Origin of the sequence: Traorella massiliensis (assembly GCF_900104665.1) — a bacterium.
GTDB lineage: Bacteria > Bacillota_I > Bacilli_A > Erysipelotrichales > Erysipelotrichaceae > Traorella > Traorella massiliensis.
This window is the reverse complement of record NZ_LT629969.1, coordinates 993574-1108916: the sequence shown is the minus strand read 5'-3', so window position 1 is coordinate 1108916 and position 115343 is coordinate 993574. Positions and strand designations below refer to the sequence as shown.

126 protein-coding genes, 1 tRNA gene, 1 pseudogene and 2 other annotated features (2 of these 130 only partly in view) are annotated in these 115343 nt (G+C 35.2%); of the genes and pseudogenes, 107 read left to right on the top strand and 21 right to left on the bottom strand.

Annotation, left to right across the window (positions count from 1 at the left end):
* The 46 genes from miaB to ruvB form a co-directional block, all read left to right on the top strand.
* Positions 1-1217 carry the 3' portion of a tRNA (N6-isopentenyl adenosine(37)-C2)-methylthiotransferase MiaB gene (miaB, locus tag BQ5367_RS12770; RefSeq protein ID WP_071442837.1) on the top strand. The gene continues 229 nt to the left of window position 1, outside the view, so 1217 of the gene's 1446 nt are visible here — the last part of the coding sequence; the start codon falls outside the window, past its left edge; it ends in the stop codon at positions 1215-1217.
* A gap of 81 nt (positions 1218-1298) precedes the next feature.
* Positions 1299-2957, top strand: coding sequence for a ribonuclease J (locus BQ5367_RS12765; protein WP_071442836.1), 1659 nt, complete (start codon positions 1299-1301; stop codon positions 2955-2957).
* Between the two features lie 15 nt (positions 2958-2972).
* Positions 2973-5216 carry a DNA translocase FtsK gene (locus tag BQ5367_RS12760; RefSeq protein ID WP_071442835.1) on the top strand — a complete coding sequence of 748 codons (2244 nt, stop codon included), beginning with the start codon at positions 2973-2975 and terminating at the stop codon, positions 5214-5216.
* A 182-nt stretch (positions 5217-5398) separates the two neighbouring features.
* Entirely contained in the window at positions 5399-6775 is a 1377-nt protein-coding gene (gene pepV, locus BQ5367_RS12755) for a dipeptidase PepV (RefSeq protein ID WP_071442834.1), read from the top strand.
* A 1-nt stretch (position 6776) separates the two neighbouring features.
* Complete coding sequence (trmB, locus tag BQ5367_RS12750; RefSeq protein ID WP_071442833.1) at positions 6777-7406, top strand: tRNA (guanosine(46)-N7)-methyltransferase TrmB; 630 nt, start codon at positions 6777-6779, stop codon at positions 7404-7406.
* Positions 7407-7424: 18 nt separating this feature from the next.
* Positions 7425-8090: a hypothetical protein gene (locus tag BQ5367_RS12745; protein WP_071442832.1), complete on the top strand. Its 666-nt coding sequence runs from the start codon at positions 7425-7427 to the stop codon at positions 8088-8090.
* A 10-nt stretch (positions 8091-8100) separates the two neighbouring features.
* Complete coding sequence (locus tag BQ5367_RS12740) at positions 8101-8436, top strand: thioredoxin family protein (protein ID WP_071442831.1); 336 nt, start codon at positions 8101-8103, stop codon at positions 8434-8436.
* A 36-nt stretch (positions 8437-8472) separates the two neighbouring features.
* Complete coding sequence (locus BQ5367_RS12735; protein WP_071442830.1) at positions 8473-9108, top strand: hypothetical protein; 636 nt, start codon at positions 8473-8475, stop codon at positions 9106-9108.
* 14 nt (positions 9109-9122) lie between these two features.
* Positions 9123-10430 carry a UDP-N-acetylmuramate--L-alanine ligase gene (gene murC, locus BQ5367_RS12730; protein WP_071442829.1) on the top strand — a complete coding sequence of 436 codons (1308 nt, stop codon included), beginning with the start codon at positions 9123-9125 and terminating at the stop codon, positions 10428-10430.
* Between the two features lie 45 nt (positions 10431-10475).
* Positions 10476-10889 (top strand): hypothetical protein, encoded by a 414-nt coding sequence (locus BQ5367_RS12725; RefSeq protein ID WP_071442828.1) that lies wholly within the window; start codon positions 10476-10478, stop codon positions 10887-10889.
* 10 nt (positions 10890-10899) lie between these two features.
* Positions 10900-11439: a hypothetical protein gene (locus tag BQ5367_RS12720; protein WP_071442827.1), complete on the top strand. Its 540-nt coding sequence runs from the start codon at positions 10900-10902 to the stop codon at positions 11437-11439.
* A 19-nt stretch (positions 11440-11458) separates the two neighbouring features.
* Positions 11459-12451, top strand: coding sequence for a LacI family DNA-binding transcriptional regulator (locus BQ5367_RS12715; RefSeq protein WP_071442826.1), 993 nt, complete (start codon positions 11459-11461; stop codon positions 12449-12451).
* Positions 12445-12631: a binding site (T-box leader), on the top strand. (Overlaps the previous gene by 7 nt.)
* Before the next feature lie 33 nt (positions 12632-12664).
* Entirely contained in the window at positions 12665-13888 is a 1224-nt protein-coding gene (tyrS, locus tag BQ5367_RS12710; RefSeq protein ID WP_071442825.1) for a tyrosine--tRNA ligase, read from the top strand.
* An 826-nt stretch (positions 13889-14714) separates the two neighbouring features.
* Complete coding sequence (locus BQ5367_RS12705) at positions 14715-15482, top strand: hypothetical protein (RefSeq protein WP_071442824.1); 768 nt, start codon at positions 14715-14717, stop codon at positions 15480-15482.
* Positions 15472-16050, top strand: a complete 579-nt coding sequence (locus BQ5367_RS12700) for a dipicolinate synthase subunit B (protein WP_071442823.1) — start codon at positions 15472-15474, stop codon at positions 16048-16050. The genes BQ5367_RS12705 and BQ5367_RS12700 overlap by 11 nt, the downstream gene beginning before the upstream one ends.
* Positions 16047-16907, top strand: a complete 861-nt coding sequence (gene dapA / locus BQ5367_RS12695) for a 4-hydroxy-tetrahydrodipicolinate synthase (protein WP_071442822.1) — start codon at positions 16047-16049, stop codon at positions 16905-16907. The genes BQ5367_RS12700 and dapA overlap by 4 nt, the downstream gene beginning before the upstream one ends.
* 22 nt (positions 16908-16929) lie before the next feature.
* Entirely contained in the window at positions 16930-17097 is a 168-nt protein-coding gene (locus BQ5367_RS13205) for a sporulation protein Cse60 (RefSeq protein ID WP_074022028.1), read from the top strand.
* A gap of 40 nt (positions 17098-17137) precedes the next feature.
* A complete protein-coding gene (locus BQ5367_RS13200) occupies positions 17138-17296 on the top strand; it encodes a DUF1540 domain-containing protein (RefSeq protein ID WP_074022027.1) in 159 nt (52 codons plus the stop codon).
* Positions 17297-17393: 97 nt separating this feature from the next.
* Positions 17394-17921, top strand: coding sequence for a hypothetical protein (locus tag BQ5367_RS12690; RefSeq protein ID WP_071442821.1), 528 nt, complete (start codon positions 17394-17396; stop codon positions 17919-17921).
* Positions 17908-19596 (top strand): oligosaccharide flippase family protein, encoded by a 1689-nt coding sequence (locus BQ5367_RS12685; protein WP_071442820.1) that lies wholly within the window; start codon positions 17908-17910, stop codon positions 19594-19596. Before BQ5367_RS12690 ends, BQ5367_RS12685 begins: the two co-directional genes overlap by 14 nt.
* Complete coding sequence (locus BQ5367_RS12680; protein ID WP_071442819.1) at positions 19593-20291, top strand: pseudouridine synthase; 699 nt, start codon at positions 19593-19595, stop codon at positions 20289-20291. The genes BQ5367_RS12685 and BQ5367_RS12680 overlap by 4 nt, the downstream gene beginning before the upstream one ends.
* On the top strand, positions 20288-21160 hold the full coding sequence (locus tag BQ5367_RS12675) for a thymidylate synthase (protein WP_071442818.1): 873 nt from the start codon (positions 20288-20290) through the stop codon (positions 21158-21160). Before BQ5367_RS12680 ends, BQ5367_RS12675 begins: the two co-directional genes overlap by 4 nt.
* Positions 21157-21630, top strand: coding sequence for a dihydrofolate reductase (locus tag BQ5367_RS12670; RefSeq protein ID WP_071442817.1), 474 nt, complete (start codon positions 21157-21159; stop codon positions 21628-21630). The genes BQ5367_RS12675 and BQ5367_RS12670 overlap by 4 nt, the downstream gene beginning before the upstream one ends.
* Positions 21631-21632: 2 nt before the next feature.
* On the top strand, positions 21633-22934 hold the full coding sequence (locus BQ5367_RS12665) for a pyrimidine-nucleoside phosphorylase (protein ID WP_071442816.1): 1302 nt from the start codon (positions 21633-21635) through the stop codon (positions 22932-22934).
* Positions 22935-22942: 8 nt separating this feature from the next.
* Entirely contained in the window at positions 22943-23944 is a 1002-nt protein-coding gene (gene add / locus BQ5367_RS12660; RefSeq protein WP_071442815.1) for an adenosine deaminase, read from the top strand.
* Positions 23945-23996: 52 nt separating this feature from the next.
* Positions 23997-24494, top strand: a complete 498-nt coding sequence (locus BQ5367_RS12655; RefSeq protein WP_071442814.1) for a hypothetical protein — start codon at positions 23997-23999, stop codon at positions 24492-24494.
* A 163-nt stretch (positions 24495-24657) separates the two neighbouring features.
* Positions 24658-25794 (top strand): D-alanyl-D-alanine carboxypeptidase family protein, encoded by a 1137-nt coding sequence (locus BQ5367_RS12650; RefSeq protein ID WP_071442813.1) that lies wholly within the window; start codon positions 24658-24660, stop codon positions 25792-25794.
* A gap of 62 nt (positions 25795-25856) precedes the next feature.
* On the top strand, positions 25857-26165 hold the full coding sequence (locus BQ5367_RS12645; RefSeq protein ID WP_071442812.1) for an STAS domain-containing protein: 309 nt from the start codon (positions 25857-25859) through the stop codon (positions 26163-26165).
* On the top strand, positions 26162-26590 hold the full coding sequence (gene spoIIAB / locus BQ5367_RS12640) for an anti-sigma F factor (protein WP_071442811.1): 429 nt from the start codon (positions 26162-26164) through the stop codon (positions 26588-26590). The genes BQ5367_RS12645 and spoIIAB overlap by 4 nt, the downstream gene beginning before the upstream one ends.
* Positions 26556-27284, top strand: coding sequence for a sigma-70 family RNA polymerase sigma factor (locus tag BQ5367_RS12635; protein ID WP_071442810.1), 729 nt, complete (start codon positions 26556-26558; stop codon positions 27282-27284). The genes spoIIAB and BQ5367_RS12635 overlap by 35 nt, the downstream gene beginning before the upstream one ends.
* 42 nt (positions 27285-27326) lie before the next feature.
* Positions 27327-27761, top strand: a complete 435-nt coding sequence (locus tag BQ5367_RS12630) for a SpoVA/SpoVAEb family sporulation membrane protein (RefSeq protein ID WP_071442809.1) — start codon at positions 27327-27329, stop codon at positions 27759-27761.
* The gene (locus BQ5367_RS12625; protein ID WP_071442808.1) at positions 27758-28738 is read left to right on the top strand and encodes a stage V sporulation protein AD; all 981 of its coding nucleotides are present in this window, start codon (positions 27758-27760) and stop codon (positions 28736-28738) included. Before BQ5367_RS12630 ends, BQ5367_RS12625 begins: the two co-directional genes overlap by 4 nt.
* A 1-nt stretch (position 28739) precedes the next feature.
* The gene (locus BQ5367_RS12620; RefSeq protein ID WP_071442807.1) at positions 28740-29090 is read left to right on the top strand and encodes a SpoVA/SpoVAEb family sporulation membrane protein; all 351 of its coding nucleotides are present in this window, start codon (positions 28740-28742) and stop codon (positions 29088-29090) included.
* Positions 29083-30393, top strand: coding sequence for a spore germination protein (locus BQ5367_RS12615; protein WP_071442806.1), 1311 nt, complete (start codon positions 29083-29085; stop codon positions 30391-30393). The genes BQ5367_RS12620 and BQ5367_RS12615 overlap by 8 nt, the downstream gene beginning before the upstream one ends.
* Positions 30394-30525: 132 nt before the next feature.
* Positions 30526-30717 carry a hypothetical protein gene (locus tag BQ5367_RS12610; RefSeq protein WP_071442805.1) on the top strand — a complete coding sequence of 64 codons (192 nt, stop codon included), beginning with the start codon at positions 30526-30528 and terminating at the stop codon, positions 30715-30717.
* Between the two features lie 291 nt (positions 30718-31008).
* Positions 31009-31746, top strand: coding sequence for a segregation and condensation protein A (locus BQ5367_RS12605; RefSeq protein ID WP_071442804.1), 738 nt, complete (start codon positions 31009-31011; stop codon positions 31744-31746).
* A complete protein-coding gene (gene scpB, locus BQ5367_RS12600) occupies positions 31739-32293 on the top strand; it encodes an SMC-Scp complex subunit ScpB (RefSeq protein ID WP_071442803.1) in 555 nt (184 codons plus the stop codon). The genes BQ5367_RS12605 and scpB overlap by 8 nt, the downstream gene beginning before the upstream one ends.
* Before the next feature lie 105 nt (positions 32294-32398).
* Positions 32399-32466 (top strand) — a sequence feature (ribosomal protein L21 leader region).
* A gap of 12 nt (positions 32467-32478) precedes the next feature.
* Positions 32479-32790 carry a 50S ribosomal protein L21 gene (gene rplU / locus BQ5367_RS12595; RefSeq protein ID WP_071442802.1) on the top strand — a complete coding sequence of 104 codons (312 nt, stop codon included), beginning with the start codon at positions 32479-32481 and terminating at the stop codon, positions 32788-32790.
* Between the two features lies 1 nt (position 32791).
* A complete protein-coding gene (locus BQ5367_RS12590; RefSeq protein ID WP_071442801.1) occupies positions 32792-33109 on the top strand; it encodes a ribosomal-processing cysteine protease Prp in 318 nt (105 codons plus the stop codon).
* On the top strand, positions 33106-33390 hold the full coding sequence (gene rpmA, locus BQ5367_RS12585) for a 50S ribosomal protein L27 (protein WP_071442800.1): 285 nt from the start codon (positions 33106-33108) through the stop codon (positions 33388-33390). The genes BQ5367_RS12590 and rpmA overlap by 4 nt, the downstream gene beginning before the upstream one ends.
* 44 nt (positions 33391-33434) lie before the next feature.
* A complete protein-coding gene (gene obgE, locus BQ5367_RS12580; protein WP_071442799.1) occupies positions 33435-34721 on the top strand; it encodes a GTPase ObgE in 1287 nt (428 codons plus the stop codon).
* Positions 34722-34796: 75 nt separating this feature from the next.
* Positions 34797-35273: an NUDIX domain-containing protein gene (locus BQ5367_RS12575; RefSeq protein ID WP_161940496.1), complete on the top strand. Its 477-nt coding sequence runs from the start codon at positions 34797-34799 to the stop codon at positions 35271-35273.
* 1 nt (position 35274) lies between these two features.
* A complete protein-coding gene (locus BQ5367_RS12570; RefSeq protein WP_071442797.1) occupies positions 35275-36027 on the top strand; it encodes an exodeoxyribonuclease III in 753 nt (250 codons plus the stop codon).
* Complete coding sequence (locus tag BQ5367_RS12565) at positions 36024-36668, top strand: HAD family hydrolase (RefSeq protein WP_071442796.1); 645 nt, start codon at positions 36024-36026, stop codon at positions 36666-36668. Before BQ5367_RS12570 ends, BQ5367_RS12565 begins: the two co-directional genes overlap by 4 nt.
* A gap of 14 nt (positions 36669-36682) precedes the next feature.
* On the top strand, positions 36683-37258 hold the full coding sequence (gene ruvA, locus BQ5367_RS12560) for a Holliday junction branch migration protein RuvA (RefSeq protein ID WP_071442795.1): 576 nt from the start codon (positions 36683-36685) through the stop codon (positions 37256-37258).
* 2 nt (positions 37259-37260) lie between these two features.
* A complete protein-coding gene (ruvB, locus tag BQ5367_RS12555) occupies positions 37261-38262 on the top strand; it encodes a Holliday junction branch migration DNA helicase RuvB (RefSeq protein ID WP_071442794.1) in 1002 nt (333 codons plus the stop codon).
* A gap of 9 nt (positions 38263-38271) precedes the next feature.
* Here ruvB and BQ5367_RS12550 read toward each other — a convergent pair whose 3' ends face one another.
* Positions 38272-38610: a hypothetical protein gene (locus tag BQ5367_RS12550; protein WP_071442793.1), complete on the bottom strand. Its 339-nt coding sequence runs from the start codon at positions 38608-38610 to the stop codon at positions 38272-38274.
* A gap of 40 nt (positions 38611-38650) precedes the next feature.
* Here BQ5367_RS12550 and BQ5367_RS12545 point away from each other — a divergent pair, with 40 nt between their 5' ends.
* The gene (locus BQ5367_RS12545) at positions 38651-39319 is read left to right on the top strand and encodes a YetF domain-containing protein (RefSeq protein ID WP_071442907.1); all 669 of its coding nucleotides are present in this window, start codon (positions 38651-38653) and stop codon (positions 39317-39319) included.
* On the opposite strand, the gene BQ5367_RS12540 is transcribed toward BQ5367_RS12545, so the two are convergent.
* Positions 39276-40562, bottom strand: coding sequence for an oligosaccharide flippase family protein (locus BQ5367_RS12540; protein WP_071442792.1), 1287 nt, complete (start codon positions 40560-40562; stop codon positions 39276-39278). The genes BQ5367_RS12545 and BQ5367_RS12540 overlap by 44 nt on opposite strands.
* Positions 40563-40626: 64 nt before the next feature.
* Between BQ5367_RS12540 and BQ5367_RS12535 the strand changes: the two genes are divergently transcribed.
* The 6 genes from BQ5367_RS12535 to BQ5367_RS12510 are packed head-to-tail and all read left to right on the top strand — an operon-like array spanning position 40627 to position 46043.
* A complete protein-coding gene (locus BQ5367_RS12535; protein WP_071442791.1) occupies positions 40627-40911 on the top strand; it encodes a post-transcriptional regulator in 285 nt (94 codons plus the stop codon).
* A 10-nt stretch (positions 40912-40921) separates the two neighbouring features.
* Positions 40922-42502, top strand: a complete 1581-nt coding sequence (locus BQ5367_RS12530; protein WP_071442790.1) for a DHH family phosphoesterase — start codon at positions 40922-40924, stop codon at positions 42500-42502.
* Entirely contained in the window at positions 42492-43274 is a 783-nt protein-coding gene (lgt, locus tag BQ5367_RS12525) for a prolipoprotein diacylglyceryl transferase (RefSeq protein WP_071442789.1), read from the top strand. Before BQ5367_RS12530 ends, lgt begins: the two co-directional genes overlap by 11 nt.
* Positions 43264-44415 (top strand): AI-2E family transporter, encoded by a 1152-nt coding sequence (locus BQ5367_RS12520; RefSeq protein WP_071442788.1) that lies wholly within the window; start codon positions 43264-43266, stop codon positions 44413-44415. The genes lgt and BQ5367_RS12520 overlap by 11 nt, the downstream gene beginning before the upstream one ends.
* Positions 44402-45118 (top strand): GNAT family N-acetyltransferase, encoded by a 717-nt coding sequence (locus BQ5367_RS12515; protein WP_071442787.1) that lies wholly within the window; start codon positions 44402-44404, stop codon positions 45116-45118. The genes BQ5367_RS12520 and BQ5367_RS12515 overlap by 14 nt, the downstream gene beginning before the upstream one ends.
* A gap of 31 nt (positions 45119-45149) precedes the next feature.
* Positions 45150-46043, top strand: coding sequence for a hypothetical protein (locus BQ5367_RS12510; RefSeq protein WP_071442786.1), 894 nt, complete (start codon positions 45150-45152; stop codon positions 46041-46043).
* A gap of 88 nt (positions 46044-46131) precedes the next feature.
* Here BQ5367_RS12510 and gltX read toward each other — a convergent pair whose 3' ends face one another.
* Both gltX and BQ5367_RS12500 read right to left on the bottom strand, forming a co-directional pair.
* Positions 46132-47586 carry a glutamate--tRNA ligase gene (gltX, locus tag BQ5367_RS12505; protein WP_071442785.1) on the bottom strand — a complete coding sequence of 485 codons (1455 nt, stop codon included), beginning with the start codon at positions 47584-47586 and terminating at the stop codon, positions 46132-46134.
* Between the two features lie 72 nt (positions 47587-47658).
* Positions 47659-47735: transfer RNA gene (locus tag BQ5367_RS12500), tRNA-Glu, on the bottom strand.
* Positions 47736-47825: 90 nt separating this feature from the next.
* On the opposite strand from BQ5367_RS12500, the gene BQ5367_RS12495 reads away from it, so the two are divergent.
* From BQ5367_RS12495 to BQ5367_RS12350, 30 genes are all read left to right on the top strand, one after another.
* Entirely contained in the window at positions 47826-48743 is a 918-nt protein-coding gene (locus BQ5367_RS12495) for an isoaspartyl peptidase/L-asparaginase (RefSeq protein WP_071442784.1), read from the top strand.
* A 107-nt stretch (positions 48744-48850) separates the two neighbouring features.
* The gene (locus BQ5367_RS12490; RefSeq protein WP_071442783.1) at positions 48851-51064 is read left to right on the top strand and encodes a dockerin type I domain-containing protein; all 2214 of its coding nucleotides are present in this window, start codon (positions 48851-48853) and stop codon (positions 51062-51064) included.
* 57 nt (positions 51065-51121) lie between these two features.
* The gene (locus BQ5367_RS12485; protein WP_071442782.1) at positions 51122-52558 is read left to right on the top strand and encodes a cadherin-like beta sandwich domain-containing protein; all 1437 of its coding nucleotides are present in this window, start codon (positions 51122-51124) and stop codon (positions 52556-52558) included.
* A gap of 34 nt (positions 52559-52592) precedes the next feature.
* Positions 52593-53315, top strand: a complete 723-nt coding sequence (locus BQ5367_RS12480) for a tRNA threonylcarbamoyladenosine dehydratase (RefSeq protein ID WP_143052404.1) — start codon at positions 52593-52595, stop codon at positions 53313-53315.
* 21 nt (positions 53316-53336) lie between these two features.
* Positions 53337-56414 carry a DNA polymerase III subunit alpha gene (dnaE, locus tag BQ5367_RS12475; protein WP_071442780.1) on the top strand — a complete coding sequence of 1026 codons (3078 nt, stop codon included), beginning with the start codon at positions 53337-53339 and terminating at the stop codon, positions 56412-56414.
* 153 nt (positions 56415-56567) lie between these two features.
* Positions 56568-57509 (top strand): D-alanyl-D-alanine carboxypeptidase family protein, encoded by a 942-nt coding sequence (locus tag BQ5367_RS12470; RefSeq protein ID WP_071442779.1) that lies wholly within the window; start codon positions 56568-56570, stop codon positions 57507-57509.
* Positions 57506-58078 carry a spore maturation protein A gene (locus tag BQ5367_RS12465; protein ID WP_071442778.1) on the top strand — a complete coding sequence of 191 codons (573 nt, stop codon included), beginning with the start codon at positions 57506-57508 and terminating at the stop codon, positions 58076-58078. The genes BQ5367_RS12470 and BQ5367_RS12465 overlap by 4 nt, the downstream gene beginning before the upstream one ends.
* On the top strand, positions 58068-58493 hold the full coding sequence (locus BQ5367_RS12460) for a spore maturation protein (RefSeq protein WP_235858773.1): 426 nt from the start codon (positions 58068-58070) through the stop codon (positions 58491-58493). Before BQ5367_RS12465 ends, BQ5367_RS12460 begins: the two co-directional genes overlap by 11 nt.
* 108 nt (positions 58494-58601) lie before the next feature.
* A complete protein-coding gene (locus BQ5367_RS12455) occupies positions 58602-59324 on the top strand; it encodes a pseudouridine synthase (protein ID WP_071442777.1) in 723 nt (240 codons plus the stop codon).
* Positions 59325-59405: 81 nt separating this feature from the next.
* Positions 59406-60140, top strand: a complete 735-nt coding sequence (locus tag BQ5367_RS12450; RefSeq protein WP_071442776.1) for an RsmE family RNA methyltransferase — start codon at positions 59406-59408, stop codon at positions 60138-60140.
* A gap of 1 nt (position 60141) precedes the next feature.
* Entirely contained in the window at positions 60142-60894 is a 753-nt protein-coding gene (locus BQ5367_RS12445) for a hypothetical protein (protein WP_071442775.1), read from the top strand.
* On the top strand, positions 60891-62180 hold the full coding sequence (mtaB, locus tag BQ5367_RS12440; RefSeq protein WP_071442774.1) for a tRNA (N(6)-L-threonylcarbamoyladenosine(37)-C(2))-methylthiotransferase MtaB: 1290 nt from the start codon (positions 60891-60893) through the stop codon (positions 62178-62180). The genes BQ5367_RS12445 and mtaB overlap by 4 nt, the downstream gene beginning before the upstream one ends.
* Before the next feature lies 1 nt (position 62181).
* Positions 62182-63651 (top strand): UDP-N-acetylmuramoyl-L-alanyl-D-glutamate--2,6-diaminopimelate ligase, encoded by a 1470-nt coding sequence (locus BQ5367_RS12435; protein WP_071442773.1) that lies wholly within the window; start codon positions 62182-62184, stop codon positions 63649-63651.
* The gene (gene deoC / locus BQ5367_RS12430; protein ID WP_071442772.1) at positions 63638-64300 is read left to right on the top strand and encodes a deoxyribose-phosphate aldolase; all 663 of its coding nucleotides are present in this window, start codon (positions 63638-63640) and stop codon (positions 64298-64300) included. The genes BQ5367_RS12435 and deoC overlap by 14 nt, the downstream gene beginning before the upstream one ends.
* Before the next feature lie 114 nt (positions 64301-64414).
* Positions 64415-65401: a nucleoside hydrolase gene (locus BQ5367_RS12425; protein WP_071442771.1), complete on the top strand. Its 987-nt coding sequence runs from the start codon at positions 64415-64417 to the stop codon at positions 65399-65401.
* Positions 65398-65946 (top strand): ECF transporter S component, encoded by a 549-nt coding sequence (locus BQ5367_RS12420; protein WP_071442770.1) that lies wholly within the window; start codon positions 65398-65400, stop codon positions 65944-65946. The genes BQ5367_RS12425 and BQ5367_RS12420 overlap by 4 nt, the downstream gene beginning before the upstream one ends.
* 166 nt (positions 65947-66112) lie before the next feature.
* Positions 66113-66292: a 30S ribosomal protein S21 gene (rpsU, locus tag BQ5367_RS12415; protein WP_071442769.1), complete on the top strand. Its 180-nt coding sequence runs from the start codon at positions 66113-66115 to the stop codon at positions 66290-66292.
* A gap of 79 nt (positions 66293-66371) precedes the next feature.
* Positions 66372-66578 (top strand): YabP/YqfC family sporulation protein, encoded by a 207-nt coding sequence (locus BQ5367_RS12410; RefSeq protein WP_071442768.1) that lies wholly within the window; start codon positions 66372-66374, stop codon positions 66576-66578.
* On the top strand, positions 66565-67470 hold the full coding sequence (locus BQ5367_RS12405; RefSeq protein WP_071442767.1) for a sporulation protein YqfD: 906 nt from the start codon (positions 66565-66567) through the stop codon (positions 67468-67470). The genes BQ5367_RS12410 and BQ5367_RS12405 overlap by 14 nt, the downstream gene beginning before the upstream one ends.
* Entirely contained in the window at positions 67463-68413 is a 951-nt protein-coding gene (locus BQ5367_RS12400) for a PhoH family protein (protein WP_071442766.1), read from the top strand. Before BQ5367_RS12405 ends, BQ5367_RS12400 begins: the two co-directional genes overlap by 8 nt.
* Positions 68414-68475: 62 nt before the next feature.
* Positions 68476-68826 carry a cysteine peptidase family C39 domain-containing protein gene (locus tag BQ5367_RS12395; protein WP_071442765.1) on the top strand — a complete coding sequence of 117 codons (351 nt, stop codon included), beginning with the start codon at positions 68476-68478 and terminating at the stop codon, positions 68824-68826.
* A 23-nt stretch (positions 68827-68849) separates the two neighbouring features.
* Positions 68850-69299: an rRNA maturation RNase YbeY gene (gene ybeY, locus BQ5367_RS12390; protein ID WP_071442764.1), complete on the top strand. Its 450-nt coding sequence runs from the start codon at positions 68850-68852 to the stop codon at positions 69297-69299.
* Complete coding sequence (locus BQ5367_RS12385; protein ID WP_071442763.1) at positions 69283-69627, top strand: diacylglycerol kinase family protein; 345 nt, start codon at positions 69283-69285, stop codon at positions 69625-69627. Before ybeY ends, BQ5367_RS12385 begins: the two co-directional genes overlap by 17 nt.
* Positions 69624-70019, top strand: coding sequence for a cytidine deaminase (gene cdd, locus BQ5367_RS12380; protein ID WP_071442762.1), 396 nt, complete (start codon positions 69624-69626; stop codon positions 70017-70019). Before BQ5367_RS12385 ends, cdd begins: the two co-directional genes overlap by 4 nt.
* 1 nt (position 70020) lies before the next feature.
* On the top strand, positions 70021-70908 hold the full coding sequence (era, locus tag BQ5367_RS12375) for a GTPase Era (protein WP_071442761.1): 888 nt from the start codon (positions 70021-70023) through the stop codon (positions 70906-70908).
* On the top strand, positions 70901-71620 hold the full coding sequence (gene recO, locus BQ5367_RS12370) for a DNA repair protein RecO (RefSeq protein WP_071442760.1): 720 nt from the start codon (positions 70901-70903) through the stop codon (positions 71618-71620). The genes era and recO overlap by 8 nt, the downstream gene beginning before the upstream one ends.
* 77 nt (positions 71621-71697) lie before the next feature.
* Positions 71698-73074 carry a glycine--tRNA ligase gene (locus BQ5367_RS12365; RefSeq protein ID WP_071442759.1) on the top strand — a complete coding sequence of 459 codons (1377 nt, stop codon included), beginning with the start codon at positions 71698-71700 and terminating at the stop codon, positions 73072-73074.
* 12 nt (positions 73075-73086) lie between these two features.
* Complete coding sequence (gene dnaG, locus BQ5367_RS12360) at positions 73087-74805, top strand: DNA primase (RefSeq protein ID WP_071442758.1); 1719 nt, start codon at positions 73087-73089, stop codon at positions 74803-74805.
* 23 nt (positions 74806-74828) lie between these two features.
* Positions 74829-76031 carry an RNA polymerase sigma factor RpoD gene (gene rpoD, locus BQ5367_RS12355; RefSeq protein ID WP_071442757.1) on the top strand — a complete coding sequence of 401 codons (1203 nt, stop codon included), beginning with the start codon at positions 74829-74831 and terminating at the stop codon, positions 76029-76031.
* Positions 76028-76669 carry a tRNA (adenine(22)-N(1))-methyltransferase gene (locus BQ5367_RS12350; protein ID WP_071442756.1) on the top strand — a complete coding sequence of 214 codons (642 nt, stop codon included), beginning with the start codon at positions 76028-76030 and terminating at the stop codon, positions 76667-76669. Before rpoD ends, BQ5367_RS12350 begins: the two co-directional genes overlap by 4 nt.
* Before the next feature lie 165 nt (positions 76670-76834).
* Here BQ5367_RS12350 and BQ5367_RS12345 read toward each other — a convergent pair whose 3' ends face one another.
* Complete coding sequence (locus BQ5367_RS12345) at positions 76835-78364, bottom strand: transposase (protein WP_083383155.1); 1530 nt, start codon at positions 78362-78364, stop codon at positions 76835-76837.
* Between the two features lie 174 nt (positions 78365-78538).
* The gene (gene ispH / locus BQ5367_RS12340) at positions 78539-79420 is read right to left on the bottom strand and encodes a 4-hydroxy-3-methylbut-2-enyl diphosphate reductase (protein WP_071442755.1); all 882 of its coding nucleotides are present in this window, start codon (positions 79418-79420) and stop codon (positions 78539-78541) included.
* 76 nt (positions 79421-79496) lie between these two features.
* On the opposite strand from ispH, the gene BQ5367_RS12335 reads away from it, so the two are divergent.
* Together BQ5367_RS12335 and BQ5367_RS12330 are read left to right on the top strand one after the other, a co-directional pair.
* On the top strand, positions 79497-80864 hold the full coding sequence (locus BQ5367_RS12335) for a DEAD/DEAH box helicase (RefSeq protein ID WP_071442754.1): 1368 nt from the start codon (positions 79497-79499) through the stop codon (positions 80862-80864).
* Entirely contained in the window at positions 80861-81715 is an 855-nt protein-coding gene (locus BQ5367_RS12330; protein ID WP_071442753.1) for a deoxyribonuclease IV, read from the top strand. Before BQ5367_RS12335 ends, BQ5367_RS12330 begins: the two co-directional genes overlap by 4 nt.
* 993 nt (positions 81716-82708) lie before the next feature.
* Here BQ5367_RS12330 and ispG read toward each other — a convergent pair.
* The gene (gene ispG / locus BQ5367_RS12325; protein ID WP_071442752.1) at positions 82709-83779 is read right to left on the bottom strand and encodes a flavodoxin-dependent (E)-4-hydroxy-3-methylbut-2-enyl-diphosphate synthase; all 1071 of its coding nucleotides are present in this window, start codon (positions 83777-83779) and stop codon (positions 82709-82711) included.
* Between the two features lie 48 nt (positions 83780-83827).
* Here ispG and BQ5367_RS12320 point away from each other — a divergent pair, with 48 nt between their 5' ends.
* From BQ5367_RS12320 to BQ5367_RS12235, 20 genes and pseudogenes are all read left to right on the top strand, one after another.
* Positions 83828-85948: a peptidoglycan D,D-transpeptidase FtsI family protein gene (locus BQ5367_RS12320; protein WP_083383270.1), complete on the top strand. Its 2121-nt coding sequence runs from the start codon at positions 83828-83830 to the stop codon at positions 85946-85948.
* A 63-nt stretch (positions 85949-86011) separates the two neighbouring features.
* A complete protein-coding gene (gene rpmG, locus BQ5367_RS12315; RefSeq protein ID WP_071442751.1) occupies positions 86012-86161 on the top strand; it encodes a 50S ribosomal protein L33 in 150 nt (49 codons plus the stop codon).
* Positions 86162-86197: 36 nt separating this feature from the next.
* The gene (locus BQ5367_RS12310; protein ID WP_071442750.1) at positions 86198-86803 is read left to right on the top strand and encodes an MBL fold metallo-hydrolase; all 606 of its coding nucleotides are present in this window, start codon (positions 86198-86200) and stop codon (positions 86801-86803) included.
* 74 nt (positions 86804-86877) lie between these two features.
* Positions 86878-87864 (top strand): ATPase, T2SS/T4P/T4SS family, encoded by a 987-nt coding sequence (locus BQ5367_RS12305; RefSeq protein ID WP_071442749.1) that lies wholly within the window; start codon positions 86878-86880, stop codon positions 87862-87864.
* Positions 87767-88807 carry a type II secretion system F family protein gene (locus tag BQ5367_RS12300; protein WP_235858772.1) on the top strand — a complete coding sequence of 347 codons (1041 nt, stop codon included), beginning with the start codon at positions 87767-87769 and terminating at the stop codon, positions 88805-88807. Before BQ5367_RS12305 ends, BQ5367_RS12300 begins: the two co-directional genes overlap by 98 nt.
* Before the next feature lie 15 nt (positions 88808-88822).
* Positions 88823-89119 carry a competence type IV pilus major pilin ComGC gene (gene comGC, locus BQ5367_RS12295; protein WP_071442747.1) on the top strand — a complete coding sequence of 99 codons (297 nt, stop codon included), beginning with the start codon at positions 88823-88825 and terminating at the stop codon, positions 89117-89119.
* Positions 89094-89150: pseudogene (locus tag BQ5367_RS14040) on the top strand (prepilin-type N-terminal cleavage/methylation domain-containing protein); the annotation flags it as partial. The gene comGC and the pseudogene BQ5367_RS14040, both read left to right, overlap by 26 nt.
* Before the next feature lie 9 nt (positions 89151-89159).
* Positions 89160-89468: a hypothetical protein gene (locus tag BQ5367_RS12290; RefSeq protein WP_235858771.1), complete on the top strand. Its 309-nt coding sequence runs from the start codon at positions 89160-89162 to the stop codon at positions 89466-89468.
* Positions 89461-89616 (top strand): hypothetical protein, encoded by a 156-nt coding sequence (locus BQ5367_RS13560; protein WP_154667095.1) that lies wholly within the window; start codon positions 89461-89463, stop codon positions 89614-89616. The genes BQ5367_RS12290 and BQ5367_RS13560 overlap by 8 nt, the downstream gene beginning before the upstream one ends.
* Positions 89573-89995, top strand: coding sequence for a prepilin-type N-terminal cleavage/methylation domain-containing protein (locus tag BQ5367_RS12285; RefSeq protein ID WP_083383268.1), 423 nt, complete (start codon positions 89573-89575; stop codon positions 89993-89995). Before BQ5367_RS13560 ends, BQ5367_RS12285 begins: the two co-directional genes overlap by 44 nt.
* Positions 89949-90335 (top strand): hypothetical protein, encoded by a 387-nt coding sequence (locus tag BQ5367_RS12280; protein WP_143052400.1) that lies wholly within the window; start codon positions 89949-89951, stop codon positions 90333-90335. The genes BQ5367_RS12285 and BQ5367_RS12280 overlap by 47 nt, the downstream gene beginning before the upstream one ends.
* Entirely contained in the window at positions 90325-90687 is a 363-nt protein-coding gene (locus BQ5367_RS12275; RefSeq protein WP_143052399.1) for a hypothetical protein, read from the top strand. The genes BQ5367_RS12280 and BQ5367_RS12275 overlap by 11 nt, the downstream gene beginning before the upstream one ends.
* A gap of 53 nt (positions 90688-90740) precedes the next feature.
* Positions 90741-91304: an elongation factor P gene (gene efp / locus BQ5367_RS12270; protein WP_071442742.1), complete on the top strand. Its 564-nt coding sequence runs from the start codon at positions 90741-90743 to the stop codon at positions 91302-91304.
* 47 nt (positions 91305-91351) lie between these two features.
* Complete coding sequence (locus tag BQ5367_RS12265; protein ID WP_071442905.1) at positions 91352-92581, top strand: MFS transporter; 1230 nt, start codon at positions 91352-91354, stop codon at positions 92579-92581.
* Between the two features lie 69 nt (positions 92582-92650).
* The gene (locus tag BQ5367_RS12260) at positions 92651-93400 is read left to right on the top strand and encodes a hypothetical protein (protein ID WP_071442741.1); all 750 of its coding nucleotides are present in this window, start codon (positions 92651-92653) and stop codon (positions 93398-93400) included.
* A gap of 11 nt (positions 93401-93411) precedes the next feature.
* On the top strand, positions 93412-94080 hold the full coding sequence (gene cmk, locus BQ5367_RS12255) for a (d)CMP kinase (RefSeq protein ID WP_071442740.1): 669 nt from the start codon (positions 93412-93414) through the stop codon (positions 94078-94080).
* Entirely contained in the window at positions 94073-95383 is a 1311-nt protein-coding gene (gene der, locus BQ5367_RS12250; RefSeq protein ID WP_071442739.1) for a ribosome biogenesis GTPase Der, read from the top strand. The genes cmk and der overlap by 8 nt, the downstream gene beginning before the upstream one ends.
* A gap of 1 nt (position 95384) precedes the next feature.
* A complete protein-coding gene (locus tag BQ5367_RS12245; protein WP_071442738.1) occupies positions 95385-96377 on the top strand; it encodes an NAD(P)H-dependent glycerol-3-phosphate dehydrogenase in 993 nt (330 codons plus the stop codon).
* Between the two features lie 64 nt (positions 96378-96441).
* Positions 96442-97917: a stage IV sporulation protein A gene (gene spoIVA, locus BQ5367_RS12240; RefSeq protein WP_071442737.1), complete on the top strand. Its 1476-nt coding sequence runs from the start codon at positions 96442-96444 to the stop codon at positions 97915-97917.
* Positions 97918-98002: 85 nt separating this feature from the next.
* Positions 98003-98287, top strand: coding sequence for an HU family DNA-binding protein (locus BQ5367_RS12235; protein ID WP_071442736.1), 285 nt, complete (start codon positions 98003-98005; stop codon positions 98285-98287).
* A gap of 465 nt (positions 98288-98752) precedes the next feature.
* Here the strand turns inward: BQ5367_RS12235 and BQ5367_RS12230 are convergent, their stop codons facing one another.
* Positions 98753-99919, bottom strand: coding sequence for an IS110 family RNA-guided transposase (locus BQ5367_RS12230; protein WP_071441427.1), 1167 nt, complete (start codon positions 99917-99919; stop codon positions 98753-98755).
* Positions 99920-100218: 299 nt separating this feature from the next.
* Here BQ5367_RS12230 and BQ5367_RS12225 point away from each other — a divergent pair, with 299 nt between their 5' ends.
* Positions 100219-100893 (top strand): zinc metallopeptidase, encoded by a 675-nt coding sequence (locus BQ5367_RS12225; RefSeq protein ID WP_071442735.1) that lies wholly within the window; start codon positions 100219-100221, stop codon positions 100891-100893.
* Positions 100894-100943: 50 nt separating this feature from the next.
* The gene (locus tag BQ5367_RS12220; protein ID WP_071442734.1) at positions 100944-102428 is read left to right on the top strand and encodes an immunoglobulin-like domain-containing protein; all 1485 of its coding nucleotides are present in this window, start codon (positions 100944-100946) and stop codon (positions 102426-102428) included.
* A 107-nt stretch (positions 102429-102535) separates the two neighbouring features.
* Here BQ5367_RS12220 and BQ5367_RS12215 read toward each other — a convergent pair whose 3' ends face one another.
* From BQ5367_RS12215 to xseA, 13 genes are all read right to left on the bottom strand, one after another.
* Positions 102536-103366, bottom strand: coding sequence for an Mrp/NBP35 family ATP-binding protein (locus BQ5367_RS12215; RefSeq protein WP_071442733.1), 831 nt, complete (start codon positions 103364-103366; stop codon positions 102536-102538).
* 21 nt (positions 103367-103387) lie between these two features.
* A complete protein-coding gene (gene deoB / locus BQ5367_RS12210) occupies positions 103388-104569 on the bottom strand; it encodes a phosphopentomutase (protein WP_071442732.1) in 1182 nt (393 codons plus the stop codon).
* Position 104570: 1 nt separating this feature from the next.
* Positions 104571-105461, bottom strand: a complete 891-nt coding sequence (locus tag BQ5367_RS12205) for a tyrosine recombinase (protein WP_071442731.1) — start codon at positions 105459-105461, stop codon at positions 104571-104573.
* Positions 105462-105486: 25 nt separating this feature from the next.
* Entirely contained in the window at positions 105487-106065 is a 579-nt protein-coding gene (locus BQ5367_RS12200; RefSeq protein WP_071442730.1) for a stage II sporulation protein M, read from the bottom strand.
* A gap of 60 nt (positions 106066-106125) precedes the next feature.
* On the bottom strand, positions 106126-107310 hold the full coding sequence (dinB, locus tag BQ5367_RS12195) for a DNA polymerase IV (protein ID WP_071442729.1): 1185 nt from the start codon (positions 107308-107310) through the stop codon (positions 106126-106128).
* A gap of 217 nt (positions 107311-107527) precedes the next feature.
* Positions 107528-108334 (bottom strand): sporulation transcription factor Spo0A, encoded by an 807-nt coding sequence (spo0A, locus tag BQ5367_RS12190; protein WP_071442728.1) that lies wholly within the window; start codon positions 108332-108334, stop codon positions 107528-107530.
* Between the two features lie 146 nt (positions 108335-108480).
* The gene (locus BQ5367_RS12185) at positions 108481-109455 is read right to left on the bottom strand and encodes a SpoIVB peptidase S55 domain-containing protein (protein WP_071442727.1); all 975 of its coding nucleotides are present in this window, start codon (positions 109453-109455) and stop codon (positions 108481-108483) included.
* 52 nt (positions 109456-109507) lie between these two features.
* On the bottom strand, positions 109508-111154 hold the full coding sequence (recN, locus tag BQ5367_RS12180; protein ID WP_071442726.1) for a DNA repair protein RecN: 1647 nt from the start codon (positions 111152-111154) through the stop codon (positions 109508-109510).
* A gap of 78 nt (positions 111155-111232) precedes the next feature.
* Positions 111233-111997, bottom strand: coding sequence for a TlyA family RNA methyltransferase (locus BQ5367_RS12175; protein WP_071442725.1), 765 nt, complete (start codon positions 111995-111997; stop codon positions 111233-111235).
* Positions 111987-113852, bottom strand: coding sequence for a 1-deoxy-D-xylulose-5-phosphate synthase (dxs, locus tag BQ5367_RS12170; protein WP_071442724.1), 1866 nt, complete (start codon positions 113850-113852; stop codon positions 111987-111989). Before dxs ends, BQ5367_RS12175 begins: the two co-directional genes overlap by 11 nt.
* 8 nt (positions 113853-113860) lie before the next feature.
* A complete protein-coding gene (locus BQ5367_RS12165; RefSeq protein ID WP_071442723.1) occupies positions 113861-114697 on the bottom strand; it encodes a polyprenyl synthetase family protein in 837 nt (278 codons plus the stop codon).
* Positions 114690-114899 carry an exodeoxyribonuclease VII small subunit gene (gene xseB / locus BQ5367_RS12160; protein WP_071442722.1) on the bottom strand — a complete coding sequence of 70 codons (210 nt, stop codon included), beginning with the start codon at positions 114897-114899 and terminating at the stop codon, positions 114690-114692. Before xseB ends, BQ5367_RS12165 begins: the two co-directional genes overlap by 8 nt.
* Positions 114892-115343 carry the end of an exodeoxyribonuclease VII large subunit gene (gene xseA / locus BQ5367_RS12155; RefSeq protein WP_071442721.1) on the bottom strand. Its footprint extends 883 nt past the window's final position, so only the last 452 of its 1335 coding nucleotides appear in the window; its start codon lies off the right edge, out of view; its stop codon occupies positions 114892-114894. Before xseA ends, xseB begins: the two co-directional genes overlap by 8 nt.

Genomic DNA, 115343 nt, shown 5'->3' with positions numbered 1-115343 from the left:
TTGAAGAGGCGGATTTGATCCTTTTAAATACATGTGCAATTCGTCAGAATGCAGAAGATAAGGTTTTAGGTGAATTGGCTTCTTTAAAACGTCTTCGTAAAACAAACCCTGATCTTATTTTTGGACTTTGTGGCTGTATGGCTCAAGAAGAAGAGGTTGTGAAAACGATCATTGAAAAGTATCCACATGTAGATCTTGTATTTGGAACGCATAATATTCATCGTTTGCCAACTTTGCTGTATCAGGCAATGATGTCAAAAGAACGTACCATTGAGGTCTTTTCTAAAGAAGGCGAAGTGATTGAAAATTTACCGGTAAAACGTTTTGGTACACATAAAGCATGGGTCAATATTATGTATGGCTGTGATAAGTTTTGTACATATTGTATCGTCCCATATACTCGTGGTAAGGAAAGAAGCCGTCAGGTTGAAGATATTCTTGAAGAGATCCATGTATTGATTGAAGAGGGATATAAAGAAGTGACACTTTTAGGCCAAAATGTGAATTCTTATGGTAAAGATCTTCAAATTGAAGGTGGATTTGCATATCTGCTCGAAGAGGCAGCAAAAACAGGAATCGAGCGCATTCGTTTTACGACATCTCATCCTTGGGATTTCAGTGATGAAATGATCGATGTGATTGCGAAATATGATAATATCATGCCATTTATTCATTTGCCTGTGCAATCAGGTAATGATGATATCTTAAAGATCATGGGCAGACGTTATACAAGCGAGCAATATATGACTCTTTTCCATAAAATAAAGAATAAGGTCAAAGATGCTGCTATTTCAACGGATATCATCGTTGGTTTTCCTAATGAAACAGAAGAACAGTTTCAGGATACGTTAAAGTTAGTAGATGAATGCCAATTTGACAATGCCTTTACCTTTATCTATTCTCCACGTGCCGGAACGCCGGCTGCTGCTATGGAAGATAATGTTAGTGAAGAAGTAAAGCAGCGTCGTTTACAGGAACTGATGGATCATACCAATCACTGGGCAAGAGAGAAGAATCAAGCTTACGTTGGAAAAGTTGTGCAGGTATTGGTAGATGGACCAAGCAAAAAGAATCCATCTGTATTTAGCGGTTATTCTCAGACAAATAAGCTAGTTAATTTTACAGGTGATGGTATTTGCGCCGGTGATTTAATAGATGTAAAGATTACAGCAGCTAAATCATGGTCATTGGATGGAGAAGCAATTAAAGTGAAATAATTCACTTTTTTTGTTTTTTCTTCTATGGCATGTTATAATAACTAAAACGAAGAAGATAAATATAATCTAAAAGGAGGATCTATGGATCAAATACGAATATGTGCATTGGGTGGGCTCGATGAAAATGGAAAAAATATGCTGATGGTTGAAGTTAATTCAGAAATTATCTTGATTGAAGCCGGAATTAAATTTCCTGAATCAGATCAGCTGGGTATTGAATTTATCATTCCTGATTTCACCTACCTGATTGAAAATAAAGAGAAAATTAAAGGTGTTTTTGTGACTCATGGACATGACGATGTATCACGTGCCTTACCTTATCTTTTGAAACATGTGAATGTACCTGTATATACGGGAGCTTTAAGTGCTAATGTTTTAAGAGATTTACTAAAAAAAGAAGGTGTTACTGATTTTAAAATCAATAAAGTGAAAAGGACAGATCATATTAAGGTAGGAAATATTAAAGTTCGTACTTTTGCAATGACACATGCTTATCCTGATAATTTTGGAATAGCTATCGCAACAAACCAGGGCTATATTGTTTATACAGGTGAATTTATCGTTGATTATGATATGCGTGCTCCTGAATATAGTTTTGATATCAATGAATTAAGTGAAATTGGTAAAGCTGGCGTATTATGTCTTCTTAATGAATCAGTAGGCGCAGAAAAAGAAGGACATACTGCTCCTTTTCATCGTATATCATCGACGCTGGAGCCTCTTTTTGAATCAAGTGAGCACCGTATTTTAATTAGCTGTTACTCCCAAAGCCTTTTTAGAATGAGAGAAATTTTGGATCTGGTAATACGTTTTAAAAAGAAAGTTTATTTCCATGGAGAAGAAGCTAAATATTTTTTAAAGCACATGGCTGAATTAAACTACTATAAATTTCCAAACGAATTGATCGTAAATGATCGCAATTTTGATGATTCTAATGATGATATTATTATCCTGATTACCGGAAGAGGGAAAAATCTATTTAGAAAATTGCAGAAAATTGCTATGCATGAAGATGAACGTGTTCATTTCAGAGCGACTGATACAATTGTAATTGCTTCTCCAGTTGTTAGCGGAACTGAAGAAGAAGCGAACAGCATGGAAAATGAGATTTATAAAGAAGGCGGACAAATTTATTCATTAAATTCTAAAAAGATTTATTCGATGCATCCTAGCAGTGAAGACTTGAAAATGATGCTTTATCTTTTTAAGCCACGCTATTATTTGCCGGTAAAAGGTGAATACAGACATTTGATCAAAAATGCGAATTTAGCGTTTAATATGGGATATCGTCCAGATCAGATCGTAATATTAGACAATGGTCAGTTTGCAACTTTTGAAAATAAAATATTGAAGAGTGTTGCTGATCGTATTGAACTTGAGGATACGATGATCGATGGCAAGGAAAACTGGGATGTTACCGGGGTTGTCTTAAAAGATCGTGAGATCTTATCAAATGAAGGGGTCATGGTCATTGGAGTTAGCGTAGATTTTAAAACAAAGAAAATCATTGGCGGTGTCGATGTACAGACAAGAGGGTTGATTTACTTAAAAGATGCGGAATACATCTTAAAAGAAGTGATGAAGATCACTGAAGATACGATTAATGAAAATGTTGCGAATAAAACATATGAAAACATTGAAACACGTGTAGATGTCAAAGAAAAAGTGACACGTTATTTATTGAAGGAAACGGGTAAAAGACCAATGGTTTTACCTGTTATCATTGAAATCAATCAGTAGTTGAGGGGGATCAGGATGACTAAGCAGAAAAATGCCAGGAAAACGACCAATAAAAAATTGGATAATGAAATTTTAACGATCATTTACGCATTTTTGGCGATTGCTTTGTCAATTATTGGCATTCTTGAAATCGGTCCTGCCGGAGTTGCGTTAGGCCGAGTGATGTTTTTTCTGGTTGGAGTGCTAGGTAATATAGTTTTCGCATTCATTATAATTCTCTCGGTACTGATTCTTTTCAAAAAGAATTTGACTCAGATAAAGATGCGTACTATCATTGGCCTGATTAGTTTTTTTAGTGCCTGGCTTTTATTAGTTGCCGCTCCTGATGATCACAGTATTGTTGGAATGGATGTTATTCATCATTTTCTTGCAAATGTAAAAGAGATTTTTAATGATACTTTGATTGCTTCTATTGGAAATGGCGGTATTTTGGGAGCATTCCTCTATGCTTTGTTTAGTGCTTTATTTGACTTTACTGGCACACGAATCATGACCATCATGTTTATTCTGATCGGTATCATCATGTTCTGGGATCAGTTAAGAGCAATTTTTGGTTTTATTACTGATAAGGTACAGAAGACAAAAGAAAAAAACAATATCAGAAATGAAAAGAAAAAGAAAGAAAAACTGCTTTTTGAAGATGATTATGATGAGGTTATTGATTATGAAAAGCCTCAAGGAAGATTTGATTTTGGAAGCCTTGTTGCAGATAAGGTTTCTGATGAGCAACATTCAGAAAAAACAGTGATTGACATACAGGCCGATTCCGTTCAAGAAGAAAAACATGAACCGGAGATTGAAACTTCTTTTCTTACAGATTATTCAAAGTATCGTTTACCAGGTTTAAATTTATTGAATTTAGCTGGTAAGGGAAGTGTTTCCGCAAATAATAAAAAAGCGGCTGCTGAAGCTGGCGAAAAGCTGTTACAAATATTAGATGAATTTGGTGTTAAAGCTACTTTGGTCGATACTCATATCGGTCCGAGCGTTACAAAATTTGAATTAAAACCGGATCTAGGTGTAAAAGTATCCAAAATCAGCAATTTGCAGAATGATATCAAACTAGCTTTAGCGGCTAAAGATATTCGTATTGAAGCACCGATCCCATCTAAAAGTGCAGTAGGAATAGAGATACCGAATGTAGATAAAACGATTGTTGGTTTAAGAGAACTTTTACGCAGCATACCGGAAAAATATGAGAATAGTAAGCTTTTGTTTGCTCTAGGAAAAGACTTGTTAGGACAGCCAGTTTACGGTGAATTAAATAAGATGCCTCATTTATTGATTGCGGGTGCTACAGGATCAGGGAAATCAGTTTGTGTAAATTCGATCATCATATCTTTGATCATGAGGGCTCGGCCTGATGAAGTGAAATTACTGCTGATCGATCCTAAGAAGGTTGAATTTACTGCATATCAGAATATACCTCATCTTATTGGACCTATCATTCATGATGGGGAGGAAGCGAATACTTCTTTGAAAGTAATCGTAGAAGAAATGGATCGTCGTTATGATCTCTTTTCAAAGGCGGGTGTAAGAAATATTGCAGGATATAATGAAAGATGTGATCAGTATCCTGAAGAAGGACATACCAAATTGCCATGGATCGTTGTGATCATTGATGAGCTGGCTGATTTGATGCTGGTGGCAGCTAAGGAAGTAGAAGCGAGCATTCAGCGCATCACGCAACTGGCACGTGCTGCCGGAATTCATTTAGTTGTAGCAACACAGCGTCCTAGTGTTGATGTAATTACGGGTCTTATCAAATCAAATATTCCCTCAAGGATTGCTTTTGCGGTATCCAGTGCAGTGGATTCTAGAACGATCTTAGACCAGCAAGGTGCAGAAAAACTTTTAGGCAGTGGTGATATGCTTTATATTCCGATTGGTGAGCAATCGCCTATACGTGTTCAGGGAGTTTATGTCAGTGATGAAGAAGTAAATCGGGTAACAGAATTTGTTTCTAAGCAAGGACGTCCTAAATTTGATGATGCTTTTATACGTCTTCAAATGATTGAAGATTCTACAGCAGCTGTAGGAATGGATTCTAATGATCCGTTGTATGATGAAGCTAAGCAATTTGTCATTTCATCTCAAAAGGCTAGCACATCACTGCTTCAGCGTAAGTTCAGCATCGGTTATCAGCGTGCGGCTAGATTGATTGATATGATGGAAGAAAAGGGTATTGTCGGACCGTCTCGTGGCAGCAAGCCAAGGGAGGTTTATATGAAAGATCCGATGAATGAGGATCAAATATGAGAATTAAACGTATTTTTTGATATAAAAATAGGATCATGATCAATATGGAGCATTGATGTATTTACCGATAAAAATCAATGCTCCTTTTATAACCTAAAAAAACACATAAAATAACAAATTTGAAAGCTGAAAAAGTTATGAAAACATATGAAAATGTGATAGAATAGTAACGAGGTGTTAATATGGACTTTAAATTAGAAGCTAAAAAATATGAGAAGCAGTTTAAAGAAGACTTAAAAGAAATCGTCAGCATTGCTTCATTGCGTGATGATTCTACCAAATCTGAAAAGGCTCCTTTTGGAAAGGCCTGTCGAGCTGCTTTAGATAAAATGATGGAAATCGGTCAAAAGGCTGGTTTCCATGTAAAAGATATCGATGGCTATGCCTGTGTGATCGAATATGGAGATCAGGATGAATCTATTGGTATTTTGGCACATCTGGATATCGTACCAATCGGTGATGGCTGGACACGTGATCCTTTGGGCTGCGAAGAAGTAGAGGGTTTTATGTTCGGCAGAGGGGTCTTGGATGATAAGGGACCGCTGATTGCCGGGTTGACGGCGATGCGTATTTTAAAAGATAATGGGATAAAGCTGAATAAGAAAATACAATTAATTTGTGGATGTGATGAAGAAAGCGGCATGCAATGCATGGAATATTACTGTAAGCATGAAAAACTTCCATCATTATCTTTTACTCCAGATGCGTCTTTTCCAGTTATCTATGGTGAAAAAGGTATCATGAGCCTTGAATTGAAATTTAAAAACGATACACCAATCCAAAAGATGAGTGGTGGTGAACGGATGAATGTTGTCATTGGAAAAGCTGATGCTCATGTAAATAATTTTAATTATGAAAAGGAATTTGATTTTTATTTAAAATCAAATGGACTAAGCGGATCTATTGAAGAAAATCAAATGACTAAAATACATGTGGAGGGTGTTTCTGCACATGCCTCTACTCCTTGGTTAGGAGTGAATGCTGGTCTACATCTATTGAATTTTGTCGGATGTGTTTATAAGGATGAAAAACTGATACGTTTATCACAGATGCTGATGGATGTTCGTGGTTATAAGACTCAAATTGGTATTGAAGGTGCTTATATGGGGCCTTTAACTTGCAATGCAGGTATTATTCGTATTGATGAAAATGAGATCTCAGTTACATTGGATATTCGATATCCAAATGATATAACTTGTGAAGCGATCATCTCAGGAATGAAAAAAGCTTTAAAAGAAGCTGGACTTGAAGGAAGTGTTGAATGTTTATCAGACAGTAAGCCTTTGTTCTTAAATCCAAATAGTGATTTTATTCAAAAGCTGATGAGTGTTTATAAAGAATACTCTAATGATGATTTCACACCGGCAATGACGATGGGTGGTGGAACTTATGCCCGCAAATTGCCAAACTGTGTTGCCTTTGGCCCGGAATTCCCACGTCCTGTGGAAACCTCTTTAACAATTGGCGGTCCGCATCAGGCTGATGAAGCTATCAACATAGAAGAAATGATGACAAGTATTGCTATCTATGCTGCGGCATTAGAGGTTTTGGGTAAATAATATGCGTGTTAGAAATCTGCCATGGGCAAAAGATTATCTGCCTTTGCAGCCTTCTTACATTTCTGATCCACAAGAATATAAAGGAAAATGGAAGGAAAAGCTGCATGTTCAAACATTACATCTTGAAATTGGCTCTGGAAAAGGTGATTACTGGCTTTCAATGAGCGAGCAATATCCAGATGAAGGCTGGATCGGGTTGGAAAGAAATACCAGTATTGCAGCCTTAGCTTTGAAAAAGGCCGAAGGAAAATTTCAAAATAATCGTGTTTTTATCTGCCAGGATGCAAAAGATTTGAATGAATGGTTTGAAGAGGGAGAATTGGATGTGATCCATCTGAATTTTTCTGATCCCTGGCCTAAGAAAAGAAATACAAAGCGTCGATTAACTTATCGAACATTTTTAGAGGTGTATCGTAAATTGCTGAGTGATCAAGGAAAAGTGATCATGAAAACAGATAACACAAAACTTTTTGAATTTTCACTTATTGAATTTCAAAACTGCAATTTTCATTTAGAAGAAGTTTATTTAGATTTTCGTAAGGAGGATCATCCTGAAGATGCGATTACTGAATATGAATTAAAATTCATGAATCAGAATCATCCGATTTACAGAGGAATCTGGCATAAATAAACAGAAAGGATGTGAAATATGAAAAAGGTGGCATGTCTTATGCTGACACTGCTGTTATGTGGCTGTCAGGTCAATGAAACAGATTTAAAAAACGAGCTGACAAGTGAGCTTAACGAGCTTTCCGATCAAGATCCTGTAGCATACACTACCATGAATAAGCCTCTTTATTCATATTATCTTCCTAAAGATGTTGGCCGTATACAATCAAATCCGCTGAGTTCACTTTTTATGAAGGATGGCGTAAAATTCATAATGAATTTTAATCCTAATGAGGTTGTTATACATGATTATTATCAGATGGATACTGTCAAGGTATTAGAAGAAACGGTTGAAAATGGAGAAACAGCTTTATTTTATGAAGCAGGGGGAACTTTTAGGGGGAGTGATGATCGATATCATGAATATAAATGTCAGATCACACAACTTGATGATGGAAGTTACTTGTTGCTTTTAGATATGGAATATGTAAATTTTACGGCTATTTTGAAAGCTGTACAGATTCAGCCATTAATTCGTTCAATGTTTATCATTGCGAAATCATTACAATATGATTCAAATGAAGTAATTGCACAGTATTCTTTAAGGAGTTCCTCAGAATCAGTTATGAGCGATCTTGAAGAATTCAATCAGGAATTACCGGATAGCGGTTCATTGTCAGAACTGATAGATCAACAAGAAGAGTAAAGGAGTCATTATGAAAGAATGGATGAATGTTTTAGAAAACGAAGAGCAGTTTTATGAACTGACTCAGGAAAATAAGACCACGGTATTTGTTTTTAGCGCTGAATGGTGTCCGGATTGTGTTTATATCAAACCGTTTCTTCCTGAATTGATCGAGAAGTATTCTCAGTTTATTTTTGTATATGTTGATAGAGATGCATATATTGATTTATGTATAGATCATGAAATCATGGGAATTCCTTCTTTTGTTGTTTATAAGCAAGGAAAAGAAATCGGCCGATTTGTCAGTAAGCTAAGAAAAACAAAGGAACAAATCGATGATTTTTTAAGTTCAATGCTTGAAAAATAGTTCATGTTAGATATGGCAATAAGGAGGTTTTAAAAAATGTTTGAATGGTTGAAAAATTTATTGTTTGATGAAGAAGATGTCGTAGTTGAGGAAGATAAGCTCGAACAAATCGATTTCACAAAAGTAGATGATTTTGAAGATATTCTTTCTGAACCGTCGAAAAAAACGAATGTACATAAAACTGTAGAAAAGCAAGAAGAACCTGTAGCAAAGGAAAAAAAAGAAGAGGTTTTATTACGAACGGAATTCAATATTCAATTAAAAGATGAACCTAAAAAAGAAAAACCAGCTGAGGTGAAAACAAAACGTTCTGAAAGAACATCAAATGAACGAAAAGAAAAGGATATTGAGATCAATTCAGTAATCTCTCCAATGTTTGGTGAAGGGGAAGAAAAAAAAGTTGAATCATTAGCTCCATCATCACCAATGATGAAGAAAAAGGATGGTCTTGGAACGGTGATCTCGCCTATTTATGGACAAGCGGAACTCAGTATTCATGAGCAGGAAGCTATTGCGAAAATTAAAGAAAACAAACAGACAGAAATGCCTGTGATCGAGGAAGATGACTGGAAAGATGATATTCCTTTGGAGGAATTAATTTCGGGTGAGGAAGAAAGCGATGACTGTGTACAGTTTTCGCTGTTTGGAGACGATCAGTCAATCAAGGAATAGAAAGAAGGAGCACTGTGGTACATTTTATAGGAATTAAAGGAAGCGGCATGGCTTCACTGGCATGTATTCTTAATGATATGGGAGAAGAGGTCAAAGGAAGCGATATTGAAAAATACATTTTTACGCAGAAACCTTTAGAAGAAAGAAATATAAAAATTACTTCATTTGATGAGAGCAATATTAATGAAAACGAAACGATTATCATTGGAAATGCTTTTGATGACACAAATGTTGAAGTAAAAAAAGCCAAGTCTTTAAAAAATGCAGAAGTTTATTATTATCATGAATATTTAGGAAAACTAGTTGAGAAATATACTTCTGTTTCTATTGCAGGCACGCATGGTAAGACAACTACAACGAGTATGATGGCTCACCTCTTAATGGCTGTTCAGCCTACAGGTTTTTTAATTGGTGATGGCAGCGGCGATATGGAAAAAAATGCTCATTATTTTGTGCTTGAATCATGTGAATATCAGCGCCATTTTATGGCTTATCATCCTGATTATGCTATCATAACAAGTGTGGATCTGGATCATATTGACTATTATCGTAATCTGGATGACTATAAAAGTGCTTTTATCGATTTTGGAAAACAAGTAAAAAAACAGCTGATTGTCTTTGGTGATGATCAAAATATACAAAGTATGGATTTTCAACGTCCTGTACTCACTTATGGGATGGGGGAAAATTGTGATGTCAGAGCTATCAATTTTAGTGAGGATGAAAATGGTATGACATTTGATGTTATGATTCATCATAAACTTTATGGTCATTTTGATTTGCCTTATGTTGGTATCCATCTTTGCTGGAATACGCTGGCAGTAATTGCATTAGCTTATTGTGAACATATTGCTGCTGATGTTGTTCAACGGCAAATGTCAACATTTGAAGGTGCTAAGAGACGCTTTGTCATCGAAAATAAAGGAACACAGACTTATATTGATGATTATGCTCATCATCCAACAGCCATTGCCCTTACAATTGAAGCGGCAAGAATTAAATTTCCTGATAAAAAATTAGTTGCTATTTTCAAACCGGATCGTTATTCACGCATCTATGCTTTTATGGATGAATTTGCCCGAAGTCTTCAGAAAGCGGATGAAGTCATTCTTTGTCCTTTTCCTGAAAATGCTAAAAAAGAAGAAGGAATCGATATTGATATCTATGACTTAGCAAAGCTGATACCCGGTTGCAGGGTCATGAATGAAACTGAAGAAAATGCCCGTATTTTAAGTCAGGAAGAGAATGTTACCTATCTATTTATGAGTTCGAAAGACATCTATAAGTGGAAAGATCTTGTAAAAAGTTTTCATTGCTCTTGAAATTGCTTACAAAATAGGGTATATTTATAATAATGAGGTGAAAATATGCAACTGGAACAGTTTTTTGAAACATTGAGCTATATCTGCATGAAGATCTTGCCAATGCTTGGAGTTGTTTTGCTGGTTTATTTAATTATGATGGTGAGAAGTCTCATCATTTGTCTAAAGAGTGCCACTAAAACATTTGATGAAGCAAATCACCAGCTGAGAAAGCTGGATGTACCGCTTCATACAGTGAGTGAAATATCAAAAAGTGTCGATCATGTTCATGATTTAACAAAAGAATCTTTAAAAAGTATTTCTTTAAGTTTATTTCAGACTATCAGCGCTTTGAAGGAGTGGCTGGCAAACTTCCTTCATAAAGAAGAAGCAGCTATGGAATCGAATGATGTCGTAGATATGGATACTGATGAATTTAAAGATTCATCAGAAAAAAGAGAGCCTTCAGAAGGTGAATAAAGGAGAAAACATGGAAAATAATAATAAAGATATTGAAAAAATTCAGGAAGAATTAAAATATAAGATCATTACTTTGGATGATGATAATGAAGATTCTAAAATCAAAAAAATAATTGATGATGTGATTGAAGAGATGAATAAAGCTTTTGAAAAGTTCAAAGCCTGGTACGATGAAAACAAAAACTCTGAAAAAGCACAGGAAATCAAAGATAAGTTCATTTCAGAAATGAATCAGCTTGCTAATAAAACATCTCAGGTAATTAATGATATAAAAAATAATCCGGAATTACAGGAAAAATTAGCGAGTGGTAAAGAGACAGTCGTAGGATTGTCTAAAAGAATCTACGCTGGTGTAGAAAGTGGTGTGGGTACGATTCTTGAGAATGAGAAAGTAGCTAAAACAATTGATACAGTGAGTGATAAAGTGGTTGAAGTCATTCAGGATGAGAAAGTACAAAAAGGAATCAAAGCGACCAAAAAAGGTATTTTAAATGTAGCAACGAGTGCTTATGAAGGACTGAAAAATATTTTAGATGATAAAGAAGAGTAATAACGGGCAGGTGATGAAGATGAAAAGAATTACAATTTATGATGTTGCGAAAGAAGCCAATGTTTCGTTAGCTACCGTATCACGTGTTATTAATGGAAGTGATGTAGTACGTGAAGATACACGTTTGAAAGTTGAAGAAGCTATTAATAAATTAGGATATAAGCCAAATGCAATTGCTCAGGGTTTGGCTTTATCAAAGACGACAACGATTGCTTTAGTTGTACCGGGAACTAGTATTTTTATGACCGGACAGGTCATCAATGGTCTTTTAGATGTTGCTAAAATTTATAAATATAATATTGTTTTACATTCTGTTAGTGAAGGTATTACACAAATGGAGGATGTAATTGACAATATTATTAAGTCAAGAGCGGATGGTGTTATTATTTTTAATGACAAATTAAACCGGAATGAATTAGCAACGCTGAATAGCTATCAGATACCAATCGTTGTCATTGGAAATAGAATTTCTGATGAGATGATTGGCTCAGTATTTATCGATTACGAAAATCTGGCATATGAAACTACAGTTAAATATTTGGATAAGGGAATTGAGGATATTGCTTTGATTGAAGACCGCAGAAATCCGTCTTATATTCGTCAGCTTTTACGTGGCGTTAAGAAGGCTTTTGAAGAAAGAGGCTTGGTTTTTGATCAGTATGTGGAAATTCCAAAGGAGTATCGTTCTTCTTATTTATATTTAAAAGAATATTTCAAGACTCATTCTCATCAGATGGTCTTGGCATATCGTGATTCACAGGCAATGGCTGTATTGAATACAGCTAATGAGAATGGTATTTCTGTACCAGATGATATGGAAATTATATGTGTTTATGATAGTAAATATAACTCTATGGCTCGTCCGCAGATTTCATCTTATAAGATTCCTGATTATGATTTAGGTGCTGTGGCGATGCGTGTCATGACAAAAATGCTTCATGATGAAAATGAAGTTATTGACAAAGAAATTGAATTAAGTTATATTTATACTGCTCGTAAAACAACAAAATAGCGTTGAAGAGACAAGAGCTATAGGATCACTTTTCAGAGATATGATGGCTGGTGAAAATCATAATGTGACTATAGAAATACACCTTGGAGCTGCTTATGAGAATAAGACGTATATCGGCGTTAACGATATGAGTGCACAGTTGATGTGAACTAAGGTGGTACCACGTAAAGCGTCCTTGGATGACGCTTTTTTATTTTAGGAGGGAATGAATGTATGAATCTATATGAAGAATTAGAATGGCGAGGGCTCATTAAAGACTGCAGCTCGCCAAAGATCAAAGATCTTTTAAACAATGAAAAAATTACTTTTTATATTGGAACAGATCCTACAGGGGATAGTTTGCATATTGGCCATTATTCTTCTTTTTTAATATCAAAAAGATTAAAAAAAGCCGGACATAATCCTATTCTTTTAGTAGGAGGAGCTACAGGTTTGATTGGTGATCCAAAACCAACTGCTGAAAGAGCTATGATATCGAAAGAAGAAGTAGCCCATAACATTGAAAAACTAACTAAACAGGCATCAGAAGTTTTTGGATTTGAAGTCGTGAATAATTTTGATTGGTGCAAGGATATCAATTTTATTGATTTTTTGAGAGATTATGGTAAACACTTTAATATTAACTATATGCTGAATAAAGATATTGTCTCAAGAAGACTTGATGAAGGAATTACCTATACTGAATTCTCTTATATGATTATTCAAGCTCTTGACTTTTTACATCTTTATGAAAGCAGAGACTGTATCATGCAGGTAGCTGGTCAGGATCAATGGGGAAATATGACAGCGGGCATTGAATTGATTCGTAAGAAGCTTGGTAAAGAAGCTTATGCATTTACAATGCCCCTGGTAACAAAAGCAGATGGTACAAAGTTTGGGAAAAGTGAAGGTAAGGCAATCTGGCTAGATCGGGATAAGACATCACCATATGAAATGTATCAGTTCCTGGTTAATAGTGAAGATAGTAAAGTAATCGATTATTTAAAAACATTAACTTTCCTTTCTAAAGAAGAAATTGAAGCTTTAGAGGAGAAAATGAAGAGTGAACCACATAAACGTGAGGCTCAAAAAGCATTGGCAGCTGAAGTGGTACGTGACCTTCATGGTGAGGAAGAATTACAAAAAGCATTACGTATTACAGAAGTTTTATTTAGAGGGAATATTACGGATCTCAATGAGGATGAGATTAAAGATGCTCTTTCTACTTTTGAATCATCTGCGGTGGCTGAAGCGCAAACATTATGTGATGTTTTAGTAGAAGCTAAAATTGCCAGCAGTAAAAGAGAAGCAAGAGAGTGGATTTCACAAGGATCTATTCAGGTCAATGGTGAAAAAGTTAAAGATCCACAAGCAATCATTTCAAAAGAAGCAGCTCTTTTTGATAATAAGACAGTTATTAAACGTGGTAAAAGAAATTATTATGTTATTGCTCAATAAATCGCACATCGTGCGATTTTTTGTGCGACAGGCAGTCGCTATAGTTCAAACATGTACAGGCATGGTTGAGCTTTCTTTCTTATTAGAAGTTCTACTTACGATACGGTGTATAAACGGAGTATACGAACTTTGAAAAGAAAGGTGTCACGTAGGTGCAAGTCCTACTCTGTTGAGTTCCAATGCAAGACAGAAAATCTAAATTAGTGCACTTTCGTGAGGAAGTGTGCGAAGGAGTTGTGGGAAACCGAGAGGTCCATAGATGGTCTGGCAGGCCGAAATATAGTGTGAACTACATAGGCGGCAGGGATGTTTGACGACCGTGCGAAAAAGCGGGAAGTCTATATACTATTTACTAGAGTGAATTGGATGAGCAAATAGGAACATTCATGTGTTGGTGGTTGGCATGTCAGAAAGGATATAGCGATGACCCTGTGAGAGCTTCATACTCGCAAAGGGTCTTATGATAAACCCCCTATTTATGCCTGTTCAGATAGAAAAGAAGCAGGACCCGGCAGTCATGCGATTCACTGGAAGATGGAAGCATGGCAAAGGGATGGAATCCTGCCAGAAAAAAATAATAAGCTGACACTGGAGCATTTCGCCAATGCCTTACGCTTCAGAGAGGAGCAAAAGAAGGAGATGTGAAGGTGCCGGTGGAACCACGCCGCTAGAAAGGCAGGTGGGTATGCAGATAGGGAGTTGCTTATTTGCATATGATTTTGGTTACAAAATCATTTTCTTGATTATAGGATAAAAGACAGATTATTTGTTTTCTGGTGTCGCATAATATGTAAATGAGCATACTTTATATTGAAAGGATGTGGCTATGCTTGCAATTTTAAATAGTGATACACGCATGAACATGGTTTATCAGTACCTTAAAAATAAGATGGAATGTATTCTTCTGGATGATTTTACCATTTTAAGAATGAAATTTGATGCCATGGTACTGCCAATGTCTGGATGGAAAGAAGATGGATGCATGGTGATTCGTGGCGTAGATATGAAGTGTCCTGTTGAGTTTTTTGATATGTTAAAAGCAGATGGTACTATTATATGCGGAAATATGACACCTAAAATAAAAGAACTTCCTTTTAGAAAAATTGATTTAAATTCATACGAAACATTTATTCAGGCGAATTCAAAATTAACTGCTGAGGGTGTCTTATTTTTACTTTTAGATCATACAAATCAAGGTTTATTGGATCTGGATGTAGATTTGATCGGATACGGACATAGCGGAAAGGCGATTTATGAATTATTAAAAAAAGTAGGTATTCAAGTCCGGGTCATTCGCCGAACAGTAATGGAAGATAGCAATGAGTTTATAAGCGTTGATGAATATCTAGGGTTAAAACCTTCTTCAATCATTATTAATACTTCAATTACAAATATCATAGATGATTTAATGATTCGAAAAATGGATGAGAATCTAATCATCAATCTTGTAAGAAGTGCAGCTTTCAATGAGGTACTGCTTCGTCAAAGACGCTGTCGTATCGTTCATGCAGGACCTTTGCCTGCAATGTTCTCACCACAAAGTGCTGCACATGTAATGCAGGATACACTTATGGAAATTTTATATGAAGAATAAATTATTAGTAGGAATCAGCGGTTCTTTTTGTAATCATGAGCGGGTTCTGAATGAATTAGAAAAATTAAATGATGAATATGAATTAAGCTTTGTATTTACTCAAAATGTTACAACATTAGATACTCGTTTTTCAACAGCTAAGGATTTGATGGAACAATGTCAGCGATTAACAGATATGCCGATCATAACCAGTATTGTAGAAGCTGAAAAGATTGGCCCTTCTAATATTTTTGATTTAATGGTTATTGCACCTTGCAGTGCAAATACACTTTCAAGAATCGTACATGGTGCTTATGATTGTCCGGTAGCTTTATGTGCAAAAGCAATGGTGCGAAATCAAAAAAATGTTTTGATAGGAATTGCAAGTAACGATATATTGGGCATCAGCGGTGTTAATGTCATGAAAATGATCAATATGAAACATTTTTATGTGCTGCCGTTTTATCAGGATGCTCCAGAGTTAAAACCAAATAGCTGCACAAGTGATTTCACATTACTTAAAGACGCATTAGGATCAGCCTTTGAATCGAAACAGATTCAGCCGATATTAAGGGAGAAAAAAATATGAAAAAATTATATGTAGCACTTATTACTCCTTTTACGATCATGAATGATATTGATTATCCAGCCCTTGATAAAATCATTCTTCGCCTTTTAGATGAGAACGTAGAAGGCTTTATCGTATGTGGAACAACAGGCGAAAGTCCTACCTGTAGTGAAAATGAGAAGATTGCTTTATTGGAACATGTCATCCACCTTTGCGAACGTCGCTGTGAAATCTATTTTGGTATAGGAAGCAGTAATACATGTGATTCTATGCGCTTATTGAAACTAAGTGAAGATATGGACTTTGACGGTTATTTAATAGTGACACCATATTATAATCAGCCTACCCAATTTGGCTTATATGAACATTTTTCAACACTTGCAACAGAAACAAAAAAGAAAATCATACTTTATAATGTACCATCAAGATGTGGTGTTTCCTTAAGTGCAGCAACCGTTATCAAACTAGCCAATGACTATAAAAATATTGTAGCCTTAAAACAGGCTTCTAAAGACTTAGAAATGGTAAAAGAAATCTTAAATGCAACCACAGATTTTGAGGTGCTTAGCGGGAATGATGATTATCTTTTAGAAGGAATGATGAGCGGTATGAGCGGGGTCGTAAGTGTGATTGCTCATTTCACAGCTACAAAGATGATGGAATTTTTTAAAGGAATCGAAGAGGGAAGAGATGTAAGCGAATTAGATATCTTTTTTAAAAAGCTTGCTCATCTTTGTTTTTTAGAGTCGAATCCCATCTGTATCAAATATCTTTTAAGTCAACAAAATGAATGTGAAAATGTACTGCGTCTGCCTATGACTGCTATTAGTTATGAAGCAAAAACAAAGATTGATCAAAATTATGACAAAATATTTTAATTTGTTGTGATATGGTTTGTTTATGAAAGTAAAATGTATCGATGAACAACATGAAAATGATTTAACACAAGCAGTGAATGATTTTATTGAAAATAAAAAGGTCATAGATATAAAATTTTCAAATGCATGTTTTAAAAACAATGATGAACAGATTTATTGTTTTAGCGTATTGATCCTCTATGAAGAATAAAGATGCATTTAAACGGCATACTAGTTATGGAGGAAAAACAATGGAAAAGAAAACAAAAATCAATTGTTCGGTCATGTCCTGTATTTTCAATAACCAGAAAATCTGTGATGCTCATGAAATCAGTGTGGGATGTGATCGTTGTACAAGTGCCAATTGTACACATGAAACAGAATGTGTTTCCTTTCGCATAAAATCTTAGAAACATTGACTGTTGAAAAGGTCTCTTGAAAAAGCAAGAGATCTTTTCTTATACCATTTAGCAGGCAATTGTGATACAATGTTGACGAGGTGTTGTCATGAAAAAAATAGGAATGTTATTGTGTTTGACACTTTTGCTAAGCGGCTGCTTTCAGTCTATGGGCGGTAGTGAACAGCAATATAACGAAAAATATGAAAACTTTATGGAGCTGCTAATTGACAATTCAAAGCAGATTTCCACAAATATACCGTTTGACTGGGACTTTCAGATGGAACAGACTGAAGAAGGTTATACTTATACTGTCAAAATATCTAATCCAAGAGTTGCTATGAGCAATGTTCAAATGATCGGGGCGAATCTCGAAGAAATTAATGAAACTCAAGTAGCTCCAAGTATTGGTATATTTGAAGATACGGTATATAATATGATACCTAATCAGGTAAATGTAGAAAAAGGATATTATGAAGGAATGGGTATCAGCGGTATTAGCAGTGAAAAAGCATTTGTATTGAATTGTCTTGTTGTTTACAAAGATAAAAATCAGACAGACAATTATGTATATTTTATTATTAATGCAAATTATGATGATTTTGTAGGTGAAGAGGTAGTAGATGGCAATGAATGAAAATCGCAAGCAGTCAATCATATTTGGCGGACTGATCTCTAGTGCTGGAGTCTTTCTCTCTAAAGTGTTAGGGTTAGTATATGTTATTCCATTTAATATGATTGCCGGAGACCAGAATATTCGATTCTATGGTTATGCTTATAACATATATTCTTATCTTTTAAATATATCGGTAGCAGGGATTCCTTTTGCTATTGCGACGATGGTAGCAAAATATTATAACGTAAAGGATTATAAGACAGCTTTATTGATTAAAAAACTTTCTTTAGGGCTGATGATGGCCTTAGGGTTTGCCGGAATGTGTTTTGTGCTTTTGACTAGTGGTCAGCTGGCAGAACTTATTCTTGCAAAAGGGAGCAGTGCAGAGGATATTCAAATCACTAAAAATGTTTTGATCATTATTTCCTTTGCTTTGTTTTTTGTACCTGTATTAAGTGGTTATCGAGGATTTTACCAAGGTTTAAAAAGAATGGAGCTTTATGCATTCTCTCAGGTATTTGAACAGCTTGTAAGAGTATTCTTTCTTTTGGGAGCCGGAGCAATCGCAGTCTATATTTTTGATAGAGATCAGATCTGGGCTGTATATTTTGCTGTTTTCTCTGCGACGGTTTCAGCTATTTGCGCACTTTTACATATTTATAAATATGATAAAGAAGAAACCAAAGAAATGAAAGCATTGGCAGCAACGCAAGAACGTCTGTCCAATAATAATCCTAAGTTATTGCTAAGAGAATTGATCATTATTGCTATTCCTTATTTTGTATCTTCAATTGTAGCGTATTCTCAAGATATGATTGATTTGATGTTCTTTTCAAGGGCGCTAGAATCAACAGGAATGAATGCTGATTTAAGTAATTATATATATGGTACTATCATAGCAATGCATACAAAAAAGATTATTGCCATACCACAAATTTTAGCTGTCGGATTTAGTGCATCCTTGATCCCTTATATTACAACAGCACTGGAAAGCAAAAATTTAAAACAGGTTTGTAAGCATGTTAAGGATACATTGGAATCTGTGCTTTATATCGTACTGCCTTTATCATTCTGTTTGTTTTTCTTTTCCAAAGAAGTAATGTATCTTTTATTTGGAAATCCAACTCTTTCAATGACAGATGGGATGGGGCAAGTAGTGGCTACGATCCAGCAGCTCGACTATGAGAATTATTTGATGCGTTATCGAGTCATTGATGCTATCTTTGGAACGATCGCACCATTATTTACTTCTCTTTTGATTGCATGCCGGCTTCGTAAGGAACCATTGATTTCTCTTGCTGTGAGTGCTATTGTCAAGTTTGTTTCATTATTTTTCTGTGTTCAGATTTTTGGAATGGCAGGGGCTACGATGTCCAATTTACTTTCTTATCTGACTATTATTGTAATGGATGTCTACTATCTTAATCGTCAGTATAAGATCAATTGGCATTATACGCTTCGAAAGATATTGGTTATGTGCTGCTGTTTGTTACTGACAAGTTTTGTATACTTGGGACTTTATGCAATTTTTGGAGATATTACTCGTTTTGGAAGAATTGAAATGATACCGCTTCTTGTATTGGAAGGAATGATCGTTTTAGGTGTTTATGTGGTTCTGACATACTTTTTCCAGCTGCCGCAACAACTCTTCCATATTGATTTAAAAATGATTTTAAGAAAGCTGAAAAGAAGATGAGACTGGATAAATATCTTGTACATGCCAATATAGGAACACGTAAAGAAGTCAAAGAGCTTATACGTAAGTCTAGAATAAAAGTGAATGGCGTTATCGTAAAAAAAGATGATCTGAAAGTTGATGAAAATATAGACATTATATTATTAGATGATGAAGAAGTTATCTATCAGAAATATGTTTATTATATGTTGAATAAACCCCAAGGGGTCGTTAGCGCAACCACTGATCGAAAAGATAAGACTGTTTTAGAGTGTTTTGATATTCCATTAAAAGATGATGTATTTCCGGTAGGAAGGTTAGATAAAGATACGGAAGGATTGCTTTTGATCAGTAATGATGGAGCTTTGGCACATCGTCTGCTTTCTTTAAAATATCATGTTGATAAGAAGTATTATGTGAAATGTGAAAAAGAAGTCACTACAGAAATGATTGCCTCTCTTGAGGATGTCATAAAATTAAAAGATGAAACTTATCAGCCGGGAAAAGTTGAACGTATTGGTGTGGATGAAATTTATTTAACGATTCAGGAAGGTAAATTTCATCAGGTCAAGCGAATGCTTCATTATGTCGGCAATGAAGTAACTTATTTAAAAAGAGTACAGTTTGGTTCTCTAAAATTAGATGAAAAATTAAGACCTGGAGAATGGCGAAGCTTAACAAAAGAAGAAATAGTAGAATTGGGAGGACAGTTATGAAACAATATCTGGATTTATGCAGACATATCATGGAAAATGGCGAAATGAGGATGGATCGTACTCAGACAGGAACGAAATCTTGTTTTGGTTATCAGATGCGTATCGACCTGCGTGAAGGTTTTCCTTTATTAACAACCAAAAAAGTATTTTTTAAGGGTATCGCTTTAGAACTTTTATGGTTTATCAGCGGCAGTACAAATATTCAGCCACTAGTCAAAAACAATGTGCGTATCTGGAATGAATGGCCATATGAAAAGTATAAAAAGTCTAAGGATTATCAAAACGAAACCATAGATGAATTTATTGAAAAAATCAGAAATGATGATGATTTCGCAAAAAAATATGGGGAACTTGGACCTGTTTATGGACATCAGTGGCGTAATTTTTTTGGAGTAGATCAGTTAGAGAATCTGATTCATGATTTAAAAAATGATCCTTTTTCAAGAAGACATATCATTAGTGCCTGGAATCCAGCTCAGATCAAAGATATGGCACTTCCTCCTTGTCATGCCTTTATGCAGTTTTATGTTTCTTCTGATAAAAAATATTTGTCCTGCCAGTTGTATCAGCGAAGTGCAGATGTGTTCTTAGGAGTACCGTTTAATATTGCTTCATATGCACTTTTGACACATATGATTGCGCAAGTTTGCGGTTATGAAGCGAAGGAATTTATACATACTTTTGGTGATGTGCATATTTATAGCGATCACTTTGAACAAATTAATACCCAGCTTTCAAGAGAACCAAGAAAACTTCCAAAGCTGATCATGAATCCGGATGTGAAAAGTATTTATGATTTTACATATGATGATTTTAAGATCGTTGATTATGATCCATGGCCTGCGATCAGAGGGAAGGTGAGCGTATGATTTCGCTTATCGTTGCTTATGATGTCAATCATTTGATTGGTAAAAACGGTTGGATGCCATGGAATATCAAGGAAGATCTCAAACATTTTCGTGAATATACGATAAATAAGGATCTGCTTGTTGGACGGAAGACTTTTGAAGGCTTTAAAAAGCCTTTACCACATCGCTTTCATTATGTGCTGACTCGAGGAAATTATGAGTATCATGATGCATCTGTCAAGATCGTTCATGATATAAAAGAAGTGATTGATCTATATAAAAATAATGATAAAGAATTAGTGGTCATTGGTGGCGCACAAGTTTATAAAGAAGCATTACCTTATGTCGATAAAATGGTCATTAGTATCATTGATCAGGAATATGAAGGAGATACATATTTTCCTGAATTTGATGAGAATGAATTTGAAACTGTAAATATTCAGCAGCATGAACAATTCAGTGTTGTAACACTGCAAAGAAAGGAAGCGTAAAGATGCGTTTTGTAGATATTATTGAGAAAAAAAGAGATGGGTATGCGTTAACCCAGGAAGAAATTTCTTTCTGGATCAGAGGTTATGTAGATGGAAGCATTCCTGATTATCAGGTGAGTGCTTTATGTATGGCAATTTATTATCAAGGAATGAATGATGATGAAATTGCCTGGTTATGTGATGAAATGATGCATAGCGGTGAGATGATCGATTTAAGCGATATTGCAGGTATTAAAGCAGATAAGCATTCAACAGGCGGTGTTGGTGATAAAACATCACTTTCATTAGCCCCGATGGTAGCAGCCTGCGGTTTGAAAGTTGCGAAAATGAGCGGACGTGGTTTAGGACATACTGGCGGCACTTTGGATAAAGTAGAATCAATTGAAGGCTTTCAGGTAGCTTTAGATGAAGAACAGTTTAAAAAACAGGTCAATGAGATCGGTTTAGCAATCATTGGCCAAACCAAACAGTTAGTACCTGCTGATAAAAAATTATATAGCTTACGTGATGTGACAGCGACTGTTGATTCAATTCCACTTATTGCTTCAAGTATCATGTCAAAGAAACTGGCAAGTGGATCAGATACGATTCTTTTAGATGTGAAATTTGGAGATGGGGCTTTTATGAAAACACCTGAAGATGCTGAGAAATTAGCCCGTACGATGATTTCAATTGGTAAAAAATTAAACAAAGATACCCGAGCTATGATTTCTAGTATGGATCAGCCTTTAGGAAATGCTATTGGGAATGCTTTAGAAGTAGAAGAAGCGATTGCTACTTTGAAAAATGAGGGTCCTGAAGATTTTAAGGAATTATGTATGAATGCGGGTGCTATCATGCTGATGCAAGGCAAACTAGCAAAAAGTGAGCAAAAAGCTCGTGAAATGCTTCAGAAAAATATTGATAATGGTGCTGCCCTTAATAAACTTGTAGAAATGGTAAAGGCACAGGGTGGTAATCCTGAACAAATTCTTCATCCGGAACTTTTACCTAAGGCAAAGATGCAAATTGAAATTCAAGCTAGAAAAGAAGGTTATGTGAAACGTCTTAAAGCATTAGAGCTTGGTACATTGGCAATGCAGATCGGTGCTGGAAGAGCAGTCAAAGAAGATACGATCAATCATGCTGTAGGAATCGTTCTTCATAAAAAAGATGGCGATTATGTTAAGGCAGGAGATTCTTTAGCTACCATTCATACCGATTCTGAGTTAAATGAGGACTGGATCAAGAATTTCTATGATTGCTTTGAAATGAGTGTTGATAAAGTAGAAAAAGCACCTTTGATCTATAAAGTCATTGAATAGGAATGATCATGAGTTTTTATCCTAGAGTCGAACTTCATTGTCATCTTGATGGAGCACTGCCATCTTCTACATTTTATAAGCTTGCTCTTAAAGAAGGTGTGATCGATAAAACTGTTGATGAGATAACCTGGAAGAATCAAATCATAATTACTGAAGCTATGCCTTTGAGTGAATGCCTAAAACGTTTTGATCAAATCACAGCTCTTCTTCAGACTCCTGAAAATCTTGAAGAGGCTGCGTACTCACTCGCTCTTTCTATGTATGAGCAGGGAATTCGCTTAGCGGAAATTCGTTTTGCACCTCAGCAGCATATCTTGCAGATGACTCAAAATCAGGCTGTAGAAACTGTTTTGAGAGGTGTGAACAAAGTCATGTTAATTCATCCGGATATGATTGTCGGCATTATCGTATGTATGATGAATTATGGGGAGGATGCAGATAATGATGATGCCAACATGGATACGCTAAATACAGCTATTGCTTATAAAGACAAAGGTGTTGTAGGAATTGATCTAGCAGGAGCTGAAGGTGCTAAGCCTACTGAGTCTTTTCGTTATCTGTTTGAGAAAGCTTATCAAGAAGGTATCAACATAACTATTCATGCCGGTGAAGTATGTCCTGCAGAAGCTGTACGAACAGCTATGAGCATGCATGCTAATCGAATTGGACATGGTATCCACGGCTGGAATGATCCAGATGTCGCAAAGGAAATGATTGCTCGTCAAATTCCTTTAGAAATAAGTGTTACAAGTAATATTCTTTCTCGTTGTGTTGATTTAACGCATCACCCAGTAAGAGAAATGATGGATCAGGGAGCAGTTGTTACAATTAATACTGATGATCCATTGCTTTGTAATGTTACTTTACAAAGTGAATATGATCTTCTTCAAAAAGAATTTGGTTTTACTGAAAAAGATCTTATTCAAGTAAACCTTAATGCAGCCAGAGCTTCTTTTTGCCAACACAAAGAAAAAATCATCAAAGAATTAGAAAAAGCATTATCTTCATGAGAATGCTTTTCTTTTAACATTGTGTTATAATTTTTACATCAGAGGTGATCTTATGGGTGGTATAAGCGTTCTTATCCTAATTAGTTTTTTATCGGCAATCTTTTATTTCTTTGTTGCGATATTTCTTATTATCATTGCATACTTATTATTCATTTATATATTTGAAAGTCTTGCATTGATGGGAATTTATAAAAATGATGATAATTCTAAATATTGGCAAGTATGGATCCCTTTTTATAATAAATATCTGCTAGGAGAAGCTGCTCATTCAAAAAAAATTGGAATTTTACTTGCTTTAAATAATCTTCTAGTAATTTTTCTTGGCATTTACTTTTACCATGGTCAAAACTTTCATGCTGCTTTATTTGTAGTCTTTCTTCTATTACTGCTCATTGGTTTTATTTTAGACTGTGTTCTTTCACATAAAATATTTAAAAAAGCAAGTGATCGATATGGTGATATCCTGACTGTTCTGAGTGTCTTAAGCTTAGGTATATTACGTGTTATCTTTCTGTTTCTGATAAGAAATCGATATTCAATGGATGACTAATCTGATTATTCAAATAAAAATGGATGTTCAAAAACATCTTTTTTTATATATTAGGAAATTTCATTTTTGATTGATAGAAAGATGATTTTAAAAAATAGTGAGACTTTGAACAATTCAATTCTAAAAAGCTGACATCCTTTCATAAAATAGGATGAGGTGGTTTATGAAAAAAGTATTTATCTTGTTTTTATGCTTTTTTTGTTTTTCGCAAAATATTCGTGCTGAAGAAGATCTGACAGTTCATGCACAGAGTGCTTATTTGATTGAAGCAACTACAGGTAAGGTTCTTTATGATAAAAATGGTGAAGAAAAGCTTTTTCCTGCCAGCATGACTAAAATGATGAGTCTGATTCTTGTTTATGAAGCACTGAATGATGGCTCTTTAAAATTAGATGAGGTGCTGAGCATTTCTGAAAATGCAGCAAGCATGGGAGGAAGCCAGGTGTTTCTACAGCCAAATGAACAGATGAATGTTCATGATCTTTTAAAAGCCGTTTGTATTTCTAGTGCGAATGATGCGATGGTGGCGATCGCTGAGAGAATTAGCGGAAGCGTGTCTGAATTTGTTTCAAAAATGAATGAAAAAAGTAAAGAATTAAATTTAGTGAATACCAATTTTGAAAATACGACCGGCTTGCATGATGAAAATCATTATTCTAGTGCTAAGGATATGGCTTTGATTGCGAAAAAACTGATTGAAGTAGGAAAAGATGATCTTCTATCTATTACATCTACTTATGATGCGTATATCCGTGAAGATACCAATCCATTCTGGCTTGTAAATACAAATAAACTAGTCAAACATGTAGAGGGTGTTGATGGTCTGAAAACAGGATTTACACAAGAGGCTTTGAGCTGTATTACGGTTACGGCTAGAAAGAATGACTTACGTTTGATTGGTGTGGTCATGAAAGAACCCGATTCAAAAACACGGAATGTCGAAGTGATGGAAATGATCAATGTGGGGTTTTCAAAAATTATATATCAGCCAATTTTTAAGATGAATGATATATATCAAAGTCATTATTTTGAAGTGGGATTACCTCATGAAGTGGATCTGGTTTATTTAAATGATGTAGGTGTTATTTTAAATAAAGATGAAAAAGTAACTGTAGCGTCGCAAACTTTTACACAGACACGTTTTGATTTACCTTTAGAAGCTCATGAAAAAATCGGAGAAGTGAAGATCATTTATGATGATCAAAGTGAAAGCATCGTCGATGTCGGGGTAGCACAAAGTGTATCAAAGATGCAGTTTTTAGATTATTTTCAGATGTCTTTTTGGCGAGTTTTGACTTAGTTTGTCGCAAGTTCCCACACAAGCTTTAGAACGTGATAAACTATGTTTGAAAGGAATGAGTTATGCGCGTTGAAAAGAAAAAAGATGTGTTGACTTTTTATTTGAATGAAGATGTAGATGATTATCAGATTTCACTGATCAAGGAAGAATGTATTCGCTTAATTGATTCGGTGCATCCGGCAAAGGTCATTCTGGACTTTAGTGAAGTGAGCTTTGTAGATAGTACAGGTATTGGATTTGTTCTTGCTCGCTACAAACAATGTGCAGCGAACCAGTGTGAATTAGTCCTAAGAGGATTAAATCAGCATCATCGGGTGATATTTGCTATGTCAGGACTTTTTCATCTGATCAAGGAAGAGGCGTGCTTATGAATAAGGTAACCTTAAAATTTAAAAGCCGTATAGAAAATGAGTCATTTGCAAGAATTACTGCCTGTGCATTTCTTTCGCCATTGAATCCAACGATAGAAGAAATGATGGAAATCAAGACCATTGTTTCTGAAGCGGTAACCAATGCCATTCTTCATGGTTATGACTCCAATCCAAATAAATTAGTAAAACTAGAGATTGGCTATGATGATTATGGCTGCGTAACGATGATCATTAGTGATAGCGGAAATGGCATTGAAGATATCAAGCAGGCCATGGAGCCTCTATATACAAGCAAAGCTGAGCTTGAAAGAAGCGGGATGGGGATGACGATCATGCAGACATTCTCGGATAGTTTTGATGTAATTTCACGTCTGAAAGAGGGTACGAGCGTTGTCGTCCAGAAACAGCTACAAAAATCTAAGTAATCTTGAGCTGATCCGTATCATTCAGGAAAATGATGAAGAAGCAAAAGAATACTTTGTATTGAAAAATGAAGGATTGGTTTATTCATGTATTCAGCGATTTTTATATAAGAGCAATCGTGATGATCTTTTTCAAATTGGTATCGTTGGGCTGATGAAAGCCCTCAATCATTTTGACCTTTCAAAAGAAGTTCAGTTTTCTACTTATGCGATTCCGATCATTTTAGGAGAAATTAAACGCTCTTTTCGGGATGATGGCTCAATTCGCATTTCACGTTCTATTAAAGAAAATTATAGTCGTATGCTGGCACAAAAAGAAAAACTAATGCATGAACAAAACAGTGAACCCACTTATGAACAGATTGCGGCAGCTTGCGGATGCAGCATTGAAGAGGTTTATATAGCTTTTGATGCACATCAGCATATTTCAAGTATCGATGAACAGATCATCGAAAGTGATGGCAAGAGCATTACGCTTAATGATCAGTTAGCTGATGAAGTCAGGGATGAAGTTTTACTATTAGGTCTGAATCACGAAATCAGTTTTCTAAGTAAAAAAGAAAAACTGATTCTTTATTTTCGTTATACCTTAGGATTTCGACAAAGCGAGGTAGCAGCTCGTCTTAATTGTACACAGGTTCAAATATCCAGAGCCGAGAAAATAATTTTACAAAAACTGAAAGATAAAATGATTTAATCAAACCTTCCTGTTCATACTAGTGATAAGGAGGTTTTTTTTATGAATCAAAGAGAATTGCATGAAATAAGCTCACGGCATCGTGTAAATGAGCATAAGTCAAAAAAAGCATTGATGGCCTTTGTTAGTGCAGGAATGCTGGCAGTAATAGGACAGCTTTTTAATGACTGGCTGTTGAACTATTTCTCTAAAGAAAATGCCGGTATATTAACCATTTTATTTTTTATCTTTATGGCGGCACTTCTTACAGGTATGGGCATATATGATCGTTTAGCGAGATATGCCGGGGCAGGTCTTTTTATACCAATTACTGGTTTTTCCAATTCGCTTTCTAGTTCAGCGCTTGAATGTAAAAGAGAAGGGCTTATTTATGGTATTGGCAGCAATATGTTTAAACTGGCAGGTTCTGTCATAACATATGGTATCGTCAGTGCTATCGTATTTTCTTTTATCACGTATTGGGTTAGAATGTTATGACAACTTTAACATTTAAAAATGTATATGTAAAAAGTGAAAATGTGATCGTAGGAAAACTAGAAAAAGAAGGACCGTTAGGTTCTTATTTCGATGATTACTCCTCGGATCCTTATTTTAATCAGTCCTCTTTTGAACAGGCAGAAATAGAAATGAATCGATTATGTGTAGAAAAATGTTTAAAAAAAGGGAAGATCGATCAAGTTGATTTGATCTATGCCGGAGATTTGATCAATCAGCTTTGTACTCATTATCTGGCAAGCGAATTAAAAGCTCCTTTTGTTGGTCTTTATGGTGCCTGTTCCAATTCAGCGTTAACGATAGGACATGCTGCAATAGCTGTAGAACATCTTGAAAAAAAACATGTGTTAGCTTTTACAAGTTCACATACCCAAGCTGCAGAACGTCAATTTCGTTATCCCAATGAATATGGCGGACAGAAAAAGGAATGTTCAACTTCAACGGTAACAGCGAGTGGCGCTATACTTTTAAGTAATAAATTTTCAGATTTAAAAGTGAGCTCGTTTACGATTGGCAGTGTTGTTGACTGGCAGTTTAGTGATGTGAATGATATGGGAAAAGCCATGGCGCCTGCTGCATATCAAACGATCATGACCCATTTTGAGGATCTAAATCGTACGTTTGATGATTATGATCTCATCGTTACGGGGGATCTAGGCAAGATTGGTTATGCAATGCTCTCGGAGATGATCGAAAAAGCACGATTTCAATTAGAAAATAAATTAAATGACTGTGGTATCATGATCTATGATCTCAATCATCAGAATGTTTATTGTGGCGGCAGCGGCTGTGGATGTTCGATGGCTGTTTTAGTTGGGAAATTATTGAGAGATCTAAGAAGTAAAAAAATGAAAAGGATCCTGCTGGTTGCTACAGGTTCGCTACATAATGTATTTTTAACTCAGCAGAAGCTATCCATTCCAAGTGTTGCCCATGCTATCTGCATTGAAAGGAGCTAGCATGACTTATTTATACGGATTTTTATTTTGTGGGGGATGTGCTTTAGCGGGTCAGCTGATTTATGATCATACACGACTGACCCCCGGTCATATTACTTCTTTGTTTGTAGTGATCGGTTCATTGTTAGAATGTCTTAATATTTATGATTTTCTGATCAGCGTTTGTGGTATTGGTGCTACGATGCCGATCCTTTCGTTTGGACATTCACTTACCCATGCTTCGCTTAGTGCAGCACAAAATGATGGATGGATTGGAATTCTGACAGGAGTCTTTGATAAGACGGCGAGTGGTATCAGTTTTGCGATCTTTATGGCCTTCTGGGTAGCCATCTTCTTTAAAGCCCGTGATTGAACAATTACGAAAGCTTGAATCATTTGATATTGTCAAGCATGAAGTGATCTTAAATCATCAAAATGTTTTTATGATGTTTCTATCTTCATTGACATCAACGATTTCGATCACTTCCATTATCGAAGGATTTCTATTTAGTGAAAACCAAGATCCATTATGTTTTTTTAATGGTTCTTCTGAAAAAATAGAAGATTATTCTAAAGCGGTATTTTTATTAATGAGCGGTCAGTGTTTAGTTTGTATTCAAGATGAAGTCTATGCATTAGAAACAAGAGCTTATCCAAATCGAGGTATTGAAAATCCTAATATCGAAAAAAGCATTCGTGGCAGTCATGATTCTTTTAGTGAAAATATTCTTTTCAATGTTGGACTTATACGACGTAGGATCAGAAGTGAGAATTTAAGGATCGAACTTACTCAGGAAGGACAAATGACCCAAAATGATATTGCCATCTGTCATATGAAGGATAAAGCGGATCAGAATTTACTTAAGGATATACAAAAACGAATGGAGATCAATCAAAGTATTGAAATCAATAATGAACGTAATCTAATTGAAGTTCTTTATGGAAAAACGCTGAATCCTTATCCGCATGTTCGCTATTCTGAAAGGCCGGATATTTGTGCGATCCACTTACTTCAAGGAAATATTATCATGTTAGTAGATAATATGCCTAGTGCCCTAATTCTTCCTACTACTTTTTTTGAACAGCTTTCACAGATCGAAGAATATACCCAAACACCGATCGTTTCTTTCTTTACTCGCATCATTCGCTATCTAGGTGTCTTTATGAGCATTTATCTTTTACCCTTTATTATTGTATGTATGTTGAGCCCGCATTCCTTTTTACAGCTTCCATTTGAAAATCGCAATATCGGTTTTATCGCCTTTCAGGTTTTGATATGTGAGCTTTTGATCGAATGGATCCGTCAGTCATTTCTTTATGCTCCAAATCTGATCAACAGCATGATGGGATTTCTTGTCGTCTTTGTCTTAGGTGACTTTGGAATTGAAATGGGTGCTTATACAAAGGAAATTCTTTTATTGGTTGCTTTAAGCAATCTAGGGAATTTCTTAACACCTTCCTATGAAGTCGCTTTAGCAAACAAAATCATGCGTATCATGTTAACGATGTTTTCATTGGCCTTTCAGGTCAGCGGCTTTTGTATCGGCTTGCTCATTCATTTTTTATTACTTCTTACGACACGTACCTTTAAGCTTCCATATCTTTATCCATTATTTCCTTTTGACATCAAAGAATTAAAACGTATGATATTTGATACGAATATTTATACAAAATAAACAAGCAGGCAGATGCCTGCTTTCATTATAAGTATTTCCACAATAATTATCATATCATATTTAATACAGAAGAATAAGACTTTTCTTTTATGAATAGCTGATTTATGATGAAAATAAATAGGGAGGGGAAATATGAAATCATTAAAATTCTGGCTGATATGGATCGCTATTTTTTGGATCACTTTTTTATTTGCATCAGCACTTGCTGGTATGAGCAGGATGGATCCGCAGATTAGTATGCTTGGTGCTATCGCATTCATATTTATGGGGTTGTGTGTTTATATGGAAGCAAAGACACATCATGAATTTTATATAAGGTTGTAGGATGTTTTATTATCGTTATTGTAACATTTGTTCTTGGTTATTTTACTTATAAATTATCTATATTGATCAACTCAAGTACAAATCCAATTGCTCAAAAACAGCAATCAGCGATGACGTATACACTATTTCAAATAATTATATTTCAATTCGCTTATATATTGACATCATTTATTACTCATAAGACAGACCGGTGAGTCTGTTTTTTATAACATATAAATTTTTATTCATTCATAAATTTAACGATGAAAATTTGTAAAATATGGTATAATAAGTCAGAAATGGAGGATTTCTATGCATTTTTCAGTTGCAATTTCAGATTTTGAAGGTCCATTGGATTTGATGTATCATTTGATCAAAGAAAATAAGCTGGATCTTTTTGATTTAGATATGGATGTTTTAAGTGAGCAATATTTGGCATATTTGAATCAGATGGAAGAGATGCATCTTGATATAGCCAGTGAATTTTTAACTGAATTAGCCGGTCTTTTGGAATATAAAAGCAAAAAGCTTTTACCGAAAGAAAAAGTAGAAATCGAAGAAGAATATGAAGAAGATCATCGTGATAAACTGGTGAAAAGATTGCTTGAGTATCAGCGTTATAAAGAAGCAAGTGAATCGCTGAAACCTTTATATGAAGAGCGTCAGCTTTCTTATACAAAGCCTTTAAGCAATGAAACCCAGCAGTGGATCAGCATGGTCAAGGAAGAAAAGCTTAGCGGCAGTCCTTATGATCTGATGAAGGCAATGAATAAGGTATTGCGTCGATTGGCCCTGAATCATCCTCTTGAAACGAAGATGACGGTCAAGGAATTAAGCATGGATGAGCGTAGAGAGCAAATTGAAGAACGATTGGATGGCTTTAAAGGAACGATGAGCTTTACGGAGCTTTGTAGTGATTGTATTAGCAAGCATATGGTCATCGTTACTTTTATGGCGATTTTAGATATGATCAAATTTCAGATTCTTTCTTATATTATTGATGAAGAGGAAGAAATTTGGATCGTGAAGGGAGTGGAAGAAGATGGATGAGAGATGCAGCGTAATTGAAGGATTGATTTTTTTGAGCGGTGATGAAGGCTGCACCCTTGAACAATTGGCGACTTCTTGTAATATGATGGAAAAGGATGTCTTAGAATTGATTAAAGATATCATGGATGAATATTGTAAGGAGTGTCATGGCTTTGAATGTGTCAATTATGGCGGGCGATATAAATTTATTTCAAAACAAAAGATCCATGATGCTGCTGAAGCTTTATTTTCAAGCAGTAAGATGGCTTCACTTTCTCAGGCAGCTTTAGAAACACTGGCCATCATTGCTTATAAGCAGCCATTGACACGTATCGAGATTGAAGAAATTCGTGGTGTTAACTGTGATATGATGATCCGTAAACTATTAGCAAGAAATCTGATTCGGGAATGTGGCCGAACAGATGGACCTGGACGTCCATTCCTTTATGAGGTAACTGAGGAATTTATGGATGCTTTTAAGCTTGAAAGCTTAAAGGAGCTTCCAGATCTTCCTGCTGTTGAACAGAATATGGATAGTGAATTATTTAAAGAGGACGATGTCTACTAGCAGTCTTTGTGATTATATGAGAAAATAGGCTTATTTAAAGGCTTTTTAAAGAATTTTATTGACTCTTGGAGTCCTTTATGGTAATATACGAATGTTGTTTCCCTTATTTGGGTACAACCGCTCATGAAAGGGTTAAGACGATGGTCCCCTCAATTGGCGAGTCAAAGATAGAAGGAGGTGCAACGATGTACGCAATTATTGAAACTGGCGGAAAGCAAGTAAAATGTGAAGTTGGTTCAACAATCTTTGTTGAAAAGTTAGATGTTAACGAAGGTGATACAGTTGAATTCGACAAGGTGGTTTGTTATTCAAACAGAACAACAAAAGTAGGTACTCCTTATGTTAAGGGTGCTAAGGTTGTAGCTAAGGTTGAAAAGCAAGGTAAAGGAAAGAAGATCATTATCTTCAAGTACAAATGTAAAAACGGAAGCAGCCACCGTAAACAGGGTCACAGACAGCCTTATACAAAATTAACTGTTGAAGCTATCGAAGGTTAAGATGGTTAGGGTCTGTGTTGTTTCAAAGAATGAGGAAGTTAAAAAAATAACTGTTAGTGGTCATGCTGGTAGTGCCCGCAAGGGAGAAGATCTAGTATGTGCTGGCGTTTCTTCTGTTGTCTTTGGAACATTAAATGCATTGGACAAATTGACTTCAGAGAGTGTTGATCTTAAAGTGGGTCAGCACATTGTGATTGAAGTCTTGAATCTTCTCGATGAGAAATGTCAGCTTATCTTGCAGACGATGCTGATACAGCTGGCAACGATCGAAGAGCAGTATTCATCATATATTGAAATAAAACAGGAGGTGTCATCATGAGATTCGTATTAGATATTCAATTCTTTGCTTCTAAAAAGGGAGTAGGATCAACGAAGAACGGCCGTGATTCTCATTCTAAACGTTTAGGTGCTAAGAAAGCTGATGGACAATTTACTAACTGTGGTTCTATTATCTATCGTCAGCGTGGAACAAAGATTCATCCAGGCTTAAATGTTGGACGTGGTGGTGACGATACATTGTTTGCAAAGGCAAGCGGTATCGTTCGCTATGAAAGATTAGGTAAAAAGAAGACACAAGTATCTGTTTATCCACAAGCTTAAAAATCTCCATCATGGAGATTTTCTTTTTCTAAAGGAGGTGTCGCATGTTTGTCGATCGAGTTAAGATTCACTGTAAAGCAGGTAAAGGCGGCGATGGGATCGTAGCCTTTCGCCGTGAAAAATATGTACCGCTTGGTGGCCCAAGCGGGGGTGATGGCGGAAAAGGCGGAAGTGTTATTTTTGAAACTGACACAGGTAAATTTACTTTGCTGGATCTGCGTTATTCTAAAAAAGTAGTTGCGCAAGACGGTGAAAAAGGAAAACCAAAGAAAATGCATGGAGCGAATGGAAAAGACGTCACTGTGAAAGTTCCTTTAGGAACGATCATCAAAGATGAAAAGAGCGGTGCTATCCTTGCTGATCTGACACGTAATGGTCAAAAAGCCATCATCTGTGCAGGGGGTAAGGGAGGACGTGGTAACTTTCATTTTAAAAGCAGTGTCAATTCAGCTCCTGAATATTGTGAAATGGGTGAATTTGGCGATGAGAAAGATGTCATCGTTGAATTAAAAGTTCTTGCTGATGTTGGACTTGTCGGGTTCCCTAGTGTGGGCAAGAGTACCTTGTTATCTGTTGTCAGTGCTGCCAGACCTGAGATTGCTGAGTATCATTTCACGACGCTTAAACCAAATCTTGGAATGGTACAGGTACCGGATGGACGTAGCTTTGTGATGGCGGATCTGCCAGGACTGATCGAAGGTGCCTCCCAAGGGAAAGGTTTAGGATATGAGTTTTTACGTCATATTGAACGCTGTAGAGTTATCTTACATGTGATTGATATGGGAGCAAATGATGGACGTGATCCGGTAGAAGATTATCGTATCATCAATAAGGAACTTGAAAATTATCAATATCGTCTGTTAGAAAGGCCACAGATCGTAGTGGCAAATAAAATGGATTTAGAGGGTGCTTCAGAGAATTTGAAACGTTTTAAAGAAGCTTATCCAGATATAGAAGTGTTTGAAACGACGACGATCATTGATGAAGGACTTGAACCGGTATTATATCGGGCCGCTGATTTATTGGATCAGACAGATCCTTTCCCAATTTTTGATGAAAATCATAAAGAGGAAACACAAGGTGTTCTTTATAAGTTTGAAGAGCCAAAACCAGCCTTTGAAATCAAGAATCTTGGTAATGGCCGCTGGGAATTAACAGGTGATGAAATCGAGAAAGCTTTCCATGCAACGCAGTTTAATTCTGAAGAAGCAGATCAGCGTTTTGCTCGCAAGATGCGTATCATGGGAGTAGATCAGGCACTTCGTGATGCGGGATGTCAAGATGGGGATATCATCATTTTATGTAATGTAGAATTTGCATTTGTAGAATAAGACAGCTTTGGCTGTCTTTTTTTGAAATTTGTGTTTTGATTGAAAAGCCTGCAAGAAAATGATAGTATTATGCATATGGAATTAGCAAGTCATACAGTGAGTGCGGCAGCTTTTATTTTTAAAAAAGGACGTTTGCTGCTGATACACAATCCTAGAAAAGGATGGGAAACCCCAGGTGGTATTATTGAGAATGGAGAAACACTCATTGCCGCTTTAAAAAGAGAAATTCAGGAAGAATGCGGGCTATGTGTAGAAATTCAATATCTAAGCAGCATTACATCGGTTGTAAATTCCTCAAAAGGATATAACGGTGTTAAAAAGATATTGCCTTTGATCATCTTTGACTTTGTATGTGAATGTGATCAAGAAGAAGTGATTCTTTCTGAAGAACATGATGACTATTGCTGGGTAGAGATCGATCAGGCTTTTAAACTGATAAGAAAAGATCTTCTTTTTCGTTTAGAAAGTTCTTTGAATAAGAAGATTGATTTTTTTGGATGCACAAAAGAAGCTGAGACAGAAGTTTTTGAAGAAATAAGAGTAGGTGAATAGAATGAAACTTATATCGTGGAATGTAAATGGCATACGAGCTTGTGTGAATAAAGGATTTTATGATTTTTTCTTAAAGGAAAATGCCGATATTTTTTGTATACAGGAGAGTAAGATGCAGGAAGGACAGCTTGATTTTGATTTGCCAGACTATCATATTTATATGAATAGTGCACAAAAAAAAGGTTATTCCGGTGTCATTACTTTTTCAAAGACTGAACCTTTGAATGTCACAAAGGGAATTGGTATCGAGGAACATGATCAAGAGGGAAGAGTATTGACATGTGAATATGATGATTTTTATCTTGTGAACTGTTATACGCCTAATAGTAAGGATGGTCTGATTCGTCTTGATTATCGTATGCAGTGGGAAGATGATTTTCGTGCTTTTTTAAAGAAATTAGAAGAACATAAACCAGTGATCTTATGTGGTGATTTAAATGTTGCTCATGAAGAAATTGATTTAAAGAATCCAAAGACAAATCGTATGAATGCAGGCTTTAGTGATCAGGAGCGTGCGAAAATGAGCGAATTGTTAGCGAATGGTTTTATAGATACGTATCGTTATTTATATCCGGATAAGATCGAGTATTCATGGTGGAGCTATCGCTTTAAAGCCAGGGAAAAGAATGCTGGATGGCGAATTGATTATTTTATTGTCAGTGAGTGTTTAAAGAGCAGAATTATTGATTCAAAGATTTATACAGATATCTTTGGCAGTGATCATGCACCTGTTGGATTGGAGCTAAAAGGATGAAAGGGTTTATTTTTGATTTAGATGGCACGCTTTTAGATTCTTTAGGCTTATGGCTGGATATTGATAAGAAGTATATGGCGATGCATGGTATAGAATATAAAAGGGAGTATACGGATGCCATTAAGCGTTTAACGTATGTAGAATGTTCCTATTATTTTAAAAATGTATTAGGTGTCGATAAGGAGGCAGAAGAGATTCAGCAGGATTGGATGGATATGTCTCATGCAGCTTATCAAAATGATTTGCCACTAAAGCCATATGCTTATGAGTTTGTGCAAAAGTGTGCTTCAATGGGTAAATGTATCATAGCAACTTCTTGTCATAAGGAGAGCGCAATAGCCGCCTTAAAGCGTACAGGTTTGTATTCCATGATGGAAGATGTTGTGACGACAAATGAAGTAGGATTGAATAAAGAAAATCCAAGAATATATGAGCTTTGTGCTCAAAAGCTTGATTTATCACCAGAAGAGTGTATCGTATTTGAAGATGTGGCTTCAGCGGCCTTATGTGCCCATCAGGCTCATTTTAAAGTTATTGGTATTTTAGATGATATGTGGAGTCATGATCAGAGTGAATTGAAACGTGTTTGTGTGAAAACGATTCATTCATTTAAGGAGCTTATTGATTCAGATATGATATAGAAAGGGGTTTTGATATGATTGCTTTTGTAAAAGGAAGTGTTTATGGAACTACAAATGATGCTTTGATCTTAGAGAATCATGGCATCGGCTATCAGATATTTACGCCTGATCCAAAACAATATGCGATTGGAAGTGAAGTGCTTTTATATACGTACCAGTATGTACGTGAAGATGCCCTAGCTTTATATGGTTTTAAAGAACATGAAACGTATGAGCTTTTTTTGCGTTTGATCGAAGTTAAAGGGTTAGGATGTAAAAGTGCTATGAATATGTTGTCGATGGGACAGATATCAAGGATCGTGGAAGCCATTGAGCAGGGCGATCTGACTTTCTTGAAAAGCTGTCCGGGCATTGGGGCGAAAACGGCTCAGCAGATCGTCTTGGATCTAAAGGGTAAGCTTGTTTCACCTAAAGATGATTCTAAAGAAACGGTTGATCAGAATCTTCAGGATGCACATGATGCCTTGATTGCTTTGGGGTATCGTGAACAGGAAATTAAATCGGTACTTAGAGAAGTGGCAAAGAGTGATTATAAAAATACAGATGAAGCAATGCGTATCGCTCTTTCTTATTTATTGAAGAGGTATTAGTTATGAGCGAGAGAATACTGCAAGCTGAAACGATGAATTATGAAGATGATGCTTCACTGCGTCCTCAGCGTTTAGACGATTATGTGGGACAGAAAGAATTAAAAGAGAATATGCGGGTTTTTGTGAAGGCTGCAAAAGCACGTAATGAAGCCTTGGATCATGTGCTTTTGTATGGACCTCCGGGACTTGGGAAAACAACGCTTTCTTATATTTTAGCGAATGAGATGGGAACACATATTAAAACAGCAAGCGGGCCTTCCATTGAAAAAGGAGGCGATCTGGCTGCTATCTTATCTTCATTGGAACCGGGTGATGTATTGTTTATCGATGAAATTCATCGTCTGCCTAGTCAGGTTGAAGAAATCTTATATCCTGCTATGGAAGATTTCTGTATCGATATCATTGTCGGTAAAGATGCGGCAACACGAACGGTTCGTCTGAGTCTGCCGCCTTTTACCTTAGTAGGAGCCACCACTCGTGCCGGTGATCTTTCAGCACCTTTGCGTGATCGTTTTGGAATTGTGAGCCAGCTTCAATATTATGATATTGAAGAGCTTTCAAGTATTATTTTAAGAACAAGCCGGGTCATGGGAAATGAAATTGATGATGAAGCCATTCATGAGATCGCTTTAAGAAGCAGAGGAACACCTCGTATCGCCAATCGTCTATTTCGAAGAGTACGTGATTTTGCCCAGGTCATGAATGATGGTGTTGTGTCTATTGATATTGCTAAGATGGCGCTAGACCGTCTCCATGTCGATTCTAAGGGTCTTGATATGGTTGACCACAAATACTTAAAAGGGATCATCGAACGCTTTAAAGGAGGTCCTGTGGGGCTGGAAGCAATTGCTAGCAGCATTGGTGAAGAAGCAATGACGCTGGAAGATGTGTATGAACCATATTTGTTGCAGATTGGTTTTATCAACCGTACACCTCGTGGACGTGTCGTAACTGCAAAAGCATATGAACATTTAGGAATTGAATATCAACAGAAGCTATTTTAAGCTTCTGTTTTAAATACTGCGGGCAAATAGGGCAGCAATGATAAATAAGAACCATTTCGCAATCAATAATAAGATCGCAAAGACACTTTTCTTTACAAATATAAAACAGAAAAGAAAGCCGGCAAGTGCAAATCCTAAAGCAAAAAAGAAAGTCTTTTCACGTATATTACGTCCTAAAAGAAAACCACAGATGATCAAAACTAAAAAACCAAATATTTTTGAAAGAATTGCAAGAGAAGATACAAAAAGATTCAGAAAGTATAAAAAAGAAAGAATCATCGATACTATAAGAGTAAGCAAGATACAGCATAATAGTGTAAATAAAAGTGAGCGGATATTTTTTTTCATGATCTACCTCACTTACTAATATGCTATGGAGATGAAAATGATGAATGAATATCTAAATCTGATCTTTAAATGTTTTTTCTTTTATTTTATGATCATCCTGGCTTTACGATGTATGGGTAAACGGGAAATTGGTGAACTAAGCATTTTTGATATTGTGATTTATTTAGTTATGTCAGAATTACTGGCACTTTCATTGACTGAAAACAGCGATTCAATCTTAAAGACACTGATTCCTTTGATTACTCTTTCAGCGTTACAAGTGATCGTTGCTTTTCTTATCATGAAATTTGAAGGATTTCGCTCTCTGATCGATGGTAAGCCTGTGATTCTTATACGCAATGGTCTGATTGATCAGCAGGCAATGAAAAAAGAAAGGTATAATATTGATGATTTAATGATGCAGGTAAGAGAATGCAGTATCGGCAGCATTCATGAAATTGCTTTTGGGATCTTGGAAACGAATGGGAAACTCACGCTTTTAAAAAAGAATGACTGTAAAGTCAAATATCCTTTTCCACTGATTCAGGATGGCAAGCTTCAACGTGATAACTTACAGATGAGTGGTTTTGATATTCAAGAGATCAAGAATTCTATGCAGCAGCAAGGAATTGAAGAAATCAATGATGTTTTTTTGTGTATTGCGACAAAATCCGGTTTTTCTTTTATTAAGAAGTCGAACTTAGCTTTTTCAAAGAATAGCGTACTCTAAGCGCATGGAGAAAAGTCGTTGTCAGCATACTGACGATAATGGCAAATATCAGGACATTTTCTTTGAGGGCTGGAGTGAGAAGCGCTAGAATAGCCAAACGAAGCAGACAGCCGATCAATGTATCGACAAGCGCTTTTTTGCTTTGATCGAGGGCATGGAGGATACTGCTTAAAACAGGCTGAAGTGAATAAAAGATAAACGGAAGCGAGCTGTTTTTTAAAAAGCTGCTTCCTTCTTTTGTATTGTAGAAAAGCATTAGGATCTCATTTGGAAAGAAATAGGTGATGAGTGCACATGAAAGAGAAATAAATAAACAGATCAATGACATCATATAAAAGATTTTTTTGGCTTTTTCTAAATGATTATGTTTTTTTTCATAAACGAAGGTGGGTAATAGAGCTGAAGCAAGTGTTACGCTGATAAAAGAGGGCATTGTAAGCAAAGGTAATACATAGCCATTAAAGATGCCATAGGCATTTTTCAGCATATTTGGATTTGCAAATGCAAGAAAGATGATCGGTTCTAAAAAATAAGTCAAAGAGCCAATCAGACGAGAACTGGTCATAGGGATAGAAAGGGCGAGTATTTCTACGAAATGTTCTTTTTTTAAGTCGTGCTGACGTTTTTTAAGAGGCTGCTTTTTTAAAAAGAGAAATGCTAACATGAATAGTGTTGAACCACATTCACCAACAAAAACACTAAACATGGCAATCGTGGCTAATGAACGAGCATCTTTGAGTAAAAATGCGAAACCGATCATAAGAAATACCAAACGAAAGATTTCTTCAAAGATCTGGGAGGTGCAGGCGATCGAGTGATGCTGTTTTCCTTGAAGGATCGCTTTGCATAAACCGCTTAATGTGACCATCGGAATCATAAAGATCATGCTTTTTAAGATCGCAGATATTTGCGCATCTTTAAAAAGATGAACGGATAAAAATGGGATCAGCAGCCAGAATAAACCAATTAAAACGATATTATTGATCAGTGAAAGAATAAAGGATGAGAGGATGCCGTTTAGCGGATTGATGCTTTGGGCGATCACCTTGCTTAAAGCGGTAGGGATACCCATTTGAGCCAAAGCAATTAAAAAAACAAGGGTCGGCATGGTTAATGAATAAAGATTCATAGCTTCTAATGGCAGCACTCTGGCTAGATAGATACGCACGATAAAAGAGAGTATCTTAGCAATCGCTGAAAGCAGAATTAGAGAAATGGTTGCATAGAATATTTTTTTTTTCAAATTTTCACTCCACTTTTCGTAGTATATGTTTTATAATTATGGTTATGATTGGAGTGAGTAGTTTATGGATTCAAAGCTGCAACATCAGATTGAGCTTGCAATTGCGATCAAAACGAGTCAATTGCAGCGATGCGATCTGAAAAGCATTACCGAGCAGCATGTAAGAGATACCTTATATGGCAGTGTATGGAAAAATCGGCCACCAAAAACATTTTCAAAAGCGGTGGATGACATATTTAAGATCACAGTGAATGAAATTGTTGCTTATTTATCAAGTCAGGCTATCATTTTAGGGGGCCAGATGGATGAAAGTGAACTTGATGCATTAATTGGTGAATATTCATGGTAGGTAGATGAACATGGAGATAAAAATTCATCAATGTGAAAATGTGAGTGATTTAAGAGAAATTATCTTAGCTCATTATGATTTATGTTTAGAAGATCTTGAACAATTAAAAAAGAGTGAATTGAGTGATCCTTGGACATGTACCCATATGGAATCATGCATTTCAATATTGAAAGATATCAAAGAAAAGAAAGAAAAGATTCTTATATGCGGTGATTATGATTGTGATGGGATTTGTGCCACGGCTATTTTATGTAAAGCGTTTGAGGCTTGTCAGATCGAATATGGTTTTTATATTCCTAAAAGGATCGAAGAGGGATATGGTCTTCATGTAGATGTACTTGAAAAGGCATTGTTAAAGGGATATCGTAATATCATTACGGTTGATAATGGGGTTCGTTCTATTGAAGCGATGAAATTTGTCAAAGATCATCAGATGCGTCTGATTATTAGCGATCATCATACGTTTGAAATGGATCAGATTGATTGTGATTGTCTGATTCATCCTTTTCTTGCGGATGATACTTTTCATAATTGCTGTGGAGCGGGGATGGCCTTACAGATTGCCCGATGTCTGATTCCTGATAACAAGGAAATCGTTGCTTTAGCTGCTCTGGCTACTATTGCGGACAGCATGCCGGTTACCAGAGAAAATAGGAATATTATCAGAAAGGGTCTTGAGTATTTGAATGAAGGGTGTATGCCAGCACTTCACGCCCTTAAAAACAAGCCACAGGACACGTTTAATATTAAAATGATGTCTTATACCATTATTCCTAAAATCAACAGCATGGGACGTTTAAGTGACCGTGTGAATGTCAATAATGCCGTGCGTTATCTTTTATTAAAGGATCAGAATGCTATCTTAAATGTCGCAAGACAAATCAATCAGATCAATGATCTTCGTAAAGAAATGAGTAGTGAGATGGAAAAGATCGCTAATGGGGAAATAAAAAATGCACCATTCGAAATCATCGCCAGTCATGATTTCCATGAAGGTATCGTAGGGCTGGTTGCCAGTAAGATGGCTTCAGCTCATCATCGCCCATTTCTAGTCCTTAGCGAATTAGAGAATGAGTATAAAGGAAGCATGCGCAGTGTTGAGGGGTTTGATCTGATTCGTTATTTTTCAGACTTTGATCGTTTTGAACGATTTGGCGGACATGCTCAGGCTGCCGGAGTTACGATAAAAAAAGAAAATTTAGAAGCATTAAAAAATTATATTGATACCCATGAAATGATTTATGAAGAAAATAAAATACTTGAATGTGAATATGCGCTAGAACAGGCATTTTCTATTCAGACAGTTATGGAGTATATGGAATTAGCACCATTTGGAAATGGTTTTGAAGAAATTCTTTTCTATATTGAAAATATTCAAATCCGTGATAAGATTTCATTGGCAAATGGTAAATATTATAAAGTAATATCGACAAGTGGTATTGAATATTTGTTCTTTCATTCATCATTGATCCCATTGATTCAGGATGGTATGAATATCATTGGAAAAGTGTCTTTAAATGATTATAGAGGACAGCTTCATATCTGTATCATTGTGGAAGATGTAATCATGGAGAATATGTATGTACAATGATCTTTTTACGATTGGCTCATTTACCGTACACAGTTATGGCCTGATGATTGCGGTAGGACTGTTGAGCGGTTATCTGATTGCGGAAAAAAGAGCTCAAAAGAAACATTTAAATACAGATGAATTGCTGAATCTATTTTTTGTATGCATGTTTGGCTGTGCCATTGGCGGAAAGTTATTGTACTGTATCGTAGAATATGAAACATTCTCAAAAAATCCGGCCTTGCTTTTTGATTTAGAAAATGGTTTTGTCATTTATGGAGGACTGATAGGTGCACTATTTGCTGGTTATAAGTATTGCCGCTTCAAAGGTCTTTCTTTTTTGAAATATTTCGAGATCTTTGTTCCTTCACTTGCGTGGGCTCAAGGCTTTGGCAGAATCGGCTGTTTTTTAGCCGGCTGCTGTTATGGAAAACCAACGGATGCATGGTATGGGATTGCCTTTACACATTCAAATATTGCTCCAAACAATATTCCTTTGATTCCAACTCAATTGATCAGCAGTGTCTTTGATTTTATATTGGCAGGATTACTTTTTTATATAGCTTCAAAAAAGAAAAAAGATGGTATATTATTAAGCGTTTACTTAATTCTGTACAGTATTGGACGTTTCATGATCGAATTTTTACGTAATGATGAACGTGGCTTTATTGCATTTCTTTCGACTTCACAGCTGATTTCTATATTTACGCTTCTTTTGGGAATTTATCTCTATTATAAATCTACTCAAAAGGTTATAATAAAACATGACAGAGGTAACGAATATGAATTTTAAGAAAAAAGTAAAAGATGCTACTTTTAAAGAAGTGCTGATCTTAGTTGGACTAGTCATCCTGATGCTGTTTATATTAATGAATTATAGCTGGTTATGGGAAACTCTGATGACCTTGTTGGGCGTTGTAAAACCGTTTATTTATGGAGTGTGTATTGCTTTCATCTTTAATATTCCAATGCAGTTTTTCATGCGTAAGCTGCCACCAAGAAAAGATGGAAAAAAACCGAAGCTTTTGGCAGCCATGATAACTCTTCTATGTTTTATTTTAGTAATCACTTTAATCATTTGGATCATTGTTCCACGCATCGTTGATAATATTATCATGTTACTTAATAATTTTGATAATTACAGAGCGGAAGTAGAGAATTTTATTGAGGTATTATTTGCGAATATAGGGCTGGAGGAGAGTGCAATAGATTCTTTGGTTAATTCGCTTTCTGATTTGTCAAACCAGTTTATAGGTGTTTTACAGTCTTTGGTTCCGGCTATGTTTAATATCGTTACAACAATTGCCAGTTCAATAACAAATGTTATTTTCTCAATACTGATTGCGATGTATTTAGTCATTTCTAAAGAAGTTTTGATACGACAAGGTGATCGGATTGGAAAAGTACTGTTAAATGAAAAAAGATATCATGTCTTCAAAGAATTGATGCATTTGATCAGTGATACCTTTGCAAGCTTTATCAGCGGACAGGGAATTGAAGCGGTGATCATTGGTGTTTTGTGTTATATCGGATGCAAGATCTTAGGAATTGAATATGCTTCTATCGTTTCTGTCATTATCGGTGTTACGAACATGATACCGATCTTTGGAGCGATTATCGGAACGGCATTCAGTGCTTTATTTATTGCTTTTGTTAATCCGATCCAGGGTCTTGTATTTCTTGTTTTCGGTATCTGTTTACAGCAATTTGAATCAAATCTGATCTATCCGCATGTAGTAGGTTCTTCCATTGGTCTGCCAGCTTTGTGGGTATTGTTTGCGGTAACGGTCGGTGGCGGCTTATTTGGTGTTGCAGGTATGATTTTCGGACTTCCAACTTTCTCAGTTATATATGAGGTATTTAGGCGTTATATCATAAAAAAAGAAAAAGCATATAATATGCAAAAAGGAGAACTTTCAAATGGAACAGAGTGATCTGATTCAGCAATATATATCAAAGAGTGCTAATGCAGGTGTAACGATCGAAATAGAATTATTAACAGAAAGTGCTAAAAAAATGAAAATTATAGAGAATAAGATCTATATCAATCCTACTCTTATATCTCATGATGATTTTGAATTGTATCTATCTTACCTTGTACGTAAACTTGTTTTACCAAAAATGAAATTTGAAACAGAACGTCTTTTAATAAGACGTTATGAAGAGAGAGATCATGATGATTGTTTTGATTTTTTAAAAGATCGAGAAACATGTTATATGGATGGAGGTTATGAACCTTTTGAAGCAATGAATGAAGCCTATGATTCCCTTATGCAGAGTTTTAAAGAAGATGAGGGAAGACTGATGATCTATTCGAAAACAGATCAGAAAGTTATTGGTGTCATCCATTTGATGGATGTAAAAGATCGTGCAGTTGAGACGATGGAAATAGGGTATGTCATTGCTCCTCAATATCGTCGATGTGGGTATGCTTATGAAGCATTGTCAGCATTGATTCATAAATTACAAGAAGATTTTAAACTAGATCTGCTTATTGCAGGAGCCATTGAAGAAAATATTTCTTCTATTCAATTATTAAAAAAATTAGGATTTATCTATGAAGGAAAAAGGATTAAAGCTTTTTATCATCCTTGTTATGGTGCGATCGATTTAGTTTATTATTATAAAGAACGTTAAATATTTAAGGGATATGAAAGGAGTCATCTGCATGAAACATGGACGATTAGGCCTTTGTGTTTTCTTATTATTAGCTCTAAGCGGTTGTCAGGAAGAAGAAGGCAGTGAATATATCCTTCCTATTGGATCACAGTATTTCTTAGGTAAAGAATCGTATGCAGATATAGATGATCATGAAACTGATTCTTTTAGTTTAGATTCTACATATGCCAATGAGGTCACTGTTGAGGATGAGTACTTGATTCTAGAAGCTGATGATTCACAGGTAAAGAAACTTATAGAAAACAATCAGAAAATGATGGAAGAAATTGCTCAAGAATTTGAAGCTATAAATGATCATTTTTCGGTTGAATGGAGCGATGATTATTCTTCTGTGATTTTTAATGTAGATTCTGAAGGATTGTTTTCAGATGATCCTAATGATGCCTTAGAAAATATGAGTCATAGTTTTTGGATCAATTACATCTTACAGACGAATCGTATTTTAATGACCCATGATTGTGATATAGCTATTGATGTTACTTATAAAAATGCAAATAGCGGCTATATACTTTCAAAAGGCTTATTTCCTTATGAATCATTTACATTGACCGAAAATGATTGGATATTAAGTGAAAAACAAGATGTATTGCTTAGTTCAAATTATGATGGGTATACAGATATGAAAATGACTGTTAAAGAAATAGAAACAGATAAAATCATATTTACTCCTGAGAAAAATGGTTCATTTTATACAAATGATGAAAGCCTGTGCCTTTGTTTAGATAGCGTTTATGCTGATGATGTCAACTTGCCTTATCATATTGAAGAAGGCGATGTATTTGTGCTTAGGGTAGACGGGAACTATGCTTTACATGAGGATGGGGATGATATCCCTGATATAGCACCAGCTGCTATGATCCCTGAAAAATATTATGCAGAATGAAAATGAGGCCTGATCATAAGGCTTCTTTTTTTAATCATTTAAATAAAAAGAAGACACCTCTTAAAAAGATGTCTTCTTTAACTACCTTTTATTGTTCAGAAAGATATTTTGTTAGATCTTCAATTGCCTGATTTAATCGACGCATTGTTTCTTCTTTTCCGATGATATGGGCAATTTCTACAGCTCCTCCTGGTGTAAATGCTTTATAGGTCAAAGCCACACGTACTGGCCACATCACACGCCCGTTTTTAACTTCATGTTTAGCAGCAAGATCCACAAAGAACTTAGAGAATGCTTCATCATCTGTGAAATCACTAACAGAATCAATTTCATCTACGACCCATTTTAATGCTTCTAAAGAATTTTCAGGATTTGTTTTCATTTTCTTATGTGTATATAAAGATGCATCAAATGGATATGGAGCATCAATGAAATCGATCATTTCTGGAATATCTGCCAGCATTTCAACACGAGGCTGAAGTGCTTTTGAGATTTCCATAAGATCAACATTTGATTTGATATCCTTGTAGTATGGTAATGCTAACTCATGGAACTCTTCTAATGTTTTATTTCTTAAATAAACACCGTTCATCCATTTTAACTTATTGATATCAAAGATAGAACCTGATTTAGAAATGCGATCAATTGAAAATTCTTTTACAAGTTCATCTAAAGAAAAGATTTCCTGTTCGCCTTCTGGTGACCAGCCAAGCAAAGCAATGTAGTTAATGATAGCTTCACTAAGAATACCTTTTTCACGTAAATCCTGGAAAGAAGCATCACCATTTCGTTTTGAAAGTTTATGAAATTCATCTTTCATAACAGGTGGTACATGAACATATGTAGGAATATCCCAGCCAAATGCCTGATAGATTAAGTTGTATTTAGGAGTACTGGATAAATATTCATTTCCTCTTACGACATGAGTAATACCCATTAAATGATCATCTACGATATTTGCAAAGTTATATGTTGGATAACCATCACTTTTTAAAAGCACCCCTTCATCTAATTGAGCATTTTCAACTTCGATATGTCCATAAACTTCATCATCAAAAGATGTTGTTCCAGTTGCGGGAATTGTCTGTCTTACAGTATAAGGTTCACCTTTTGCAATTCTCTCACGTGCTTCTTCTTTAGAAATAAAGCGGCATGGATCTACATAACGATAACTTAAGTCATGACCTTCTTTTTCGGCCTGAACTTCTTCTTCTTTACAGAAACAATAATGAGCGCCACCAAGATCGACAAGCTTATCTGCATATTCTTTATAAAGAGGAAGACGTTGTGACTGAATATAAGGCCCACAGTCACCTGGTTTATCTGGTCCTTCATCATAATGAAGACCTGTCTGGTTAATTACATCGTAAATGATGTCTACAGCACCTTCTACTTCTCTTTCCTGATCGGTATCTTCGATTCGCAATAAGAAATCGCCATTTTCATGTTTGGCAATCAGATATTCATATAGAGCGGTTCTCAGATTTCCGATATGCATATATCCGGTTGGAGATGGTGCAAATCTAGTACGTACTTTTTTCATAAAATCTCCTTTATTTACCGTACATCATTATAGTACATAAAAAAAGAACCTTCAAGGTTCAAGTTTATAAAATGGTAGCCCGTAGGGGGTTCGAACCCCTGAGTGCTGGAATGAGAATCCAGTGTGTTAGACCGCTTCACCAACGGGCCATAACAAGATTATAACGCAAACTAGAAAACTGTTCAAGTAAATCTTAACAATTTTATATTTTTTGATATACTATTAGCGAGGTGAAAACAATGAGATGGTCAATGATTGCGACATGGAAAATGTCTTATGATGGTGTAAAAAAAGGAACTTGTCTTTTAAAGGATAATAAAAGTGCAAAAGAAGCTGTTTTAGAAGCGATTCATGAAGTGGAAAAAAATGAAAATTATCATTCTGTAGGATATAGCGGATTGCCAAATGAACAGGGCGTTGTTCAGTGTGATGCTGGTTTTATGGACGGTGAAACGTTACAGGCGGGGGCAGTAGGGGCTCTGGAAGACGTAGTTCATGCTGTAGATGTGGCTTATGAATGTTCAAAAGGACGATTTAATAATGTTCTTGTAGGAGAAGGTGCTAATGAATTTGCGTCATCTTTAGGTATAAAAAAAGAAACAATGTTAACTAAAGAGAGTTATGAGAAATATCTTCAAAGAAAAAAAGAAAAACTTCCTCTTTCAAGCTATGATGGTCACGATACAGTTGGAATGGTGGCCTTAGATCAACAAGGTCATCTTGTCAGTGCAACAAGCACAAGCGGTCTTTTTATGAAGAAAAAGGGAAGAATTGGAGATTCGCCTCTTATTGGCAGTGGTTTCTACTGTGATGATGAGGCCGGCGGAGCAGCAGCGACTGGTGTTGGTGAAGAGATCATGAGAGGATGTTTAAGCTATGAGACAGTACGCAGAATGAAAGAAGGAATGTCAGCCCAGCAGGCAGCATCTTCTACAGTTTATGAATGGACAGAAAAGATGATTTTAAAAAAAGGATATTGTGATGCGATTTCTTTGATTTGTATGAATGTGCAAGGAGAAGTGGGGATAGGTACAAATATTAAATTTGCTTTTGTCTGTGCTGATGAAAATCATGAACCTCAGGTTTATGTTGCGATACCTGATGGAAAAGATATAATTTTGCGTGCATATGATGATTATCAGGATCATTTAGATTAAATGTATGAATTTATCATAAAAGGTAAAATATGTGAATTTATAAGTTACATTGCAATTTAATATAAAATCATGTAAAATTATGAAAGAAATGGAGGTGTTAAAAAGTCATGAAATTTGGTCGTAAAATTCTTGTCTTTTTGATGATATCCTGTATAGGAATGTCGATGTTCGCTTTTTTACATGCACAAGCGAATGAGGCTGAAGAAATAACAGATGATCCAGGTGTTAAAATTGGTTCTATTATATATGATTATGATGAAAATGGGAATGTGACAGAACGTGTTATCGATGCCGAAGGAGCTGTTACTTTGGAAGAAGCCGAGCAAGAATATTATCAGAATTTTATAGGCAATGGCGATATCTCGCTAATGTCAAATGATACATATAAATTAATTAGCATTAGTGAAAATGGTACAGAAACAGAAGTAAATTCTTTTGCAAATTATGAAGATGCATTAAACGCCTATGAAACGATCATAAACCAGAATCCTTCAGTTAATTATGCAGTAAAATCGCAAGATAAATACTGGAAAGTAAAATATGCAACTGTTAAATTCAAAAAAATTTTGAATGGTTCATATATTGCTAATACGAATTATACTGAAGATGGTACAGGTATAAGCGGTTATACCAATATGGCTTATGGCATTGATGCTGCTTTCTTAGAAGAAAAAGATGGCAAGGTAAAATTCAGATTATCAGGAGTCAATGGCTGGGTGGATGCCTCCTTGGTTGAAGTTGTTCCTTATACAGAAAAAGGAACTTTCATCAATTATTATAAAGTAAGCAATGGTAAACTTTACCATTATATTCGTACAGGCGGATTGAAATCCAGTGATGGTTCATATTCTTCAGCAGTCAATATGGGTTATGCGCCAAACTATCTGAGTTCATCAACGGTTTATTACAGCTATGATGCTCATTATTTCTATACAGATTATTTTAAAATGATCGATGATTATCGTAACGGTACCAGTACGAATGCTGTAAATGCAAATAATCCTTATTACAACTATTATCAATATTTGCCACTGCATTCTCAGAGTAACTATACTGCAAACGAATTAGATAGTTTTATCGCAAGCAAATATACAGCAAAGCCAACCTCTAAAAATCCAAATGATTTGAAAGCAAATCAGTCTTTGTTAGTGAATGAAGGAGCTTCATTTATAAAAGGACAGGACTTTGGTGTAAATCCACTGATGGCCTTGGGTATTGCAATTAACGAGAGTGGCTGGGGAAGAAGTTCTATTGCTCTTGCAAAGAATAATCTTTTTGGCTTAGATGCTGTAGATTCAAATCCATCAGGTTCAGCGGATACGTATGATTCAGTTGAGTATTGTGTTGATATTTTTGTTCGTGAATGGGTAACCTGGGGCTATCTTGATACAAATGACTGGCGCTATTTTGGTGGCCATCTTGGAGATAAAGCCAGCGGTATGAATATTAAGTATGCTTCAGATCCTTATTGGGGTGAAAAAGCAGCTTCTCATAGTTATTCAATTGATGAATATCTAGGAAAAAAAGATTATCAAAAATATGCTTTAGGAATTAAAGAAACAGTTGATAGTGTCAATGTCAGAAAAACAGCTTCAACAAGCTCAGATACGATTCTTTCATTAAAAAATCCAAGTTATAATGTAAGAAATATGCCTGTGATCATATTAAGCCAGACAATGGGTACGTCTGTAAATGGAAACTCTGTCTGGTATCAGATCTATACAGATCATCCATTAGATAGCAATCAGAAGAAAATTGCCCGTTATAACAATGAATCATTAGAATGGATCTTTAATCAGAAATATGATTTTAATAATTCTTATGGATATGTTTCAAGCGCCTATATCCGTAAGATCAATGATGCAAATACAACTACATCATCTGATATTCAGTCATTCTTAAGTAAAGCATCATTGACAGTAAGCGGATCTTATGTACAGGGAATTTCATCACAGATGAATATTAATACATATATTTCACGTTTACAGGCTATTGATTCAACTATGAAAGTCGAAATCAATACGAATGGACATAGTAATTCTAATTCGTATATTTCAACAGATATGATACTTAAGATCACATCTTCAAGTGGTGAAACAGCTAGTTATACGATTATTATTAAAGGCGATGTGAATGGAGATGGAAAAGTAACAGCTGTGGATCTTTTAAGATTAGAAAAATATATCTTAAATCCTTCTACAAACAAATTATCTAATTCACAGATAAACGCTACTGATATTAATAAAGATGGAAGAAATAATGCAGTAGATTTATTAAAAATTGAAAAACACATTTTAAATCCTGCTAATAATCCCCTATAATACTAAATACAATGATATTTGAATCATTTAAATATTTTCAAAATAGAGAGGACTTATATGAAAAAAATATTAAAAATATTTCTCTTAGTTGCGTGTGTATTTGCAACGTTAAACATGTTTGATGTAAAAGCAGCTAGTGGAGGTTATGCAAGGTTAACTGGAAATACAACAGTTGAAGTTGGAAATACTGTTACGATTACCGCAACTATTGGTGGCAACAATATGTATTTTGCATTAGGTAATGTAAGTAGTAATAATCCGTCTGTGCTATCAGGCGGAGGTCAAATTACAAATAGAGATGCAAATGGTTTTTCATCACACTCGCAGTCATTTACTTTTACAGCGAATAGTGTTGGCACCGCTACAATAACTTTAACAGTAGATAATGAAAATACTATCGATTTAGATGGTACATCATATGGAATTGAAGGTGCATCTATTACAATTAATGTTGTTCCTAAATCAACTAGTGGTTCTGGCTCTTCAGGTAATTCTGGCGGCGGTTCAAATTCAGGAAGTTCTAGTTCTGGTTCAGGGAGTTCCACAACAACACCAGTAACGGATAATCGTTCATCGAATAACAATCTTTCATCATTATCTATCAGTGAAGGAGAACTTTCACCTGCGTTCTCAAGTGATGTGACAGAATATAGTGTTGAACTGGCTTCTTCAGTTACAAGTATCACTGTAAATGCTTCTGCTAGTGATGCTAAGGCAAGTGTTTCTGGTACAGGTGAAATATCATTAAATGCTGGTGATAATCGTATTGAAATTACAGTAACTGCGGAAAATGGTAATCCAAAGCTTTATGTCATTAATGCTTATGTTGATGAAGCACCTTTAGTTTTTGTTTCGTATGGAGATAATGAATTAGGTGTTGTACGTAATTTAAATGGTGTTACTTTAGAAGGTTTTGAAGAAACAAGTGTTCAGATTGATGGTAATGAAGTAAAAGCATGGCATAGTCCGACACGTAATATTACTGTTGTTTATCTAGAAAAAGATGATGAAAAAAATTTCTACATTTATGATGAAACAGAAGGTATAACATCTGTTTATAAACAGGTTGCCATTTTAGGAAATACATTAGGAATTGTAGATATTCCTGAAGATTTACAGGAAAAAGCCGGTATGACGTATCAGGAAATTACAATTGATGATGTAACCCTGATGGGTTGGGTCTATGAAGATAAAGCATTTAGTAATTATTCATTGATCTATGCTATGAATGATATGGGTGAATACCAATATTATCAGTATGAAAGTACACAGAATACGCTTCAGCTTTATTCAGGTGCTGCCGCAGTAACACAGGAAGATTATGAAAATCTGGTTAATCATAGTGAATCTATGCAGCTGTATTTTTATATTGCTTTAGGAGGATGTGTTGTATTACTGGCAGTTTCTGTGTATGGTTTTGTATGTGCTTCACGTTATAAGAAAAGACTTATTTCAAAAGGGAATGAATTGAATGATATAATCAAGGCTGACTAAGGTCAGCTTTTGTTGTTGAGAAAGAGGTGTTTTGATGGAAAGCTTTAAAAGAGAAATCATGCTTATAGGTAATGAGAAATTTGATCGTCTTCAGTCTTCTAAAGTGCTTATATTTGGTGTTGGCGGTGTTGGCGGATATGTGTGTGAAGCCCTAGCTCGTAGTGGTATAGGTTCATTTACGTTAGTAGATCATGATCGTGTAAGCGAATCAAATATCAATCGACAGATCATTGCATTGCATTCTACTATAGGTGAATATAAGGTTGATGTGATAAAAAGAAGAATACTTGATATTTATCCAAAATGTGATGTTGAAGTAAAAAAGATGTTTTATCTTCCTGAGAATAAGGATGAAATAAATTTTGGAGAATATGATATGATCATTGATTGTATTGATACAATTAGTGCAAAGCTAGACATTATCTGTGAAGCACATCGTTTAAATATTCCGCATATTAGTTCTATGGGAGCGGGGAATCGTTTAGATTCTTTAAAAATTAAAGTAGGTGATGTTTTTGAAACAAGTTATGATCCTTTAGCAAAAGTGATGCGCAGAGAATTGCGTAAAAGAGGGATTCATCAATGTAAGGTTGTTTATTCTACAGAAAAAGCATTAACGCCTTTATTTTATGATGAACAGGAACTAAAGGAAACAAATAAACGAAGCATACCTGGCAGCAGTGCTTTCGTACCTGCAGCTTTTGGACTGGTGATTGCTTCTGAAGCGGTAAAAGAACTTCTAGGGTGTGCACTGTAATTTTTGTGCTATAATAATGTCATGGTACATTTACATGTTCGCAGCTGCTATACGCTTTTAAAAAGTACAATTCGAATCCAGCAGCTTGTTAGTGAAGCTAAAAAGATGAATATGAAAGTCATTGCTTTGACTGATCTGAATGTCATGCACGGAGCAATGAGTTTTTATCATGCCTGTAAACAGGCTGATATCAATCCTATTTTTGGACTTGAATGTTTCTGTAAAATTGACGATGAATTATTTAGTTTTGTTTTATTGGCGAAGGATGATACAGGTTATCAAAATCTTTTAAAATTAAGCACTTATTTGTGTACGAAGGAGAAAGTCATTGATTTGGATGAGCTTGTGAATTATGCAAAGCATTGTTTTGTGATTTCTAGTGGAGATCATTCAAAGTTTGACGAATATGTTATTGAAGAAGATGAGATGTTGATGGGGAAATATCTGACGCTTTTTAATGAGGCTTTTGATGATTTTATCTGTGGTATCGTCATGAATGATACAGGGTTATTACAAATTAAAAATCCAATATTAAAAAGAGTTGCTCATGCAAATCATATTAAAACTGTAGCCCTTTCTCGTGTTTATATGCTTTCTAAAGATGACGAAGAGAGCTTTAGAGTATTAAGTGCCATTGATCAGGGATTAAAAGTAAATGATAAGACATTGGATATTGCCAGTGGGCGTTATCTTCGCAATGAAGAGGAAATGAGAAAACTATATGATGAAGATGATTTAAGAATGAGCGAATGGATCGCTGAGCAGTGTCAGGTCCGTTTTGAATTTGGGAAAAGTGAATTGCCTCATTATGAAAATCGATATGGTGTATCCTCTTATCAGTATTTAAAAAGTCTTTGTGTAAAAGGGCTTGAAAAAAGACTGAATACTAAAAATATACCTTCAGAGTATGTAGAACGTTTAAAATATGAATTGAATATCATCCATAATATGAATTTCGATGATTATTTTTTAATTGTCTATGATTTCATTAAATATGCCCGTTCACAGAAGATTTATGTAGGACCTGGAAGGGGGAGCGCTCCTGGAAGCTTAGTTGCTTATTGTTTAGGTATTACTCATATCGATCCGATAAAATATCATTTATTGTTTGAACGTTTTTTAAATCCTGAACGAATCAGCATGCCGGATATTGATACGGATTTTCCGGATAATCGGCGTGATGAAGTCATTGAATATGTGAAAGAAAAATATGGTGTGGATCATGTAGCACATATCGTAACTTTTGGTACGCTTGCAGCTAAGCAGGTGCTTAGAGATGCAGGAAAAGCTTTGGGCATATCTGCTTATGATATTGATATTCTTACCAAATCTATACCAGTAATGTTAGCAAATAAAAAAGTCACGCTTAGAAGTGCTTATCAGGATATACCTCGCTTTAGAACTGCAATTGAAGCAAAAACAGAGAATCGCAGACTATATGAAATAGCATTAAAACTGGAAGGCTTGCCACGTCATGCTTCTACGCATGCCGGTGGTATCGTTCTTTCAAAGCGTCCTATTAGTGAAGTGTGTCCCTTGATATCTAGTGATGATTCACTTGATTCAACTCAGTTTTCAAAGGAATATTTAGAAGATCTGGGGCTTATTAAGATGGATTTTCTGGCAATTCGCAATTTGACAATTATTGATGAAGTTGTAGGGGAAATCAAAAAGACAAAGCCTGATTTTGATATCATGAAGATTCCTTTAGATAATAAAAAGACATATGAGCTTATCCAGCATGCAGATACGGCAGGTGTTTTTCAGCTTGAATCAGAAGGCATGAAAAATCTTTTACGGCAGTTAAAACCCGCTAATTTCAAAGATGTTGCTGATTCATTGGCACTTTTTCGCCCAGGTCCGATGGATAATATTCCTCGTTATCTGAATAATCGTCAAAATCCGTCACAAATCGTTTACTTGCATGAAGATCTAAAAGATATTTTAGATGAGACTTACGGAATCATCGTCTATCAGGAACAGATCATGCAGATTGCACAAAAGATGGCTGGTTTTAGTTTAGGAAAAGCAGATATATTAAGAAAAGCAATGTCTAAAAAGTATTTAAAGGATCTGGAATCCTTACAGAAAGAGTTTATTACTGGTGCTATTCAAAAAGGCTATAGTGAAAAATTAGCTCGTGATGTTTACGATTTGATCTTAAAATTTGCAAACTATGGTTTTAATAAATCACACAGTGTTGCTTATGGAATGGTCGCTTATCAGATGGCTTATCTAAAAGCTAATTTTCCTCAATATTTCTTCTTATCTTTATTAAATTCAGTTATTGGCAGTGATGTCAAGACAAGTGAGTATATTTTTGAAGCTAAGAAACGTCATTTACAAATTCAATTGCCAAATATCAATCTATCTGAAAAACGATATATTCTTCATCATAATCAAGTAATTTATCCATTAAGAGGAATTCGTAATGTTGGTGTGAATGTTGCTGATAAAATAATTGAAGAACGTAAGCAAGGCCTTTTTAAAAATTATTATGATGCGGTTGCTAGACTTTCAAAAGCAGGTGTCAATAAAAAAGCAATTGAATGTTGTATCATGGCAGGAGCTTTTGACTGTTTTCATTTAACAAGAGCTAGTATGTTAGCTTCACTGGAAGATGCATTGCGCTTCAGCAGTATCATTATGATTGAAGATGAGAATCAGCTACGACTTGATTATTCGCTGGCAACTCCTCCTGCGATCATTGATGTTGCTGATTATCCTATAAGAAAAGCAAATCAGGAAAAAGAAGTCTTAGGTTTTTATCTAAGTGAACATCCTCTTAGCCGTATAAAAAATGAGCTGCATTTTAATGGAAAAGCAATCATTGAATGTTTAGAACCTTGTGGTAATGTAACGATGATGGGGATGGTTTCTCATCTAAAACAGCATAAGACAAAAAAAGGAGATCTCATGTGCTTTAGTGTTTTAAGCGATGAAACTGCCTCGATTGATTTAGTCATCATGCCGAATTTATACAAAAACCTTGCAAGCTCCTTAAAAAAAGGATCACTTATCAAGGTTTCTGGTAAAACGGATAAACCGAATAGCTGTCTTGCTAATCGTATTGAATTTATATCTGTTAATCATGAATAAAGTCCGATTGCAATTGAATGCAATTGGGCTTTTATTATTTAATTAAATCAGTTTTGATCATGATAAGCTAATTTCATAGCTGATTCTTTTATCATAATTGGATAAAAAAGGGCTATTTTCTAGATAGATTACATACAATAAAATGGGTGAAAGATGAAAAAGACAATTGTTTTTCTTATGATGCTTTTGTGCTTTGAAATGCCTTTACAGGCGGATTATATCGTACTATCTGAAGGTGAGGTACTTGCAGGTGATAATATTCATCAGACTCAAAGCGTTGCTTCTATCAGTAAGGTCATGACAGCTTTGGTAGCACTTGAAAGTGCAGATGTCAGTAATATCGTTACTATTGATCATGAAACGACATTACAGATCGGATCCTCATTATATGTGCAGGAAAATGAACAATATTCACTGTTATCGCTTTTATATGGACTGATGTTGAGAAGCGGCAATGATGCAGCTTATGCGATTGCCACACATGTTGGTAAAGATGTCGATCAATTTGTGAAAATGATGAATGATAAGGCGAAAGAGTTAGGTATGAATGACACAGTGTTTTCTAATCCAAGTGGTTTAGATGAAACTGATGGAGGGAATATTTCCAGTTTATATGATATGGCATTATGTATGCAGGCAGCCATGAAAAATGAGATTTTTAGAATGATTGTCAATACACGCCAGTATGCTGCTGAGAATCAGCGTGTATGGCTCAATAAAAATCGTTTATTAGGTATGTATGAAAGCTGTAATGGAGGTAAAACAGGATATACGGTTAAATCAGGGAAGACTTTAATTACAAGCGCTTATGAAAATGGATTAGAATCCATTGTTGTCAGCTTTAGAGAAGGGGATTATTTTATGTTACATAAACGACTTCATGAAGATGTGTATCTGAAATATAAAACCGTTCTTTTAATTGAAAAAGGTACTTACAAAATTCAAAACAAAAGACTCACCATTCAGGAAGATATTCAATCACTTATCCCTATTGATGGAGAAGTTTTTGTAGAAGTATTGCTTGAAAATGATGCAGTGCTTATTCGTTATAAAAACTTAGATACTGTAATTGAAAGAAGGGAGCCACTGACATGACTCTTTTTTGGAGCATCATGATCTTAGCGTCTATCTTATTTGCGTTAATGACTGGAAAAAGTGAACTATTAAGCAATACGATCGTATCGGTTGGCAGCGAGACCCTAGATTTTGTGTTGCCGCTTATTGCGGTGACCTGTTTTTTTAACGGTATTGTTGAAATTGCATTTCAAAATGGCTGTATCGCATGGTTAGAAAGAAGAATGAATCCCTTGCTGCGCTTTTTGCTTCCGGATATAAAAAACGATCAGGAAACATTAGGGTATGTTGCCAGTAATATCGTTATCAATATGTTTGGACTTGGCAGTGCAGCTACTCCTGTCGGATTAAAAGCGATTAAAGGGATGCAGAAGCACAATCCTGATCCTAAAACGGCCACACGCAGCATGGTTACTTTTCTTGTGTTGAATACGGGAGGGGTTACCTTGTTTCCAACAAGTATTATTGCTTTACGTGTTGCTTATGCATCAAAGGACGCTACAAGTTTTATTCCTTTTGCGATCATTGCTACATTTAGTGCTTCTTTGATTGGCTTACTGGTGGATCGGTGGTGGAATCATGGTCACTAATCTGATTCTGCCACTGTTTATTTTTCTTATTTTAGTAGTTTCATTAATTAAAAAAATTGATTCTTACAGTGCTTTTCTAAAAGGTGTCAAAGAAGGCTTTTTACTTTTCAATGATGTTTTTGGAAGTATGTTATCGATGATGTTTGCGATCAATCTTTTACGAATGAGCGGATTGCTTGATTTTATCGCTAATATTTTTGCTTCTTCAATATTAAAAATTGAACCTTCTTTATGGGCTATGATGCTTTTTCGGCCATTTTCAGGTACAGCTTCACTGGCCATCATGATTGATATTTTTAAATATTTAGGAGTTGATTCGTTTAGTGGTATCATGGCTAGCATTATTCAGGGAAGTACAGATACGACATTATATGTCATTACTTTATATTTTGGCTGTGTAGGTGAAAAAAATTAAAAATTCAATGGCAATCGGTTTAATCAGTGATATTGTAGGAATAAGTATGGCCATTCTACTTACATTTCTTTTCTTTTCATGATATGATACTGAAAAAGGAAGTGAAATATGGAAAGACTACAGAAAGTAATTGCTGCCAGTGGTGTGACTTCACGTAGAAAAGCTGAAGTTTTGATCAGTGAAGGAAGAGTCAGTGTCAATGGCGTTGTGATACGTGAAATGGGATACAAGGTAAAAAAAGGAGATCAGATCGAAGTTGACGGTGAACTGATCCAAAAGGAAAATAAAGTCTATTATGTGATGAACAAACCAAAAAAGTGTTTATGTACCTTAGATGATGAACATGACCGTAAAACGGTTGTTTCACTTATTCAGTGTGATGAGCGAATTTTTCCGGTAGGAAGATTGGATTATGATACGAGTGGTGTATTGATATTGACCAATGATGGTGAATTTGCCAATATGATCATTCATCCACGATATCACTTACCTAAAACATACGATGTCTTAATTGATGGTATTCTGGAAACTTCTCAAATCAAAGAAATGGAAAAAGGAATCATGCTGGATGATGGTATGACCTTACCCGCAAAGGTAAGAGTTCGTAAAAAGGACTATGTTCATAAGAAAACGAAGTTTGATCTGACGATTGTTGAAGGAAGAAATCATCAGGTAAAGCGAATGGTTGAATATTTTGGTTATCAGGTTACTTCGCTTCATCGTAAGTCGTTGGGCTTTTTAAAGGTTGACGATATGTCACAGGGAAGTTATCGTCTTTTAAAGCCTCAAGAGGTCAAAGATTTGCGTCGTTTAGCGAATGAAGGAAAATGATGCTCCGCTTTTGCGGAGTTTTCTTTTAAGTTTTATTTGTCTTTTCATACTATTTCGATTAAAATAGATAAAGGTGATGATATGCAGCAATATTTTATAAATTCAAAACTCACTGATACAGTGATCTTTAATGATGAACAAAGCCATCATATTGCCCATGTGATGCGTATGAAAGAGGGAGAAATCGTTAAGGTCGTTGATTGTGAAGAACAGGCAGCTTATGCGGCTATTCATTATGATGGAAAAAAAATTTGCGGCATTCTTCAGAATCGTTTAGATACCGATACATCAAAACAAATCAAAATCAGTTTAGCAATGGCACTGATAAAAAAAGAAAAATGGGAATTATGTATTCAAAAGTCTGCGGAATGCGGGGCTTATGATATTTTACCATTTATATCTTCAAGAAGCGTTGTGAAAATCAGTGAAGAAAAAAATGAAAAAAAATTATCAAGATGGCAGAAGATTGCTTTAGAAGCTTGTGAACAGTCAAAACAGAATCACTGCTGTGTCATTCATTCTGTCGAATCCTTTTCACAAATACTTGAAAAAGAGGCTGATTTAAAGTGTATTGCTTATGAAAATGCGGATATGAAAGCAGAGAGCCTTGGAAAAGTATTAACGCAGCATCCTCATATTCAGTCCGTACTGATGATGATAGGACCAGAAGGCGGCTTTAGTGAAGAGGAAGTCTTAGAAGCAAAGGCCCATGGTTTTATCTGTGTCTCTCTTGGAAGACGTATTTTCAGAGCGGAAACAGCGGCTATTAGTGCTATCAGTATGCTGAACTATCATTATGAAATGCTTGGAGAATAGTATGGAACTATTAAAGAAAATTCAAAAAAAAGATGAAGTCAAACTGTTGAAATGCGATGCAGTGAAGCGTTTTATCAGAGAAAATGAGCATTATTTAAAAAGATATAACATTGATTTAGTCATTAAAAAAGATGAAGATTTCTTTTACTTTGAATGTCTGGTACAGACGCTTAAAAATAAAGAACAATTTGAAGGCTGTTTTGTGAAATCTTATGATGATATGATTGATTACTGGCAAACATTAACCTATGAAGAAAGAAAACGATTGATCAACATTGATATTGAAAAAGTAAAAGAAGAAATGCCTTTTACAGTAAGGAATAACCAGCGGTTATATTTACCATGCATGAATGAACGCATCAATGCGATTTATGAAAATGAAATGGTATTATTTGAATTGAAGCAATATAATCGTTTGCGTTTTGACTGTAAAGATATGATCGATCATTATTCACTTACTTGTGAAATGGTCAGCTTTCATTTCACATCTTTACAATTAGTTCAATTGGATGTCAATGGGTATTGGGCCTATTGTCCGCTATCATCGACACTTTATCATTTTATAGATGATAGAATTGCTGAATCATTTCCACTTGTTCGTTTTCAGGGAGAAATGAATGAACTTGAAGAATGGCTTTTGTTGTATCAACAAGAGGATGAGGAAGCTTGTCTTAAGATGCTGATTGAGAAAGGCTGGATCAGTGAAAAGATGACTAAAAAAATGACAAAGGTCTTAGAAAGAAGGAAAAAATGAAAACATTTGCGATACATACGCTTGGCTGTAAGGTCAATTCTTATGAATCTGAAGCTTATATAGAAAAATGTCTGCAGCTTGGATATAAACAGGTTGATTTTAAAGAAAAAAGTGATATTTATCTGATCAATACTTGTGCTGTGACCAATACGGCAGCGTCAAAATCAAGGCAAAAGATTCATCAGGCGATTACTCAGAATCCTCAAGCTTTTATTGCTGTCATAGGCTGTTACTCGCAAGCTGAGGCTGAAAATATCGAGAAGATGGAAGGAGTCAATGCTGTAGTAGGAAGTGATCAGAAAAAAGATTTTCTTGATTCGCTTGAAAAACTGGTAGAGGAACATCGAAAGGTAAATTATGTGCATGAACTGAATGCTATTCCTCGTTTTGAAGATTTGCATATTGAGCGTTTTGCACGTCATACAAGAGCTTATTTAAAAATCCAGGATGGCTGTAATCAGTTCTGCAGTTACTGCATCATTCCATATACAAGGGGAAGAGAGCGTTCTTTAGATGAACAGCAGGCTGTGGATATTGCGAAAAGGCTGGTTTCTAACGGACACCATGAAATTGTTCTTTCAGGTATTCATACGGGAAGGTATGGACGTGGCAGCGATAGTGATCTAGTTTCTTTGCTTGAAAAGTTATTGGAGATCGAAGGGCTGGATCGTATTCGAATCTCTAGTATTGAGATGAATGAGGTAAGTGATGCTTTACTGGATCTGATGGTTAGACATCCTCAAATTGCCCGTCACCTTCATATACCGGTACAATCTTGCAGTGATAGCGTATTAAAAAGGATGAATCGTCCTTATGATATGAAACAGTTTATAGAGCGTATCGAACAGATACGTCATAAATTGCCGCATATTTCTATCAGTACAGATATTATTGCCGGATTTGCGGATGAAAGTGAAGATGAGTTTGAAGAAACACTAAAAAATGTTAATAAGATACGCTTTAGTTTTATGCATGTTTTTCCTTATTCAAAAAGAGATAAAACAGTGGCTAGTAAAATGAAACAGATTCATGGTACAATAAGAAAGCAGCGAGCTCGAAAACTTAGCGATTTATCAGATGAGATGAAAAGGGATTATAGTCATTCATGGATTTCTAAAAGCTGTGAAGTTCTTGTGGAAACATGCAAAGGGGATAGCTGTATGGGACATTCCAGCGAATATTTGCCGGTGATGTTTAAGGGAGATCCATCACTAGTGGGACACATTGTCCGTGTCGTTATTCATGAAGTAAATGATTCCGGCTGTTTAGGATCATTGGAGGGTTAAAATGAAATGTTCAGATTTATTTGAAAATGCACCAGAGATAGAGATCAAAACACTTTTTTATGATTCTCGAAAGAAAGTAAAAAATGGGATGTTTTTCTGTATGGATGGTCTTGTTCATGATGGTCATGAATTTATTGCACAAGCCATTGAAAATGGGGCCGTATGTATCGTTCATTCAGAGGATATCAGTGAAAAGCAAAAGGGAATCGTATATATTCGTGTTGAAGATGTCAGCGATACGATGGCTCGTGTAGCCGCCCGTTTTTATGGCTATCCATCAAAAAAGATGAAGATCTATGGTGTAACTGGAACAAATGGTAAAAGTACGATTACAAAGGTCATTCGTGATGTTCATTCAAGATTTGAGCCTTGTGGCTATATTGGTACGATTTCTATTAGTTATGGTGATGTCACCTTACCACCATATCTTACAACACCTGATGCCATCATGCTTCAATCGGTGTTTAAAGATATGGTGAAAGCCGGAATGAAAGCTTGTTCACTGGAGGTTAGCTCTCATGGTCTGGAGCAAAATCGTGTCAATGGTGTTGATTTTGATATTGCTATCTTTACAAATTTAACTTATGATCATTTAGATTACCATGGAACTTTTGAAAATTACTTAAAAGCTAAACGAAAACTTTTTGAAATGATTTCTGAAAAAGGTGTTTGTGTTTTGAATGTTGATGATAATTCTTTTGAAGAATTTAAAAAAGCTTCAAATGGAAGAGTAGTAACATATGGTATTCAAAATGATGCTGATTATCGTGCTGATAACATTCAATTAGGGATCGAAGGAACAAATTTTTCCTTGATTTATGAAAATAAAGAATATCCTGTACATACCAACCTTGTTGCTTTATATAACGTCTATAATCTTTTGGCAGCTATTGCTGGTATGCATCAGGGAGGTCTTGATTTAGAAAAGATTCTTGAATGTGTGAATGATCTTAAACAGGTGGATGGACGTTTAGAGCGTATTGATGAAGGTCAGCCATTTAATGTTATCGTTGATTATGCACATACCCCTGATGGTTTTGAAAAGATATTTGAATATGCTCAAATGATTACCCCAAGTGATCGTAATATCATTGCGGTATTTGGAAGTGCAGGAAGACGTGATGCGAAGAAAAGAAAAGTTATGGGAAGCATTGCCGATCGCTATTGCGGCAATATCATCATCACGGATGAAGATCCACGTACAGATGATCCAACTGCTATCGCAAATGATATTAAAAGCGGTATTGAAAATGCCAATACGATCTATATTCCTGATAGAAGTGATGCGATCCGTCAGGCTATAGAAATTGCCAACGTGAAAGATACTATTTTAATCCTTGGTAAAGGTGATGAAGATTACATGGCTTATGAAAACGGAAAGCAGTATTACATGGGTGACCAAAAGGCCGCCAAAAGAGCAATCAGAAAATACTATTTAGGTATTGAGGAGGAAGAAAATGAAGAAGAGTAAGTATATCGATCACACATTATTAAAACCGCAGTCAACAAAAGCACAGATTCTTAAATTATGCGATGAAGCATTGGAATATGATTTTGCCAGTGTATGTGTCAATCCATCTTGGGTGAAAACATGTGCTGAAAAATTAAAAGACAGTGATGTGATGGTTTGTACGGTGATCGGCTTTCCTTTAGGTGCTACAACCAGTGAATCAAAAGCTTTTGAAACAAAGCAGGCAATTGCCAATGGTGCTGATGAAGTTGACATGGTCATGAATATCGGAGCTTTGATCGATGGCGATACAAATACAGTTATCAAAGATATTGAAGCTGTTGTAGAAGCAGCACAGGGTAAATGTGTTAAAGTTATCCTTGAGACTTGTCTTTTAACTGATGAACAGATCGTTTCAGCATGTGAATGCTGTGTAAAAGCGAAAGCAACTTTTGTTAAGACAAGCACGGGCTTCTCAACAGAAGGAGCAAATCCGCATGTTGTTAAGGTGATGGTAGATGCCGTTAAAGGGGCCTGCAAGGTGAAGGCTGCCGGTGGTGTTCGTACCCCTGAAGAAATGGATGAAATGATCAAGATTGGGGCTGACCGTATTGGGACAAGCTCCGGTGTAAAACTGATGAATAATGAAAATGTTAAAACTTCATATTAAAATATGAAACTGGTTCCAAACCTCCCAGTATAATAATAGGCAAAATGAATAAATAGATTCATGACCTTGCTTATATTATAGGCAGGGTCTTTTTATGAGTGAAAGGATGATTGAATGAAACGTAAAATCATAATTGACTGTGATCCCGGTATTGATGATAGTTTAGCAATCATGCTGGCTTTATCGTCCAGTGATATTGAAGTGTTAGGAATTACGATCGTATGTGGAAATTCTCCTGTTGAGATGGGATTTGAAAATGCGAAAAAAGTATTGAAACAGATGAATCGTTTAGATATTCCTGTATATATCGGTGCCTCTCAGCCATTAAAAAAAGAATATATCAGTGCTTTAGACACCCATGGCAGCGATGGGCTTGGAGAGAGTTTCTTGGAAAATGTTGAAGGTTATCAGCAGTCGCTTACGGCAGTTGAATTTTTATCAAAAACACTGAATCAGGAAAGATGCAGTGTGATCGCACTTGGTCCATTAACCAATCTTGCTCATTTGATAAAAGTAGATGAACAAGCATTTAATAACATCGAAATGCTTGTTTCGATGGGAGGCAGTTATAAGGCTCATGGAAATTGTTCACCAGTGGCAGAGTATAATTACTGGGAAGATCCTGAAGCAGCTTCGCTTGTTTATCAGCAAATGTCAAAGTTAGATCGTTTGATTCACATGGCTGGATTAGATGTTACTCGAAAGATCGTATTGACACCAAATCTTCTTTCTTATATAGAAAGACTAGATTCTGATAAAGGTGAATTTATACGTAAGATCACAAAGTATTATTTTGACTTTCATTGGGAATGGGAACATATCGTTGGCTGTGTCATTAATGATCCTTTGGCAATGGCCTATTTTATGCAACCTGATTTATGTCATGGATTTAAGTCTTATGTACAGATTGAAACTGAATCTCTTTCAAGGGGACAGTCAATCGTAGATGCTTATGGATATCACAGAAAAAAACCAAATGCTTATGTTTTAAATGAAGTAGATGTCGATGGCTTTTTTGAATTGTTTTTTGAATGTCTGCTTCATAAAAAGAAAGATGAATTATCTCTATTACATAAACTGATCGTTAAGGAGGAACAATGAAAGCTAAGTTTTCAATCTTTCAGATATGTATGATCGCATTTGCAGTCGTTATGAATATTGCAGGAGGGCAAATAGCTTTATTGCTGCGATTGCCTATTTATCTAGATAGTATCGGTACTTTATTTATAAGTGCTCTCTACGGACCACTCTTAGGCATGCTGCCCTCTTTTTTAAGTGGTTTATTACTGGGAATGACAAGTGATATCTATTCCTTGTATTTCGCGCCTGTAGGGATCCTTTTGGGACTTTTAAGCGGATGGGTATGGAAGAAAAAAACTTCGAATCATAGCTGGCCATTTCTTGCTGCCATTATGATAACGATCCCCACATCACTTTGTAGTGCTTGTATTAGCGCAATATTGTTTGGAGGAATTACTTCCTCGGGTTCAAGCATTTTAGTCCAACTGCTAGCCAAAACACCATTAGGATTAACGATGAGCTGTTTTATTGTTCAAGTGATTACTGATTATCTTGATCGATTATTAAGTATCCTTGTGGTATCTGGTCTGCTATATCGTTTACCAAAAAGAATTTACATAAAATAAATCCAATGATGAAGAATATATCATAGTTTTTGACGGAAATTTGCATGATTTTTTAAAATGAGTTATTAAAAAAGGAAATTTAATGAAAAAATTTCCATAAAATCTTGCATAATTATGTGAAATTATGTATAATGTACATGCTTGCTCGGAAGGGAGGTTTTTGTAGATGCCAAAAGTAGTGTTAAAAGAGAACGAAGTTTTAGATGATGCTTTACGTAGATTTAAACGACAAGTATCTAGAAACGGTACCCTTGCTGAGGCTCGTAAAAGAGAGTTTTATGTTAAACCACGCGTACGTCGCAAATTGAAACAAGAAGCAGCACGCAAAGCTAGACGCTCAAAATAGAAGCAGCTGCTTCTTTTTTTATGCTTCAAATGTGTTCAGATTATTCACTTCTCTTTCATATAATGAAATGAGGTGTCTGATGATCACATTATCCGATGAAAGAATTAGAATCATTCATTATAAAAAAATCACTAAGGTATCGACGCAAGAGATACATATTGAAACGGCTCATTCAACTGTTGTGATTTGTGGAGAAAATCTTTTTATTAGCTATCTGAATGCCGATGAAATTATTTTAAAAGGAAGTATCAGGAAAGTGGATTTTTTAGCTTATGAAAGGGTATGATATTTATAAGGCGGAATGTGATATGTACGAGCTTATGTCGTATGTGAAGTCACATCATATTTGTGTTTATCATTTAAAAGAAGATCAATTTGTTTATTTTTCTTCTACTTATAAGTATCGAAAAAAATTACAGGAACATCCGCTCATTCATTTTCAATATACTATAGGAATGATCGGGATGCTGTTACGTATATTTACAAGCAAAGAGAAGATAATTGCTTTATTTTGTTCGCTGCTGTTATTTTTTGGATTATCAAAAACGATTTTTCAGATTGAGATTCTAGGTGAAAGTGATTATCATCATAAACTGATCGAAACTCATTTAAAACAGTTTCAGCCTCCTTTTTTTTATTGGGATTCTTCTTCTATCTATCAAAAGCTTACAGAATTGAATCAGGATCTTAACTGGTATGCAGTCCATCAACAAGGCTCAAAGCTGGAAATCCACTATCTTCCTCGTGAAAAGATGAAACTTACACAATTTCATCCTTATGATTTAGTTGCTTCTAAAGATGGCGTCATTGCTGCTTTTGATGTTGCGAAAGGAAATAAAGTAGTATCTGTAAATCAAAAAGTTCATAAAAATGATATCCTGGTCAGTCATATTATTTTGGACAGTAAGGAAGAGGAAAAAACAAGCGATGTTTTGGGAAAGGTATATGCCTATACTTTTGAACGGGTGGATGTAGAGATATCTAAAAATAAATATCCACAAGCCCTAAGTTATTATTTATGCCTGATAAAAAGCAGAATGCAGTTATCTCTTGACAAAGATGAATATATTGTCAAAGAGATACCTTTGCAATTTGAAGAAGATTCAGATACAATAAGAATGTCCAATTATTATGTTTTATATGAAATGATTGCGGTAGTAGGAGAAAGTGATGAATAAATACAGCTTAGATGTTTCTTATTGGGAAGTAGATGAAAGAAGAATGCTCTGCGGTCCAAATGATCAATATTTGAAGTTATTAGAAAATGAATTTGACTGTCAGCTTGTTTTTGAAGATCATTCTTTGATTTGTCTTGGAGAAAATGATTTATGTCTAAAGGTAATCAAAAACTGTTATAGCTTAATGGAACAAACCCATCAGCTATCGTTGAGTGATGTTCAATATTTATGCAATATGGTAAAAAAATATCCTCATTCAAAGAAGCTTCATTTTTCTAGTGAGCCGATTGCTAAAACGTTCAATGGCAAACTGATTTTTCCTAAAACAATTGGTCAGCGAGTGCTTATACAAAGCATGGAAAATAGTGATATCGTATTTGCCAGCGGGGTTGCTGGAACCGGTAAGACTTATCTGGCAGTCGTATATGCAGTAAGCCAATTAAAAAAAGGTGTTTTTTCTAGGATCGTTTTAACACGTCCGGCTGTTGAGGCAGGAGAGTCGTTAGGATTTTTACCTGGTGATCTAAAGGAGAAAGTAGATCCATATCTGCGTCCTCTATATGATGCTTTATATGATATGCTGGGAAATGAGCAGGTAACAAAGCTCATGGAAAAGGATGTCATTGAGATCGCCCCTTTGGCTTATATGCGTGGCAGGACATTAGATAATGCTTTTATCATTCTTGACGAAGCACAGAATACGACACGCTCTCAGATGAAGATGTTTTTAACACGTATGGGATTTAATTCAAAGATCGTTATTACAGGGGATACGAGTCAGATCGATCTTGTAAAGCCAAAAGAGTGTGGGCTGACACAGGCTATCGAATATCTGCATGATGTAGAAGGTATCAGCTGTGTGGAACTGACAAGTCATGATGTCGTGCGTCATCCGATGGTTCAAAAGATACTTGAATGTTACGAAAAATATGAAAATTCTTAAAAAAGAAACAAAAAGTTTCTTTTTTTTATTTGAGATGGATATATAAAAGTAGGAGGTATTTTATGAATTGTGGTATTGAAGTATTAAAACGATTAAATGAATTGTTAGATCAGGATCTAAAAGAAGTGATTGATAACTGTGAACAAAAGGTAGATGAACATGGTTTAAATATGTTAGTAATGTTTGAAGAGTTAAATCAAGTGCTGCCTTGTCAGGCAGTAGCTTCGCTTCATCTCATAAAAAACACACCCTATATCGCATTTATTGGTTTTGATCATAAGGGTCATTATGTATTAGTTGAAGATATTCAAAAGAAAGTAAAGCTTTTTGATCCGGCAAAAGGTTATATAACAATGACAAAATTACATTTTTATATGATTTGGAGCAAGAAAGCTATCATTTTTATGCTATAATAGAAAAGAATTCGAGGTGGACTATGATAACGCTCATCAATCAGACAAATGATGAAAAATGGAATGTATATGAAGAAAGATTTCAAAGTATTTTTGAAAAAATAAAAGAAGTATGTAAGATAGATCGTGACTATGACGTATCGATCATTTTAGTAGATGCTTGTGAAATTCACAACATCAATAAAACATATCGAAATATCGATCGTCCTACAGATGTGATCAGTTTTGCATTGAAAGATAGTGAAGATGAAATGATGCTGGAAGAGATCGAAGCGGAACTGGGAGATATTTTTATCAGTGTGGATGCCGTGTGTGAACAGGCAAAAGAATATGGTCACAGCGAGTGCCGTGAAATCAGCTTTTTATGTACTCATGGTCTTCTGCATCTTCTAGGATATGATCACATGAATGATGAAGATGAAAAAGAAATGTTTGCTTTGCAGGATGTGATTTTAGATGATTTCACTTTTTAAGAAATTTGCGGTGGCCTTTAGCGGGCTTGTCAGCGCATGCAAAGATAAAAGTATTCAGATTCAGCTGGTATTTGCTGTTTGTGTGCTTATTTTTGGCTGGATCTATGGGTTTAATGGCGAAGAATGGCTTTGGATCATCAGCTGTATCTTTATCGTTGTTTTATGTGAAATGGTAAATACGGCCATTGAACGTCTTTGTGATCTTGTTGATTTGCGCATCAATCCAAAAATTAAGTATATCAAAGATCTCAGTGCCGGATGTGTCCTGCTTGCCAGTTTCTATGCAGTTGTGATAGGATGTATGATCCTGAAAGGAGTATTGCGATGATTGATCAAAAATTGGTAGAAAGAGCTTTTAAGAATTTAGAAAATGCTTATGCACCTTATTCTAATTACCGGGTAGGAGCATGTGTTGAAACCTTCAATGGTGATTATTATGACGGGGCAAATATAGAAAATGCCTCTTATGGCTTATCTAACTGTGCTGAAAGAAATGCTGTTTTCGCAGCATATTCGAATGGTGTTCGAAAAGACGATATCAAGGCGTTAGCCATCGTTTGTGAAGGGAAGACGATCGCTGCTCCATGTGGTGCCTGCCGTCAGGTCTTAGTTGAACTGTTAAACAAAGATACGCCTATTTATCTGGCTAACCGTACTTCGCAGACTGAAACAACGATTGAAGAGCTCCTCCCAATGAGCTTTACCCAAGAGGATCTGTAAGATGAAGAGCGGATTTATTGCGATCGTAGGCAGACCGAATGCCGGTAAAAGTACCCTGTTAAATAGTATCATGAACCAAAAACTGGCTATTATCTCAAGTAAACCGCAGACTACGCGTAATAATATTCAGGGTATCTTAAGCGATCATGATTCACAGATGATCTTTATTGACACGCCAGGAATACATAAACCGCATCATGAATTAGGACGTACACTGAATAAAAGTGCATATGCCTCTTTACAGGATGTCGATGTCATTTATTATATGGTGGATGCTTCGGTGCCTTTTGGACATGGTGAAGAATTTGTGCTCAATCAAATCAAAGGAAAATCTGAGAACATCTTTCTTATTTTAAATAAAGCAGATCTTTTATCACGTGATAAAGTCATGCAGTTAATTTTACAGTGGCAAAAACGTGCTGATTTTAAAGAAATATTTCCATTAAGTGCACTTGAAAGACGTAATGTTGATGAATTGATTACAACGACAAAGAAATATCTTTCAGAAGGGCCTATGTATTTTGACAGTGAAACGGTTTGTGATCATGATCAGAATTTTTTGATCAGTGAATTAATTCGTGAAAAAATCATTTATCGGACACAGGAAGAAATTCCTCATTCGGTAGCTGTTGTTATCGAAAATAAAGAGGAAAGTGAAAATAAAGTTTATATTCAAGCATTAGTTATCGTTGAACGTGCAAGCCAGAAGGGAATATTGATCGGTAAGCAGGGAAAAATGATTGCTTCCATACGTTTAGATGCTCAAAAGGAATTACGTTTTATTCTTGGTAAAAGAGTTGAATTAGAATTATATGTGCGTGTAGAAGAGAACTGGCGCAACAAGGAGAGCAAGATTCATCAGTTTGGAATTGGTGAGCTGGATGAGTGATTTTAAAGGAATTGTTTTAAGTAATACGATCATTCATGATCATGATGTAATCATGAATGTACTGACACCTTCTGGAAAAGTGAGCATGAAGGCGAAGGGTGTCTTAAAGACGCATTCGAAAAATCGTAATTATACAGAAATAGGATGTTATAGTCTGTTTCATACGATTGATAAAAATAATTCTAAAGTATTGTTATTAAAAAACGCAGAAATGGTGAAACGTTTTTTAAATATTGAAAATGATTTGATACGTAAAAGTATTTATTCATGTTTTCTTGAGATCATGAATAAGATCGATATAACTTTTGATGAAGCGATTCAGTATATTGAAATATTAAATCGTTGTATTAACCCATACTGTATCTATGCACTGCTTTTATGTCAAGTAATGCATTCAAGCGGTGTTTCGCTTGTTGTAGATGAGTGTGTGCTTTGTTCTTCGTCAAAAGGATTATGTGCTTTATCGATTCCGGATGGTGGATTTGTCTGCGTGCATTGTTTTGATAAGATGCGTCACCATCATTTAAGTGTGGATGAGCTAAAGAATTTGCGTTATGTTGTACATGCTTCACTTGAAAACTATCCTGCTTTAGAAGAGGCTTCTTCGCTTTCTTATGAGTCTGTGAGTTATCTTGTTGAGCTTTTGCATCGCTATGGAGAAATCACGATTCGCAGCCATTCATTTTTAGAAGTTTTACAGCCACTTGCTTAATTTGACAATCAAGTGGTTTTTGTGTTATAAAATAGGATGAGTTTGTTTGCACAATCGAAATTTAGGAGGCATAACATATGGGTGATTTTAGTTTTGAAAAAATCGTCAATCATGCGAAAAATTCAGGATTTGTATATCAGGGTTCCGAGATATACGGTGGTTTAAGCAACACATGGGATTTCGGACCGTTAGGGGTAGAATTAAAAAACAATATTAAAACGGCTTGGTGGAGAAGATTCGTCCAGACATCACCCTACAATGTGGGTATTCAAAGCGCTATTTTAATGAATCCAAAAGTATGGGAAGCAACGGGACATTTACAAGGCTTTTCAGATCCTTTGATGGACTGTAAAGTGTGTAAGACACGTCATCGTGCTGATCATCTGATTGAAGAATTTTCTAATGGACAAGTAAATCCAGAAGGATGGAGCAATGAGCAAATGATGCAGTATATCAAGGATAACCATATTGGCTGTCCAAACTGTGGAGCTCATGATTTCACAGATATTCGTCAGTTTAATTTGATGTTTAAAACATTTCAGGGAACGCTGGAGGATGCAAAGAGCACGATTTATTTACGTCCGGAAACCGCACAGGGAATGTTCGTAAACTTTAAAAATGTACAAAGAACGATGCGTAAAAAACTGCCTTTTGGTATTTGTCAGGTAGGTAAATCTTTTAGAAATGAAATTACACCTGGAAATTTTATATTTAGAACACGTGAATTCGAACAGATGGAAATGGAATTTTTCTGTCAGCCGGGTGAAGATCTTAAGTGGTATGACTACTGGAAACAGACATGCATGGATTTTTTAACACACTATGGTATCAAACCTGAAAATCTGCGTTTCCGTGACCATGCGAAAGAAGAACTTTCTTTCTATTCAGTAGCGACCTGTGATATTGAATATAAATTCCCATTTGGATGGGGTGAACTATGGGGCATTGCGGATCGTACCGATTATGATTTAAAACGTCATATGGAACATTCAAAAGAAAATTTAGAATATATGGATCCAATGACACATGAAAAATATGTACCTTATTGTATTGAACCGGCAGTAGGTGTTGAAAGAGTATTCCTAAGCGTATTTGCCGATGCTTATGATGAAGAAGTCATCAATGAAAAAGATACTCGTATCGTCATGCATCTGCATCCGGCTCTAGCACCAGTCAAAGCTTGTATCACACCGCTGAGCAAAAAGCAAAATGATCTTGCAATGCAGCTTTTTGAGCAGTTATGTGTTGACTTTTCAGTTGATTTTGATGATGCAGGAAGTATCGGTAAACGTTATCGCAGAGCAGATGCAATTGGTACACCTTTCTGTATCACACCTGATTTTGATAGTGAAAATGATGGCTGTGTAACTGTACGTGATCGTGATTCCATGGAACAGGTAAGAATCAAAATCGAAGATTTAAATGAATATATTTCTTCAAAAATCGCATTTTAGAAAGGAAGGCTAATGGCTAGATTAAGTGAAGACAAAATCAATGAGATCCGTTCTCACAGCGATATTGTTGAGGTCATCTCAAAATACATCCCTCTTTCACGCAAGGGAAAAAGTTATGTAGGGATGTGTCCTTTTCATGATGATCATGACCCTTCGATGAGCGTTTCACAGGATAAACAGATTTTTAAGTGTTTTGCATGTGGAGCAGGAGGTAATGTCTTTAACTTTGTATCACGCTATGAAAATATATCTTTTGCTGAAAGTGTCGTTGAGGTTGCTAAGATCTGTAATATTGATGTTGGTGATATAGAAATTGTTTCGAATCCTGTCAATACTCATCTGGCACCTTATTATAAGCTGAATCAGGCGTTTATCGATTATACGCACTACATGCTTTTATCTGGAGGTCATAATGACGTCCTGGATTATTTGCATAAACGGCAAATTCATGATGATTTGATTAAAAAGTTTGAAATTGGCTACAATCCTAATGAAGATGCGCTTTATCATTATTTGAAAGCGAAAAAATTTAAAGATGAAGAGATGATTGAAGCCAATCTTGTACGTTTGACCAGTCAGGGAATCCATGATGTCTTTTCATCAAGGATCACCATTCCTATCCATGACCGCTATGGAAATCCGATTGCTTTTACTGCAAGAAGATTTAATGAAAGTGATGAAGCGAAGTATATCAATACGACAGAGACGCCATGTTATGTGAAGGGAAATGTTCTTTTCAATTATCATCGTGCCATTGATGCTTGCAAAAAGACACAACGGGTACTTTTAGTAGAAGGAGCCATGGATACGATTGCCTTTTATAAGGCAGGTATTGAAGATGTGGTGGCAACTCTTGGTACAGCCTGCACCAAGGAGCAGCTGAAACTGTTGAAACAAATGCATGTTAAAGTGGATGTTTGTTACGACGGTGATGCTGCAGGTATCAATGCGATCTATAAATTTGGCAAGATGGCAAGTGAAAGTTCACTTGTATTTGAAGTAGTAGATAACAAGACAGGACTTGATCCTGATGAAATTATTGAGAAATATGGTATTGATGAATTAAAATCTTTATCTTATAAGACAATTTCCTGGATTGATTTCTGTTTTGGATATCTGCAAAGTAAATATCACTTAGAGAATTATTCTCAAAAAGTGGAATATGCCAAAGAGATGAGCATTGAAATTGAACGGGTCAAAGAAGTTTTTTTAAGAGAAAACTATTTAAAGAAGCTTTATGAGATAACAGGCTTCGATATGAGTCAAAGAGCTGTTAAGAAAAAACCTGTTTTGCGAGAAATATCTAAAAATATTCAATTTAGATATGGAGAAGCGGCTGAATATGAAATTTTAGGTCAAATGCTTCTTTCACGTCAGGCGGTCAATGTATTTAAAAATGATCTTGGTTTTCTGATTCATCCTGTTTGCAATCAGCTAGCCTTGTATCTGATCAATGAATATCGTCTTTCAGATACGATCCAGGCTGCAGATCTGTTGAACCAGATCAAAGAGGAGGAAGTCAAAAAACTACTGGTCGATTTGTGTGAATGGGAACTGGCACCTAAATCTTTTAATCTAGAGGTTCTAAAAGATGCTATTCGAAAAATTCATGATAAATGCATTGAAGCTAAAATTAAAGAAATGTCAGATCTGGCCAAAAAAATGTCTAATCCATTAGATAAGGCCAGACTGATAAATGAGATTATAGAATTGCGTAGAAAAAGCGGTTAGCATAAAGTCAGTTAGGAGAAATTATGAAGCAAGAAAAAATAAAAGAAATCAAAAGTTTGAAGACCTTGGATGAAATTAAAGAAGATCTTTTAGAAAAGTATCAAAAAGATCAGGTTTTATATCAGAAAGATATTGCCAGTGCAACAGAACATTTAGATCTGAGTGATGAAGATACAGATGAACTATTCGACTGGCTGACTAAAAATGACATCGAAGTTTCTGATGATGAAGATATAAATTTGAACGATCCGTCAATCGTTCTTGATGAAACTGATGATATTGGTGATTTTGATGATTTAGATCTTGATGATGATTTTGATGAGGATGATACATTAGCGAGTGATATTGAATCTCTTGAACAGTCTTTTGCGAATTCTTCTCAAGCTAAGATCAATGATCCTGTCAAAATGTATTTAAAGGAAATCGGACGTGTGGATCTTTTAAATCCGGAAGATGAACCAGAAATAGCTCGTCGTATTCAGGAAGGCGATGAGGAAGCTAAAAAGATCCTGATTGCCGCAAACCTTCGTTTAGTAGTTAGCATTGCCAAGAAATATGTTGGTCGTGGTATGCTTTTCCTTGATTTGATCCAGGAAGGAAATATGGGACTTGTTAAGGCTGTTGAAAAGTTTGACTATACAAAGGGTTTTAAATTTTCAACTTATGCGACATGGTGGATTCGTCAGGCAATCACCCGTGCGATTGCCGATCAGGCTAGAACGATCCGTATTCCTGTACATATGGTTGAAACGATCAATAAATTAACTCGTATTCAGCGTCAGTTAGTACAAGATCTGGGAAGAGATCCTACAGCTGAAGAAATTGCTGAAAAAATGGAAGGTATCACACCAGAAAAAGTTCGTGAAATTCAAAAGATCGCTCTTGAACCGGTATCTCTTGAAACACCTATCGGTGAAGAGGATGATTCTCATTTAGGTGACTTCCTTGAGGATGAAAATGCGATGTCTCCTGATGAATATGCCAACAATCAGCTTTTAAAGGATGAAATTAATCTTGTGCTGCAGGGTTTGACCGATCGTGAGGAAAAGGTTCTGCGTCTTCGTTTCGGTCTTTATGACGGCCGTACGAGAACACTGGAAGAAGTGGGACGAGAATTTAATGTGACCCGTGAACGTATTCGTCAGATCGAAGCAAAAGCTTTGCGTAAGTTAAAACATCCTACACGTTCTAAACGTTTAAAGGATTTTGTTGATAAAGCTCAATGAGAATCTCAAAAAGAATTCGGGAAATAGAAAAGCTGATACCAGAAGGCAGCATTGTCGCAGATATTGGCTGTGATCATGCCTATTTAAGTACCTTAGCGGTTCTTCACGGCAAAGCTATAAAATGTTATGCCTGTGATATTGCTCAAGGTCCATTAGAAAATGCGAAGAAAACGATTCGTGACATGAATTGTGAAGATCGTGTTTTTCCTGTGCTTTCAAATGGACTGGAAAAAGTACCTCAAGATGCTGATGTATGTGTTATTAGCGGCATGGGCTTTGAAACACTCAAAGCAATTCTTGAAGATCGTGATTTAAGTCAGTTTAAGTCTTTTATCCTGCAAATTAATGGTGATGTCTATGATCTGAGAAAATGGCTCATTGCTCATGATATGAAGATCACAGATGAAAGAATCATTCATGAAGGACATTTTTATACAATATTAGTTGTTCAGCATGGACATGATGATTATAGCGAAGAAGATTATATTTTTGGAAAGTATTTACAGGGATCTGTTTTTAAAGAATATTGGCAGTTTCGTAAACAAAAAATTCAAGAAATCCTTCAGAATATACATGATCAGAAACAAATGGATGAGCTTACCCAGCTTCTCAAAATGATTCAAAGGAAGGGGCTGTAACGAATAAGTAACTTTTTAAGATTACTGAGAGCGTTATAGCTCTTTTTTCGTATTTGTAGTCCAGTTTCATTATTTTCCCTGACTATTTTGATTTTTGAGAGGTTTTTTGGGCGCACTAAAAACAACTCTTTGTTTTTTCGTATTTTTTTTGATCTGTTTTTCGTCTTAAGCCATCAGTTTATGCTCATTCTGCTTTTTCCGTGTATGATATCTGCGTAAATTATGGCCCATGGATACCAGTAGAAGTTCTAATTTTACCCCGGGATTGCCTCGACGGCATAGTCTTGCATAATTATTGTCCTGCTTGATCTGACCGAAAATTCCTTCTGCCTGTATGCTTCGCTGTTTCATCAATTCTTTCCCTTCATCGCTAGAAAGATTAGTCAGTACCTCATTCTGATATTCTATGAGTTCTTCATTGATCGTTAGCGTTCGTCCCTGTTTTGATTTGGTGCATTTTGATCGGAATGGACAATCTGCGCAATGTTCATTCCTGTAATGTTTAAGTTTCTTTCTGTATTGTCCTGCTGTATCTATGGTTTCTTTTTCTAAAGTAAATTCCTTCCCTTCAGGACACAGGATCTGTCCATTTTCATCAGGCTGCATCCGATAACTTTTAAACCGATTCTTATCATTCAGCTCCTCCTGCTGTTTTCTTAATGTGCTGTACTTCATATACAGATCGATCTCATGTTCCTTACAGTATGAATAATTTTCAAAACTTCCATATCCAGCGTCAGCGGGTGTCTTGCATGGATATTTCCCGTAGGCCATATGATATCCTTCCATAAAAGGAATATATGTGTTGACATCATTGGCATCACTCGATACATAGATATGGCGGATATATCCTTCACTGCTTCCCATCTGTACATTATATCCAGGCTTGAACACATTGGTATGATTGTAGTAATCATATTTCATATGCATAAATGTGGCATCATGATCTGTTTTAGAAAAGCTGTTTCGTCCGTCCGCAATCGTATAATATACGGCATATTTTAAAATCTTCTCGGCATCTTCCTCAAATTCTTCTTTGAATCTTTGAAGAGGATGCTTGCGCTGCCCCTTGCCGCTTTTTAGTTCTATATTTTTCTGATTCATGATCTTCTCAATCGTTTTGGTAATTTCACAAATATATTCAAAAGAGAATTCTTTCAATACGGACAGCTGCACAGGAATAGATTCATTCTTACAATAGATATTAAAAGATATGATTCTCTTCATGATCTTCTTCCAGCGCTTTTCTCTGAATTTCCTGGTTGCCTTCATCCAGACAAAAGTCATTTTATTAGCGTTGGCTTCAAATTTTGTTCCATCAATATATAAAACATCCGTATCAATATCATCATGAGATTCAAAATATTTATTGAATTCGACGAACAGATCCTCAACAGGCATAAGAAGATCATCGTGGATAAAACGATGAAAAGCCATATGGGAAGGTGTCTGTCCGTTCATGATGAACTGGAAACGGATATCATACTTACATAAATCTTCAAGCTCGCGCACAGAGGCATAGCCTTTCAAAGCGAAAGCGAGCAAAACACATTCAAGCATTTTCATACCATCATATCCATAAGAGTTGCGATGAGAGAAATCGACATACTTTAAAATATTCACTCCTTCTACGACTTCTTTCACTGTTCTGGAGATATCATCTTTAGCGATAGAATCTTCATAAACAAAACTCAAAGGGAATTGCAAAGATGGCTGAATTGCGTTACAATTAACTAGGTATTGGTACACAAACAATTATACCAAAAAGACCGTAATATGAGGAGATTTTATCCAAATATTACGGTTCTTTTTTTGATATTTAGGACTTTTTAATAATCGAGAAATCAATCATTTCTCGTTACAGCCCCTTTAAATGATATCTTCTGTTTTCAAAGGAATGATTTCTTTTGTTTGTAAATAATGGATGATCTGCTGAGTAATTTTAGTAGGTGTTGAAGCACCACTTGTAACAGCTACTTTTTGAAATGAATGCAGATCTTCTTTTAATAAATCATCTAGATTTTCAACACAAAAGACATGTGCTGCTTTTTGTTGAGCTAATTGAGCAAGCTTTTGAGTGTTGTGGCTTTTAGGATCACCGACAACGACCAAAGCATCTACTTTTTCAAGCTCCATGACTGCCTGCTGACGGCATCGGGTAGCATTGCAGATTTCATTGCTGATAACTGCATTAGGATACTTTTTAACAATCGTTTCATAAAGGGCTGCCGTCTGATAGGATGAAAGGGTCGTCTGGTTCGTGAAAAAAAGTTTTTCATCATTGAATATTAAATCGGCTTCAGTTTCAATCAGATGAACTTTATCACTGATTTCAAGCACTGCTTCACTTTCAGGATGATTCTTTTTTCCAATGTAACCAATGGTATATCCTTCGCTTAATTTATCTTTGATCAAAGAATGAATAAAGGAAACATATTCACATGTTGCATCAATGATCTTTAATCCTTTGGCATTTGCTTTTTCACGAACACGATCACTAACACCATGAGCTGTAAAGATGACAAATCCTTCATTTATTTCATCTAAAAGCTCATAACGTGTCTTTCCAGCAGTATCTACACTTTTGATTTGATATTTTTGAAGAGCTTCTACGACAAAACGATTATGAACCAGCATACCTAAAATCGTAATGGGTTCATTGGGATGCTGTTTTCTAGTTCTTTTCGCAGTTTCGATTGCATTTACAACACCTTTGCAGTAGCCTCTTGGGGTAAGCGTAATTACTTCCATGATTTCACCTCGTCATCATCATATCATATCTTGACAAATTATGTTATAATTAGAAACGATAAAAAGGAGAAAAGTTATGAGTAAATTTTCAGATTATACATTTAAACAAACAACTAAAGATTTTATCGAACATAACGGATTCATAGCTCCAACCCCCATCCAGCAGAAAGTCATTCCTCTGGTATGCAAAGGAAAGGACGTCATCGGCATCAGTGATACCGGAACCGGAAAGACTCATGCTTTTCTAATTCCGATCATCGAAAGAATCGATCCTTCTAAAAACGAAGTTCAGGTGGTCATTACGGCGCCTACTCGTGAGTTGGCTTTGCAGCTATATATGCGTGCTGCTGATCTTTCTGATGCATTAGAAGGCTGCCGGGTACGTCTGATCAGTGGCGGGATTGATAAAAATAAACAAAACAGTACATTAAAGGTACAGCCACATGTAGTGATCGGTACTCCTGGAAGAATCAAAGATCTTTTCCTGGAAGAAAAAACACTTCGTATTGAAAAGGCTTCGCTTCTGGTCATTGATGAAGCAGATATGACACTTGAATTTGGCTTCCTTGAGGATATTGATGCTTTTGCATCTAAAATGCGTAAAGACTTGCAGATGCTTTCATTCAGTGCTACGGTACCTCAGGCTTTGCAGTTATTTTTAAAGAAATATATGCATAATCCTGTTACTGTAAAAATCGAAAATGATACGCATATCAGCGCCCCAAAAATTGATCATATCTGCATTCCATGTAAGCATCAGGAATATCATGAGAAACTTTTAGAAGTATTAAAGGGATTTAAACCATATGTATGTCTTATTTTTGCGAATACACGAAGTGAAGCTGCCAAGGTGGCTCAGGAAATGCGTGATCATGGCTATGATTTAATTGAGCTTCATGGTGATATGCCTTCTCGAGCTCGTAAGAATGCCATGAAAAATCTTATGAACCTGGATAAGACTTATATCGTTGCCAGTGATATCGCTGCCAGAGGTATTGATATTAAAGGGATTTCCCATGTTATCTCATTAGGATTTCCAAGTGAAATCGACTTCTATATTCATCGTGCCGGAAGATGTGGAAGAGCAGGAATGAGCGGTGTATGTTACTCTCTTTATAAAAAAGAAGATGAACCTGCCATCCGTCAGCTGACGAATAAAGGTATTCATTTTCAGTATATGAATATCAAAGATGGTCAATGGATCACTTTAAAAGATAAAAATCAGCCTAAAGAGCGTAAGCAAACGGAGCTTGATAAAAAAGTCAGCATGATCGTTCATCGCAAGAAGAAAGTAGTAAAACCCGGATATAAGAAAAAACGTAAGCAGGAAGTTGAAAAACTGAAGCGCAAGGCAAAACGAGCCATGATTCAAGAGGACATCAGAAAACAAAAGAAAGAAAGAGCGATTGCTTTACAGATTCAAAAAAGAGGTAGTGAAGAATGATTCTTGGTTCTCATGTATCGATGTCATCGCCTCATTATGTTTTAGGAAGCATTCAAGAAATGCTTAGCTATGGAGCGAATGCCTGTATGATCTATACTGGACCGCCCCAAAATGGCCGAAGGGTTCCTATTGAAAAATTAAAGATCGATGAAGCGAAAGCTCTATTAAAGGAAAATCATCTTTCAATGGATCATGTCGTGGTGCATGCTCCTTATCTGATCAATCTGGCAAATACGCTCAATCCGCAAACCTTTGCCAATAGTATAGAACTTTTAAAAAATGAAATCATACGTACAGATGCGATTGGTTCACCATATTTGATCTTACATCCGGGAAGTCATGTAAATGCAGGAAGTGATATTGGTATTCAAAGTATCATTCAAGGATTGAATGAAGCTCTTGACGATACGCAACAATGTACGTTATGCTTAGAAACAATGGCTGGCAAGGGAAGTGAATGTGGACGTTCGTTTGAAGAAATTAAAGAAATGATCGATGGTGTACATTCTAGCAAGATAGGAGTATGCTTAGATACCTGTCATATTCATGATGCTGGTTATGATTTAAGTGATTTTGATCATATATTAAAAATGTTTGATGATATCATCGGTTTAAAATATTTAAAGGTGATCCATTTAAACGATTCTAAAAACAGTTGCGGTGCTCGTAAAGATCGCCATGAAAACTTAGGACATGGTGCCATAGGCTTTGAAAAGCTCTGTCAGATTGCCCATCACCCTTTATTGGAAAACATACCTATTATCTTAGAAACTCCTTATATTGAAAAAAAACCTCCATATAAGGAAGAAATTTCGATGTTAAGAAATAAACAATTTATTAATATCAAGTAAAAAGAACATAAAGAATAACGAAATTCAACGGAGTATATTTAACTCCGTTGAATTTTTAAATGAACTTCTCTCAATATTTTTAAATTTCAGCATAGAATAGTATGTTTTCCATTCCTCGACATTTCGCGTGGTAGTGTTTACAAAATAAATTGCAATATGATAAAATTATGATGAAAAATGAAAGGGGAATGATTGATATGGTGAAATTTATTTTATAAAGTTAACAATTAAAATTGTGAGATAATTTGTTGAATAAGATTCTATATAATTTTTATATAATTCAAAGAAAAATTGATAAACTATCTGTTTTCTGAAAATGCATTTACTTCTATGCATGGCAGTTAATATGTTTATTCTTTTTACTAGAGTATCTATCAAATATGCAGAATTTCAGCAAATTTATGAATAAGCAAAAATGACTGATAGAAAGGAGGCTGTATATTCTTATGAACAAGATTATTTTTCATATAGGTTCATTGAATTTTACTTTACATTCATTATTTGTTATTCTCTTTGTAATTTCCCTTGTTTCTTGTTTTATTGCAGGAAGAAAAAAAAAGAGAAGTCTATGATAAATTACGTTCAATACAAGTAAAATATCAGTTACCGGCTGTTTTATTGTTTGCACTTTTAGCCGTTTTTAATATTTCAAATAACAGTATATATCCTTTATTTACATATTTAATGTATTTATGTGCTGTGATTCCCAATATAATTGTATTTATAGTTTTAATTCGTAACTAAAAGTTTAGTTTAGATGAATATATGAAATACATCATTAAATTATAGACTGTTTTAAGGAAAAAAATAAAGAGATGATAGCTATGAATGGAATATTCATAGAAGTATCATCTCTTTTATGATATAACAAAGTATAAATATTGAAATTAGATGAATAAAAACTGAATTTGTCTAAATCATCTAATTGTTGAATAACAAATTACCTGATACTAGAATTTAACAAAAAGTTATAACTCTTTTATCAGTCTTTAACTAATGATTTAAATCATTTTCCATTTTAAGAATTTCTTCTTTTAAACGATCTACCATTTTTTCGGTTGGTAATTTTTCGATAATTTGCCCCTTTTTTATAAGCAATCCTTCATCTTTGCCACCTGCAATAGCAATATCCGCATGTCTAGCTTCTCCTGGACCATTCACGGCACAGCCCATGATAGCTACCGTAATATCTGCATTGATATTCATTAAAAACGGTTCAATTTCTTTTATGACGCTTTCAATATCATAACTTGTTCTGCCACACATCGGACAAGCGATTAGATTTGGAACATGATCGATCAGATGTAAACATTTTAAAAGCTGTTTAGCAATCATGATTTCCTGAACAGGATCACCATTGACACTGATACGAATCGTATCACCGATTCCCTGATGAAGCAATACAGAAAGGGCAGCGCTTGATTTGATGGAGCTAGTAAAAAGTGTTCCTGCTTCGGTTACGCCTAAATGAAGAGGGTAAGGGAAAGTCTTAGAGGCTAATTCATAAGTTTCGATGCAAAGATTAACATCACTTGATTTAAATGAAAGAGCAATATCATGAAAATCAAGTTCTTCTAATATATCAACATGTCTTTGAGCACTTTCAATCATTCCTTGGGCAGTTGGCTTACCATATTTATCATGAATATCTTTTTCCAATGATCCTGAATTAATTCCGATACGTATCGGAATATGATATTTTTTACATTCCTCGACTACTTTGCGCACATTTTTTTTAGATCCAATATTTCCCGGATTTAGACGAATCTTGTCGATACCCTGATGAATACATTCAATTGCAATACGATAATCATAATGAATATCAGCCACTAAAGGGATATGAACCCTTTTCTTTATTTCAGAAATAGCCTTTGCTTCATCAATGCTGACAACAGCTAATCGAACAAGCTGACAGCCTGCTTTTTCCAAAGCAAGAATTTGATTAACGGTTGCTTCGATATCGCTTGTCTTAGTATTACACATAGATTGAATAATGATTTTATTTTGATGACCAATTTGCAAGTCTTTAACCATAATAGCTCTTGTATCTGTACGTTTTGTCATTATTTTCACCTCACTTATAGAATATCACATAATTTTTTAGATGCAAGAATGAAAAGAATGATGTATAATATTTTCATGTTAAGAAATCCATTTAAAGAATTAGATGCAAGAAACAGAAAAAGAAGTTCAGATTTATTAAAGTCCAATATGGATTTTAATAAAGTCGTTAATAAAAGGGCAAAGATTTTGATTTTATCAGTGTTTGCCTGTTTTGTTGTGATTGCAGCAAGACTGATTCAAATTCAGTATTTCTCCCAGGATGAATATACTGTGAAGCTGGCTGCTTTCACACAAAAAAATCAGGTTTCCTCGCCTCCAAGAGGTGATATGATCGATCGAAACGGCAATGTTTTAGTAACAAGCGAGGAAATTGTCAATATTACGTATTATCCTCAAAAGGATTTGAGTTCTTATAGTGAAAGCAAATGGCAGCTGGCTTATAAGTTCGCAGAACAGTTTGATATTCAAAGCGATTCTATTACAGAAAGAGAATGGAAAGATTTTTATATCATGGTCGCTGATGATCAAGGTGCTTCTTTATTAACTGATGAACAAAAAACATTATCTGATAGCGAGCAGTATTCTATCAAGATATCTAAGATCACACAGGATATGATCGAAGAGCTGAGAAATGTAGAACAAAGCGAAGAAGACGCTAATAAAGGATATTTAACAAATGAACAAAAATATATTGCCTGGCCGGTCATGTATAAGATGGAACAGGCAACACTGATCAGCAGTGCTGTTATAGTGGAGAATGCTTCGGAAGAGAATACGGCATATTTGATTGAACATAAAGAAGAATTTGTTGGGTTTGATATTTCTACGGATTCTCAACGAGTTTACCCTTATGGCAGTGTTTTACGTGATGTTTTTGGGCGTGTTTCTACAACAGGTCTTGAAGAGGGAAGTAAAGATTATTATCTGGCTAATGATTATGCATTGAATGATCGCTTTGGGACAAGCGGACTGGAAAAACAGTATGAAGATTATCTTAGCGGAACAAAAACAGTTAAACAGATTACCTATGATGAAGATACAGGAAGTCCTATCTTTACGACTATTCAGGAAGGTAAAAAAGGATATAACATTCAGCTGACGATTGATATTGATTTACAACAGAAGTTTGATGCGATTCTACAGGAACATCTTACGGAAGCACGTAGTAATGTATATCGAAAAGACTTTAAACAAGCCTTCTTAGTGATGATGAATCCGCAGAATGGTGAAATTCTAGCTATGAGTGGTCAACAGATCCAGAATGACGGATCCTTCATTCCTTTTGCCAGCGGTAACTATCTGCAAAGCTTTCTGCCAGGTTCTTCAGTAAAACCAGCAGTTTTATATATGGGTCTAAATGAAGGTGTCGTAGAACCTGGAGAAGTCATCAACGATACGACGATGTATTTTGCAGGCGGACTTGTAAAGGGAAGTTATAACAATAAAGGTCTTATCAACGATATTGAAGCAATTCGTCAATCAAGTAACGTTTATATGTTCCATATCGCAATTCGTCTTGGCGGCGGTTACTATACACCATATGGGGCATTAAATCTTCCTGATGTAGAAAATGCATATGAACTTTATCGTAAATATTTCAGTATGTTTGGCTTAGGTACAGAAACACAATTAGATGTTCCGTATGAAGAGAGTGGTTATCCAGGAAGTGATGATACATCCGGACATTTGCTTGACTATTCAATTGGCCAGTATGAAAGTTATACACCTATTCAGCTTTTACAATACGTATCAACTGTTGGTACTGGTGTAAAGGTAAAACCACATTTCATGAAACAAATCTATGAAATCAATGATGAGGAAACGATCGTTGAACAGTTTGGTACACAGGTTATTGATACTTTGAATGGTAATGAAGAATATTTGGAACGTGTCAAAGAGGGAATGCGTCAATGTATCAGTTCGGGTGCATGTGGTGCCGGCTTTGCATCATTAAATAAAGATATTGCTGCAAAGACAGGTACTGCCGAAGTGGGAACAGTCAGTGATGATACTTCTAACTCGATCATGATCGGTTTTGCACCTAGTGAAAATCCTACTGTTGCCTTTGCATGTGTAGCACCAACCTCGTCTACAGGTAATCTGGAATCAAATGTCTGCATGTCTATTGTATATGATGCGTTGGTTGAATACTATAAAACCTATAAATAAACACTGGTATTTTAATAAATACTGTGTTATAATTTGTAGGCAAATTAATAAATAGGAGGAAATATGAGAGATCGTTTAACATTAAAATGTTCAGTCTGTGGAGAAGAAAACTACATCTCAACAAGAAATAAAAAGAAAAATCCTGACCGTATGGTAGTAAACAAATATTGCCCAAGATGTAATAAAAAAACTGAACATAAGGAGAAGAAATAAAGAAAGCCTTTATTGGCTTTTTTTATATTATGAGCTATGAAAGAAGTAATATGTCTTGTATTGGGAAACGTATCTACCAATACTTATATCTTAAAAGAAAAGGAACATTGTATTATTTTTGATCCAGCTGCAAATCCAAAACGGATATTAAAAGAAGTTGGCAGTTGTCATGTTGATGCAATCTGTCTGACACATGGTCATTTTGATCACATTCAAGCAGTGGATGCATTAGTTAAACAGTTGCATTGTGATGTCTATATTTCAGAAGCAGATGAAGAAATGCTAAGAGATAGCAAAAAGAATGCGAGTATCATGATAGAGCCTTTTACCATAGAGACACCCGTGCATCATTATCAGCCGATAACAAAAATAGGTAACTTTGAGTTTGAGGTGATGGAAGCTAGCGGTCATACCAAAGGAAGCGTTTTATTGATGATCGATGATTTAATGTTCTGTGGTGATGTTTTGTTTAAGGAAGGTATCGGTCGATGTGATCTTTATGGAGGAAGTTTTTCTCAGATGAAGGCAACATTAAAAAAGATTTCAAAAATTAATAAAGATTATAAAATTTATTGCGGTCATGGCGAGAATACGACTCTTTATGATGAATTTAAGAATAATCCCTATTTAAAGGAACTTTAAGACGGTAATTAAAATACTGTCTTTTTTTTTGGGAAAAATGAGATTTTGATGCATATATAATAGTAGGAGGGATTATGAAGAAGATATTGTATCGTTTGATTTTTGAATCACAAAAAGTAAAGGCTACAGATATTCATTTTTTGATTTCAAATAGGAGAAATTCTTGTGAGATGCGTGGCATTAGTGGTTTTAAATCATTTGAGGATGAACAAATTGAGGCATTATTTCAGTATCTAAAATATTGTGCAAATCTTGATTTAGGTAATTTAGCGATTCCACAATCTGGTACCTTTCAGATGAACTTTCAAGATAAAAATTATTATTTTCGTTTTTCTTGTATTTCTTCTTATCAGAGTCAAACAGGAGTTTTACGTATTTTAAATAATCATCCGCCGATATCCATTCACCAATGTTCTACAAAGAAAACACAGAATGCTCAATTTAAGCGCTGGTGCTCTTTAAGGAGTGGTCTGATTCTATTCAGTGGACCAACTGGAAGTGGTAAAACTACAACCTTACATGCCTTGCTTGAAGAAATTGCCAGACAAAAGAAATTAAAAATCATTACTTTGGAAGATCCTATCGAAATCGTGAATTCTAATTATCTTCAGCTGCAAGTCAATGAGAAAATGAACTTTACATATGAGGAAGGTATCAAACAGTTATTACGCCATGATCCGGATGTGATCATGATCGGTGAGATTAGAGATCCAAAATGTGCAGAAATGGTTTATAGAGCTGCTTTGAGTGGTCATTTGGTATTTTCTACGATCCATGCGAAAAGTGCTACAGAAGCTATAAAAAGACTCTCAGAATTAGGACTTTCTACTTCCAATTTAAAAGAGACGCTTACAGCAGTTGTCAATCAGCGTCTTTATCCTGATATCAAAAGAAAGGAGCGAATTTGCATTTATGAAATTCTTGACCGGCAAGAGCTTCAGAATTACCTTGAATATGGCAAAAATGAAAATCATAAAACGATTCAAGATGAAATCAGAGAAGCCATCAGAAAGAAAATCATTCGTCCAAGTGATGCGAAGATCGACCTCAACGATTTCTAAAGAAGATCTCATTCAAATTTCACTTCTTCTACATAAAGGATATTCCCTTTCATCATCACTTATGATTCTAGGACGTTATGAAGAAATTGAGAAGCAATTAGAACAAGGAAATGATTTTCAACAATTCATTGATTTTCATTCGAAGGATCCTTTTTACACATCCCTCCGGTTTTTTATGGAAATCTCTTCCTTAGATCAGGCAATTCTCTCTGCTTACGAATATCATAAAGTCAAAAAGCAAATGCGTGAAAATTGGTTAAAAGAAACTACTTATCCATTATTTGTATTATTTTTTTCATTAATGGTCTTTATTTTCTTTGAAATACAAATCTATCCTCAATTAAGCATGATGATCGATGCTCAAAAGGGATTTCAGCTTCATCAGCTTTTATATTTCATTTTAAGCATCGTTGTAGCTTTATTTGTGATTGGATCATTTTTATTGATATTTCTTCTGATCATGAAAAAATGCAAGAAAGAAAATTATCAGCAGTTTTATCTTAACTATCTTGGACATTTTTTTCTGATTAAAAAAATCATCTCTTATGATTTTGCACTTCATGCACTGATTCTCATGAAAAGAGGCTATTCGACCAAGCAGATTCTAGAATCTCTGACAAAACTAAAAAACAATACCTTCCTTCAGATCAATATCCAAGATATGATGCTCAAATTAAAACAGGGAGAAGAAATGCTGCGTGTAATTGAAAATCAGTCTTATCTTGATTCAACTTTTAAACAGTTTTTTAAAATGGGGTATTATACCCAAAATTTAGAAAACATCTTAAATGATTACTGTGAATTTCAAAGAAATGAATTTAAGAAATTATTAAAGATATCATCAAAAATTGTCAGTGGAATGGCTTATATGTTAATTGCAATTCTTGTTATATCTATTTATCAGTTATTATTACTGCCATTAGATATGATTCATCAAATGTAAAAGGAGGAAAATGATATGAAAAAAGGCTTTACTGTGTTAGAAATGATTCTTGTTTTATCTGTCATTTCTTTGATTTTTCTAATTACCCTACCTAATATCCAGCAAAAAAATAAGATCATCCAAACAAAAGGATGCGAAGCTCTTACTAGCGTTGTAGATTCACAGATATTACTTTATGAAGTTGAAAATCTCGTGACTCCTGATTCGATTAGTGATCTCATTGAAGGGGGTTATTTAAAGGAAGGGCAGAATCGTTGCCCCAATGGTTCTATGATCGAAATCGTCAATGGTCAGGCAAGTGTTCAGGAATAAAGGATATACGCTCATTGAAATGATATTGGTGCTTTCATGTGTGAGCGTCATGACATTATTATCGATCAAACATATCCCCGACGCTTCTTATCTGCGTTTTAAAGCATTAAAAGCACTGTTACGTCAAAGTCAGCTTGACAGTATTCGCCTTCAGCAAAGGCATGACATTCAAATCGATAAAAACAAAGTAACCATTAATGATAAAGAGTATGTAATTTCACCTCTTATCTGTGATCCAATAATTTTTCACTACAATGAACAAGGAAATATCTCAAAAGCTTTTACGATGAGATGCGGTGAATATGAAGCGGTTTTTCAGCTTGGAAGCGGGTGGATCAGCGATGAATGAAAAAGGTCATAGCTTACTAGAAAATTTACTTTTTTTTAGTGCCGTCTTACTTATCATCAATTATTTATTGATCATTACCGGTTATATTGAAAGGATCGAACAGTATGAGATCAATCAAGATCAGATATATGAAGAAGCCCACCAGTAAAGGATATACGATGATTGAAATGCTTTTAAGCCTTTTTATCTTCTCACTTTCAATGGCTCTTTTAACTATGTCTATCCCTCTTATCCATCGTCTTCAAGATATTCATGTGGATATTGAAGATGAGATTGCCTTATATCAGCTTCGTCAGCTTCTTCTTTATGCCAGTGAGATTCAATATAATGAAGATGAATTAAATTTCTTTTATTTTGAAAAAGAAGCAAGTCTTGTTTTAGAGAAAAATAGAATTGTACGTAAAGATGGTTATGTAATCTATATGGAAGATATTGAAAAGAGTTATTTTACGCAGAAAAAAGACTGCTTTTATATCAGTTATGAAAAGAATAATAAAAGAAAAGAACGCTTTCTTGGCTGCAACTGAAAAAGGGAATGCGTTGATACTCACTCTAGGTCTTTTCAATCTATTAGCAGCCTTAGGTATTTATTTTTCTCTACAATTAGCTCATCTTACGGCCTTAAATAATATGGATGCTGATCTTGAAGTGGTTAAGATCAAAGTAATTCGACGCATCAAAAACGAATTTTATGATCAGTGTTGTGAAGATTTTGTTTTTGAGGAAAAAGGAATTACAGTGAATGCAGTTTATGAGGATAGCCAGTGTACGCTTGATTTTAGTGGAAAAGTTCATTTTCAGATGATCATTCAATATGATGAAGTTTATTTATGTATCGCTTCAATAGAATATGTTTATGATGAATGAACATACTATCAGTATGTGGAAAAATATTGCTGCCTCTATTTTATTATCGCTTATCTTGATACCTTTTATTATGGCTGGCTTTTTTGAGATCTCTATCTTATTGATCATTCTTTTATTTTCATTGTATCAGATGATGATCATTCAATATTATGAAATAAATGGCCGGATGCTTGAATTCAAAGATCTGATGTTTTCGATATGTTTTATGTTTATCTTTTATTTATTGTGTCTTTTGTTTCATATTGCATTGAACTCGGATCAGCTCATGATCTTATTTAGTGCTATTTTTATCGCTGCTGTTAATGTTGGATGTTCTCAAAGAATTCAGATCAAATCCTTTCAAAAAGATTGACAAAAGGCATAAATTCATTACAATAAAAGAAGATATTGAAAAGAAGAAAAACTATGATTATTGTAAATGATTTGAAACCAGGTACTGCAATTGAGTATGAAAATAATATTTATACGGTTCTTGAAGTTTCTCATAACAAGACAGCTATGCGCCAAATGATTGTGAAGGTCAAGAGTAAAAATCTTCGTACAGGGACGATTTCTGATCTGACTTTTACAGGGGGCGATAAAGTAGAACAGGCTCATATCGATAAAAGAGAGATGCAATTCCTATATGATGATGGAACCAACTGCATCTTTATGGATAATGAAACATATGAACAGCTTGAAATTCCAATGGAAAGACTGACTTGGGAATTAAATTTCATCAAACCAAATACAAATGTGAATATTTCTTTATATGAGGGAGAAGTATTAGGAGTCATCTTACCTGATAAGGTGGCTTTAACGATTACAGAAGCAGAGCAGGCAGTTAAAGGTGATACGGCAACAAGTGCTCAGAAAAATGCTGTTTTAGAAACAGGATTAAATATTCGTGTGCCTCTTTTCATCAATGAAGGTGAAACAGTGTTAGTAACAACAATAGATGGAAAATATTCTGGAAGGGCTAAAGACTAGGGAATCGTTAGATTCCTTTTTTTTGTGCATTATGATAGAATATGCATATGAATGCAGTAAAACAGCTTTTTGCTATGTATGGCGGATTAAAAAAAGAAATCTATATTTTATGTTTTGGAAGAATTGTTACATCGATGGGATCACTGATATGGCCAATGCTTACTTTGATATTAAAAAATAAACTTGGCTTTGATGCTTCCCAGATTGGACTCTATATGATGGTACTTTCATTCATCATGATTCCTTGTAATCTGTTAGGTGGAAAACTCGCAGATCGATATAATAAAAAAACGATGATCGTAATATTGGATCTTTTAGGTGTTGCATGTTTTCTTGTATGTGGATTCATGGAATTATCTATCATGACGATTCTGATTTATGCACTAGGAAGTATTTTTCAGCAGATGGAAGGTCCAAGCTTTGATTCTTTGATTGCTGATCTGACAAGTGCTGATGAGCGTGAAAAGGCATATTCATTAAGTTATCTTTCAATGAATTTAGGACTTGTATTAGCACCGACTATGGGTGGTCTGCTATTTGAAAATCATCTTGGTCTTGCGTTTATAATTAGCGGGTTAGCTGATTTTTCTTCAACGATCCTTATCTTCTTCCTTGTAAAAGATATTAAAAAAGAAACCAATGACGAAGAAGGAATTTATGAGAAAAAAGAAAGCGGTGCTTTATGGAAAGTACTTTTAAAAAGAAAGATCCTGCTTTTTTATTTTTTGATTGCAAGTATCAGTGGTTTGATCTATGCACAATTTAATTTTTTGATACCCCTTCATTTAGAAGATGCCTTTTTAAAAAAAGGTGCCTTATATTTTGGCTTTCTGACAAGTATCAATGCAATTGTGGTAATTTTTGGCACACCTGTCTTAACAAGGATATTTCTGAACTGGAAAGATATTTTTCGTTTATATTTGGGGAACTTTTTAGAAATTTTTGCTCTTTCTTTTTATATCTTTATTTATGATCAGTTCTATTTATGTGTGATTTCAATGATCTTATTTACTTTCGGAGAGATTATATGTACGATTTCATCGGCACCTTATCTTACCAAAAGAATTCCATCAACCCATCGGGGACGTATCCTCTCTCTTCAAAATATTACATCTATGGTGATTGGTTCATTAGGCAATGTAACTGTCGGCTCTTTAGTAGATGCTTATTCGATTCATTTCGTATGGATCTTAATTTTACTTTTAGGTATCTTATTTTTAATCATTTTCTATTTTTATCAGAAGTGGGACAAAAGAAGTTATCAGCAGTTATATTGAAATAAAAATAAAAATTCATATCAATAGAGACTGAAATTTGTTATAATAAAGAGAGTTGAGGAGGCCATTATGGAAAAATTATCCAGAGTGAAAAAATATGAAAATCTGCGTCGTCAGATCGATACTAATACAATTGATGAAAATAGTACAGAAAAAAGTAATCCTGTTCTGTTCAAGAAGATGGAGCTTTCTGAAGATACACCTCCACGCAGAGAGAGGGAATTTTCATTGCCAAAAAAAGATTCAGATACCTTTGTAAATGAATATATGGATGATCTGATTCGAGATGTAAAGCAGTATAATCGTGAAAAAGGACTCTTGCAAAGTGATATTACTGAGATTGATATTTTAAATCAGCTGAAAAATCCGGCTCGTTTAAGAAGAGAAGATTATATCAAGCCTATTGAAGAGGAACCAAAAGTGGCTGAAAATACGCTTGCTCAGTCAAAAAAAGAAATTGCCATGCAAATCCAGGAATTGCTTAAAGAAGAAAATACATCAGGCATGAATGTGACTAAAGTTGAACCTGCAGAAGAAACCCCAATTTCAGAAACAATTGAGGACGAAAAGACTGAAGAACAAGAAAAAGAAACGGCCGAAGATCTTGTAGCTGCTCAGCATATCCAGATGTTGAATGAACAGACACAGCAAATGAAAATCAAAATCGAACAGCAGGAAGAAGAAATGAATGAATTAAGCAGCGATATCGATAAGACCAATCGTCTTTTAAATATCATCTTGTTAATTCTAGTCATCGCATTATTTGCGGTGATCGGATTTACTGTGTTTATGATTCTTCGTAACAGTGGAAGAATTTAAGAGGAGGTTGCATGCGAATTAATATTGCAATTGATGGTCCGAGTGCGGCTGGGAAAAGTACCATCGCTAAAAAATGTGCTAAATTATTAGGTTACTCTCATCTAGATACTGGTGCCATGTATCGCTGTGTAGCGTATAAGGCAAAAAAAGAAGGCATTGACTGGAATGATGAAGAAAAACTGGCAGAAATGATCAAAAACATGAAAATTGACTTTGATAAAAATGGCAATGTTTATTTGGATCATGAAGATGTTTCTCAAAAGATCCGTACTAATGATATTTCCATGGGTGCCAGCAGTGTTAGCAGACATCTTAAAGTGCGTGAATGCCTGGTTGAGCTTCAGCAGCAGATTGCTAAAAATAAAGGGTATATTCTTGATGGCAGAGATATTGGAACCGTTGTTTTAAAGGATGCAGAGTTAAAAATTTATCTTGTTGCATCGGCTAGTGCCAGAGCTGAACGAAGGATAAAAGAATACATAGAAAAAGGAATTGATTTTGACAGGGATGAAATCATCAAAGATATTGAAAGAAGAGATTATCAGGATATGCATCGTGAACATTCTCCTTTGAAAAAAGCGGAAGATGCCATTGAAATAGATAGCTCTGATCTAACCATTGATGAAGTTGTTTCAAAAATCAAAAACGAATTGGATCGTTTAGGAGTCGTATATGATTAATGGTGTATGTGCAATTGTAGGAAGACCTAATGTCGGAAAAAGTACGATCTTTAATCGAATCATTGGGGAAAGAAAAAGTATTGTTGAGGATACGCCGGGTGTGACCCGTGACCGTATCTATGGGAAAGTAGAATGGCTGACGAAGGAGTTTAGAGTTATCGATACAGGCGGTATTCAATTAGCAGATCAGCCATTTCAAAAAGAAATTGAAATGCAGGTAGAAATTGCGATTGAAGAAGCTGATTCAATTATCTTTATCGTAAATGGAATAGAAGGTGTTACTCGTGATGATGAACATATTGCGAAAATGCTGATACGTTCTAAAAAACCGGTTATTTTAGCGGTGAATAAAATTGATGATAACCATCTTCTTTCAAATATTTATGAATTTTATAGCCTTGGATTGGGTGATCCAATTGCGGTAAGTGGAGTTCATGGCATTGGTATTGGTGATATGCTAGATGCTCTTGTTAAGACTTTTCCTGAAAAAAATCGAAGGGATTATGAAGGAATTACTTCCTTTGCTTTCATTGGTCGTCCTAATGTCGGTAAAAGTTCATTGGTTAATGCTATTTTAAATGAAGAAAGAACGATCGTTTCAAATATTGAAGGCACTACTCGAGATGCTATTGATACACCTTTTAAATATGAAGGCAAGGAATATGTTGTCATTGATACAGCAGGAATCCGAAAAAGAGGCAAGATTTACGAAAATATTGAAAAATATTCTGTATTGCGTGCGATGAGTGCTATTGAAAGAAGCGATGTGGTCTGTGTTGTTTTAGATGGTGAGACCGGTATCCGTGAGCAAGATAAACATGTTGCCGGATATGCTCATGAGGCAGGTAAGGGAATCATCATTTTATACAACAAATGGGATAGTGTGGAAAAAGACAGCTATACACAAATTGAAATAGAAAAGAAAATCAGAAATGAATTTATCTATTTAGGATATGCTCCAATTTTATTTGTCAGTGCTCTGACTAAACAGCGTGTTCATCAGATATTGCCATTAATCGATGAGGTTCATGATTATTCGCTGATGCGTATCCAGACAAACGTATTAAATGAGGTCATCATGGATGCCCAATTGATGACTCCGCCACCGACACATAACGGCAAGCGATTGCGTATTTATTATGCTTCACAGGTTGGTATTGCACCGCCAACGTTTATTTTGTTTGTCAATGATCCGGAGCTTTTGCATTTCTCTTATAAGAGATTCTTAGAAAATAAGCTTCGGGAAGCCTTTAATTTTACTGGTACGACATTACGTATCATTGCTAGAGAAAGAGAGAAATAAGATGAAAGTATTTGTAATTGGAAGTGGAAGCTGGGGAAGTGCTCTTGCACAGATTTGTGTGGATAACGGACATGATGTTTTGATTTATGGTAATAATGCAGATGAAATTAATGAAATCAATGATTCACATACAAATTCTAAATATTTTGAAAATGTTATTTTAAATGAACATTTAAAAGGAACTTTAGATATTTCAAAAGTTAGCGATGCGGATCTTGTCGTTATGTCTGTACCAAGTGCTGTAACTGCCCAGGTTTGTACACAGATACAACCGTATCTGACTAAAAAAGTTATTCTGGTAAATACTTCTAAAGGATTTGATCCGGCTACAGGAAAACGGATGTCGGAAGCAATTCGTGCTGCTTTTGATAAAGAAAAATTAAGTAGTGTCGTTTCGCTGATTGGTCCTTCACATGCAGAAGAAGTTGTGATTCGCATGCTTACGAGCGTTTGTGCTGTTTCCTTAAATGAAGAAGATGCGAAAACAGTGCAGAATGTATTTTCTAACAATTATTTTAGAGTTTATACCGGAAGTGATGAAATCGGCAGCGAATTAGGTGTTGCTACCAAAAATTCAATTGCATTAGCTAGCGGCATGCTTGCTGGGCTTGGCTATGGGGACAACACTAGGGCTGCTCTGATCACTCGTGGACTTGCTGAGATGATCCGCTTTGGGGTTGCCAGTGGCGGCCAGGAGAAGACTTTTATGGGGCTGACAGGTATGGGAGACCTCATCGTAACCTGTACAAGTACTCATTCCCGTAATTTTGAGGCTGGTTATCAGATTGGAAAAGCAGATACGTCACAAGTTTATTGGGATAATAACCATAAGACAGTCGAAGGTATTCGTACTACACAGGTTCTTTATAAGCTAAAAAAAGATCTTCATGTTGAAATGCCAATCGTTGATGAGATCTATCAAGTGCTTTATGAAAATAAAAAACCTTCGCAAAGTGCTAAAGATTTAATGTTAAGAGAACTAAAAGCAGAGTAATCTGCTTTTTATTGTAATAAAGGACACCTAATCCTCATAAAGTTTAGTGACTAGGAGGATTGATATGAATACACTTGACGTCTATAAAAATATTGCGCAAAGGTGTGGCGGTGACATATATCTAGGAGTTGTTGGACCCGTGCGTGTAGGTAAAAGCACCTTTATTAAGAAATTTATGGAAAAAGCTGTTCTTCCATACGTACATGATGAATATGAAAAAGCTCGTATGACTGATGAATTGCCACAATCTGGAGAAGGAAGAACCATTTTAACAGCAGAACCCAAATTTGTACCCAACAGTGCTGCCCAGATTGAATTTGATGATGGCTTTAAGGTAAATGTACGTCTTGTAGACTGTGTAGGTTATGTAATCGAAGAAGCAAAAGGTTATAAAGATGAAAATGGAATACGAATGGTACGAACTCCCTGGTTTGATGATGCAATTCCATTTGACGAAGCTGCCAAAGCAGGTACTCAGAAAGTAATTCAGGATCATTCAACGATTGGTATCGTTATAACAAGTGATGGTTCTATTACCGATATACCAAGAGAAGCCTATCTTCAAGCTGAAATGGAAGTCATTGAAGAATTAGATCAAATAGGCAAACCTTTTATTATCATCGTTAATTCAAAAAATCCATCATCTGTGCAATGCGAAAATGTTGTAGCAAAGTTAAAAGAAAAAGTACATGCACCAGTACTTGCTTTAGCTGTCAATCGTTTGGAAGAAAGCGATATCTTGCACCTTCTAAAAGAAGCGTTATATGAATTTCCGGTTGCACAGATCAGTATTCAGCTTCCAGCTTGGGTCGATGTACTTGATAAAAATCATTGGCTGAAAAAAACAATTAATGATTCAATCCAGCAGGGAATGTCAATTATCGAAAAACTAAAAGAAGTTGAAACATTAACATTAGCTTTAAATCAGAATGAATATATAGAATCGTCTCATTTAGCAAGCATTGATCCTGGAAGTGGTAATGTAAATGTTGAAATACAAGTATTAAAGGGATTATACAGTCAAATATTGAAGGAAATCATTCAAATAGATGTGGTAGATAAAGCTTCATTGCTTTCAATGATGCAGGATTTCTCAAAAGCCAAAAAAGAATATGATGCTGTTTCCAATGCCCTAAAAATGGTCAAATTAACCGGTTATGGTTTTGCCAGTGCTTCTTTAGATGATATTGAACTTTCACAGCCTGAAATTATCAAGCAGGGAAATCGATATGGTGTCAAACTTAAAGCGGTTGCCCCAAGTATTCATATGATCAAAGTAGATGTAGAAAGCAGCTTTGAACCAATCATAGGATCTAAACTACAAAGTGAGGAATTAATCAGCTATCTTACAAGAGATAGTGAAAATTCGCAAACGATTTGGGAATCAGACATTTTTGGACGCAAGCTCTCCGACTTGATCAAAGACGGTTTAAATGTGAAATTATCTATGATTCCAGAGACTGCTCGGGTTCGTCTTCAGGATATTTTGACAAAACTTGTTAATAAAGGAAAAGGCAATGTTATCGCAATAGTTCTTTAATGTGAAAATTTTATGAAAATTCTTAAAAATGATTGAATAATGTTTGTGATAATGGTATGATACCCCTGTCACGGAGGTAATTTAAATGAGTGAAGTTTTAAACAAAAAAAGTTTGATTGATGTAGTAGCAAATAAATTGGATATGACTAAAAAAGATGCTACTGTAGCCGTTGAAACAGTATTTGATACAATTACTGCTTCATTAGTAGAAGGAAATAAAGTAGATATCAGTGGATTTGGAAAATTTGAGGTTAAGACTCGTGCTGCACGTACAGGAATCAATCCTGCAACAAAAGAAACAATCCAGATTCCTGAAACAAAGGCTCCTGGTTTTAAGGCTGCCAAAGCATTAAAGGAAGCAGTTAAATAAGAAGCGTTTGCTTCTTTTTTATATATTGATGGAAGCATGGCAAAGGGATGGAATCCTGCTGGAAAAAAATAATAAGCTGACACTGGAACATTTCGCCAATGCCTTACGCTTCAGAGAGGAGCAAAAGAAGGAGATGTGAAGGTGCCGGTGGAACCACGCCGCTAGAAAGGCAGGTGGGTATGCAGATAGGGAGTCGCTTATTTGCATATGATTTTGGTTACAAAATCATTTTCTTGTATGATTCTGTAGTTACGATTTTGTCATACAAACATTTCATTACTATGATATAATAAATTTAATTAAAGAAAGACAACTATATATAAAGTCAAGTACTAAGCGATGAAAAAGTATGAAATATAAAACTAGACTTTAAAGGTTGTATTGATCTTTGAAATTGTAAATATGTGTACACTAAAAAGAACTATCGGAAAATAGCCTTTTTATACGATTGATTGTATAGACGGGTTATCGTAAAAGAGACGGATCAAATTCACATCCAGTTGTCAGGATATGATAGATGACTCTGAGTAGTTTTCTCACGCAATGCCCCTGTGCACATCGATGCGATTTTCCTTGAGATATCTTTCTGTCATAATAATCCTTGAATACTGGATTGTTGTTGATGACGGTCTGGATGATGTTGTATAAAGTGCATCTTAAGTATTTTGATCCCTTTTTTTCTAGCCTTGTTCGTGGCATACTATAGGTACCAGATTCATAGATATATGGATTGGTTCCTGACAGCTTGATGATCTTCTTAGCACTTTCATACTGGGTGAAGTCACCAAGTTCGGACAGGATGGACATCGCTGATATGTGTGAGATACCAGGGATGGCAAGGATAGGAGAGTTTAGCTGCAGACTGAATTCTTCTATTTTTTTATCCACTATATTCAGATTGGAATCAATCTTTTCGATCATTTCAACTGTCTGCTGTATCTCCAGATCAAGTGCTATATGGGAATGACCAATAGAATCCCTGGCAGCAGATTTCAGTTCCTCAGCCGTAATGGAAACGCATCTTCCTTTTGATAAAAGAGCTTTTCTAAGTGTCCGTATATCTGTATTGGCAATATTCTGAGCACTTTGGAAATCTTTAAGAATCTTTAAATAAGTTTTTGAGTATTTTGTATCAAAAAGTTTATTGAATTCAGGGAAAGCGATATCAATAAACTTCTGAAGACGATTCTTATAGCGATTCATTGTTTTCGAAAGGCTTTGATGATAACGCGACAGTTCACGGATCTCATGATAGGTAAAATGCTCATCTTCGATGATTCTATAAAGTCTAGGCATAGCTAAAGCCGAAGCAATTGTAAGAGAATCCAGCCTATCATTCTTAGCCAGATTGAAGGCTAAACGGATGTGATTGGTAGCCAATGGATTGAACATGGCAACCTTAAGATTCTTGGATAAGAGAAACTTTTGAAGATTGTCGGCATAGTGCCCAGTATCTTCCATGCCGATGATGAAATCATCCTGAATAAAGGAAGAAACAGAAGTAAAAAAAGAATTGAACCCGATGATGTCATTGTCAAAGTCAAAAGGTTCGATATGAACGACACCATCCTGATCAATTACAGCAGCCGTATGTTTGAATTTACTGATATCGATACCGATAAAATAGCGCATAGAAGCACCGTCCTTTCTATATATGCGTGAATGGATGAACCACTTGCAAAGTATTCGACTGATCCTGGTAATACGAACTCAAAGGCTCATCCAACTGATCGCAGTTCTGAATATTAGGAAGTGGCAAGATTCTTTCTTATGAAGTCAAAGCCTCTAGGAGATCACTCAAGTACACATCCACAATTTCAATTCTAACAGATAAACAAAATCCTGATGAATACTAGATCAGGTAGAAAGGAAAAGGTATATGCAGATTACTCAGTTGAATGAGCTAATTTATATATACCAGGAGATTAGAAATGGACTATTTGATTTGGATACTTATTATTGTCGTTATGATGATATCACAGTCTTTTCTTTCTGGTTCTTATCAAAAGTATCGTAGAATGCAGACAATTCATCAAATGCGTGGATGTGATGTTGCAAAGCTTATTCTTGAAAGAAATGGGGTTTATGATGTAACAATTGTTCCAAGCAAAGGGGGAACTCTTTCAGATTATTATGATCCAACAAGAAAAATAGTTAATCTATCAAGTGATATATATTACAATTCATCAATTGCCAGTGTTTCAGTAGCGGCACATGAAGTAGGGCATGCCCTCCAGCATGCTGAAGGATATGGTTTTATTGCCTTACGTAATAAGTTGCTTCCGGCAACTCAAATTGCTTCTCAGCTTGGATGGGTTTCTATTTTTATTGGACTTATTTCAAATATTGATTTTTTACTGATGTTTGGAATATTTGCTTTGATACTGATCATGTTATTTCAATTAGTAACCTTGCCAATTGAATTCAATGCCTCAAGCCGTGCTATTGTACAGCTAAGATCAAATGGCATCATCGAAGACAGTGAGGTTGCTTCTTCAAAAAAGATGCTCCAGGCGGCTGCATTTACTTATGTAGCAGCACTGATTTCAACTATTCTTAATATTTTAAGAATTTTACTTATTCGTGGAAATAGAAATCGTGATTAATTTTGGGAAATTTTAAAATTTGATGCATATAAAATAGTAGGAGGGATTTTATGAAAAAAACTTTTCTACTATTTTTATTTACATTCATGATCTTATTTTCTTTACCTGTCAAGGCATCTTCAACTGATAAAAAGAATTTTCCTTTTGAAATTACATCAGTTAAGATTACGAACACTTCTATTAAAATCGAAGGGTGGGGTATGGCTGTAAATAGTCACCATTACAATTCAACAACAACACATGACTATTCATTGATTTTAACTTCAGATCACGATCAGGTTACTTTTCATTCAGAGCCATTATACAATTCACAAACAAATACAATGAGAGTTTTAAATGTAAGAAAATGTAATGCAAATGAATTTTATAAACAGGGAGGAACCTGTTACTACAATTATGATTATGTTGGCTTCTCATTTGAAATTCCATTAAGAAATTTAAAGATCGATGAAATCTATGAAGCAAAATTAGCAGTACATTCAAATATTTTAGGATTTACTAAATATACTGATGTATTCTATCCGATACTTACACCTGTTATACAAAAAAAAGGAAAGATTGAATATCAAGTTTCTTCAAATTTATATGAAACACAGCTTACCATAGCTGATTATGCAGTTTTTGAACGTATACAGCCAGCAAAAAATTCTAAAATCAGACAGACGTCTACTTTGTGTAATGCGATATATGGTTATAATCGATTTTTTGATGAGGGAAGTGTATATACTCATGTTTATGATCGATATGTCAATGAATCAACGGTATACTATAAAGTAAAAACTGGAGCTGCAACTGTATGTAAATTAGGAAGGAATGTTGTTTCTGAAGGAACTACATATGATTCATGGATTGCCGGGAACTGGGTAGATTTTTCTGGAGAGGCCTTGAAAATCAAGGTGATAGATACAAATCAGCCACCCGTTATCGATATTCTAGAACATCCAACCATAACAACATTACAGACAGATGATTTTAATTTCAAAAATTACATAAAAGCCAGTGATCCTGAAGATGGTCTGCTTACTAATAAAGTAACGCTTGTACAGCAGGTTGATATATCTAAACCAGGAGAATATGATTTATTGCTTCAAGTGAAAGATCAGGATGGAAAGAAAGCAGAAAATACACTTCATGTTACAGTTGTAGAAGGGAATACGCCACCAGTAATCAGTGCAGAAGATGTTACACTCTACCAGTACGATGAGTTTAATTATCTTACTAATGTCTCTGCCTATGATAAACAGGATGGAGATGTTTCAAGCACACTGACATATCAGGGAGTTGTCAACACATCTAAATTAGGTCAATACGAAGTAACATATACTGCTCACGATAGCAAAAACCTTTATACATCTAAAACTATAGTAGTACAAGTCATACGAAATCCTAAAGAAAAGCTACGTTACATCTCTACAAAAGAGGATCTGCTCTTTTATAAAGAAGCAATTCCTATTAACTGGACAGGCTCCATTCAATATTTAATAGAACAATTGCAATCCCCTAAAGAATTCATAAAAGAACGCATTCAGCTATAGCCTCAATTGAGGCATATATTACTTCGCATAATCTATATTATGTTATATAACTATTTTGATTTTATATTAAAAAAGGCACTGCATATAACAGTACCTTTAAACTATATTTATTGATTGATAAAAAGCTGATCAATAATTGGATAAATCCATTTCTTAATTGCTTCAATATCTAAATCACTAATTTTATCTTCATGGTTTAGACGTGAGATACCATTATTAAATGGAAGTTCTGCTAATAACGGAACATGATTTTCTTTAATGAATTCCTCAACATTATTTTCATATAGTTCTATCTTCCTGCCACAGTCTGGACATTCAACATACGCCATATTTTCAATAACTCCCAAAACGGGTATTTCCATCTGATTCAACATATTAATAGCTTTTGATACGATCATTGATACCATTGGCTGTGGTGTAGATACCATGATAACACCACTTACTGGCAGTGTCTGCATGATCGTTAAAGCAATATCACCTGTTCCTGGAGGCATATCTATAAATAGTACATCCAAATCTTCCCATAACACATCATTCCAAAATTGTTGGATAGCACTATTGATAATAGGCCCTCTCCATATAACTGGTGTATTTTCTTCTTCAATTAGATAATTGATTGACATTGTTTTGATGCCATCTTCATCTACAACTGGATAAATCTGATTTTGACCATCCCCATAAGCCTTTTCATGCTGAAGATTAAAAAGACGAGGGATAGATGGACCTGTAATATCAGCATCTAAAACACCGACTGCAAGTCCTTTTGCATTTGCTGCTTTTGCCAATAAGGTCGTCATGCTTGATTTTCCGACACCACCTTTACCTGACATTACAGCAATCACTTTTTTAATATGATTGTTTGGATTAATCTTTACACCACATTCATCCTGATTTTTATTACAACTGCCCTGGCTTGGGCATCCTTCACAATTTGACATAAATGACTTCCTCCCCTTTGCTTATTTTAAATATTCTAAATATGACTCTCCAATATCTGGAAGCTTAACCCCAAAGTTATCAGCTATCGTACATCCTAATGATGCAAATGTTTGACTAAGCGGCATCTTGCCGTGTCCTTTAAATGATGGTGAATAACATACAAAAGGTACCATTTCACGTGTATGATCAGTTCCCTTTGCTGTTGGATCATTGCCGTGATCAGCACTAATGATCAACAGATCATCTTCTTTAAGCTTTCCTAATAGTTCACCAAGTTTGACATCAAATTTTTCAAGTTCCTGTGCATATCCTTGTGGATTACGTCGATGTCCCCATAAGGCATCAAAATCAACAAGATTGACAAAGCAGAGACCTTTAAAACTCTTCTCACTGATTTCAATCGTCTGTTCCATACCATGAACAGAACTTTTTGATTTATGAGCTTCTGTAATTCCTTCTCCATCAAAAATATCATTGATCTTGCCAACAGAAATGACATCATAACCATGATCTTTTAATTCATTTAAAACAGTACGTCCAAATGGTTTCAATGCGTAATCATGACGATTGCTTGTACGTGTAAAATGTCCTTTACCATCACCGATATAAGGGCGAGCAATGACACGTCCTACTTTATATTCATCTTGCATCGTAAGCTCACGAGCAATTTCACAGCAACGATAAAGTTCTTCTAATCCAAAAGTTTCTTCATGGCCACAAATCTGTAATACAGAATCTGCTGATGTATAAACGATCATATCATTTGTTTTCATTTGATGTTCACCAAGCTCATCTAAAATCTCAGTTCCGCTAGCACTTTTATTACCAACAATCTTATGACCTGTTCTTTTTTCAAGTTCATCAAGAAGACTCTTTGGAAATCCTGTTTCCGTGAATGTCTTAAATGGAGTTGTAATCTTTAATCCCATTAATTCCCAATGTCCCGTCATAGTATCTTTTCCATTGCTGATTTCCATCATTCTTGTATAATAACCCAATGGTTCATCAACAGGTGCTACATGTTCGATCGGATGCAAATTAGCAAAACCTAATTTCTGCATATTTGGGATATGAAAACTATCGACTGCTTTTGAAAGATGATAAAGCGTATCGACATTTTCATCACCAAAATTTTTACAGTCGGGCATTTCTCCTACACCCAGTGAATCAATAATAATGGTAAATATACGATTATATTTCATGTTATTCCTTTCTGTTTCGTGGATGAAACGATGCATAAGCATCTTTTAAACGTTTATTTTGGACATGCGTATATATCTGAGTCGTAGAAATATCGCTATGACCTAAAAGCTCCTGAACGCTTCGCAAATCAGCTCCGCCGTCCAAAAGATGAGTGGCAAAAGAATGACGAAGAGAGTGAGCACTGATACGTTCATCAATCTGACAGCTATGACATCTATTCTTCAACATAATATGTATCTGTTGTCTTGTATACGGATTTCCATGCTGGTTTAAGAATAAATACGGACTTTTGTGAACATTTCTTTTCTTACGTACTATGTCCACATATTTTTTTATGGCTGCAATATTTCTGCTATTTAAAGGAATCAATCGCTCTTTATTTCCTTTACCCATAACTCTTATAATTCCCTGATTCATGGATAATTGACTGATCTTTAAAGAAACACATTCACTTACTCTCAAACCACAGCCATAAATCGTCTCTAAAATAGCAACATTGCAGATTTCCTGATCGCTCTCATTCTGATAAGTTAATAGCTTATCAACTTCTTCTACGCTTAAATAACGTGGTAGTTTTCGCTCCTTTTTTTTAGTTTTGATGAAAACTGCAGGATTTGGAATGTGATAGGTAATCGCACTATATTCGTGAAACATACGAATAGATGTAATTGCATGGTTCACACTTGATGCTGCATAATTCTGATTCATATTTAATATGTATTCATGAATCATCTCATATGAAATGTCTTCGATAGCTAAAATCATATTTGATTCCATATAATGAAGATATCTTTCAAGATCTTGTCGATAAGAAGAAATTGTTGCAAGACTTTTCTGATCGACAGATGTAATATAATGAAGATAGTTTTCCAAAGCTTCCTTTAGTTTCATAAAACCTCCTTGTCTATTATATCACTTAAAATTGATTAAAGAAACGGATAAGCATGATAATTAAAGTAGATTTTAAATAACTAGCAACAAATACGCTTGCAATTGAAAGTAAAAGATAATTTAATCCTTTATTTACTTCAGATGTTAATTTCAATTTATGAAGATTTAAACAGGAATATAAGATATGATTACTTGATTCTATTGAATAAATGGCAATGATGACAATTGGTATCATTTCTAAAGCCACTTGTGGTAAAAGAGTCAATACGATTCCTAAAAGTCCTTTTAACTCATAAGTGTAAATAAACATCATACATGTCAGACCAATTTGAAACCCTTTAGTAAATAATAAGAAAGCAATTAGAAAAGTACCTAATATGGAAGTCCCTAAAATAACGATTCCTATAATATATAACATTTGTAATGCAAACTGAAAAAGAAAGGTTGGATAAAGATCAAAGGCATCATTCATGGGAAGCAGGATAACATCTAACTGATTCAAATTTTCCATTTCTAAAAAAGTAGATCCGATGATACCTACAAGAATTCCGCCAAATAAAACAATCAATATGAAAAGCAGCTGGTTTTTATGTATTTTTTTCATATTTCAGTTTATGCGGTTATACAAAAAAAAGAACTGCTGAGGATCAGTTCTGTTTTTCTTCTATTTAATGTTTTTTGAGGATTGCTTCTTATCTAAAAGATCACTGGCATATACTAAAAGCGGCGAATCAAAGTTTTTATTTAATTCATTTAAGATATCTTCATGCGTGATAATAGCTGGTTCAAAAATTGAAATCTGTTCAATTGAATGATTTTGGTCAATTAATGAACCAAGAGATATGCCTAGATGACGAATTGGCTGATTATTAATATGATTTTTATCAAAAAGATAAAGTGCATATTCCAATAATGTATTCATATCTGCAGTTGTATGATCCATCGTATAACTACGTACGATCGTTGAAAAATCTGCATAACGAATGCTGATTGAAATTGTTTTCCCCTGTACTTTTTCTTCTAATGCACGAAGTGAAAGATCGTGTGCCAGTTTTCTAAAAACGTTTTTGATTTCATCGTAATCTTCCACATCACGATTCATGGTCGTACTTTGAGAAAGTGACTGAACACTCGTAGTAAAACATAATTTATTCGAATCATTTCCACGAGCATTTTCAATCCGATGATACCCGTTTTTTCCTAAGATTCTTAAGGCTGCTGCCTCATTGTTTACATCAGCCAGATCACCAATCGTTTCAATTCCATTCTGTCGCAGAATCGGTGCTGTTTTCTTGCCAATTCCCCACATACTTTCAATAGGCAATGGCCAAAGCTTTTTCGCAACTTCATGTTTTCTTAAAACGGTGATTCCCATTGGTTTTCGCATATCACTGGCCATTTTTGCTAGAAAACGATTTGGAGCTACACCAATCGAACAGCTAAGTCCAATTTTATCTTTTAAGCCTTGCTGAATCTGCCAGGCGAGGTCTAAAGGACGCTTATAGTTTTGGATGATCCTAGTTACATCAACAAAGCACTCATCAATGCTGACCGGTTCAACATAGGGTGAAAAATCACGAATAAAATCAAAAAATCGTTGTGAAAGTGTTTCATACCAGTCAAAATCAACAGGTACCACAATTAAATGCGGACATATTTGTAATGCCTGTTGAATAGGCATTGCAGAATGAATCCCCAGTTCCCTGGCACTATAGCTGGCAGTACAGACAACGCCTCTTCTGGAAAGTCCGCTGACGACTAGCGGTACCCCTTCATAAGCACTATTTCGTAATATTTCGGCATTTGCATAGAATGCATTTAAATCAATATGAAATAAGACCCTTGCCATAAATCCTCCTGCTTTTGAATAACGATCCTATGAATTATAACACATTATTTATTTAAATATATAGAGTTATTGTTGATGTTACCTATGAAATAGCAATAATTTCACTAATTCGAATAAATTATATCACATAATATTATAATATGATATTATTTATTTATAAATTTGAAATATATTCTAATATTTATTTAAAAATGAAAAAAAGCCGTTCATAAACGGCTCAACGATAATATCTATCGTTACTTCTAATTCTGTTATCTAAACGTAATTTATCAGAAATCATCGCAATAAATTCTGAATTGGTTGGTTTTGCCTTGCTTGCAGATATCGTATATCCAAAAATCTCATCAATCGCATCAACGTTACCCCTATTCCATGCTACTTCGATCGCATGTCGAATAGCTCTTTCAACACGTGAAGAAGTGGTTGCATACACTCTGGCTATTTCCGGATAAAGAACTTTTGTAATTTGTCCTAAGAAATCAATATTTTCATAGGTTTCAAGAATAGCGGTTCTTAAGTAGAGATATCCCTTGATATGTGCAGGAATGCCAATTTCATGTAAGATTTCTGTCACATCTTTTTCTAATTCAAGATGTAATAATTTATCACGTTCTGATACATTTAATGATATGACATTACCATTGGTCTCGACGCCACTAATAGCGATCATTTTATTGATAATCTGTTTTACCTCAAATGGTTTCATCAGCAGATAAGCAATTGAATATTTTTGAAGATCAACGATCATGGCATCATTAATAAGAGGAGTGGTGGCGATAATATGCTTGATGCTGATACGATGCTGCTTTAATTCACTGAGTACTTGAAATCCATCTTTTATTGGCATGATCAAATCTAATATAAGAAAATCAATACTCCGATTGGTAAGTTCTTTTAAGCACTGCTCCCCATTGCTTGCGCTTCCTGCCACTTCAAAACGATCAGATTTTCTTAATTCATCCTTCATGCGATTACAGCCTTCGTTATTATCATCTACGACATAAACACTCATTTTATTGGTCATTGTTATGTCCTCCTATCTTCATTATATCCGATAAAAAGCATTAATGGTGGAATTTTATGTCGAAATTCGTCAATTAAAGAAGCGTGAACGCTTTCAAAATTGAAAATGCTGACGATTTATGGAAAAAAAGCGACAGTTTGTCGGTTTTAGTCGCTTTCTTTCAACATCCATTCAATATAAATACCAAATCCGCTCGAAGGATTTTGAGCAGAAACATGAGTAACAGCGCCAATCAATTTCCCATTTTGTACGATTGGTGAACCACTCATTCCCTGAATGATACCACCTGTTTTTTCTAATGCTTGCAGATCTGTTATTTGAAATTCAAAACTTTTAATATCTGCTTCACTTTGTTTATATTTTTTTGTAATTTCAACTTCGATAGCTTCTACCTTTTCACCATTTAAAACAGTATACATGGTTGCTTTCCCTAAAGCTATTTCATCCTGAGAAGCTGTTTCGATCAGACGATCAGATAATCGTTCATAACTATTCCCGAAAACACCAAAACGACTGATTTTTAAAATATTACCAATCGAATCATCAAAATGAATAAGAGCCTGTTTTTCACCAACACGTGATATCTGAGCCTTTTGAATATCTTTAACACTTGATGTATAAAGAAGACCCTGATCAAAGCGAATAGTTTGTTTCGTATCCTGATCAATGATTTCATGACCCAATGAACCATAAGTCGAGTTAGTTGGATCAATATAAGTCAATGTTCCAATACCCATAATTTCATCTTTAACAAATAATCCTGTCTTGATCTTACCATTATCTTCTATGACTTTTAAATGACGATAAATAATTTCATCTTTTCTTTTTAAAGTACACACAACTGTCTGGTTCTTTTTTTCTAATAGAATTTCATTGAGCTGTTCCAGTGTATCGATTTTTCTACCATCGATTTCTTTTAGTGTATCACCGCTTTGAATATCACTTTCTGATGGATTATATGAAAAATATTTTGTATCCACCTGATAAGTTGCGCTAATAAGTACGCCTTCATATTGAAGCTGAATGCCAATACTTTCACCGCCTAAATAAACTTCTCTGGACTGAATGGGAATTGTAAAGAGTCCGATAAGAAGTAGAAATATGGCATATTTTCTTTTCATATAAAAACCTCCCACATATAGTATGGGAGGGGGATGTATTATTTATTCTTTATTATGCCTGGCCATTTTCATAAAGCTCTCTAGCGGCCATAAGTGCACTCTCACTCACAGAATTCGTAGACATGATCGCTAATGAGGCAATAATTTCTTCCTTATTCAGCTCACGAATATGAGTCTTTGTAGAATCATCTGTTTGTGTTTTTTCAACTACATAATGATGATGTGCACAGGCAGCTACACTTGAAAGATGAGTGATTGAAAACAATTGATGTCTTTGTGCGATCTGACGCATTTTTCTACCGATCGCTAAAGCAACCTTTCCAGAAACACCTGTATCAATTTCATCAAAGATAAGTGTTTCTATAGAAGTCAGATCTGTAAAGATCGTTTTTAGTCCTAACATTAAACGTGATAGTTCTCCGCCGCTAGCAACGTTGCAGAGCGGTCTTAAAGGCTCTCCAGGGTTCATTGAAACATAGAACTCTACTTTATCAAGTCCTTTTGAATTTGGCTCACAAGCATCGAAACGAACCTCAAAACGTGCTTTTTCAAGATATAGATCACGACATTCCTTCATGATCTCATTTTCTAGCATTTTTGCTTTTTCTTTACGTATTGAAGAAATCTCTAAAGCAGTTTTTTCAAAATTCTTATAGGCTTCATCAACCTGAATTTTTAATTTATCAAGTACTTCTGCACGATTTTCAATCATTTCAATTCGTTGCATAAGCGAATCACGTTTTGCTAATATTTCCTTTACGCTATTACCATGTTTACGTTTTAAATTATTGTAAAGAAAAAGATATTCATTGATCTCATTGACACGATTTTCATCATAGTCAAGATTTTGTAAATGATCATTTATTTGTGAAGCAGCCTCTTCAGTTTCATAGTAACAATCATTCAATTTCTCTACAAGCTTTTCAACCCATTCAAATTCTTTTAATGCTTCCAATGAATGAATGCTTTCATAAAGACTTTCAAGCGTCTTACCCGTTCCTGAAAGATGCTCATAAGCATGATTTAGATGTTCGCTCAGCTTTTCAAAATTATTTAACTGATTCAGTTCTTCATTCATATCCGTAATTTTTTCTTCGCTCAACTCAGCTTGATCAATTTCATTAACCTGATATTTAAGAAAATCTAAATCATCATTCAATTCATTATTTTGAAATTCTTCATATGTATGTAATGCTTTCTGATAGACCTGATAGTTATGTTTACATTCATTAAGTTTTTCTTCCATATGACAATATTCATCAAGCAACGTGATATGATACTGTTTATTTAAAAGATACTGTGTATCATGCTGAGAATGAATATCAATCATCTGAGACATGATCGTTTTCAATGATGACAAAGGAATGCTTCGCTGATTAATTTTGATGCTGCTCTTGCCATCACTGGATATTTTTCGAGTAATGATCATTTCATCTTCCAGTTCAATACCCATCTCATTACATAACAAAGCTGCCGGATGCTGCTTTTCTAATTCGAAAACACCTTCGATTAATGCATATTCCTGATTCATAGCGACATATTCGCTGCTGGCTCTTGCACCACATAATAAAGAAATCGCATCAATCAAAAGACTTTTACCAGCCCCTGTTTCACCGGTAAAAGCGGAAAGGCCTTTTGAAAATTCAAGATGCAAATCATCGATCAATACAAAATTTTTAACATATATTTCTTTAAACATGAGATTCCTTTCTACTTATCCTTATTTATTTTATCATTTTTTACTGCCAATGGAAACAGAAAGTAAAAAGAAAAAAAGCTATCGGACTAGCTTTTTAATTTCTGAGACAGGAAATGTAGAAGAGGAGTGAATCACAAAATCAATGAAATATTCCTGATTTCCATCTTTTCCTTTTGTCTTTGATTTGCTCATATGAAGAGGCGAACATTGATGAGATAACAGAAAATAATAAATATCCTCTAAGACCTTTTCAAGTACTTTTTTATCTTTTATAATACCATTTTTTCCAATATATTTTTTCCCTGCTTCAAATTGTGGCTTAATAAGCACTACAAAGCGGGCTTTAGGAAACAAAGAAATCAAATGAGGCAGTAATGTCTTAATAGACACAAAAGAAACATCCATGACGACAAAATGGATTTCATGTTTAAAATCCTCTATTTTAAGATCAAGGGCATTTGTATTTTCCATGCTTGTTAGACGTGGATTCTCTCTTAAAGACTCATCCAGCTGCAATGTCCCTACATCAATCGCATAAACATGACTGGCTCCGCTTTGAAGAGCAACATCACTAAATCCTCCAGTACTTGCTCCGATATCAGCTACATTCTGATTTTTTAGATCAATGCCAAAATCACGCAAGGCCTCATAAAGCTTATAGCCTCCACGAGAAACAAATTCAATCTCTTTTGAATGTAACAGAATCGTTTCATCGCTAACTTCATAAGAAGGTTTGAGTATGATTTGACCATTGACACTGACTCTTCCCTCACGAATTGCTTCCTGAGCATAGGTACGTGACTTAACAATACTTTTCTCACTTAAATAAACATCAAGCCTCATGAAGCAACTCTCCAATTTTTTCAAAAAGTGAATTTAAATCAATTTTTTCCGATTTTCTTAATTCACTGATACTTCCCTGAGCAACATAATGATCATCGATTCCTATACGAATCAACGATACTGTCTGCTTTGTATCATTATAATATTCCAGCATAGCGCTTGATAATCCTCCAGCAAGAATATCTGTTTCATATACAATAATAGGCAATTGACTCGCAGCCATTTCATCCAGTACGATCGTATCCAATGGCTTAAAAAAGCGTGCATTGACAACAGTTAAATGCAAATGATTTGCCTGTGCCTTAGAAATGATCGCATCAACATCACTTCCATAAGAAACAACATAAAGTTCAGATCTATCAGTAACCGGATGTTCGCTCCAGCTGCCAATTTCGATATTTTCCATTTTTTGATCATCTTTGATAACATTGCCTCGTGGATAACGAATTGCAAAAGGATGATCTTGGGAAAACGCCGTATAAAGCAGATTACGAGCCTCTGAGGCATCTTTGGGCTGTGCCAGGATCATATTCGGCAAACTTCTTAAAAGCTGAATATCAAAGCAGCCATGGTGTGTAGCCCCATCCTCTCCTACAAGACCTGCACGATCGATTCCAATGACAACCGGCAGATCCATACGACAGATATCGTGGTTAATTGGATCATAAGCACGCTGTAAAAAGCTTGAATAGATAGCTAAAAATGGACGTTTACCAGCACAAGCCAGACCAGCAGCTAAAATAGCGGCATGATCTTCCGCAATTCCGCAATCAATCAGCCGATCTGGAAATTTTTTCTGAAAGTTCTCAAGTTTACTGCCAGTAATCATTGCCGGCGTAATGGCAATGAGATCCTTATTCACGGATGCAAGCTGCATAACCGTATCGCTGATCAGCTGACTCCATGAGAGTGCATTTTTGGGAAGCTGATGCAAAAGCTCACCTGTTCGTACATTGAAAGCAGACACTCCGTGCCATTTGCCGCTTGTATCATTTTCCGCAAATTTATAACCCTTGCCTTTTTTAGTGCATACGTGGACAACGATCGGTCCATGATGATTTTTAGCCGTTTCAAGTGTCTGTATCAGCTGATGAAGATTATGACCATCAATAGGTCCAAGATAATCAAGACCAAAATCACCAAAAAAACTTGATTCAACAACATTACGTTTAACTGAATTTTTTATATTTGAAATCGTATGATAAAGATTCTGACCAGCTTTATTTTTTCTGAGGGAACTGCTAACAACCTGTTTTGTACGATTATAAACTTCAGATGTTCGCATTTTAGTTAATGTATCGCTTAATGCACCAACATTTTTTGAAATAGACATGCCATTATCATTCAGAATAATGATCATCTTGCTTTGACGTTCTCCAATAGTATTTAAAGCTTCTAAAGAGATACCGCTCATCAGTGATGCATCGCCAACTACCGCTATGACCTGATAATCTTCATGATTATAATCTCGAGCCATCGCAAATCCCAAAGCACTGCTTAGGGCTGTTGAAGAATGACCTGCTTCATAGCAGTCATGCTCACTTTCAGCACGTTTTTGAAATCCTGATAACCCTTTATACTGTCGAAGCGTATAAAAACGATTTGCTCTACCGGTTAAAATTTTATGAACATAACTTTGATGACCAACATCGAAAATAATCTTATCACTTGGTGAATCAAAAACCTTATGAATCGCTACACTTAGCTCAACAACACCTAAATTACTAGCAAGATGTCCGCCAGTACGAGATATATTTTCTATGAGAAAAGTGCGAATCTCTTCACACAATTCGTTTAGTTCTTTTATATCTAGATTTTTTAGCTGACTCGGATTTTTTAATTCATTGATTTTCATAAGACTCCTTAATGATCACGATTTTTTATCATCTGAAAGATTTTTAAAATAGGTTCACTATGAATATTACATTTTTTAAGATCATTTTCAATTTCATCAAAATACTGAAGATAAAGCTTCTGGGCCTTTTCAAATCCAAGCTCAGAAACAAAAGTACTTTTTTGATTTTTTTCATCACTAATGCTTTTCCCAAGCTTTTCTTCACTGCTGATGACATCTAAACAGTCATCCTGAATTTGAAAGGCTAAACCAGCTTTATAACCGATGTTACGCCAAACCTCGATATCTCCCTTCTTATTGGCAATCAAGCAGCCACAAACAAGTGCTAAAGAGAAGAGGCAGCCCGTTTTAAGCAGATCGATCTTACTGATCGTATCAAGATCCGTTTTTACATTTTCACTTAATAAATCGATCATCTGACCTAAGATCATTCCGTTAGCACCGATTGCTTTCACAAACTCACTAGCCAAATCATTATTGATACTATTTTGATATGTAGCACTGGCCACATAACCAAAAGCTTCACTTAACAAAGCATCTCCTGCCAAAAGGGCTGTTGCTTCATCAAACTGTTTATGACATGTTTTCTGCCCTCTTCTTAGATCATCATTATCCATACAAGGAAGATCATCGTGAATGAGCGAATAAGTATGAATCATTTCAATGGCAATTGCACAGCGGTCTCCTTGTGATTCATTCGCTCCATAAGCTTTTAAGACACCATAAAGCAATTGAGGACGCAACCGCTTAGCAGGAGCACATAATGAATAAAGCATGGCTTGTTTTACTTTAGAATCTTCAAGATGATCGAGCGAATGAGCTAATTTATTTTCAAAATCATGCATGATCTTCACCTTCATAGTTTTGGATCAATTCATTCATCTTATCCTTAAAGCCGGCAAGCTGCTGATCACAGTCATGTACAAGTTTCAGTCCTTCTTCAAAAAGAGCGATTGCTTCTTCAAGATCAATTTCATTTTTTTCTAAAAGCTCAAGTATTTTGTCAATTCTCTCCATAGACTGTTTAAAAGATAATTTATCACTCATGGTTTTTCTCCTTTTTCAACACTTTCGAATATAATTCACCATCACCTAAAGTTGTCACAATCATTTCATTTACTTCAACATCATTGATACTTTTAAGACAATGACCATCCATTCTTGTTAATGAATAACCACGAAGTAATATCTTTAGTGGTGAATAGGCATCTAAAAGCTGAATCCTTTTTGAAAGTTCATTTTCACTATGTGTACGATATTGTTTTGTTTGTCCAAGCAATTTATCATACTGATGCTGGAGCTGTGTTTCCATCCTTTGTACCATCATATTTCCTATATGAGCAAAACGAATACGTTTTGAATCAATTTCATTTTGCAGATACATTTTTGTTTGAATATGATTTTCAAGAGCATTTCTTTTCAAATCCAGGCTCATCATGCTATTTTCAATGTATGTAAGCGGATTTCTTATATAAGGATGCCCTTTTACCT

Excerpts from the sequence above, each read along its gene's own strand:
- BQ5367_RS12765 (WP_071442836.1), top strand. The coding sequence starts at position 1,299 with ATGGATCAAATACGAATATGTGCATTGGGTGGGCTCGATGAAAATGGA.
- BQ5367_RS12760 (WP_071442835.1), top strand. The coding sequence starts at position 2,973 with ATGACTAAGCAGAAAAATGCCAGGAAAACGACCAATAAAAAATTGGAT.
- pepV (WP_071442834.1), top strand. The coding sequence starts at position 5,399 with ATGGACTTTAAATTAGAAGCTAAAAAATATGAGAAGCAGTTTAAAGAA.
- trmB (WP_071442833.1), top strand. The coding sequence starts at position 6,777 with ATGCGTGTTAGAAATCTGCCATGGGCAAAAGATTATCTGCCTTTGCAG.
- BQ5367_RS12745 (WP_071442832.1), top strand. The coding sequence starts at position 7,425 with ATGAAAAAGGTGGCATGTCTTATGCTGACACTGCTGTTATGTGGCTGT.
- BQ5367_RS12740 (WP_071442831.1), top strand. The coding sequence starts at position 8,101 with ATGAAAGAATGGATGAATGTTTTAGAAAACGAAGAGCAGTTTTATGAA.
- BQ5367_RS12735 (WP_071442830.1), top strand. The coding sequence starts at position 8,473 with ATGTTTGAATGGTTGAAAAATTTATTGTTTGATGAAGAAGATGTCGTA.
- BQ5367_RS12725 (WP_071442828.1), top strand. The coding sequence starts at position 10,476 with ATGCAACTGGAACAGTTTTTTGAAACATTGAGCTATATCTGCATGAAG.
- BQ5367_RS12720 (WP_071442827.1), top strand. The coding sequence starts at position 10,900 with ATGGAAAATAATAATAAAGATATTGAAAAAATTCAGGAAGAATTAAAA.
- BQ5367_RS12715 (WP_071442826.1), top strand. The coding sequence starts at position 11,459 with ATGAAAAGAATTACAATTTATGATGTTGCGAAAGAAGCCAATGTTTCG.
- tyrS (WP_071442825.1), top strand. The coding sequence starts at position 12,665 with ATGAATCTATATGAAGAATTAGAATGGCGAGGGCTCATTAAAGACTGC.
- BQ5367_RS12705 (WP_071442824.1), top strand. The coding sequence starts at position 14,715 with ATGCTTGCAATTTTAAATAGTGATACACGCATGAACATGGTTTATCAG.
- BQ5367_RS12700 (WP_071442823.1), top strand. The coding sequence starts at position 15,472 with ATGAAGAATAAATTATTAGTAGGAATCAGCGGTTCTTTTTGTAATCAT.
- dapA (WP_071442822.1), top strand. The coding sequence starts at position 16,047 with ATGAAAAAATTATATGTAGCACTTATTACTCCTTTTACGATCATGAAT.
- BQ5367_RS13205 (WP_074022028.1), top strand. The coding sequence starts at position 16,930 with ATGAAAGTAAAATGTATCGATGAACAACATGAAAATGATTTAACACAA.
- BQ5367_RS13200 (WP_074022027.1), top strand. The coding sequence starts at position 17,138 with ATGGAAAAGAAAACAAAAATCAATTGTTCGGTCATGTCCTGTATTTTC.
- BQ5367_RS12690 (WP_071442821.1), top strand. The coding sequence starts at position 17,394 with ATGAAAAAAATAGGAATGTTATTGTGTTTGACACTTTTGCTAAGCGGC.
- BQ5367_RS12685 (WP_071442820.1), top strand. The coding sequence starts at position 17,908 with ATGGCAATGAATGAAAATCGCAAGCAGTCAATCATATTTGGCGGACTG.
- BQ5367_RS12680 (WP_071442819.1), top strand. The coding sequence starts at position 19,593 with ATGAGACTGGATAAATATCTTGTACATGCCAATATAGGAACACGTAAA.
- BQ5367_RS12675 (WP_071442818.1), top strand. The coding sequence starts at position 20,288 with ATGAAACAATATCTGGATTTATGCAGACATATCATGGAAAATGGCGAA.
- BQ5367_RS12670 (WP_071442817.1), top strand. The coding sequence starts at position 21,157 with ATGATTTCGCTTATCGTTGCTTATGATGTCAATCATTTGATTGGTAAA.
- BQ5367_RS12665 (WP_071442816.1), top strand. The coding sequence starts at position 21,633 with ATGCGTTTTGTAGATATTATTGAGAAAAAAAGAGATGGGTATGCGTTA.
- add (WP_071442815.1), top strand. The coding sequence starts at position 22,943 with ATGAGTTTTTATCCTAGAGTCGAACTTCATTGTCATCTTGATGGAGCA.
- BQ5367_RS12655 (WP_071442814.1), top strand. The coding sequence starts at position 23,997 with ATGGGTGGTATAAGCGTTCTTATCCTAATTAGTTTTTTATCGGCAATC.
- BQ5367_RS12650 (WP_071442813.1), top strand. The coding sequence starts at position 24,658 with ATGAAAAAAGTATTTATCTTGTTTTTATGCTTTTTTTGTTTTTCGCAA.
- BQ5367_RS12645 (WP_071442812.1), top strand. The coding sequence starts at position 25,857 with ATGCGCGTTGAAAAGAAAAAAGATGTGTTGACTTTTTATTTGAATGAA.
- spoIIAB (WP_071442811.1), top strand. The coding sequence starts at position 26,162 with ATGAATAAGGTAACCTTAAAATTTAAAAGCCGTATAGAAAATGAGTCA.
- BQ5367_RS12630 (WP_071442809.1), top strand. The coding sequence starts at position 27,327 with ATGAATCAAAGAGAATTGCATGAAATAAGCTCACGGCATCGTGTAAAT.
- BQ5367_RS12625 (WP_071442808.1), top strand. The coding sequence starts at position 27,758 with ATGACAACTTTAACATTTAAAAATGTATATGTAAAAAGTGAAAATGTG.
- BQ5367_RS12620 (WP_071442807.1), top strand. The coding sequence starts at position 28,740 with ATGACTTATTTATACGGATTTTTATTTTGTGGGGGATGTGCTTTAGCG.
- BQ5367_RS12610 (WP_071442805.1), top strand. The coding sequence starts at position 30,526 with ATGAAATCATTAAAATTCTGGCTGATATGGATCGCTATTTTTTGGATC.
- BQ5367_RS12605 (WP_071442804.1), top strand. The coding sequence starts at position 31,009 with ATGCATTTTTCAGTTGCAATTTCAGATTTTGAAGGTCCATTGGATTTG.
- scpB (WP_071442803.1), top strand. The coding sequence starts at position 31,739 with ATGGATGAGAGATGCAGCGTAATTGAAGGATTGATTTTTTTGAGCGGT.
- rplU (WP_071442802.1), top strand. The coding sequence starts at position 32,479 with ATGTACGCAATTATTGAAACTGGCGGAAAGCAAGTAAAATGTGAAGTT.
- BQ5367_RS12590 (WP_071442801.1), top strand. The coding sequence starts at position 32,792 with ATGGTTAGGGTCTGTGTTGTTTCAAAGAATGAGGAAGTTAAAAAAATA.
- rpmA (WP_071442800.1), top strand. The coding sequence starts at position 33,106 with ATGAGATTCGTATTAGATATTCAATTCTTTGCTTCTAAAAAGGGAGTA.
- obgE (WP_071442799.1), top strand. The coding sequence starts at position 33,435 with ATGTTTGTCGATCGAGTTAAGATTCACTGTAAAGCAGGTAAAGGCGGC.
- BQ5367_RS12575 (WP_161940496.1), top strand. The coding sequence starts at position 34,797 with ATGGAATTAGCAAGTCATACAGTGAGTGCGGCAGCTTTTATTTTTAAA.
- BQ5367_RS12570 (WP_071442797.1), top strand. The coding sequence starts at position 35,275 with ATGAAACTTATATCGTGGAATGTAAATGGCATACGAGCTTGTGTGAAT.
- BQ5367_RS12565 (WP_071442796.1), top strand. The coding sequence starts at position 36,024 with ATGAAAGGGTTTATTTTTGATTTAGATGGCACGCTTTTAGATTCTTTA.
- ruvA (WP_071442795.1), top strand. The coding sequence starts at position 36,683 with ATGATTGCTTTTGTAAAAGGAAGTGTTTATGGAACTACAAATGATGCT.
- ruvB (WP_071442794.1), top strand. The coding sequence starts at position 37,261 with ATGAGCGAGAGAATACTGCAAGCTGAAACGATGAATTATGAAGATGAT.
- BQ5367_RS12550 (WP_071442793.1), bottom strand. The coding sequence starts at position 38,610 with ATGAAAAAAAATATCCGCTCACTTTTATTTACACTATTATGCTGTATC.
- BQ5367_RS12545 (WP_071442907.1), top strand. The coding sequence starts at position 38,651 with ATGAATGAATATCTAAATCTGATCTTTAAATGTTTTTTCTTTTATTTT.
- BQ5367_RS12535 (WP_071442791.1), top strand. The coding sequence starts at position 40,627 with ATGGATTCAAAGCTGCAACATCAGATTGAGCTTGCAATTGCGATCAAA.
- BQ5367_RS12530 (WP_071442790.1), top strand. The coding sequence starts at position 40,922 with ATGGAGATAAAAATTCATCAATGTGAAAATGTGAGTGATTTAAGAGAA.
- lgt (WP_071442789.1), top strand. The coding sequence starts at position 42,492 with ATGTACAATGATCTTTTTACGATTGGCTCATTTACCGTACACAGTTAT.
- BQ5367_RS12520 (WP_071442788.1), top strand. The coding sequence starts at position 43,264 with ATGAATTTTAAGAAAAAAGTAAAAGATGCTACTTTTAAAGAAGTGCTG.
- BQ5367_RS12515 (WP_071442787.1), top strand. The coding sequence starts at position 44,402 with ATGGAACAGAGTGATCTGATTCAGCAATATATATCAAAGAGTGCTAAT.
- BQ5367_RS12510 (WP_071442786.1), top strand. The coding sequence starts at position 45,150 with ATGAAACATGGACGATTAGGCCTTTGTGTTTTCTTATTATTAGCTCTA.
- gltX (WP_071442785.1), bottom strand. The coding sequence starts at position 47,586 with ATGAAAAAAGTACGTACTAGATTTGCACCATCTCCAACCGGATATATG.
- BQ5367_RS12495 (WP_071442784.1), top strand. The coding sequence starts at position 47,826 with ATGAGATGGTCAATGATTGCGACATGGAAAATGTCTTATGATGGTGTA.
- BQ5367_RS12490 (WP_071442783.1), top strand. The coding sequence starts at position 48,851 with ATGAAATTTGGTCGTAAAATTCTTGTCTTTTTGATGATATCCTGTATA.
- BQ5367_RS12485 (WP_071442782.1), top strand. The coding sequence starts at position 51,122 with ATGAAAAAAATATTAAAAATATTTCTCTTAGTTGCGTGTGTATTTGCA.
- BQ5367_RS12480 (WP_143052404.1), top strand. The coding sequence starts at position 52,593 with ATGGAAAGCTTTAAAAGAGAAATCATGCTTATAGGTAATGAGAAATTT.
- dnaE (WP_071442780.1), top strand. The coding sequence starts at position 53,337 with ATGGTACATTTACATGTTCGCAGCTGCTATACGCTTTTAAAAAGTACA.
- BQ5367_RS12470 (WP_071442779.1), top strand. The coding sequence starts at position 56,568 with ATGAAAAAGACAATTGTTTTTCTTATGATGCTTTTGTGCTTTGAAATG.
- BQ5367_RS12465 (WP_071442778.1), top strand. The coding sequence starts at position 57,506 with ATGACTCTTTTTTGGAGCATCATGATCTTAGCGTCTATCTTATTTGCG.
- BQ5367_RS12460 (WP_235858773.1), top strand. The coding sequence starts at position 58,068 with ATGGTCACTAATCTGATTCTGCCACTGTTTATTTTTCTTATTTTAGTA.
- BQ5367_RS12455 (WP_071442777.1), top strand. The coding sequence starts at position 58,602 with ATGGAAAGACTACAGAAAGTAATTGCTGCCAGTGGTGTGACTTCACGT.
- BQ5367_RS12450 (WP_071442776.1), top strand. The coding sequence starts at position 59,406 with ATGCAGCAATATTTTATAAATTCAAAACTCACTGATACAGTGATCTTT.
- BQ5367_RS12445 (WP_071442775.1), top strand. The coding sequence starts at position 60,142 with ATGGAACTATTAAAGAAAATTCAAAAAAAAGATGAAGTCAAACTGTTG.
- mtaB (WP_071442774.1), top strand. The coding sequence starts at position 60,891 with ATGAAAACATTTGCGATACATACGCTTGGCTGTAAGGTCAATTCTTAT.
- BQ5367_RS12435 (WP_071442773.1), top strand. The coding sequence starts at position 62,182 with ATGAAATGTTCAGATTTATTTGAAAATGCACCAGAGATAGAGATCAAA.
- deoC (WP_071442772.1), top strand. The coding sequence starts at position 63,638 with ATGAAGAAGAGTAAGTATATCGATCACACATTATTAAAACCGCAGTCA.
- BQ5367_RS12425 (WP_071442771.1), top strand. The coding sequence starts at position 64,415 with ATGAAACGTAAAATCATAATTGACTGTGATCCCGGTATTGATGATAGT.
- BQ5367_RS12420 (WP_071442770.1), top strand. The coding sequence starts at position 65,398 with ATGAAAGCTAAGTTTTCAATCTTTCAGATATGTATGATCGCATTTGCA.
- rpsU (WP_071442769.1), top strand. The coding sequence starts at position 66,113 with ATGCCAAAAGTAGTGTTAAAAGAGAACGAAGTTTTAGATGATGCTTTA.
- BQ5367_RS12410 (WP_071442768.1), top strand. The coding sequence starts at position 66,372 with ATGATCACATTATCCGATGAAAGAATTAGAATCATTCATTATAAAAAA.
- BQ5367_RS12405 (WP_071442767.1), top strand. The coding sequence starts at position 66,565 with ATGAAAGGGTATGATATTTATAAGGCGGAATGTGATATGTACGAGCTT.
- BQ5367_RS12400 (WP_071442766.1), top strand. The coding sequence starts at position 67,463 with ATGAATAAATACAGCTTAGATGTTTCTTATTGGGAAGTAGATGAAAGA.
- BQ5367_RS12395 (WP_071442765.1), top strand. The coding sequence starts at position 68,476 with ATGAATTGTGGTATTGAAGTATTAAAACGATTAAATGAATTGTTAGAT.
- ybeY (WP_071442764.1), top strand. The coding sequence starts at position 68,850 with ATGATAACGCTCATCAATCAGACAAATGATGAAAAATGGAATGTATAT.
- BQ5367_RS12385 (WP_071442763.1), top strand. The coding sequence starts at position 69,283 with ATGATTTCACTTTTTAAGAAATTTGCGGTGGCCTTTAGCGGGCTTGTC.
- cdd (WP_071442762.1), top strand. The coding sequence starts at position 69,624 with ATGATTGATCAAAAATTGGTAGAAAGAGCTTTTAAGAATTTAGAAAAT.
- era (WP_071442761.1), top strand. The coding sequence starts at position 70,021 with ATGAAGAGCGGATTTATTGCGATCGTAGGCAGACCGAATGCCGGTAAA.
- recO (WP_071442760.1), top strand. The coding sequence starts at position 70,901 with ATGAGTGATTTTAAAGGAATTGTTTTAAGTAATACGATCATTCATGAT.
- BQ5367_RS12365 (WP_071442759.1), top strand. The coding sequence starts at position 71,698 with ATGGGTGATTTTAGTTTTGAAAAAATCGTCAATCATGCGAAAAATTCA.
- dnaG (WP_071442758.1), top strand. The coding sequence starts at position 73,087 with ATGGCTAGATTAAGTGAAGACAAAATCAATGAGATCCGTTCTCACAGC.
- rpoD (WP_071442757.1), top strand. The coding sequence starts at position 74,829 with ATGAAGCAAGAAAAAATAAAAGAAATCAAAAGTTTGAAGACCTTGGAT.
- BQ5367_RS12350 (WP_071442756.1), top strand. The coding sequence starts at position 76,028 with ATGAGAATCTCAAAAAGAATTCGGGAAATAGAAAAGCTGATACCAGAA.
- ispH (WP_071442755.1), bottom strand. The coding sequence starts at position 79,420 with ATGGAAGTAATTACGCTTACCCCAAGAGGCTACTGCAAAGGTGTTGTA.
- BQ5367_RS12335 (WP_071442754.1), top strand. The coding sequence starts at position 79,497 with ATGAGTAAATTTTCAGATTATACATTTAAACAAACAACTAAAGATTTT.
- BQ5367_RS12330 (WP_071442753.1), top strand. The coding sequence starts at position 80,861 with ATGATTCTTGGTTCTCATGTATCGATGTCATCGCCTCATTATGTTTTA.
- ispG (WP_071442752.1), bottom strand. The coding sequence starts at position 83,779 with ATGACAAAACGTACAGATACAAGAGCTATTATGGTTAAAGACTTGCAA.
- BQ5367_RS12320 (WP_083383270.1), top strand. The coding sequence starts at position 83,828 with ATGAAAAGAATGATGTATAATATTTTCATGTTAAGAAATCCATTTAAA.
- rpmG (WP_071442751.1), top strand. The coding sequence starts at position 86,012 with ATGAGAGATCGTTTAACATTAAAATGTTCAGTCTGTGGAGAAGAAAAC.
- BQ5367_RS12310 (WP_071442750.1), top strand. The coding sequence starts at position 86,198 with ATGAAAGAAGTAATATGTCTTGTATTGGGAAACGTATCTACCAATACT.
- BQ5367_RS12305 (WP_071442749.1), top strand. The coding sequence starts at position 86,878 with ATGAAGAAGATATTGTATCGTTTGATTTTTGAATCACAAAAAGTAAAG.
- BQ5367_RS12300 (WP_235858772.1), top strand. The coding sequence starts at position 87,767 with ATGAAAATCATAAAACGATTCAAGATGAAATCAGAGAAGCCATCAGAA.
- comGC (WP_071442747.1), top strand. The coding sequence starts at position 88,823 with ATGAAAAAAGGCTTTACTGTGTTAGAAATGATTCTTGTTTTATCTGTC.
- BQ5367_RS13560 (WP_154667095.1), top strand. The coding sequence starts at position 89,461 with ATGAATGAAAAAGGTCATAGCTTACTAGAAAATTTACTTTTTTTTAGT.
- BQ5367_RS12285 (WP_083383268.1), top strand. The coding sequence starts at position 89,573 with ATGAGATCAATCAAGATCAGATATATGAAGAAGCCCACCAGTAAAGGA.
- BQ5367_RS12280 (WP_143052400.1), top strand. The coding sequence starts at position 89,949 with ATGAAAAGAATAATAAAAGAAAAGAACGCTTTCTTGGCTGCAACTGAA.
- BQ5367_RS12275 (WP_143052399.1), top strand. The coding sequence starts at position 90,325 with ATGATGAATGAACATACTATCAGTATGTGGAAAAATATTGCTGCCTCT.
- efp (WP_071442742.1), top strand. The coding sequence starts at position 90,741 with ATGATTATTGTAAATGATTTGAAACCAGGTACTGCAATTGAGTATGAA.
- BQ5367_RS12265 (WP_071442905.1), top strand. The coding sequence starts at position 91,352 with ATGAATGCAGTAAAACAGCTTTTTGCTATGTATGGCGGATTAAAAAAA.
- BQ5367_RS12260 (WP_071442741.1), top strand. The coding sequence starts at position 92,651 with ATGGAAAAATTATCCAGAGTGAAAAAATATGAAAATCTGCGTCGTCAG.
- cmk (WP_071442740.1), top strand. The coding sequence starts at position 93,412 with ATGCGAATTAATATTGCAATTGATGGTCCGAGTGCGGCTGGGAAAAGT.
- der (WP_071442739.1), top strand. The coding sequence starts at position 94,073 with ATGATTAATGGTGTATGTGCAATTGTAGGAAGACCTAATGTCGGAAAA.
- BQ5367_RS12245 (WP_071442738.1), top strand. The coding sequence starts at position 95,385 with ATGAAAGTATTTGTAATTGGAAGTGGAAGCTGGGGAAGTGCTCTTGCA.
- spoIVA (WP_071442737.1), top strand. The coding sequence starts at position 96,442 with ATGAATACACTTGACGTCTATAAAAATATTGCGCAAAGGTGTGGCGGT.
- BQ5367_RS12235 (WP_071442736.1), top strand. The coding sequence starts at position 98,003 with ATGAGTGAAGTTTTAAACAAAAAAAGTTTGATTGATGTAGTAGCAAAT.
- BQ5367_RS12230 (WP_071441427.1), bottom strand. The coding sequence starts at position 99,919 with ATGCGCTATTTTATCGGTATCGATATCAGTAAATTCAAACATACGGCT.
- BQ5367_RS12225 (WP_071442735.1), top strand. The coding sequence starts at position 100,219 with ATGGACTATTTGATTTGGATACTTATTATTGTCGTTATGATGATATCA.
- BQ5367_RS12220 (WP_071442734.1), top strand. The coding sequence starts at position 100,944 with ATGAAAAAAACTTTTCTACTATTTTTATTTACATTCATGATCTTATTT.
- BQ5367_RS12215 (WP_071442733.1), bottom strand. The coding sequence starts at position 103,366 with ATGTCAAATTGTGAAGGATGCCCAAGCCAGGGCAGTTGTAATAAAAAT.
- deoB (WP_071442732.1), bottom strand. The coding sequence starts at position 104,569 with ATGAAATATAATCGTATATTTACCATTATTATTGATTCACTGGGTGTA.
- BQ5367_RS12205 (WP_071442731.1), bottom strand. The coding sequence starts at position 105,461 with ATGAAACTAAAGGAAGCTTTGGAAAACTATCTTCATTATATTACATCT.
- BQ5367_RS12200 (WP_071442730.1), bottom strand. The coding sequence starts at position 106,065 with ATGAAAAAAATACATAAAAACCAGCTGCTTTTCATATTGATTGTTTTA.
- dinB (WP_071442729.1), bottom strand. The coding sequence starts at position 107,310 with ATGGCAAGGGTCTTATTTCATATTGATTTAAATGCATTCTATGCAAAT.
- spo0A (WP_071442728.1), bottom strand. The coding sequence starts at position 108,334 with ATGACCAATAAAATGAGTGTTTATGTCGTAGATGATAATAACGAAGGC.
- BQ5367_RS12185 (WP_071442727.1), bottom strand. The coding sequence starts at position 109,455 with ATGAAAAGAAAATATGCCATATTTCTACTTCTTATCGGACTCTTTACA.
- recN (WP_071442726.1), bottom strand. The coding sequence starts at position 111,154 with ATGTTTAAAGAAATATATGTTAAAAATTTTGTATTGATCGATGATTTG.
- BQ5367_RS12175 (WP_071442725.1), bottom strand. The coding sequence starts at position 111,997 with ATGAGGCTTGATGTTTATTTAAGTGAGAAAAGTATTGTTAAGTCACGT.
- dxs (WP_071442724.1), bottom strand. The coding sequence starts at position 113,852 with ATGAAAATCAATGAATTAAAAAATCCGAGTCAGCTAAAAAATCTAGAT.
- BQ5367_RS12165 (WP_071442723.1), bottom strand. The coding sequence starts at position 114,697 with ATGCATGATTTTGAAAATAAATTAGCTCATTCGCTCGATCATCTTGAA.
- xseB (WP_071442722.1), bottom strand. The coding sequence starts at position 114,899 with ATGAGTGATAAATTATCTTTTAAACAGTCTATGGAGAGAATTGACAAA.